Source organism: Bdellovibrio sp. ArHS (assembly GCF_000786105.1).
Classification (GTDB): domain Bacteria; phylum Bdellovibrionota; class Bdellovibrionia; order Bdellovibrionales; family Bdellovibrionaceae; genus Bdellovibrio.
The window spans coordinates 1-115,343 of the sequence record NZ_JTEV01000016.1 but is presented as its reverse complement, the minus strand read 5'-3'; the positions used below and the strand labels follow the sequence as shown (position 1 = coordinate 115,343).

106 protein-coding genes, 1 tRNA gene and 1 pseudogene (1 of these 108 running past the window's edge) are annotated in these 115,343 nt (G+C 47.5%); 51 read left to right on the top strand and 57 right to left on the bottom strand.

Translation table 11 applies throughout. The annotated features are described in order from the left end of the window. Both OM95_RS09385 and OM95_RS09380 read right to left on the bottom strand, forming a co-directional pair. Positions 1-684, bottom strand: partial view of a hypothetical protein gene (locus tag OM95_RS09385; RefSeq protein WP_041872983.1) — the 5' portion only. The gene continues 192 nt to the left of window position 1, outside the view; only the first 684 of its 876 coding nucleotides appear in the window; its start codon is at positions 682-684; the stop codon falls past the left edge of the window. Between the two features lie 158 nt (positions 685-842). Beyond that, positions 843-2,045, bottom strand: coding sequence for a hypothetical protein (locus OM95_RS09380; RefSeq protein ID WP_041872980.1), 1,203 nt, complete (start codon positions 2,043-2,045; stop codon positions 843-845). 391 nt (positions 2,046-2,436) lie between these two features. On the opposite strand from OM95_RS09380, the gene OM95_RS09375 reads away from it, so the two are divergent. The 10 genes from OM95_RS09375 (at position 2,437) to OM95_RS09330 (ending at position 15,591) form a co-directional block, all read left to right on the top strand. Continuing rightward, positions 2,437-5,493 carry a hypothetical protein gene (locus OM95_RS09375; RefSeq protein ID WP_041872978.1) on the top strand — a complete coding sequence of 1,019 codons (3,057 nt, stop codon included), beginning with the start codon at positions 2,437-2,439 and terminating at the stop codon, positions 5,491-5,493. 46 nt (positions 5,494-5,539) lie between these two features. Then, positions 5,540-8,140 carry a hypothetical protein gene (locus tag OM95_RS09370; protein WP_041872975.1) on the top strand — a complete coding sequence of 867 codons (2,601 nt, stop codon included), beginning with the start codon at positions 5,540-5,542 and terminating at the stop codon, positions 8,138-8,140. A 70-nt stretch (positions 8,141-8,210) separates the two neighbouring features. Continuing rightward, on the top strand, positions 8,211-8,996 hold the full coding sequence (locus tag OM95_RS09365) for an N-acetylmuramoyl-L-alanine amidase (RefSeq protein WP_041872973.1): 786 nt from the start codon (positions 8,211-8,213) through the stop codon (positions 8,994-8,996). Positions 8,997-9,021: 25 nt separating this feature from the next. Beyond that, the gene (rph, locus tag OM95_RS09360) at positions 9,022-9,753 is read left to right on the top strand and encodes a ribonuclease PH (protein ID WP_041872971.1); all 732 of its coding nucleotides are present in this window, start codon (positions 9,022-9,024) and stop codon (positions 9,751-9,753) included. 1 nt (position 9,754) lies between these two features. Then, positions 9,755-10,348: an RdgB/HAM1 family non-canonical purine NTP pyrophosphatase gene (gene rdgB, locus OM95_RS09355; protein WP_041872968.1), complete on the top strand. Its 594-nt coding sequence runs from the start codon at positions 9,755-9,757 to the stop codon at positions 10,346-10,348. A gap of 238 nt (positions 10,349-10,586) precedes the next feature. Continuing rightward, positions 10,587-11,534: a ribose-phosphate pyrophosphokinase gene (locus tag OM95_RS09350; RefSeq protein WP_041872965.1), complete on the top strand. Its 948-nt coding sequence runs from the start codon at positions 10,587-10,589 to the stop codon at positions 11,532-11,534. A 123-nt stretch (positions 11,535-11,657) separates the two neighbouring features. After that, entirely contained in the window at positions 11,658-12,305 is a 648-nt protein-coding gene (locus tag OM95_RS09345) for a 50S ribosomal protein L25 (RefSeq protein WP_041872963.1), read from the top strand. A 76-nt stretch (positions 12,306-12,381) separates the two neighbouring features. Continuing rightward, the gene (gene pth, locus OM95_RS09340) at positions 12,382-12,945 is read left to right on the top strand and encodes an aminoacyl-tRNA hydrolase (RefSeq protein ID WP_041872961.1); all 564 of its coding nucleotides are present in this window, start codon (positions 12,382-12,384) and stop codon (positions 12,943-12,945) included. 43 nt (positions 12,946-12,988) lie between these two features. After that, positions 12,989-14,089, top strand: coding sequence for a redox-regulated ATPase YchF (gene ychF / locus OM95_RS09335; RefSeq protein ID WP_041872958.1), 1,101 nt, complete (start codon positions 12,989-12,991; stop codon positions 14,087-14,089). 41 nt (positions 14,090-14,130) lie between these two features. Further along, positions 14,131-15,591, top strand: a complete 1,461-nt coding sequence (locus OM95_RS09330) for an amidase (protein ID WP_041872956.1) — start codon at positions 14,131-14,133, stop codon at positions 15,589-15,591. 10 nt (positions 15,592-15,601) lie between these two features. On the opposite strand, the gene OM95_RS09325 is transcribed toward OM95_RS09330, so the two are convergent. The 3 genes from OM95_RS09325 to OM95_RS09315 form a co-directional block, all read right to left on the bottom strand. After that, positions 15,602-16,426, bottom strand: coding sequence for an ABC transporter permease (locus OM95_RS09325; protein WP_041872953.1), 825 nt, complete (start codon positions 16,424-16,426; stop codon positions 15,602-15,604). After that, complete coding sequence (locus OM95_RS09320) at positions 16,423-17,268, bottom strand: ABC transporter permease (protein WP_291515985.1); 846 nt, start codon at positions 17,266-17,268, stop codon at positions 16,423-16,425. The genes OM95_RS09325 and OM95_RS09320 overlap by 4 nt, the downstream gene beginning before the upstream one ends. Positions 17,269-17,351: 83 nt before the next feature. After that, the gene (locus OM95_RS09315; RefSeq protein WP_041872949.1) at positions 17,352-19,721 is read right to left on the bottom strand and encodes a transglycosylase SLT domain-containing protein; all 2,370 of its coding nucleotides are present in this window, start codon (positions 19,719-19,721) and stop codon (positions 17,352-17,354) included. A gap of 46 nt (positions 19,722-19,767) precedes the next feature. Here OM95_RS09315 and radA point away from each other — a divergent pair, with 46 nt between their 5' ends. The 3 genes from radA (at position 19,768) to OM95_RS09300 (ending at position 22,018) form a co-directional block, all read left to right on the top strand. Continuing rightward, the gene (radA, locus tag OM95_RS09310; protein WP_041872947.1) at positions 19,768-21,159 is read left to right on the top strand and encodes a DNA repair protein RadA; all 1,392 of its coding nucleotides are present in this window, start codon (positions 19,768-19,770) and stop codon (positions 21,157-21,159) included. 13 nt (positions 21,160-21,172) lie between these two features. Beyond that, entirely contained in the window at positions 21,173-21,565 is a 393-nt protein-coding gene (locus tag OM95_RS09305; RefSeq protein WP_041872945.1) for a cyclic nucleotide-binding domain-containing protein, read from the top strand. Between the two features lie 87 nt (positions 21,566-21,652). Then, positions 21,653-22,018: a hypothetical protein gene (locus OM95_RS09300; protein WP_041872942.1), complete on the top strand. Its 366-nt coding sequence runs from the start codon at positions 21,653-21,655 to the stop codon at positions 22,016-22,018. 102 nt (positions 22,019-22,120) lie between these two features. Here the strand turns inward: OM95_RS09300 and OM95_RS09295 are convergent, their stop codons facing one another. The 3 genes from OM95_RS09295 to glpK all read right to left on the bottom strand — a co-directional run bounded on the left by OM95_RS09295 (position 22,121) and on the right by glpK (position 25,143). Then, a complete protein-coding gene (locus tag OM95_RS09295; RefSeq protein ID WP_041872939.1) occupies positions 22,121-22,858 on the bottom strand; it encodes a beta-sandwich domain-containing protein in 738 nt (245 codons plus the stop codon). An 84-nt stretch (positions 22,859-22,942) separates the two neighbouring features. Continuing rightward, positions 22,943-23,659, bottom strand: a complete 717-nt coding sequence (locus OM95_RS09290) for a PilZ domain-containing protein (RefSeq protein ID WP_041872936.1) — start codon at positions 23,657-23,659, stop codon at positions 22,943-22,945. Next, on the bottom strand, positions 23,659-25,143 hold the full coding sequence (glpK, locus tag OM95_RS09285) for a glycerol kinase GlpK (RefSeq protein ID WP_291515982.1): 1,485 nt from the start codon (positions 25,141-25,143) through the stop codon (positions 23,659-23,661). The genes OM95_RS09290 and glpK overlap by 1 nt, the downstream gene beginning before the upstream one ends. A gap of 36 nt (positions 25,144-25,179) precedes the next feature. Here glpK and OM95_RS09280 point away from each other — a divergent pair, with 36 nt between their 5' ends. Further along, the gene (locus OM95_RS09280; protein ID WP_041872934.1) at positions 25,180-25,950 is read left to right on the top strand and encodes a lysophospholipid acyltransferase family protein; all 771 of its coding nucleotides are present in this window, start codon (positions 25,180-25,182) and stop codon (positions 25,948-25,950) included. Positions 25,951-25,955: 5 nt separating this feature from the next. Here OM95_RS09280 and OM95_RS09275 read toward each other — a convergent pair whose 3' ends face one another. The 9 genes from OM95_RS09275 to gpmA all read right to left on the bottom strand — a co-directional run bounded on the left by OM95_RS09275 (position 25,956) and on the right by gpmA (position 34,832). Then, on the bottom strand, positions 25,956-26,138 hold the full coding sequence (locus OM95_RS09275) for a hypothetical protein (RefSeq protein ID WP_041872932.1): 183 nt from the start codon (positions 26,136-26,138) through the stop codon (positions 25,956-25,958). A gap of 13 nt (positions 26,139-26,151) precedes the next feature. After that, on the bottom strand, positions 26,152-26,583 hold the full coding sequence (locus OM95_RS09270) for a hypothetical protein (RefSeq protein ID WP_291515980.1): 432 nt from the start codon (positions 26,581-26,583) through the stop codon (positions 26,152-26,154). Positions 26,584-26,686: 103 nt separating this feature from the next. Then, positions 26,687-27,928 carry an imidazolonepropionase gene (gene hutI / locus OM95_RS09265; RefSeq protein ID WP_041872930.1) on the bottom strand — a complete coding sequence of 414 codons (1,242 nt, stop codon included), beginning with the start codon at positions 27,926-27,928 and terminating at the stop codon, positions 26,687-26,689. A 48-nt stretch (positions 27,929-27,976) separates the two neighbouring features. Continuing rightward, on the bottom strand, positions 27,977-28,399 hold the full coding sequence (locus tag OM95_RS09260) for an Hsp20/alpha crystallin family protein (RefSeq protein ID WP_041873161.1): 423 nt from the start codon (positions 28,397-28,399) through the stop codon (positions 27,977-27,979). A gap of 160 nt (positions 28,400-28,559) precedes the next feature. After that, positions 28,560-29,702 (bottom strand): EF-hand domain-containing protein, encoded by a 1,143-nt coding sequence (locus tag OM95_RS09255; RefSeq protein ID WP_041872927.1) that lies wholly within the window; start codon positions 29,700-29,702, stop codon positions 28,560-28,562. 32 nt (positions 29,703-29,734) lie between these two features. Beyond that, the gene (locus tag OM95_RS09250) at positions 29,735-30,700 is read right to left on the bottom strand and encodes a prepilin-type N-terminal cleavage/methylation domain-containing protein (RefSeq protein WP_291515978.1); all 966 of its coding nucleotides are present in this window, start codon (positions 30,698-30,700) and stop codon (positions 29,735-29,737) included. After that, a complete protein-coding gene (locus OM95_RS09245) occupies positions 30,697-31,191 on the bottom strand; it encodes a hypothetical protein (RefSeq protein ID WP_041872925.1) in 495 nt (164 codons plus the stop codon). Before OM95_RS09245 ends, OM95_RS09250 begins: the two co-directional genes overlap by 4 nt. Continuing rightward, a complete protein-coding gene (locus tag OM95_RS09240; protein ID WP_041872923.1) occupies positions 31,188-33,941 on the bottom strand; it encodes a hypothetical protein in 2,754 nt (917 codons plus the stop codon). The genes OM95_RS09245 and OM95_RS09240 overlap by 4 nt, the downstream gene beginning before the upstream one ends. Positions 33,942-34,085: 144 nt before the next feature. After that, positions 34,086-34,832: a 2,3-diphosphoglycerate-dependent phosphoglycerate mutase gene (gene gpmA, locus OM95_RS09235; RefSeq protein WP_041872921.1), complete on the bottom strand. Its 747-nt coding sequence runs from the start codon at positions 34,830-34,832 to the stop codon at positions 34,086-34,088. A gap of 152 nt (positions 34,833-34,984) precedes the next feature. Between gpmA and OM95_RS09230 the strand changes: the two genes are divergently transcribed. From OM95_RS09230 to lpdA, 3 genes are all read left to right on the top strand, one after another. Continuing rightward, positions 34,985-37,696: a 2-oxoglutarate dehydrogenase E1 component gene (locus tag OM95_RS09230; protein WP_041872918.1), complete on the top strand. Its 2,712-nt coding sequence runs from the start codon at positions 34,985-34,987 to the stop codon at positions 37,694-37,696. Between the two features lie 22 nt (positions 37,697-37,718). Further along, on the top strand, positions 37,719-38,981 hold the full coding sequence (gene odhB, locus OM95_RS09225) for a 2-oxoglutarate dehydrogenase complex dihydrolipoyllysine-residue succinyltransferase (protein ID WP_041872916.1): 1,263 nt from the start codon (positions 37,719-37,721) through the stop codon (positions 38,979-38,981). A 78-nt stretch (positions 38,982-39,059) separates the two neighbouring features. Continuing rightward, on the top strand, positions 39,060-40,469 hold the full coding sequence (gene lpdA / locus OM95_RS09220) for a dihydrolipoyl dehydrogenase (protein WP_041872913.1): 1,410 nt from the start codon (positions 39,060-39,062) through the stop codon (positions 40,467-40,469). Between the two features lie 53 nt (positions 40,470-40,522). Here lpdA and OM95_RS09215 read toward each other — a convergent pair whose 3' ends face one another. After that, entirely contained in the window at positions 40,523-40,954 is a 432-nt protein-coding gene (locus tag OM95_RS09215; RefSeq protein ID WP_291515976.1) for a hypothetical protein, read from the bottom strand. Between the two features lie 109 nt (positions 40,955-41,063). Between OM95_RS09215 and OM95_RS09210 the strand changes: the two genes are divergently transcribed. After that, positions 41,064-41,597 carry a hypothetical protein gene (locus OM95_RS09210; protein WP_041872911.1) on the top strand — a complete coding sequence of 178 codons (534 nt, stop codon included), beginning with the start codon at positions 41,064-41,066 and terminating at the stop codon, positions 41,595-41,597. A 54-nt stretch (positions 41,598-41,651) separates the two neighbouring features. Here OM95_RS09210 and OM95_RS09205 read toward each other — a convergent pair whose 3' ends face one another. Continuing rightward, positions 41,652-42,068 (bottom strand): hypothetical protein, encoded by a 417-nt coding sequence (locus OM95_RS09205; RefSeq protein ID WP_041872909.1) that lies wholly within the window; start codon positions 42,066-42,068, stop codon positions 41,652-41,654. Next, the gene (locus OM95_RS09200; protein WP_291515974.1) at positions 42,038-43,474 is read right to left on the bottom strand and encodes a hypothetical protein; all 1,437 of its coding nucleotides are present in this window, start codon (positions 43,472-43,474) and stop codon (positions 42,038-42,040) included. Before OM95_RS09200 ends, OM95_RS09205 begins: the two co-directional genes overlap by 31 nt. 399 nt (positions 43,475-43,873) lie before the next feature. Here OM95_RS09200 and OM95_RS09195 point away from each other — a divergent pair, with 399 nt between their 5' ends. The 3 genes from OM95_RS09195 to OM95_RS09185 all read left to right on the top strand — a co-directional run bounded on the left by OM95_RS09195 (position 43,874) and on the right by OM95_RS09185 (position 46,426). After that, positions 43,874-45,181 carry a hypothetical protein gene (locus OM95_RS09195; protein ID WP_041872904.1) on the top strand — a complete coding sequence of 436 codons (1,308 nt, stop codon included), beginning with the start codon at positions 43,874-43,876 and terminating at the stop codon, positions 45,179-45,181. Positions 45,182-45,190: 9 nt separating this feature from the next. Beyond that, on the top strand, positions 45,191-45,889 hold the full coding sequence (locus OM95_RS09190) for a hypothetical protein (protein WP_041872902.1): 699 nt from the start codon (positions 45,191-45,193) through the stop codon (positions 45,887-45,889). A 180-nt stretch (positions 45,890-46,069) separates the two neighbouring features. Then, positions 46,070-46,426 (top strand): hypothetical protein, encoded by a 357-nt coding sequence (locus tag OM95_RS09185; RefSeq protein WP_041873157.1) that lies wholly within the window; start codon positions 46,070-46,072, stop codon positions 46,424-46,426. On the opposite strand, the gene OM95_RS09180 is transcribed toward OM95_RS09185, so the two are convergent. From OM95_RS09180 to OM95_RS09170, 3 genes are read right to left on the bottom strand one after another with little or no spacing between them, the layout of a single operon-like run. Further along, entirely contained in the window at positions 46,423-47,223 is an 801-nt protein-coding gene (locus OM95_RS09180) for an ABC transporter ATP-binding protein (protein WP_041872900.1), read from the bottom strand. The genes OM95_RS09185 and OM95_RS09180 overlap by 4 nt on opposite strands. Next, positions 47,220-48,032 (bottom strand): ABC transporter permease, encoded by an 813-nt coding sequence (locus OM95_RS09175; RefSeq protein ID WP_041872898.1) that lies wholly within the window; start codon positions 48,030-48,032, stop codon positions 47,220-47,222. The genes OM95_RS09180 and OM95_RS09175 overlap by 4 nt, the downstream gene beginning before the upstream one ends. Positions 48,033-48,047: 15 nt before the next feature. Then, positions 48,048-49,058 carry an ABC transporter substrate-binding protein gene (locus OM95_RS09170; RefSeq protein WP_041872896.1) on the bottom strand — a complete coding sequence of 337 codons (1,011 nt, stop codon included), beginning with the start codon at positions 49,056-49,058 and terminating at the stop codon, positions 48,048-48,050. 173 nt (positions 49,059-49,231) lie between these two features. Between OM95_RS09170 and OM95_RS09165 the strand changes: the two genes are divergently transcribed. Next, entirely contained in the window at positions 49,232-49,588 is a 357-nt protein-coding gene (locus tag OM95_RS09165; RefSeq protein WP_041872894.1) for a hypothetical protein, read from the top strand. A gap of 152 nt (positions 49,589-49,740) precedes the next feature. Here the strand turns inward: OM95_RS09165 and hutU are convergent, their stop codons facing one another. The 3 genes from hutU to OM95_RS09150 all read right to left on the bottom strand — a co-directional run bounded on the left by hutU (position 49,741) and on the right by OM95_RS09150 (position 53,761). Next, positions 49,741-51,387, bottom strand: coding sequence for a urocanate hydratase (hutU, locus tag OM95_RS09160; RefSeq protein ID WP_041872892.1), 1,647 nt, complete (start codon positions 51,385-51,387; stop codon positions 49,741-49,743). 63 nt (positions 51,388-51,450) lie between these two features. After that, positions 51,451-52,986, bottom strand: a complete 1,536-nt coding sequence (gene hutH / locus OM95_RS09155; RefSeq protein WP_291515972.1) for a histidine ammonia-lyase — start codon at positions 52,984-52,986, stop codon at positions 51,451-51,453. A 247-nt stretch (positions 52,987-53,233) separates the two neighbouring features. Beyond that, a complete protein-coding gene (locus tag OM95_RS09150; protein WP_041872887.1) occupies positions 53,234-53,761 on the bottom strand; it encodes an outer membrane beta-barrel protein in 528 nt (175 codons plus the stop codon). 143 nt (positions 53,762-53,904) lie between these two features. On the opposite strand from OM95_RS09150, the gene OM95_RS09145 reads away from it, so the two are divergent. Further along, entirely contained in the window at positions 53,905-54,441 is a 537-nt protein-coding gene (locus OM95_RS09145) for an NUDIX hydrolase (protein ID WP_291515971.1), read from the top strand. Positions 54,442-54,447: 6 nt separating this feature from the next. Here the strand turns inward: OM95_RS09145 and rpe are convergent, their stop codons facing one another. The 4 genes from rpe to lptG are packed head-to-tail and all read right to left on the bottom strand — an operon-like array spanning position 54,448 to position 57,746. Further along, positions 54,448-55,077 carry a ribulose-phosphate 3-epimerase gene (rpe, locus tag OM95_RS09140; protein WP_041872885.1) on the bottom strand — a complete coding sequence of 210 codons (630 nt, stop codon included), beginning with the start codon at positions 55,075-55,077 and terminating at the stop codon, positions 54,448-54,450. 1 nt (position 55,078) lies between these two features. Further along, positions 55,079-56,026 (bottom strand): methionyl-tRNA formyltransferase, encoded by a 948-nt coding sequence (gene fmt, locus OM95_RS09135; protein ID WP_041872884.1) that lies wholly within the window; start codon positions 56,024-56,026, stop codon positions 55,079-55,081. Next, positions 56,023-56,640: a peptide deformylase gene (gene def / locus OM95_RS09130; RefSeq protein ID WP_041872882.1), complete on the bottom strand. Its 618-nt coding sequence runs from the start codon at positions 56,638-56,640 to the stop codon at positions 56,023-56,025. The genes fmt and def overlap by 4 nt, the downstream gene beginning before the upstream one ends. A gap of 26 nt (positions 56,641-56,666) precedes the next feature. Beyond that, complete coding sequence (gene lptG / locus OM95_RS09125) at positions 56,667-57,746, bottom strand: LPS export ABC transporter permease LptG (RefSeq protein WP_041872880.1); 1,080 nt, start codon at positions 57,744-57,746, stop codon at positions 56,667-56,669. A 35-nt stretch (positions 57,747-57,781) separates the two neighbouring features. On the opposite strand from lptG, the gene OM95_RS09120 reads away from it, so the two are divergent. The 5 genes from OM95_RS09120 to OM95_RS09100 are packed head-to-tail and all read left to right on the top strand — an operon-like array spanning position 57,782 to position 61,605. Further along, positions 57,782-58,885 carry a response regulator gene (locus tag OM95_RS09120; RefSeq protein ID WP_291515970.1) on the top strand — a complete coding sequence of 368 codons (1,104 nt, stop codon included), beginning with the start codon at positions 57,782-57,784 and terminating at the stop codon, positions 58,883-58,885. A 46-nt stretch (positions 58,886-58,931) separates the two neighbouring features. Continuing rightward, complete coding sequence (nadC, locus tag OM95_RS09115; protein WP_041872875.1) at positions 58,932-59,756, top strand: carboxylating nicotinate-nucleotide diphosphorylase; 825 nt, start codon at positions 58,932-58,934, stop codon at positions 59,754-59,756. A gap of 1 nt (position 59,757) precedes the next feature. Beyond that, entirely contained in the window at positions 59,758-60,507 is a 750-nt protein-coding gene (locus OM95_RS09110) for a biotin synthetase (protein ID WP_041872873.1), read from the top strand. Between the two features lie 8 nt (positions 60,508-60,515). After that, positions 60,516-61,064: a thioredoxin family protein gene (locus OM95_RS09105; RefSeq protein WP_041872871.1), complete on the top strand. Its 549-nt coding sequence runs from the start codon at positions 60,516-60,518 to the stop codon at positions 61,062-61,064. Between the two features lie 4 nt (positions 61,065-61,068). Beyond that, entirely contained in the window at positions 61,069-61,605 is a 537-nt protein-coding gene (locus tag OM95_RS09100; RefSeq protein WP_041872868.1) for a GyrI-like domain-containing protein, read from the top strand. Positions 61,606-61,673: 68 nt separating this feature from the next. Here OM95_RS09100 and OM95_RS09095 read toward each other — a convergent pair whose 3' ends face one another. Next, positions 61,674-62,378 carry an SIMPL domain-containing protein gene (locus OM95_RS09095; RefSeq protein WP_291515969.1) on the bottom strand — a complete coding sequence of 235 codons (705 nt, stop codon included), beginning with the start codon at positions 62,376-62,378 and terminating at the stop codon, positions 61,674-61,676. Between the two features lie 164 nt (positions 62,379-62,542). On the opposite strand from OM95_RS09095, the gene OM95_RS09090 reads away from it, so the two are divergent. Continuing rightward, on the top strand, positions 62,543-63,196 hold the full coding sequence (locus tag OM95_RS09090) for an OmpA family protein (protein WP_041872866.1): 654 nt from the start codon (positions 62,543-62,545) through the stop codon (positions 63,194-63,196). Between the two features lie 49 nt (positions 63,197-63,245). On the opposite strand, the gene OM95_RS09085 is transcribed toward OM95_RS09090, so the two are convergent. Continuing rightward, complete coding sequence (locus tag OM95_RS09085; protein ID WP_041872864.1) at positions 63,246-63,821, bottom strand: HD family phosphohydrolase; 576 nt, start codon at positions 63,819-63,821, stop codon at positions 63,246-63,248. Positions 63,822-63,976: 155 nt separating this feature from the next. On the opposite strand from OM95_RS09085, the gene OM95_RS09080 reads away from it, so the two are divergent. The 3 genes from OM95_RS09080 to OM95_RS09070 all read left to right on the top strand — a co-directional run bounded on the left by OM95_RS09080 (position 63,977) and on the right by OM95_RS09070 (position 67,358). Further along, on the top strand, positions 63,977-65,587 hold the full coding sequence (locus OM95_RS09080; RefSeq protein ID WP_041872862.1) for an FAD-dependent oxidoreductase: 1,611 nt from the start codon (positions 63,977-63,979) through the stop codon (positions 65,585-65,587). A gap of 74 nt (positions 65,588-65,661) precedes the next feature. After that, complete coding sequence (locus tag OM95_RS09075) at positions 65,662-66,861, top strand: hypothetical protein (protein ID WP_041872859.1); 1,200 nt, start codon at positions 65,662-65,664, stop codon at positions 66,859-66,861. A gap of 2 nt (positions 66,862-66,863) precedes the next feature. Continuing rightward, complete coding sequence (locus OM95_RS09070) at positions 66,864-67,358, top strand: hypothetical protein (protein ID WP_041872856.1); 495 nt, start codon at positions 66,864-66,866, stop codon at positions 67,356-67,358. Positions 67,359-67,379: 21 nt separating this feature from the next. On the opposite strand, the gene OM95_RS09065 is transcribed toward OM95_RS09070, so the two are convergent. From OM95_RS09065 to OM95_RS09055, 3 genes are all read right to left on the bottom strand, one after another. Further along, complete coding sequence (locus OM95_RS09065) at positions 67,380-67,865, bottom strand: hypothetical protein (RefSeq protein WP_291515967.1); 486 nt, start codon at positions 67,863-67,865, stop codon at positions 67,380-67,382. A gap of 77 nt (positions 67,866-67,942) precedes the next feature. Further along, the gene (locus tag OM95_RS09060) at positions 67,943-69,046 is read right to left on the bottom strand and encodes a hypothetical protein (RefSeq protein ID WP_041872854.1); all 1,104 of its coding nucleotides are present in this window, start codon (positions 69,044-69,046) and stop codon (positions 67,943-67,945) included. Between the two features lie 253 nt (positions 69,047-69,299). After that, entirely contained in the window at positions 69,300-71,561 is a 2,262-nt protein-coding gene (locus OM95_RS09055) for an aconitate hydratase (RefSeq protein ID WP_041872851.1), read from the bottom strand. 153 nt (positions 71,562-71,714) lie between these two features. Here OM95_RS09055 and cobB point away from each other — a divergent pair, with 153 nt between their 5' ends. Continuing rightward, positions 71,715-72,422: a Sir2 family NAD+-dependent deacetylase gene (gene cobB / locus OM95_RS09050; protein ID WP_041872849.1), complete on the top strand. Its 708-nt coding sequence runs from the start codon at positions 71,715-71,717 to the stop codon at positions 72,420-72,422. A gap of 39 nt (positions 72,423-72,461) precedes the next feature. On the opposite strand, the gene OM95_RS09045 is transcribed toward cobB, so the two are convergent. Together OM95_RS09045 and msrB are read right to left on the bottom strand one after the other, a co-directional pair. Continuing rightward, on the bottom strand, positions 72,462-72,791 hold the full coding sequence (locus OM95_RS09045) for a hypothetical protein (protein WP_041872847.1): 330 nt from the start codon (positions 72,789-72,791) through the stop codon (positions 72,462-72,464). A gap of 107 nt (positions 72,792-72,898) precedes the next feature. Then, positions 72,899-73,375: pseudogene (gene msrB, locus OM95_RS09040) on the bottom strand (peptide-methionine (R)-S-oxide reductase MsrB); the annotation flags it as partial. Positions 73,376-73,588: 213 nt separating this feature from the next. Here msrB and OM95_RS09035 point away from each other — a divergent pair. Further along, positions 73,589-76,336, top strand: coding sequence for a tail fiber domain-containing protein (locus tag OM95_RS09035; RefSeq protein WP_041872844.1), 2,748 nt, complete (start codon positions 73,589-73,591; stop codon positions 76,334-76,336). Positions 76,337-76,340: 4 nt separating this feature from the next. Here OM95_RS09035 and OM95_RS09030 read toward each other — a convergent pair whose 3' ends face one another. From OM95_RS09030 to OM95_RS09000, 7 genes are read right to left on the bottom strand one after another with little or no spacing between them, the layout of a single operon-like run. Further along, positions 76,341-78,311 carry a BatD family protein gene (locus OM95_RS09030; protein WP_041872842.1) on the bottom strand — a complete coding sequence of 657 codons (1,971 nt, stop codon included), beginning with the start codon at positions 78,309-78,311 and terminating at the stop codon, positions 76,341-76,343. Next, entirely contained in the window at positions 78,295-79,047 is a 753-nt protein-coding gene (locus OM95_RS09025; RefSeq protein WP_291515963.1) for a tetratricopeptide repeat protein, read from the bottom strand. The genes OM95_RS09030 and OM95_RS09025 overlap by 17 nt, the downstream gene beginning before the upstream one ends. Next, positions 79,044-80,108: a VWA domain-containing protein gene (locus OM95_RS09020; RefSeq protein WP_041872840.1), complete on the bottom strand. Its 1,065-nt coding sequence runs from the start codon at positions 80,106-80,108 to the stop codon at positions 79,044-79,046. Before OM95_RS09020 ends, OM95_RS09025 begins: the two co-directional genes overlap by 4 nt. Next, positions 80,108-81,118, bottom strand: coding sequence for a VWA domain-containing protein (locus OM95_RS09015; protein WP_041872837.1), 1,011 nt, complete (start codon positions 81,116-81,118; stop codon positions 80,108-80,110). Before OM95_RS09015 ends, OM95_RS09020 begins: the two co-directional genes overlap by 1 nt. Then, positions 81,115-82,005 (bottom strand): hypothetical protein, encoded by an 891-nt coding sequence (locus tag OM95_RS09010; RefSeq protein ID WP_041872834.1) that lies wholly within the window; start codon positions 82,003-82,005, stop codon positions 81,115-81,117. The genes OM95_RS09015 and OM95_RS09010 overlap by 4 nt, the downstream gene beginning before the upstream one ends. Next, complete coding sequence (locus tag OM95_RS09005) at positions 82,005-82,874, bottom strand: DUF58 domain-containing protein (RefSeq protein WP_041872832.1); 870 nt, start codon at positions 82,872-82,874, stop codon at positions 82,005-82,007. The genes OM95_RS09010 and OM95_RS09005 overlap by 1 nt, the downstream gene beginning before the upstream one ends. Further along, entirely contained in the window at positions 82,874-83,866 is a 993-nt protein-coding gene (locus tag OM95_RS09000) for a MoxR family ATPase (RefSeq protein WP_291515961.1), read from the bottom strand. The genes OM95_RS09005 and OM95_RS09000 overlap by 1 nt, the downstream gene beginning before the upstream one ends. Positions 83,867-83,992: 126 nt before the next feature. Here OM95_RS09000 and OM95_RS08995 point away from each other — a divergent pair, with 126 nt between their 5' ends. The 7 genes from OM95_RS08995 (at position 83,993) to OM95_RS08965 (ending at position 89,311) form a co-directional block, all read left to right on the top strand. Continuing rightward, on the top strand, positions 83,993-84,805 hold the full coding sequence (locus OM95_RS08995) for a M56 family metallopeptidase (RefSeq protein ID WP_041872829.1): 813 nt from the start codon (positions 83,993-83,995) through the stop codon (positions 84,803-84,805). A gap of 47 nt (positions 84,806-84,852) precedes the next feature. After that, a complete protein-coding gene (locus OM95_RS08990) occupies positions 84,853-85,101 on the top strand; it encodes a DUF1844 domain-containing protein (protein ID WP_041872827.1) in 249 nt (82 codons plus the stop codon). A 13-nt stretch (positions 85,102-85,114) separates the two neighbouring features. After that, positions 85,115-86,548 carry a trypsin-like peptidase domain-containing protein gene (locus tag OM95_RS08985; protein ID WP_041872824.1) on the top strand — a complete coding sequence of 478 codons (1,434 nt, stop codon included), beginning with the start codon at positions 85,115-85,117 and terminating at the stop codon, positions 86,546-86,548. Positions 86,549-86,817: 269 nt separating this feature from the next. Further along, positions 86,818-87,141 (top strand): septation regulator SpoVG, encoded by a 324-nt coding sequence (gene spoVG / locus OM95_RS08980; RefSeq protein WP_041872822.1) that lies wholly within the window; start codon positions 86,818-86,820, stop codon positions 87,139-87,141. Positions 87,142-87,356: 215 nt separating this feature from the next. Beyond that, positions 87,357-87,432: transfer RNA gene (locus OM95_RS08975), tRNA-Gln, on the top strand. 231 nt (positions 87,433-87,663) lie between these two features. Beyond that, positions 87,664-88,176 (top strand): nucleotidyl transferase AbiEii/AbiGii toxin family protein, encoded by a 513-nt coding sequence (locus OM95_RS08970; RefSeq protein ID WP_291515959.1) that lies wholly within the window; start codon positions 87,664-87,666, stop codon positions 88,174-88,176. Positions 88,177-88,279: 103 nt separating this feature from the next. Beyond that, positions 88,280-89,311 carry a S66 peptidase family protein gene (locus tag OM95_RS08965; RefSeq protein ID WP_291515957.1) on the top strand — a complete coding sequence of 344 codons (1,032 nt, stop codon included), beginning with the start codon at positions 88,280-88,282 and terminating at the stop codon, positions 89,309-89,311. A gap of 196 nt (positions 89,312-89,507) precedes the next feature. Here the strand turns inward: OM95_RS08965 and OM95_RS08960 are convergent, their stop codons facing one another. The 3 genes from OM95_RS08960 to OM95_RS17530 form a co-directional block, all read right to left on the bottom strand. Next, a complete protein-coding gene (locus tag OM95_RS08960; RefSeq protein WP_291515955.1) occupies positions 89,508-92,513 on the bottom strand; it encodes an SUMF1/EgtB/PvdO family nonheme iron enzyme in 3,006 nt (1,001 codons plus the stop codon). After that, on the bottom strand, positions 92,506-92,865 hold the full coding sequence (locus OM95_RS08955; protein WP_041872816.1) for a hypothetical protein: 360 nt from the start codon (positions 92,863-92,865) through the stop codon (positions 92,506-92,508). Before OM95_RS08955 ends, OM95_RS08960 begins: the two co-directional genes overlap by 8 nt. A gap of 117 nt (positions 92,866-92,982) precedes the next feature. Continuing rightward, positions 92,983-93,360 (bottom strand): KH domain-containing protein, encoded by a 378-nt coding sequence (locus OM95_RS17530; RefSeq protein WP_363228112.1) that lies wholly within the window; start codon positions 93,358-93,360, stop codon positions 92,983-92,985. Between the two features lie 132 nt (positions 93,361-93,492). Between OM95_RS17530 and OM95_RS08945 the strand changes: the two genes are divergently transcribed. Further along, positions 93,493-93,942: a c-type cytochrome gene (locus OM95_RS08945; RefSeq protein ID WP_291515954.1), complete on the top strand. Its 450-nt coding sequence runs from the start codon at positions 93,493-93,495 to the stop codon at positions 93,940-93,942. A gap of 21 nt (positions 93,943-93,963) precedes the next feature. Here the strand turns inward: OM95_RS08945 and OM95_RS08940 are convergent, their stop codons facing one another. The 3 genes from OM95_RS08940 to OM95_RS08930 form a co-directional block, all read right to left on the bottom strand. Beyond that, positions 93,964-96,969: a Hint domain-containing protein gene (locus OM95_RS08940; RefSeq protein ID WP_291515952.1), complete on the bottom strand. Its 3,006-nt coding sequence runs from the start codon at positions 96,967-96,969 to the stop codon at positions 93,964-93,966. Between the two features lie 323 nt (positions 96,970-97,292). Beyond that, positions 97,293-98,261: a tail fiber domain-containing protein gene (locus OM95_RS08935; RefSeq protein ID WP_291515950.1), complete on the bottom strand. Its 969-nt coding sequence runs from the start codon at positions 98,259-98,261 to the stop codon at positions 97,293-97,295. Positions 98,262-98,266: 5 nt separating this feature from the next. Then, positions 98,267-99,262, bottom strand: a complete 996-nt coding sequence (locus OM95_RS08930; protein ID WP_041872807.1) for a tail fiber domain-containing protein — start codon at positions 99,260-99,262, stop codon at positions 98,267-98,269. 144 nt (positions 99,263-99,406) lie between these two features. Between OM95_RS08930 and OM95_RS08925 the strand changes: the two genes are divergently transcribed. Both OM95_RS08925 and OM95_RS08920 read left to right on the top strand, forming a co-directional pair. Further along, entirely contained in the window at positions 99,407-100,093 is a 687-nt protein-coding gene (locus OM95_RS08925) for a hypothetical protein (RefSeq protein ID WP_041872805.1), read from the top strand. Positions 100,094-100,398: 305 nt separating this feature from the next. Continuing rightward, the gene (locus OM95_RS08920) at positions 100,399-101,094 is read left to right on the top strand and encodes a dienelactone hydrolase family protein (protein ID WP_291515948.1); all 696 of its coding nucleotides are present in this window, start codon (positions 100,399-100,401) and stop codon (positions 101,092-101,094) included. On the opposite strand, the gene prs is transcribed toward OM95_RS08920, so the two are convergent. Beyond that, on the bottom strand, positions 101,070-102,044 hold the full coding sequence (gene prs / locus OM95_RS08915) for a ribose-phosphate diphosphokinase (RefSeq protein WP_291515946.1): 975 nt from the start codon (positions 102,042-102,044) through the stop codon (positions 101,070-101,072). The two genes, OM95_RS08920 and prs, sit on opposite strands and share 25 nt — an antisense overlap. Next, positions 102,004-102,657 carry a phosphoribosyltransferase family protein gene (locus OM95_RS08910; protein ID WP_041872803.1) on the bottom strand — a complete coding sequence of 218 codons (654 nt, stop codon included), beginning with the start codon at positions 102,655-102,657 and terminating at the stop codon, positions 102,004-102,006. Before OM95_RS08910 ends, prs begins: the two co-directional genes overlap by 41 nt. A gap of 199 nt (positions 102,658-102,856) precedes the next feature. On the opposite strand from OM95_RS08910, the gene OM95_RS08905 reads away from it, so the two are divergent. From OM95_RS08905 to OM95_RS08880, 5 genes are all read left to right on the top strand, one after another. Next, complete coding sequence (locus OM95_RS08905) at positions 102,857-104,305, top strand: trypsin-like peptidase domain-containing protein (protein WP_041872801.1); 1,449 nt, start codon at positions 102,857-102,859, stop codon at positions 104,303-104,305. A gap of 276 nt (positions 104,306-104,581) precedes the next feature. Continuing rightward, the gene (locus OM95_RS17225) at positions 104,582-105,502 is read left to right on the top strand and encodes a carboxymuconolactone decarboxylase family protein (protein ID WP_291515944.1); all 921 of its coding nucleotides are present in this window, start codon (positions 104,582-104,584) and stop codon (positions 105,500-105,502) included. A gap of 49 nt (positions 105,503-105,551) precedes the next feature. Beyond that, entirely contained in the window at positions 105,552-106,112 is a 561-nt protein-coding gene (locus OM95_RS08890) for a heme-binding protein (RefSeq protein ID WP_041872798.1), read from the top strand. 144 nt (positions 106,113-106,256) lie between these two features. Next, the gene (locus OM95_RS08885) at positions 106,257-106,793 is read left to right on the top strand and encodes an HTH domain-containing protein (protein WP_041872796.1); all 537 of its coding nucleotides are present in this window, start codon (positions 106,257-106,259) and stop codon (positions 106,791-106,793) included. A gap of 13 nt (positions 106,794-106,806) precedes the next feature. Continuing rightward, entirely contained in the window at positions 106,807-107,754 is a 948-nt protein-coding gene (locus OM95_RS08880) for an FAD-dependent oxidoreductase (RefSeq protein ID WP_041872794.1), read from the top strand. 72 nt (positions 107,755-107,826) lie between these two features. Here the strand turns inward: OM95_RS08880 and OM95_RS08875 are convergent, their stop codons facing one another. Together OM95_RS08875 and OM95_RS17220 are read right to left on the bottom strand one after the other, a co-directional pair. Then, positions 107,827-108,597, bottom strand: a complete 771-nt coding sequence (locus OM95_RS08875) for a 2-oxo acid dehydrogenase subunit E2 (protein ID WP_291515942.1) — start codon at positions 108,595-108,597, stop codon at positions 107,827-107,829. 46 nt (positions 108,598-108,643) lie between these two features. Further along, positions 108,644-109,066 (bottom strand): DUF393 domain-containing protein, encoded by a 423-nt coding sequence (locus OM95_RS17220; RefSeq protein ID WP_291515940.1) that lies wholly within the window; start codon positions 109,064-109,066, stop codon positions 108,644-108,646. Positions 109,067-109,148: 82 nt separating this feature from the next. Here OM95_RS17220 and OM95_RS08865 point away from each other — a divergent pair, with 82 nt between their 5' ends. Together OM95_RS08865 and OM95_RS08860 are read left to right on the top strand one after the other, a co-directional pair. Continuing rightward, on the top strand, positions 109,149-110,441 hold the full coding sequence (locus OM95_RS08865) for an AarF/UbiB family protein (RefSeq protein WP_291515938.1): 1,293 nt from the start codon (positions 109,149-109,151) through the stop codon (positions 110,439-110,441). Positions 110,442-110,521: 80 nt separating this feature from the next. Next, positions 110,522-111,565, top strand: coding sequence for a cytochrome c peroxidase (locus OM95_RS08860; protein ID WP_041872786.1), 1,044 nt, complete (start codon positions 110,522-110,524; stop codon positions 111,563-111,565). Positions 111,566-111,651: 86 nt separating this feature from the next. Here OM95_RS08860 and OM95_RS08855 read toward each other — a convergent pair whose 3' ends face one another. The 3 genes from OM95_RS08855 to OM95_RS08845 form a co-directional block, all read right to left on the bottom strand. Then, the gene (locus OM95_RS08855) at positions 111,652-112,839 is read right to left on the bottom strand and encodes a hypothetical protein (protein ID WP_041872784.1); all 1,188 of its coding nucleotides are present in this window, start codon (positions 112,837-112,839) and stop codon (positions 111,652-111,654) included. Further along, on the bottom strand, positions 112,832-113,527 hold the full coding sequence (locus OM95_RS08850; protein WP_291515934.1) for an outer membrane lipoprotein-sorting protein: 696 nt from the start codon (positions 113,525-113,527) through the stop codon (positions 112,832-112,834). The genes OM95_RS08855 and OM95_RS08850 overlap by 8 nt, the downstream gene beginning before the upstream one ends. A 183-nt stretch (positions 113,528-113,710) precedes the next feature. After that, the gene (locus tag OM95_RS08845) at positions 113,711-115,018 is read right to left on the bottom strand and encodes a J domain-containing protein (protein ID WP_291515932.1); all 1,308 of its coding nucleotides are present in this window, start codon (positions 115,016-115,018) and stop codon (positions 113,711-113,713) included. Between the last annotated feature and the right edge of the window lie 325 nt (positions 115,019-115,343).

Genomic DNA, 115,343 nt, shown 5'->3' with positions numbered 1-115,343 from the left:
GATGTTCCAAAGCTTGTTTCCGGTCGCTTCTTTGATTTGCGCTTTTAAGCGGTCGGTGTCCTGATCAATGACATCCTTCTGACGCTTTTCAAGCTGTGAAGACTGATTCCCGAAGGCCAACGCCATCTTGGCATAACTATCCAGAAAGCTTGCGCATTGTTCGGCCTTTTTCTGAGTTTCTTTTACCCCCCCCGCCTTCGTCGAAATCATGTTGTTTTTATCGGCTTCCTTGAAATAGGAATCCATCAAGCGCTCGCAGGCCCGGCGAGTCGCCGTCACACACTTTAATTCATTCTTCGAGGGATTGGCCCACGACCCGTCCGCGGCATGACCATAACAAATGGTCGAAGCGCGCAGTTTGTCTTTATAAAAACTAGAGGTGCGGGCATAGACCGAAGACTTTCCTTTTTCCTTTCCATTCGTCAGAAGCGTTTCAGAGATCGTCAACACCTCAGAGCCCTCAATGTCTTCAGTGCCCCACTTCATACTGTATTGATTATTGCCTTCTTTACTTTTGACCCATTTTTCCGTGTTGTTGAAATTTGTTCCGGCCGAGTTAGCGCGGATCTTAGAGCCGTCAAAACTAAAATCTCCCCAGTAGTATTTTTTTAACATCGAAGGATTTTCAAAGGCCTGGGCGGCAGAGGATAAACACACGATCGACAGAAGGGTCATTAGTTTCACAAAAGGGCTCCGGTTAAATGTTCAGGATTCTTTTATGTTAGCATCAAAGTATGGATGAGCACTAAGACAGTAAAAAATTGCCGGACTTAGGAAGAGCTGTGCCGGAGCCCTAGACGAAGAAACCGCAGCGGAGAGCTGCGGTTTCTTTTAAGGTTCTTTTATTTCTTTTTCTTTTTCGAAGACAATCCAGATTCAGCGCGGATTTTTGCGGCCTCTAGCTTCATCTTCTCTGCTTCCGCTTCGGCCTTGCCGGTATCCAGTTTAATTTTAGCCTCTTCGGCTTTGTTTTGCGCGACTTCCATTTGTTGCTCAAGTTTTTCTCTTTCTGTTTTAGCTTTTTCAGCTTCATCGCGCAGGCGTTTTAAATCTGCATCCGCCCGCAGGGTTTCCGCTTCGCTTTCAGCAATCACCTTTTTTGCTCGGGCGATTTCCAAACTGGCTGTCGCCTGTTCTTTCTTCAAGTTGTTGCGATTGCCTTCCAGCTCCTGCCGAGCCTTGGCGGCGGCCTGCTTGGCCTTTTCTTCCTGAGCTTTAATCTCGCTCACCTTTTTACGCTCAGAGTCCGCCTGTTGATTGGCTTCTTTAGAAGCTGCTACCGCCGACTTCAATTCACCTTCGACTTTTTCAATCATCGCTTTGGCTTGCTCTTCTTGCACCTTTAGACGCGCGATTTCGGCTTCGGCTTTGGCTTTATCCGCTTCCGCCCTGGCGATTTCCTGTTTCGCCTTAGCTTCACGAGCTTTCGCTTCCGCCACCGCTTTTTGCGTCAACAATTTGGCTTTTGAAAGATTTTGTTCTGCTTTATTAGCGTCCGCTTTTGCGATTTCAGCTTCTTTGCTGGCTTGCTGACCTGCCTCTGTGGCGGCTTGGGCCTGCTTTTCTTGATCCTTCGCCTGATCTCTGAGCTCGTCGGCTCTGGCTTCCGCTTGTTTTCGTTTCGCCACAGCTTCGTCACGAACTTGCGTGGCCTTTTTGGTTTTTTCCTGGGCCGCTTTTATGCGCGCCTCAGCTAAAGCCTGCTCTTTTTCCGCCGTGCTTTTTTGCCGTTCATTGTCTGCCGTTTCAGCTTTGAGTTTTGCGGATTCTCTTTCGGACTCAGCCTGTTCTTTTTTTGATTCGTTTTCTAAAGCACGGGCCTTATTGATTGCGGACTGGGCCTCTGAACGAGCCTTGTCGCGACGGCGACGGTCTTCTTCAGCACGCTTTTTTGCTTCATTCGCTTCGGCTTTAGCGGCTTCGGCGTCGGCGGTCGCTTCTTCAGCTTCGATTTGTGTACTATCAGCTTGTGCGAACGCGTGTTGCGGTAAGCCTTGAGTCATCAACGCTGCCAAAAGAAGTAGACCAAGAGGTTTCAACTGCATGGGAGTCTCCTTACGATGTTTAACAGCAATAAGGATATAGAAATTTTGGGCAAAAAAAAAGCGACCAGGATTGGGGGGGGAGGGTCCTGGCCGCCATGGGGGGTTGACTTGTACTAAAGCAACGGTGGTGCCACGACTAGATCCTGGTCAAAATAAATAAAATGCGCTTTAAGACCGAGGCTGCTGCCTAGTCTTTAGACGATAACTGACAATTGCGGGCGCTTGTTTGCGACTCATTCTTGGCTTTGGCTGAGTAAAAATATTTGCAAAAAAATCAACGAAGTGTCTCGACTTTAGACGGTCGTTTCAGACTGAGATGGATTTTGCGGGGATGTTCAGCTGTTAAAAATCCGTCACTCAGATATTTCTTAAAGCTTCCGATATATTATGTATGGTCACACTTCGGAACGTCTCTTTTATCGTGCTGTCCATATTCGCGGGAATTTTATCCAGCACCGGCCATGCATCGCCGCAAAGTCTGAGCTATCAAGGGCGAATTTTAAAAATCGACGGTTCACCGTTAGAGTATAACAACGTCAGTTTTCTTTTCGAAATCACTTCATCAGATGGAAGCTGCGTTCTTTATCGCGAACAAAAAGATGGCGTGAACATGCAAAACTCCAGTGGCGTTTTCGATGTTCCCATTGGCACCGGCACTCGCCTTTTCCCCACATCTCCCGTTTTCGAACTTTCTGACGTCTTCGTCAACGGCAAATCCCATAGCTGCTATGGCAGTGGCAGTTGGAGTGCCAGCAATTCATCTGAAAGACAATTGAAAGTTCAATTCCACGACGGCAATGGCTGGAAGGTTATTTCACCAGCCAACATGATCCGCTCCGTACCCTTTTCTTACACCTCTTACAGCGCCCAAAAAATTGTCGACAAAACCTTGAATGATCTTTTGCTTAAAGACGCGACCCCGTCTACGGCCTGTCTTTCCGGCGAAGTTCTTAGTTGGACTGGAACTCAGTTCGTATGTGTCACCGATGCTGGGGGCTCCGGCGTTATATCCGATGTCACTGGTGGCGCGGGTATTTCCGTCACCGGCACATCGACAAAAAATATCGCGCTTGGCAATACGACCGTGACGGCCGGAAGCTACGGATCGACAACGCAAGTTCCCGTCTTCACCGTGGACGCTCAGGGCCGTCTGACTGCGGCGAGTGCACAAACCATTTCCGGAGTTTCTCCTGGCGGAGCAGCAGGTGGCGACCTTTCAGGTTCTTACCCTAATCCCTCGGTCGTCAAAATCGCTGGAAAAAATCTGATGATTTCGACGCCAACAAATGGTCACTTCTTAAAGTATGACGGCAGCCAATGGATCAACACGGCTTTGTCATCAGCCGACTTAACGGACGCAGGAGCTCTTTTAAAATCTTCGCAAATGCCAGCGACCTGTGCGGTGAACCAGACTCTGACTTTCGTGTCGCCGAGTGGTTCGTGGACCTGTAGCAATATCGGACTTAATTGGTCGCAGATCACCGCAGGAAAACCCACAACTCTTGGAGGTTACGGAATCACTGACAAACTTATCGGTAATGCCGGTACTGACACAGCTACAGATGTGGTTTCGTTGCAGTCGGGACTGAACTCTTCCAAGCCGGTCGCGGGTTCGGCGGGAAGAATTTATATTTCTACCGACAGTAAAGAAATTTATCGCGACAATGGCAGCACCTGGGTGCGCATCGCCACAGAATCCGGCACCAACGCAGCGACCTTAACCGGAGTGACCGCAAGCACGGGCCTGTCGGGGGGCGGAACCTCTGGTACCGTCAGTCTTGGTCTGACCAACACGGCAGTTACCGCTGGCACCTATGGTTCGGCCACGCAAGTTCCCACCTTCTCTGTCGATGCCCAAGGTCGTTTGACGACGGCAGCGAATGTGACAATCTCTGGTGTCGCTCCAGCGGGAAGCGCCGGTGGCGACCTTTCCGGAAGCTATCCCAATCCCACAGTGGCCAAACTTCAATCCACAAATATTTCAGCAACAGGCCCCTCTTCTGTCGGACAAGCTCTGCGCTATCAAGGTGGTCAATGGACACCCGCCTTTTTGAACATCGGTGATCTGCGGGCTACGATCACACCTTTCGGTGGCGTGTTTGCCAACTCGGCTTGCACCGCAGATCAATCCCTCTACTATGAATCCTCTTCAGATACTTTTAAGTGTCAAAACATCGCGATGGCCGCTTCACAAATTACTAGCGGTCAAATTGCCGCCGCCCGTCTGCCTGCGAGTGCGACTTATTGGCAAGATGGGGGTTCAGGGAAAATCGTCTATAGTAGCGGTGCGGTCTCGGTCGCGGGACAAATCGAATCCACGGTCGGAGGTATCAAATTCCCCGATGGTAGCACTTTGGCTTCCGCGAATGGCATCACGGCGGGTGGCAGTGCCTTCATCGGCTCTGCAAAAACAATTTCCTCCGCAAATTGCACCTGGAGTTTGGATAGCACCACGTTTGCAACTTTGAATACGGCCAACGCAAACTGTAATGCTCCCGTTCTTGACGGCTCGGCCTTGGCCCCCAGTGAAGGAAAAATTCCCGCAGTTCGTTTCGCCAATCTTAAAGCTGGCCGCTATGTGGTTTACGCGTATGGTTCTTTTTATTCAAATACGGGAAGCTGCTTCTTCCGGATTACCGATGGCACCCAAGTCTCCGAAGTCGCTAATACACATTCGCTGACCACAGATCGCACAAGCCAGCTTGTCGGCGAGTTCAATTACACCGTCGACCAATCCGTCATTACTTATAAAATCGAGATTCGCAGATGGACCGGCTCTGGCGCGTGCGCCATCAGCAATGCCGTGGACTACGGGGCGGGACAAACTTTCAAAATAAGTCTTTACCGCATGGAAAAACCTGCAGAGTCCTCTGACAACCTCGGAAATCATGTCGCAACAAGCAACCTAGTTTTGGGCAATCACTTTCTTTCCGGAGATGGCTCAAACACGGGTCTCGGCATTGCGGCATCAGGGAATGTAGGTGTCGGCACCAACACACCTGTCACGACTTTGGATGCTCGCGGTGAGGTGCGTATCGGCAACACCGGTGCCAGCTGTGGCGCCATGATAGAAGGCGCCACCCGCTATAACAGTGCAACTAAAAAATTGGAATTCTGTGACGGCAGCACTTGGCGCCCGGTGAGCTCCACTACACGACGTACTGTTTGCACTTATGATAACGCCTCTTACAGCACGCAAGTGAATGGCCAAAATTTGATTAATTGGAGTGCAGGCCAATGTGACAACGGATACCCCAGTTCGGGATGCATCGGCTATTTGTCAAAAGCCGTAGCCTGCGGTTCCGACAGTGACTGGGCCGCTTTGGGACCGAATGAAACTCCCTACAACGGTGGCGTTGCCGTTGGCGCCAACGGAGGAATCTCTTGGTCGATGGCGACCCCCTGTAATGGAGTGTGGGTTCGCGCTGTTTACGAATGTTCGAATTAAGAAGCTCTGTTTTTTAAAGCCGCTTTTTTAAAAATTGAAGGAATGTATGAAGACCCTTTGGAACGTATTTCATCTTCTGCTGTTCTTGATACTGAGTTTCTCATGCCACGTAGCGATGTCGTCGCCGCAAAGCCTGAGTTATCAGGGGCGCATTTTAAAATCTGACGGAAGTCCTTTGGATTTCAATAATGTCAGTTTTCTATTTGAAATCACCTCTTCCGACGGAACCTGCGTTCTTTATCGCGAGCAAAAAGACGCCGTGAACATGCAAAACTCTAACGGAGTTTTTGATGTATCTATCGGAAATGGCAGTCGCCTGTTTCCTACCGGTCCCGTTTTTTCTTTATCTGATGTCTTTGTCAACGGAGTGTCGCACGCGTGTGCTGGCAGTGGTTCCTGGATGGCCGCAAGTATTGCCGATCGACAACTGAAAGTTCAGTTCCATGACGGCTCTGGCTGGAGAATTATTAGTCCCGCCAACGTCATTCGCTCGGTGCCGTTTTCATACACGGCCTATAGCGCGCAAAAAATCGCGGATAAAACTTTAAACGACCTATTGCTAAAAAATGCCGTCCCTGGCACGGCATGTGCCGCTGGCCAAGTGATCAGCTGGGATGGAAATAGCTTCACCTGCGTGACCGATGCCGGGGGCGCTGGCGTTATCACCGACATTCTTGCCGGCACGGGGATCAGTGCCACGGGCACGGATTCAAAAACGGTATCGTTGACAAACACGACGGTGACTCCGGGGGCTTACGGATCCGCGACACAAGTTCCGGCCATCACTGTCGATGCGCAAGGGCGTTTAACAAATGCTTCTTCGGTGAGTATTTCGGGAGTCACCCCTGGTGGCTTCGCGAGCGGAGATCTCAGCGGCAGCTATCCTGCGCCCACAGTTCAGAAAATTCAGGGCACCTCGGTGTCATCCACTACCCCGAGCGCGGTGGGACAAGTGCTGCGCTATCAAACATCGCAATGGACACCAGCATTTTTAGGATTAGCCGACATCAAATCGATCGTTTCCCCTTTTGGTGGCGCGTTTGCCAGCGCGACATGTTCCGCTGCAGAGTCTCTTTACTATCAGTCTGCGACCGACACCTTTAAATGTCAGAGCCTCAGTATCGATGCCAGCCAGATCACTGCGGGAGTCATTGACAGTGCTAGGCTCCCCGCTAGCGCGATGTTGTGGCAAGATGCCGGAACGGGAAGAATTCACTATGACGCGGGCAATGTAGGTATCGGCACAGCCTCGCCAAGTTACAAGCTCGATGTCAGTGGAGAGGCAAATGCACAAAAAATTTGTATCGCGGGAGATTGCCGATCTTCCTGGCCCGCCGCGGGAAGCGCATCGACCACTCCTTTGGTCAGTCGTCTTGAAGCCAGCGACATTTCAACGGGCGCCTACCCCGCGACAACTGAGTTTTCACCTGATCTAAATATCGCGACCTTGAACACGTTGGGCGGCGCCAACCTGGCGGCAGATCGAGTCGACATTCCCTCAGATGGAGTTTACCTGCTGGAAGCACAAGCCACCTTCTGCCCGCAGACAACGCATTATTCTGTCGTAAAAATCAACGTCAATGGAGCCTTCGCGCAAAGCTCCACTATGCCCATCGCGCAAGGATGCCAAACCACAACGACGTCAATCACAAAAAGTCTCACCGTCGGGGACAAAGTGACGATGACACTTTATGACTCCCAGAACGGTCCAACGGGCGGACTTCATCGAATTGCTCTGACAGTGATCAAACTCAACTCTGCAGGCACCACAGTCTTAGGGGACGCCGACGGAAATACCAAGATAGAGGTGGAGCGTTCTACAAATGATGACACCCTTCGTTTGGTTACGGCAGGCACTGACCGAATGACCGTACTCAGCAACGGCAAGGTGGGAATTGGCACTGCCACGCCAGCCGCTGCCTTGGATGTGAATGGAGCTGTTAAACTAGGTACTGCCATTTCGTGTGATGCGACCGCGGAAGGCAGTATGCGCTATAACTCGACAAGAAAGCTGATGGAATTTTGTAACGGCTCAGAATGGGCTTTACTAAATCCTCCTCAGCCTACCGTTTTCCATCGCCTGATGAATGCGAAGTGGATCTGTGATAATGGCGTGCATAGCCTAACACCGACCTATACCGCCGATCGCTGCGACTACACTGTCATCAGCACCGGCCAAAAACTGACGCAGATTCCACTCACAACAGCAGGTCAGCTTTCTGCTACGGGAACCTATCACTTAAAAATTCGCTATCATCAAGGTATTCTGACTGCGGACAATGACATCGCCATAGGAATTTCTGATGGCACCACCGTGGTGGTTTTTCAACGCTATGACTCCGCCAACAACATGCTGGGCTTATGGAATACAACGACAGAAACCGCCACCTACGGCTTTCCGGCAACGGGGCACAGTAACAATCCCACCACATCCTCGAACTGGGAAACACTGCATATGGATCTGATTCTTAAAAACGGCAACATCTGGGCCAGCACTAAAGTCGAGGGCAACGTAACACCGGCCCGCGGATTTATGCCGACGGCTCTTAATCTTAACAATGCCTTAAAACTTATATTTTGGGGCAATGACATCAATGAGTCTTATGGCATTTACTCAATCGAAGTTTCCATCGTCCGCGATGAATAATGCGGAATAATTCCCGTCTTAGGTCAGGCACGGACTCGACAGGATTCAGACGCTTTTCTATTCTAAAAAAATGAATCTATGCAAAACCAGAAAGCTCGTTGCTTTGGCGCTTATCGCTTGGGGCCTGCCGGCGTCAGCTCTGCACATCATGATTGATCCCGGCCATGGCGGCGTCGACACCGGCGCAGTTCATGGTCCGGCCAAAGAAGCTGATTTGGTCTTGAAGGTTGCGCAAAGACTTAAAAGCCATCTTGAAAAAAACACCGCTTTCAAAGTCAGCATCACTCGCAATAACGATCGTAACTTAAGCTTACCGTCGCGAGTTAAAATGGCGGAAGACGCCAAGGCTGATCTATTCGTCAGCCTGCACGCGAACGCGGCCTCTGATCAACGCGCCAAAGGCGTTGAATTCTTTTTCCAAAACAATCTTCCTCCGGATGAAGAAAGTCTTTTCCTGGCAAGTCAGGAAAATCAGATGGTTCTGAACAGCAAAGAACTGCACAGTATTTCCGGCGGAGACGAACTTTCCAAAAAAGGCGACGTCGCCGCCATCGTCGAGGACTTGCAACGTCAGAACCGCATGGAAAGCAGTCTGCATTTAACGAAAACTCTGACGCAAGTGTGGAACTCCGACAGCAGCGCTACACACGCGACCATCAAGCAGGCCCCCTTCTATGTCATTTCAAAAACATCGATGCCTTCCGTTTTGATTGAGATCGGATTTTTGACGAATCCTCGTGAAGCAAAAAGGCTTTTGACCTCGGAATATCAGAGCGATCTTGCGCAAAAAATCTACAGCGCCCTGCTCTCTTACAAAGAAAAGATGGACAATCGCACAGCGAAGACATTAGATTAGCCCCATTCCCACCTGGAGGTTATTCATGCGCGCCGACGGCCGTCTTTTTGATCAATTAAGACAAGTTAAAATCACTCCTCATGTCTCTGAATATGCCGAAGGCTCTTGCATTGTCGAGTTTGGAAAAACCAAAGTTCTTTGCACCGCCACTTACGAATCCAAAGCTCCGCAATGGCTGATGGGAACCGGCGCTGGCTGGGTGACCGCAGAATATGGAATGTTGCCCCGCTCGACCCACACGCGCATCAAGCGTGAAAAATCCATGACGGGCGGACGCACACAAGAAATCTCTCGTCTGATCGGCCGTTCTTTGCGCGCGGCTGTAGATTTAAAACTTCTGGGTGAAAAACAGATCATCGTCGACTGTGACGTTTTAAATGCTGACGGCGGAACACGCACAGCTTCTGTCACCGGCGGCTTTGTCGCGCTGGCTTTGGCTTGTAAAAAGCTAGTGGACGTCAGCGAGATTAAAACTTTTCCTTTGATCAATTATGTCTCGGCGATCAGTGTGGGACTTCATAACAACAATGTTTTTCTGGATCTGAATTACGATGAAGATTCGGCCATTGGCACGGACATGAACTTCGTGATGACTGACAAAGGTCACTTCGTCGAAGTTCAGGGCACCGCCGAACACACACCCTTTTCGCGCGAGCAACTTTTTACAATGATGGATGTGGCGGAAAAAGGCTGTCGTGAACTTTTCATTCACCAAGCTTCTGTCGTAAATGAAATCTACCGCTTGGCAGGACGATAAAATGGAACTGTGGATTGCGACTGGCAATAAGGGAAAATTGGCCGAATACAAACAGCTTCTGCGCGAAATCGCGGAACTAAAGATTTTTTCACAGGGTGATATCCCCTCTTTCACTCCCCGTCCTGAAGACGGAAAAACTTTTGAGGACAATGCACGCATCAAAGCCAAAACTTTGCGCGCGGTGAAAAACAATGTGTGGGTGCTTGGGGAAGACGCGGGCCTTGTGGTTGAGGGCTTGAACGGACTTCCGGGAATTCACTCGGCACGATACGCGGGCCCCAAAGCTTCGGACAGCGAAAATGTGGCAAAGCTTTTAAAAATGATCACTTTAAAGCCCATGCCTAATAAAAATGCCAAATTCGTATGTACAACGGTCGTTTATACACCGACAGGCGAAGAATGGATTTTCACAGGCGAAATGAAGGGCACCATCGCAGCAAAACCTGCGGGACTGCATGGCTTTGGCTATGACCCCGTTTTTATTCCCGAAGGCCAGACGCAGACTTTGGCGGAACTGGGCGCGGGGTTTAAAGCGCAGCACTCGCACCGGGCTCAGGCGACAAAAGCTTTCTTAGAGCGCCTACAAAAGATGTAACCTTTCCGACTAGTCGGTGAAGGTTGCCGCCCTCGCGAAAGCCCCCTTCACCCTGGCTTGCGCCTTCGAACTCCGTAATTTTTTCCATCTCATCCCTCTGACGCTTCGATGCCGATTTTATCAGCATAATTAAATGCGCTTTCAGAGGGAAAATCCTTTTGCCTTCTGCGAAAAAGTGGACAACCCCCCGGGCCTTTGCTACCGTTCTGAAAACCATTTAACACTCAGGAGACTACGAGTGATGAAGGGCCTAAAAATCTTTACCGCCAATGCCAATCCGACCCTGGCAAAAAAGGTGGCCGAAGCTGCTGGAGTAGAGCTCGGTTACTGTGAAGTCAGCACCTTTGCCGATGGGGAAATCCAAGTCGAAATTCACGAAAGCGTACGGGGACAACATGTATTCGTTGTCCAAAGTACCTGCCCACCCGTGAATCAGAACTACATGGAGCTGTTCGTGATGCTCGATGCTTTACGCCGAGCCTCTGCCGCCTCCATCACCGCCGTCATCCCGTATTATGGGTATGCCCGCCAGGACCGCAAGGTCGCCCCGCGCGCTCCCATTTCGGCGAAACTGATGGCTGATCTGATTACCACCGCCGGCGCGGACCGGGTTGTTTCCGTCGACTTGCATGCGGCCCAGATTCAGGGCTTCTTTAACGTTCCTGTGGACCACTTGTTCGCCATTCCGACTTTGGCTCGCGCCTGGAGAGACGCCTACGGCCAAGGGACCGAGTTTGTCGCAGTGAGTCCAGATGCCGGCGGGGTCGAAAGAACCCGCGCCTTCGCAAAACGCATCGAATCCTCGATGGCGATCATTGATAAACGCCGTTCCGGCCCTAATGAGGCCAAAGCCCTGCATCTTATCGGGGACGTCACTGGCAAAACGGCCGTTATCGTGGACGATATGATTGATACGGCTGGAACTCTTACACAAGCAGTTGACAGCCTTCTGAAAAATGGGGCAAAACGTGTGTTCGCCGTTGCTACACACCCCGTTTTATCGGGTCCCGCGATCAATCGTTTGAAAGAAAGCCCTATTGAAAAAGTATGGGTTACTGACACGATCCCGCTGTCTGAAGCGGCGAAAAACTGTGGAAAAATTGAAGTGGTCTCAGTTGCACCGGTTTTAGCGGAAGCAATTAAGAGAATTCACGGCAACGACTCCGTCAGTTCTTTGTTTGATTAGGCCGAAAGGCCACGGTGCCGAAGCGCTGCACAGCGCGTAGGCTGAAATAGATTTTAAAACTTACTCCGGGTTAACCGGAGTAAAATTAACAACAATCCTCTATTGGACTAGAAGGAAGACAAAATGAAAAACAGAATTGAACTTGCTGTTGGAACTCGTGAGACTGGTAAACACAACAGCCGCGCACTTCGCAACTCTCGCAACGTACCTGCAGTTATCTACGGAGCTGTAGAACCTATCAACGTATCAGTTGGTGAAAAAGAAATCGTGAAATACAACACTCGTGCTTACGAGAATGCTCTTTTCACTTTGAAATCTGAAGACAAAAAAGCCAACGGTATCGTTGTTCTTGTTAAATCAGTAGACGTACACCCACTTTCTCGCCGCCCTCAACACGTTGACTTCTTCGCGTTGGATCTTAAGAAAGCTGTTCGCGTTAACGTTGAAGTTCGTCTTGAAGGTAAACCAATCGGTCTATCTGAAGGCGGTTTGTTGAACGTTGTTCTTCGTTCTGTTGAGGTTGAAGTATTGCCTACAGATATCCCAGAGTTCATCACTGCTGATATCTCTAACTTGGGCGTAGGTGACGCTCTTCACGTTTCTGACTTGCAAGTTTCTGGCTCTGTGAAAATTATCACTGGCGCAGAACAAACTATCGTAGTTGTAAACGCTCAAGAAGAAGAAGTTGCTGCTACTCCAGCTGCGGCTCCGGCTGCTGCTCCAGCTGCTGCGACACCTGCTGCTGCAAAAGCTCCTGCTGCGAAAAAATAATTCGCTTCAGCGTTTTAGTAAAACACCACAAAGGCAGCTCACCCGAGCTGCCTTTTGTTTTTGAGGAATCTTGTCTATGTGGTTGATTGTTGGTTTAGGAAATCCCGGCGGCGAATACAAACTCACTCGTCATAACATCGGCTTTATGGCCGTTGATTACTTTCTGCAAGGCGTGGGAAATCCCCCTATCAAAAATCAATTTAAAGCCGAAGTTGCCCAGGTGAAATGGAAAGACCATCAGCTTCTTTTCTGCAAGCCTCAGACTTATATGAATCTTTCCGGGGAATCAGTTCAACCCTTGATGGGGTTCTATAAAATCCCACTGGATCACCTGATCGTCATTCACGATGAAATCGATATTCCTTTCAATGCCATCCGCATTCACAAAAATCGTGGGCACGGCGGCCACAACGGTATCAAGAGCGTCTCTGGACTGTTGGGATCGGCTGACTACGTACGTCTGAAAATGGGCGTGGGACGCCCTGAAAACCCCCACATCCCCGTCCCTGACCATGTCCTAGGGAAATTCACAAAAGAGGAGTTCGACAAACTCCCCGACTTTCTGAATCGCGGGCTGGATGCGATCGAAAGCATTATCCTTGATGGAGTTCAAAAAGCTTCGACAAAATTCAACGGTTAAGCTAGAGTCAGTTGATTTTTGACTCTCGAAAAATGAGGTTTTCATGGCTTTACAGGTTGGTATCGTTGGTCTGCCCAACGTGGGTAAAAGTACGCTTTTCAATGCGTTAACTTCAGCAAAAGCGGAAGCGGCGAACTACCCTTTCTGTACAATTGATCCAAACGTGGGTGTGGTCACAGTTCCAGATCCTCGTATGGATAAAATCACAACATTCATTAAACCTCAGAAAGTGATTCCAACGACCATGGAGTTCGTGGATATCGCAGGTATCGTTAAGGGCGCCTCGCAAGGTGAAGGTTTGGGAAATCAATTTCTTTCCCACATCCGTCAAACTGATGCGATCGTTCACGTGGTTCGTTGTTTTGACGATCCAAACATTGTTCACGTGGCAGGATCGGTCGATCCACTTCGTGACATTGAAATTATCAATACGGAACTTTTGCTTGCGGATTTAGACTCTGTTGAAAAACGTCTTCAACGTATTGAAAAACAAGCAAAGAACTCGACCGATAAAAAATTGAAAATGGAAGTCGAAGTTGCGAAACGTGTGCAAGAGGCCTTGGGCAAAGGTCTTCCCGCGCGTTCGGTGACTGTCGATGATCTTGAAGCGCCGATCTTGCGTGAAATGCACTTATTGACGGCTAAACCGGTTCTTTACGCAATGAACGTGTCAGACACAGATTTTGCGGCTGGCGGAAATGACTGGACAAAATCCGTCGAAAAACGTGCGGCGGAAGAAAACAATAAAACCATCTTGATCTGTTCGGCGATGGAAGCCGAAATCGCTCTTCTGCCACCAGAAGAACGTAAAGACTTCCTTGAAGCGATGAATGCCGAAGAGCCCGGCTTGAACCGTTTGATCCGTGAAGCTTACTCTTTATTGGGACTACAAACTTACTTCACGGCCGGAGAAAAAGAAGTTCGTGCATGGACAATCCGTGCCGGCACTAAGGCGCCGCAAGCGGCGGGTGTCATTCACACGGACTTTGAAAAAGGTTTCATCCGTGCCGAGACTTATCACTGTGAAGATCTGTTCAACTACAAGTCCGAACAAGCCGTTAAAGAAGCCGGCAAATATCGCCTGGAAGGAAAAGAGTACGTCGTGAAAGACGGCGACATCTTATTCTTCCGCTTCAACGTTTAACATCTTTTAGGAGAGGGGCCCGCAAGGCCCCTTTTTAGTTTATGAATGAATTGCTGAAACTTTCTGCTTTGGAAATCGCCGCGAAAGTGGCTCGTCGTGAAGTCAAACCCTCTGAAGTTTTAGAAGCACATATTGCGCGCATCGAAGCGGTGAACCCAGCTTTAAATGCGATGGTAGAAAAAGATTACGAACGCGCTCGCAAACTCGCGCAAGAACAAGATGAACGGGTGGCTCAGGACAACACCAACCTTCCCGTCTTCTTTGGAGTTCCTTTTACCGTGAAAGAAATGTTTGCCTATAAGGGCATGCGACGCACGGGCGGCAGTATTCATAAGCGCGACCTGGTTTTAGATTGGGATGCAACCGTTGTTGCGCGGATGAAAGATGCCGGCGCTATTCCCGTAGGTACAACCAATGTGCCCGAACTGGGATTTTGGTTTGAGACCTTCAATCCTGTCTATGGCCGTACCAACAACCCCTACGATGTGACTCGCACTTGCGGCGGCAGTAGTGGTGGCGAAGGGGCTCTGTTAGGTGCCGGCGCCACCCCCATGGGTCTTGGCAGCGATATTGGTGGCAGCATTCGTATGCCTGCCTTCTTCTGCGGAGTTTCAGGCCACAAGCCTTCTCGTAAAATGGTGCCGCTCACCGGGCACTTTCCTTTTGAGAGGGAAGAGCTTTTAGGACTGAGCGAAGAGAAATATCCTTACACCTCAATGGGACCCATGAGTCGTAAAGCCAGCGATCTTTACCCGATGCTCCAAGTGATGATGGGCGCTGACGGACTCGATCCTCACACCATGGAAAAACCGGTTTTGCAGGAACGCACCCAAGAGTGGGCGGGAAGAAAAATATTAATTTGCCCTGAGCCGATATTTCACCGCGCCCGTTCGACAGACTACGAGCTGGCACAAGTGGTCCGAAATTGTGGCAAGTTATTTTCCGAATTGGGTGCAGATGTTCAAGAACTTGACCCTCGCTTTTTCGTGCACGCCACCAACCTTTGGTTCTCGGCCTTGAAGAGTTCCAAGAACAGACATCTTTATGAAACCTTGATGGGACCGCAAAAAGAGCTTTCCATCGGAAAAGAGCTGCTTAAAGTCGCTTTGGGACGCGGAGATTACACTTTCCCCAACCTTCTTGTCTCTTTGGGGGAAAAGCTAAATATCGGCGGCCAAGACTTTGCCGATGATATGAAGGCCTTGGCGCAAATGAAAGAGGACCTTGATGAGTTGCTCGGTGAAGAAGGGATTTTGTTATTGCCACCCCATCCGCGCGTGGCGCCCAAACATCGTGCTCCGCTGTGGTCCCCTTTTGATTTCATCTATACCGCGATCTTTGTAACGACCGGACATCCGGCGACGTGCACGCCGACAGGACTGAATGATGAAGGTCTTCCTTTGGGCATCCAAATCGTCGCCCGCCACATGCAAGATCATCTGACTTTATCTTGTGCTGAGTTCATTGAAAGCACCTTCGGTGGCTGGCAACCGCCAAGATAAAGCCGAAGTCTTAAAGACGGAATTTGGTTTTTAGCGCATCGAGGATGATGTGAAAGCTCCAGACTGTTAAAAACAGAATCAGCGAAGGATACAGAATGAGGTGTGGAAAACTTGAAAGAGTTTTCCAGCCTTCACGCACCAGAATCCCCCAGCTTGTGTAAGGGGGATGAATGCCTAAGCCGATGAAGCTCATGAAACTTTCGTACAGAATATTTGTGGGAATCTGAAGGGCCATTAAAATGAGCAACGTGCCCAGCATATTAGGCAGAAGATGGCGCAAAAGAATGTGGGTCCTGGTGCCGCCCAAAGCTACGGCCGCTTCAACGAAGGGCTTTCGTTTAATTTCCAAAACCATGCCGCGCGTGACTCGGGCTAAGCTCATCCAGTGGGTTGCAGAAATCCCCAGACACAAAGAAAACAGTGCCTTGATAAAGATGTCCTCAAAAGGCAAGGCCACTTGCAGACTCATGCACAAAATAGAAACCAGAATGAAACTGGGAATCGCCATCAGAATATCCAAGAAACGCATCAACACACGATCTGTGATTCCTTCAAACCATCCGGCAACGGCCCCATAAGTAAAACCAAAAAGAAAGGACAGCACCGAACAGGCCAGCCCCACCAGAAGTGAAATTCTGCCCCCAAGAAGAACCCGGGAAAGAAGCTCGCGGCCCAAGGTGTCTGTTCCGAAAAGATGGTCTTTGCTGGCGGGAAGCAGGATGTTTTCGACATTTTGTTCTAACCCCGTTCCCAACCCCAGCCAGGGGTAACACACTGTCAGGAACATCAAAACCAGAAGAAAACTGATCGCGAAAATCAGAAGAAGCTTCTTCATGCCTCCTCCCTTAAGCGCGGATCGGCAATTTTAATTAAGACATCAATCAGCGAGTTCACTAAAACCAGCAGCGTGCCATAAAACAACGTCAGGCCGACAATCAAAGTGTAGTCGCGGTCATTCAAGGCCGAGATAAATTCGGTTCCTAATCCCGGCACAGCAAAAAGGACTTCCACCAGAAAGGAACCTGAAAGCAAAGACACGATCAACGGGCCGACGTAACTTAAAAAAGGAATCAAAGAGTTTTTAAGAACATGGTGAAAAAGGATGTTCCAAACTTTCACGCCCTTAGCGCGCGCCGTGCGCACGTAATCTTGTTGCAGATTTTCGTTGAGCGAATTTTTCAACAGACGAATCAAAACCGCCAAGGGACGCAGGCACAACGTCAAAAGTGGTAACACATAGTGCGACGGGCCTGTCAAAAATGCCACGGGGAACACATTCCAATAGAAGCCGAAAAAATAAATTAATAGTGGCCCCCAGAAAAGGCTGGGTAAAGATAGAAATGCGATCACAGACTGGTCAATCAGGTGCTCAACCCACGTGTCTTTGCATCGAACGGCCACTAAAGAAATGGCGAAGGCCCCCGTCAAAATAAAAACCAGAGCCAAGGCATTCAACGTCAAAGTATTGGCCACGCCTTGGGAAATAATCTCCGTCACCGTGCGTTCGGGACGAGTCATTGAAACACCCAAGTCCCCTTGCGCCACTGAAGAAATATAGGAGGTGGCCTGCCCCACCCATGACTGATCGACCTTCCAATGTTCTTGCAGTTTTTCTTTGACGACAGGATTCAAGGCCGTTTCTTCGTCGAAAGGTCCGCCGGGCAAGGCTTTTAGCAAAAAAAACGTTAGCGCCGCTAGGACCACTAGCGACGCTATAATTTCAAATATTTTTTTAAAAACGTACTGAAAAACGTAAGCCGTCAAATGTCATCCCAATTTTCTTTTCCTGCAAGATCGGCCATGTGTTTCGCTGGCACAGATCCCGCCATGTAAGGGAAAAGATCTTTTTTGTTGCCGTACAAGTTAGAATAAATATAAGCGTTGGAAACCACGCGCTTCACGTAGTTGCGTGTTTCTAAAAACGGAATGTGTTCGATGAATTCGTCAGTTTCCAAATTGCCAAAACTAGCCAACCAGTTTTTAACCCGATGAGGTCCGGCATTGTAACCTGCCGCGACCAAAGGAATCGCATTTTCGAAACGATCCATCAAACGTTTTAGATACCGAGAGCCCACTTTAACAGAGGTTTCAGGTTGCAATAACAAAGGCGCTTTGAACTCTTTTTCGCCCAAAAGAACCGCGACTTTGTGGCCGGTGAAAGGCATGACCTGCATCAAGCCCAAAGCTCCTACCGGGGAAATCGCATCGCGGCGGTAGTTGGTCTCTGCCCGCATGATTCCCCAAACCAGTTCTTCTGGTACTGAGAACTTCTTGGTGTATCTTTCGACAAATTCACTGTAGGCGCGTGGATAAGCGAACTCCCAAAGATAACGAATGCCGTCCATGCCGTGTGCCGCTCTTTGACCGCCAAAGTTGATCTGCGCGATATAAGAGGAACGGTTGAAGTGTCCGGCCGTATTGTATTCACTCATCAGAGTTCGCAAGTATTCGCGGTTGGACGTCTTTCTTTCGATGTCATACAAGTCCCAGCGAGCCCACTCGTACTCACCCAAGATCATCATATCGCGAGCACGCTCAAAACGTTTCATCAAAGCGGGATTTGAGAAGGTCGTAACTTTTTCGCCGCTGACATCCGGAAGGGCCTCATCCGTGACAACCTCCACAGATTTCAAATCCGGGTTGTCAACCGCATCGGCTTCTTCGTCTTCACTCTTTTCGTCATCAGCGGAATATTGAGTCAGAACCAGATTTTCTTCCGACTCGCTTTCATCCCCGCGATAGTCTTCAGCGTTTGTCGGCATGAGGAATTCACTGGCTGAAAAACGAGAAATCACCCGCGGCTGCGTGGGTAAGGGGGATACCGCCAACTTCGGAGTTTTGATCTCGGACATCTTCTTTAAACGGGCTTGAGCTGCGATAGAGTAATAACCCATTAAAGGATCATTCGACAACTCCTCCATGATTTCCTTGGCCTGATCCACTTTCCCTTGGCGGAAAAGACTCATTGCCATCCAGTAGTCCAAACGGTCTTGCGGGAAAGCCTTCCAAGCTCTTCTATTTTTACTTTTCAAAGTATTCAATTTCGAAAAGGCTTTGTAAGAGCCTTGGTAGTCACCCTTAAGGTATTGCAGCCAAGCCAGATGCCATTGTGCATCTCTGTTCAAACCTGATTTCGGATACACTTTCATGAACTCTTGAAAACGGCGCGCGGCGCCGTCATAGTCCTGAAACTGATAGCTTAAGAAGGCGGACTGATAAAGCGCCTGACGACCTGTTTTCGAACGAGGACTGAGTTTATAGGCCGAGTAATAAGATCCCACAGCCAATTGCACTTCTCCGGCCCGCGCTGACGCCGAGGCGAAAAGAATCAAGTAGTCGAAGTTTCTTTTATTCGCTTCGTAGTAAGGCTTTAAAATATCAACGGCTTTGTTCACTTCCCCTTCTTGCAGGAAGAACTGCGCTTGCAGTTTGTCAGCCAGATATTTATCTGTCTTGGCCAACTTTTCTTTCATGATATTGATTTCGCCTTGGGCTTTTTGATCCAGTCCCGACCACAAAAGATAGCGAACGCGTGTCCGGAAGTCTTCCGTCGTCACGTTACAGTCCGTGGGTTTGCCTTCAAATTCATTTTTGGAAAGATCGACACTCCAATCCTGAACTTTGGAATATGCGGGATAACGCTCGTATAATTTCACCAACCATTTACACATCTGACCGTGACGAGTCAGACCTTTTTCAGCCACTGCCAAATTGTAAATCACATCCGGATAGTCTTCCGTGTTGCGCGTTCTTTTTTCGAGTTTGACGAAATAGTTGCTGGCTAACTTGAAATTCTTTTTTTCCAAAGCCACTTGGCCCAAAAGATTCGACGCCTCAATGGACATCTTTACATTCGGCGAGAGTTCCAGGATTTTTTTAAGCTCCCCTTCGGCTTGATCCAACTTGTTAGATTTCATGAACGACTGCGCTAAATAAAAACGCGCGTATTCTTCCAACGTGGTCTTTTCTTTTAAAATACCTTCGAAACCAGAGATGGCTTCTTCGTATTTCGAGGAACGGAACTGTTCCAACGCCTTTTTAAAAGATTCTAAATCGGATTTGGGTGTTTGCGCTCCGGCCATGGAGCCCACGAACAAAGAAACAGCTAAGCACGTATGTGCAATCTTCATATGTACAGTCCTTGTATCTCTCATCCAATAATGATACCGAATATCTATGGCAAAATCGAAGGCGAAAAGTATCTATACCTGTCAAAATTGTGGGGCCCAACGACCAAGGTGGGAAGGGAAATGCTCTGACTGCGGCGCGTGGAACTCCTATGTCGAAGAATTGCAGCTTCCCGAGGTTAAAACTCGCGGTTGGTCTACAGGAACATCTGAAAAAGGCTCCGCTTCGACGAAGCCAGTCTCCCTAGACCAAAGTCTTGAGGAAATCAAATTGGATCGTTTTGATACGGGCTATGAAGAGCTGAACCGCGTTTTAGGCGGCGGCTTAGCCCGTGGCAGCTTCGTCCTTTTGGGCGGCTCGCCGGGGATTGGAAAATCCACTTTGCTGCTGCAAATGGCCGGCGGCCTTGCCAAAAACAAGAACAAGATTCTTTACATCTCGGGCGAAGAAAGCGTTTCGCAAACCGGATCGCGTGCTCATCGCTTGGGCATTCGCTCCCCGCTCATTGAGATCGGTTGCGAAAGCAATCTTCATAGCATCATGGAACTCGCTCGTCATAAAAAACCGGATGTTCTAGTCGTAGACTCGATTCAGACGATGTATCTTCCGGATTTGCAGGCCGCTCCCGGCTCCGTTTCGCAAGTGCGAGAGTGTGCAGGTCATTTGATGGGATTAGCGAAGCAAGATGGCATCACCGTGATCCTGATTGGTCACGTGACGAAAGATGGCAATATCGCCGGTCCCAAAGTGCTAGAGCACATGGTGGACTGCGTGCTTTCTTTTGATGGTGATGCTTCCTACAACTTCCGCCTGTTGCGCGCCCTGAAGAATCGCTTCGGCGCCGCTCAGGAATTGGGTGTCTTTCAAATGAATCAAAAAGGTTTGGAAGAAGTCTCCAATCCTTCAGAACTTTTTCTGGAGGAACGAGGCAACCAATTGATCGGTTCGGCAGTCTTTGCCTCGATGGAAGGAACCCGCCCTTTGCTGTGCGAAGTGCAAGCGCTGACTCTTTCCAGTCCCATGGCGATGCCACGTCGCACGGCTTTGGGTATTGATGTGAACCGTCTACATCTTTTAACGGCGGTTTTAGATCGCCATCTGGATATTCGCTTAGGTCACAACGACATTTTTATCAATGTTGTGGGTGGTTTGAAACTTGTGGAGCCGGCGGCAGACTTGGCCGTGGCAGCCGCGATTCTTTCCACCGAAGGCCGTCGTGATCTAGATGCGAAGACTTGCTTCTTTGGCGAGATCGGTTTAACCGGCGAAGTGCGTGGCGTATCTTTCGTTGAAAATCGCATTAAAGAGGGCGACAAATTAGGTTTCCAACATTTTGTTATCCCTTATTCGAACAAACGCCATCTTGCGGATCTAAAACTTTCTAAAGATAAGAAAATTTCTTTTATACGAAATGTTCAAGATTTGAGTAAACTCATCTAAAGAGGTTGCCACAATGACAGACGCCATGAGTGCCATTCAGAAAGAAAGCTACAAGCCTGGAGATTATATTTTCTTCGAAGGCGACATCGAAAATCATTTTTACATCGTCGAAACTGGCGTCGTCAGTATTTTCACTAAAGATCAGATGGGAACACGCATTCCCATCGCGGATATTGTCGACGGAGAGTCTTTTGGCGAGTTTGCTTTGATTTCTAAAATGCCGCGAAGTGCGTCGGCTCAAGCGGTCACGGACGTCGTCTTGGTCAAAGTTTCCGAAGAGGGCTTTCAACAGCTTTTGGAAGAGCTTCCCACTTGGGCCGAGTGCATGTTGAAGTCCTTTGTGGACCGCCTGCAGAATATGACCGAAAAAATGCGGGAGCTGGAACAGTTTAAAAAACGGGAGTAACCGTTACCGCCTTTTAACAAAGGTCAGCGTGGGCTTTTTGGCTTGGAACTTGAAGTGTGACTATCATCTCAAATCAAAGGAGTTCTTATGCGCACTCTAGCCGTTTTTGTGACTATTTTGAGCCTTTTCAGCTCCCTTCCTGGGCACTCTGCGGAACGCTCATTCCGTGTCGCTCAATCTAAACGCATTACGACCCTAGTAGACCGGCTTTATGCGAAAGATGGGAACGCTTTTGGAACGGTCTTTTGCCACGCCGAGGCCCCGCAGGTCCTCTTCGTCGATAGCCGCTATCAGGATCTGGATGGAAAAACTTTTTTCTTCAAATCCTTGGAAGCTTGCGATCAAGGACGGATCAATGCTCGTGAGCTTTCTCAGAAGTGTGCCGTTGAACTTATTCTTGATGAAGGTACGCAAGCCGCAGAAGTGCGGGTCCGTCAATGCTCTGGAAATTAACGGGCCTTCGTAAATAAGAACTCTGCAACAGATAGACTTTGAACAAAAAAAAGCCCCAAGAAAACTTGGGGCTTTTTTTATTTTTAATCAATCCAGAGTGGCCTAGGGAAAGCGCTCCGCACGGATTTGCGGTGTTCCGCTTCCAGAGGTCACCGTCAAACGAATATCACCATAATTACCGTATGATTCTAAACGAAGATCGATAGCTACGATGCGCTCACCGGCCGTGATGTATTCAGATGTGTATGAGTTTCCGGGATACAACATCTGAGAAGCCAAATTACGAAGAACCAATTGGCGACCACTTTCTGTATGCAAAACAGCCTCGTGAACCAGGATGGACGCGTTCGAAACACTCGCACGAACATAGTCGACATACGCAGGATAGCTGAAGCTGACGCGCACCCATTCACCACCACTGCGACGAGTGATATCAGAGAAATAAACACTGTTGTCATAAGATGACGGCGGTGTTGGGTAAGAAGGATAGTTCGGGTACGTCGGATAGTTTGGATAAGTTGGATTGCGCGGGTAATCCGGGTATCTTGGCGGAGGGTTGTGCCCATGGCGCGGTGGCGGATTGTAGCGACCACGGCCACGTTCTTCTCTTTCACGACGATCACGCTCTTCACGCTCACGGCGATCACGTTCTTCACGATCGCGACGATCTCTTTCGACGCGGTCGTTATCGCGATCATTTCGATCACCGCGGTCACCAGGACGACTGTCACCAGGGCGTACGGGGCCATGATTGTCGCGGCCGCCGCGATCTTGAGAGAATGCCACCGGAGCCTGGAAAAGAACTGCGGAGACTAAAAGACTTGTTAAAAGTGGTTTCATAAAAACTCCTTGTTGAAACAGACAAGGAGGCCTTATTCCAAGATTCGTGCCGGACAAGATGACACCAACCCAAGTCGTCGGCGCCTACTTTTTAGGGTATTTCAGGAAAATTTCGCGTTGCAAATCCATCACTAAACTTAAAAGACGCCCTTCTAGAAGAGTGTCGACGTGAAGAAATTGCACTCCGGCGATTTGCGTGGTCAATCCGCCACCATGTTCCTTCTTCTGGACAAAACGCACTTCCACTTCGAACTCGATCGCACGGCGAGCGCCCAATCTTAAATTTCCTTTTAAGATGTCCCCGATTTTTACTTCCGGGGCCGTCTGGGGAAGCTCAATCTTAATGCCACCAGCGCTGATGTCTTTGACTCGGCAATCTAAAAATAAAGACTTACCGACGGCTTTAGTCAGGATAAAAAGAGCATCGTACTTTTCTGGTAAATCAAGGCGTGCATTGGCCCGTCTTTGCAGCTGAAACAAGTCACCATCAATTTTTAATACGGCCCAACCCGCTTCAAAATATAGTTCCGTTTGAATGAAATAGCGTTCGTTATTAAAGGCGAAGTTCACCACACACTTTTGCGCCGTCGTAATACTTTTCGAGTCCGCAGTATGATGACACAACAAGGCCTCGTCTTTTTCCGTCTGCACGGCGATTAAATGAAAAAGTTCTTCCTGCGAAGATCCTTTCACCGCCACCTGCAACTTATCGTGAGCCACTTCGCGAAAAAGCATTTTCTTTTCCGAAAGCGCTACCTTTTTAAAGATCATCTGCGGAGCATTTGGATTCGACGAGTTCATTAAACTTTCTCCAAAGCCTTTGCCCAACGGTGCAGACGCGCTTTGCGCGCCCCCGCCGTCATCTTCACTTTGAATTCCTTGTTAGTCTTCCAGACCCGACGAATCTCTTTTAAATCTTTCCATATTCCCGCCCCCAGCCCGGCAATGAAAGCCGCTCCTAAAGCGGTTGTTTCCAGGTTTTGTGGACGAACCACATTCACGCCGCAATAGTCCGCTTGTATTTGCATCAGCAGATCGTTGGCCGCGGCTCCGCCATCAACGCGCACACTGCGAATTTTTTTGCCCAGGTCTTTTTGCATCGTCACCAGAATATCGACATTCTGCAAAGCCATCGCTTCTAACGTCGCCCGGGCAACGTGGGCTTTGGTCGTTCCACGCGTCAGGCCACTGATCACACCACGGGCTTCAGGACGCCAGTGAGGCGCGCCTAACCCCGTCAAAGCGGGAACAAACTCCACGCCCTGGGTGTCCTCGACGGTTTTTGCCAAAGCTTCGATATCGGATGAGTGTTGAAACAATCCGAGTCCGTCGCGCAGCCACTGAACGGCGGCTCCGCATACGAAGGCTCCGCCTTCAAGAGCATAGACCAGGTCTCCGTTTTTCAGTTTCCAGGCGATGGTCGTTAAAAGTTTGTTCTTCGACTTCACGGCCTTCGTTCCCGTATTAAGCAAAAGGAAGCTGCCTGTTCCAAATGTGCACTTCGAATCGCCCACATCAAAACAAGTCTGACCGAAAAGGGCCGCCTGCTGATCGCCAAGAATTCCTGTTATAGGAATTCCGTCGGGCAGAAAACCCAAGCCTTGCGTACGCCCAAAATCAGCATTCGAAGGACAGATCTCGGGAAGAATTCCCGGTGGCACACCAAAAAGCTTTAGCAAGTCATCATCCCACCAGCCCATGTGAATATTCATCAACATCGTGCGAGAGGCGTTGCTGACATCCGTTTTGTGAGATTGACCATTGGTCAGCTTCCACAAAAGAAACGTATCCACAGTGCCCGCTAAAACGTGGCCTTCACGCGCCTTCTTTTTGGCGTTAGGGACGTTCTTCAAAAGCCATTGAATCTTGGTGGCAGAAAAATAAGGGTCTAAAACCAATCCCGTTTTTGCGGTGATCATTTTTTCTTTTTTAGCCTTCTTTAGGCGTTCGCAGATTTCCTGCGTGCGACGGCACTGCCAAACAATCGCATTATGCAGAGCTTTTTTGGTTTTAGCATCCCACAGCATGACGGTTTCACGTTGGTTGGTAATGCCGATCGCCTGAATTTGCGATCCTTTGATCCCGGCCTTCTCTAAAGCCATTCGCATGGATCTTTGCGTAGAGTACCAAATGTCCTCAGGGTCGTGTTCCACCCACCCCGGCTTAGGAAAAATCTGCTTGAATGTTTCACGGGCCTCTGCGACAAGACCTCCGGCTTGATTGATTATACAAGTCCGAGAGCTGGTTGTACCTTGGTCGATCGCCATGATAAAAGAAGAAGACATATACACCCCAAAAGTTCAGATGGACGTTACTACATCATGAAGAATTTCTTGCAGAAACCCAACGAAAAAATTTTTGGTCTTCGGAACCTTGACCGGGACACTTTGATTTTTCGTGTGCTGCCCAGATTCCTTCTGGAAATTCTGCGTAAATACTTTCGCTTAGAAATCACCGGTGCGGAAAATATTCCTCGCCGCGGACCCGTCATAATCGCACCGAACCATTCCGGCTACACCGGCTTTGATGCCTTTCTTTTGGGCCATATCGTGCAACAAGAAGCTCGCCGGGTCCCTCGCGTCCTCACCCATCACTTTTGGTTTTTAACGGAAACAACTGCGATTCCCGCTCAGAAAATGGGCTTTACCGAAGCGACTTTTGAAAATGGCCTTAATGCTCTAAAAAAAGGAAATGCCATCGTGCTTTTTCCTGAGGGTGAACAAGGAAACTTCAAACCCACCACCGAGCGCTATCAGCTTCAAGAGTTTAAGCGCGGATTTGTCCGCATGGCTTTGGAAAGTCAGTGCCCGATCGTTCCTGCGATCATTTTGGGAGCGGAAGAAACACATATTAATTTAAAGAAATTGAAGTTCACCAAATTCTTAAAAGGCAGTGTCATTCCGCTGCCATTGAATATTGTTCCTTTGCCTGCGAAATGGCGCATTCATTTTTTGGAGCCGATTTATCTGCCTTACAAGCCCAACGCAGTGGATGACACAGAACTGGTGCATGAAATCGCCCAGGACATTCAGGAAAAAATGCAGGAAGCCATTCAGCAAGAGCTTTCCAAACGTGGAAATCCCTTTCTTTAGTTTTTTTATTTACGCTTATCGGGCACGTCTTCAGCGACCACCCTTAGAATATTGTGCCACTTTGAGACAAGGATGCCGGGTTCGTCAGCGTTACGGCTGGCCAGTTGCTTAATCAGCAAGGCAGAGAGTCCGACGGCGATGGTGAGGAGGAGCACGTACTCCACCACGATTTGACCACGTTTATTCATGTCTTAAATAGTATCACACTTCCGCAAGACCTAAAGCAGGGGCTGGCATAGCTGGACGCCAGTTTTCCATTGTGAGACGAAGAGTTTCTACCAAAAGATCCAGGTTTTCGTCCTCGATAGGACCGCGCAGTCCTATAACGACGTCATCGTGCCACTTTTCCACTTCCAAAGGGCCTGGTTTTGCGCCGGCATTTTCAAAAGAAAGAAGGAAGCTGTCCACCGTGGGATAAACCATCAGAAGAATATTTGCGCCAGAAGCTTTGGAAATTTCCTTGGCTTTGGTCATTTCCGCGCTCAACTTTTGCTGGATTAAGAAATAAATCTTCAAAGCCAGAGCTTCGTGAAACTGCGCAAAGTAAATGCGAACGGGACCATCAAAGATGGCACTGTTAAACGCAGGATTAAAATACTTCGACTGCATTAAAGTGGTATATGACGATCTCATGTTGTAGTTCCCCTCCCACGACACAGCTCAAGACTAGGAAGAAATACCATGTTTATTCAAAGGAAATTTTAAGAATCTTAAATTTTCTGACGCAGCAGATTAATTAAAGACTATTAAAAACCCTCTTTCCTCTCGAAAAAACCGCCTTCTTAGAGGCCTCCCCTATACTGTAGAAAAGGGTTTGCCAGTCTCTTTCAGTGCATAAAATATCAGCAGACTTACCCACTTCAATTGAGCCCACCTCTTGTTGCAGGTTCAACGCATGGGCCGCCCCCACGGTGTAAGCTCCGAGGACCTCGGGCAGGGTCATCTTCATTTCCAAGCGCGCTAACAGTCCTACCAAGTTCAAATCCTGCGTGGGCGAGGTTCCGGGATTAAAATCCGTCGCCAGTGCCACCCGCGCCCCCGCGGCAATCATCTCGCGCGCCCGAGGATAATTTGTTTTTGTATAAAGATCTGCCGCCGGTAACAGAACACAAGTCACTTCCGACTTCGCCAAAGATTGAATTTCTTTTTCCGTGACTTGCAAAAGGTGGTCTCCGGATAAAGCCCCCAAACGCACGGCGACGTCGCTGCCGCCACTGAGAGACATTTGATCCGCGTGAATCAGAATTTCAAATCCCATCTCTTGCGCTTTCCGCAAATACACTTCAGATTCGGCCTTTGGAAAAAAACCTTTTTCAATAAAGACATCCACCCGGCGCGCCAGCTTTCTTTTTTTTACGACCGGCAATACTTTTTCACCCAGGAAGCTCAGATACTCTTCATAGGTTTTGAATTCCGGCGGCAACGCGTGAGCCCCCAAAAAGGTACAAACTGTGCGCAAATTTTTAATACTTTGTGCGGCTTCAAGCATCTTCAGTTCATCTTTAAGATTCAATGCATAACCGGACTTGATCTCGACAGTGGTTACACCCTGAGAAATAAAATGATTTGCCCGTGCCTGCCCTTGCTTCGCAAGCTCGATGAGTTTCGCCGAACGCGTTTTCTTCATGGTGGAAAGAATCCCGCCCCCGCGAGCGGCGATTTCCTGATAACTGACGCCCTGATTGCGCATTTCAAATTCTGCGGCCCGATCCCCGGCGAAAATCAAATGAGTGTGGCATTCAACAAATCCGGGAAGAACAGTCAACCCCTTCATGTCGAATTCTTTTATGTTTTTCTTTTGCGCCCACTGCTTCGGCAGTTTTTTATGAGGACCGACCCAGGCAATGCGATCTTTTTCCATAAGCACAGACGCATTGGACAGAATACTAAGATCTTCTTCCTGCACGTGACGCCCGCCTTTCATGGCGGCGCCCTGCAAGGTCAGAAGTGTGGAAATATTTTTTAAAAGAATGCCCATGATTCATTCAAACACATGGGCATCAAGGATCAAGTAAAAACAATCGGACTACATAATCTTGATACTGCGGCCTTTTGAGCTTTCCGCTTTGGGAAGATTAATGTGCAAAACACCGTCTTCAAAACGAGCTTCAATCTTTTCCGCACTCACCATCGAGGGCAAAGTAAAACTGCGCATAAAACGGCCATAAGATCTTTCCGTGTATTTGCCCTCTTCTTTAGTTTCGCGTTTGCGCTCTCCAGAAATTGTCAGGATATTGTCATTTAAATCGATTTTGATCTGATCTTTCTTCATTCCCGGCAAATCCACGGTCACAAGATACATGTCATTCTTATCTTCCATGTCGACAGCTGGCGAAAAATCCGCCATCCCCCGAGTTGCGGGAAAACGATCAAACTCGTTCATGAATTCTTCCAGTTGACTGACCAAATCTCTTTGCGAACGCTGACTCCAAGGTGAGAGTGAACGCATCGGCATAAGTCCTCCTTTGATATTGGACTCTGATTATCGAACGCTCATCAAAGGCGTCAACAGAACGCCGACGTTTCTGTTAAAAGTTAAAGACTGATGAGGGACAAATAGAAACGGCGCTTTCTAAGCGCCGTTTTAATTGGGAATTTGCGATCAGAATTTATTCTGGCGAGAACCACACATCGACAATAGATCCCTGCTTCTCTTTTCCTTTTTCAATAAAGACAAAAGTACTTCTTTCCCGAGCTTCAGCTCGCGCACCGAACGGCGTTTTTGCACTTTCATCGTATTGCAAAGAAATGGATTTAATACGGGATTTTAACGGCACCAGCTCTGATGCCTGTGACTTGCCATCTCCGTTTTTATCGAACCACAAAAGAAGCTTGGCGAAGTCTTTGTCGTTTTTATCAATCACGCCGTCGCCGTTGGAATCGAGCTCTTTCAGAGCTTCAAAACCATTCTTGAATTTTTCACCTTCATTACCGAACAACTCGTCCGCTTTGGTGATTTTTTTATCGCCATCACGATCCAAAGCCACGAAGGCTCCGGGAGCTTTGGCTTCTGGCCAAGACGTTTTGCCCGAAGGATTCAATGGGAATTGAGACTTCCCTTCAAAGCGTGGGCGCTGATCATCAAAGAACACCATCAGTGGCGAATAATAGCCGCCACAGTAGCCGTTTTCCCCAGGAAAGAACGCGGACACATTGTACTGACGTCCGTCTTTGGAAGCACTGGTATAGACACTGGCTGACAGAGGACCGTTAGTTCCCATGTACTGCTGGCCTGCATGCGGCGCAAATTTTTGCGTGAACGAGGTTCCGTGCAACTTCACATCGAAGTCCTCACTGATATTTCCCTCTTCATCGACCATGCTTGTCACTGTCACCGGGATCACCATGCGCACGCTGTTTCCCGCATAAGAGGCGACAACCCCCGAGGTTACATTTTCCCCGGTCAGAGCCACAACCGTGTCATTCCCCGCTTTGGAAACCACGTCCGATGGATATCTAACAAAGTACTGTTTCACCGTCCCTTTGTCATTAATTGCCAGATTCAATTCGACGGTCGCGTTTCTGGCGATCGGATTGGACACCGAACGCAGGTTCGTCCCGAAACACGTATTCGTAATATTCACTGTGATTGAGTTTTGTGCTGCCCGGGTTACTTGCCCCGAAAGCACGACACCTTGAAATCCCGCTGTACCACCGACGCCGGAATTCACGGCTGCGGGTTGTTGTTCCGCCTGTGCGTAAACCCCGATGCCGAACAAAAGTGGCAGCGATAGCCATCTTCTAAGAAACATACAAGCCCCCTTGTTTTCCCCTTAAACGAACCTTATTTGCCCACATCTTGTGGACGAATAATTTGATAATAAATCAAAGAATCTCGTGCGTTATTTCTAGAGAAGACAACTCTAGACACGCCAGCTGCAAATAGTTGACCCTGCGAAAACGTATTGTTCTTATAAACAGAACGCAAAAGATTGACTGTCTTCGTTTGCGGGTCCTTGTCTAAATAATACTTGATAATATTCACGGCTTTCAAGCGCACAAGAGGAGCCGCGCCCCCCATCGGCGGTATATCCCTTAAGAACTTATCTTCGTCTTGAATTGTCTCGTTTGGATACAGTGGATGAGTCCGATTCAGAAAGCCGGGAAGATTCAAAGGGCTTAATCGAGATTCCCCTGGAGCAATCACGGACCCCACGAAAATCGGTGAACGCGCAGGAACTTTGTAATTCGGACCCGTCGCCGTCATTTCACGAACAGCTGCGGGAGAATCCAACATCAGAAGATTTCCCACCTGCCAAATGGCCGGACTGGATTTGGAAACTTCATTGCCTTTATTCAAAGATTTGAAAGTCAAAGACGCTTCTTCCATGGCACTCGCAGGCAAAGCCCCAAGCTCATAAGCCACCGCCGGCGTGTACATCATCGTGCCCAACTTATCGTTGGTGGTAATAAAGACGAACTCGTTACGACGCCCGAACTCTAAAGTCAGCTTGCGTGGAGATTCATACTCGGGGTCTCCGCTGACATCAGAAACGTAGTCGAAAAATCGAAACCCTGTGTCGTCGGTAATCAGCACGTTATTAAACGAAGGCTCGGAAAATTTCAGATCCTTCAAAATCATTCGCTCGGCGATAATGTTATCAACTTTGTCTTCGATCTCGTTCGTGATTTCTTCTTTGGTTTTTGCCGTGAAGACGAAGAACGAAGCCGCAACCATGCCCATGATACCCAGAAGGGCAACACCGACTACCATCTCTGCTAAAGAAAAACCTTTTTGATTTAAACTCATTGTGAATTCACCACAAATTGATAGTCCACGAAACCATAGTTCCCCGCCTGAATAGCATTCATATCGCCTCCGGACTGAGCCTGCGCCCAATCCTTGTGGCTCAGGCGCACAGTCACAATGTACAAGCCTTTAAAGTCCGGTGAGGCTTGCACCACAAAGCCATAACGGCCTGGACACTCTGTGCAGTCTTTCGCTGGTAAAATCTTTCCATTTCCCCAAGCCATTGGCAGTTTTTCCAAGGCCAAAGCTTCACTGCGAGATTTGTCAGAAGTAAAATAATTGATCTGATACATGCGCACGTTGGGACGGATATTTTCAATGACGTCATTGATTTGTTTGTACAACGAATTTTTCGTTCCGCTTTCCTTCGCCACTTTACGCATATTGATGGTGCCGGAAATAAAGAAAGACCCCACCAGCGTGATCATCGCCATTCCCAACAGCGACTCTAAGATAGATAGACCTTTTTGGTTTTTGATCTGCGCCATCATATGCCGGACTCCCGTGAGATTTCCAAGACGTAAAAATGCACCAGACGGTTCTTACAAGTAGTCGCGGTACCCGTTGATGACGAAAGGCCGCAGTCCGGGTCCACCGAAGTCCAACGGAAAGGATCGGCCTTTGAACGAAGCACGATGGAATTACAGCGATAAAGATTCGCGACATTTAACATCGAAGGATACGGATGCCATACGGGATAGCGGGCGATCGTCGAACAATCCTGCCCGTTCACACCCTTTAAGACGTGGGCCTGGCGCAGCTCGTAAGTTGCCATGGGGTGATAGATCGTACTCCAGCGAATACCTGCATCGTAGGCCGTGTCGTCAATTTCTATTCCATTAGTCACGATGAAGCTTCCGATGATTCTTAACTCGGAAGAGCGCGGTTCAATCACCAGTTTTTCACAAGTGAAAAATCCCGTGACAAAGTTGGCCGTGCTTTTAATGATGCATCGGCGCGCCACGGACTTTACGATGAAATCGACTTTCGAATAGCCGCTCGATCTATAAGAGTTATTGCCATCCAAGATGATATCCGTGCGATCTTCATACTTATCCGTAAACGCCCACGAGAAACGCGAATTTGGCGCAAACGACAGTCCCCAATCGCTCAGGCCGAAGGCAGAGTTTTCTGGCGTCTTACAAATCAAATCGTAGTTTTTATAGGCGTTTTCAGTCGGCAGATCACCACGGTACCGTCCATCTTTGTCGGTCAGATACTGAGACCCCTTGATGGCGCCGCCTTCACGGTTGAACTGCAAAGTGCCCACGTTGTTTGAAGACCAGGGACGTAACGAATACTTTTTGAAATACGAGACGTCATACGCTTCCAAACGCATATTTAGTGATAAAGGATTGCCGTTGCTATCGACCAGCATCTCTTCATTTTCAAAAGTCACTTCTAAATCACGGAAAGAGGCATTCCCAACAGCATCGGTGTTGGGATTATTGGGATCTTTGGGGTATTTCACCGCGATACGAACTTTCGGCTGAATCCCCTGCTTGGATTCAACGGCCGCCAATTGTCTTTCATACATTGTCACTTGCTCTTCCGCGCGAGCAATGTCGTTCTTTTTGTTTTCTTTGGCTCTTTCGATTTCGCGGATCTGTCTTTCGATATCGTTAATTCGGTCTTCCAAACGCGCAATACGATCGCGGTCTTTTTTGTCGCGAGCCTCGCGCAATTGATCTTCCGCCTGATCCAGGTCTTGTTTGGCACGCGCCAAGGCATTTTCAATTTCTCGGAGGTCCTGCTCGTATCGGTCTTTAGCCAATTGGGCGTCTGCCAAATTTCGCTTGATTGTGTTTTTTAGTCCCGAAAGGTCGATTTTGGGCTCTAACGTCACGGTGCCATTATCTGGGATCTCACCCGTGACGATCACAGAGTCTCCGAAATTCATCCGGAATTTCGCCACCGCCGATTCCTTCTTATCCAAATTCCACGCGTTCAAAAAGCCCTTGATCACACTCGGCGAATCCACTTCGCCCGTCTGCGGATTGAAACGATTTTTATCCGTCAATCCCAGACGGTACTGATGCTTGCTACCTGTATTTTGCAAAATCTGCCCGCGCAACTCACTATTCAAGGTGCTTTTCAGATCATATTTTGAAAGGTTGTACTCAACGCATTTTTTAAGATCCGAAGGGTCCACCGTTTGGCCGCTAGTCTGGGCTCCGGAAAGAAAATCCAGACCCAAATCTCGCGTTCCATCCAGCTCGACACCTTTTTGAAAGCCGCCGAACTGACGAATATTCGCCCAAAACTGGTCCGTCGAAGAACCCGCGGTGCGCGGTTGAAATTCAACATTCTGACGAAGGATCGGACCTTCTCCCAGGACAAGCTTATCTTTGAAGGTCACCGGAGTATAAATAGTATCAAGACCTTTTTCATCAGTTTCCACATCGGGAGCTTCGGGCAAACGAACCGCTCCGTTCACAAAGACCGGACTTTCAAAAATCAGTCCGGGATACTTCACGCGGTCATTCCGCGAAGGAAATTGTTTTAAAGCCGCATCCCCTTTTGCTTCGGGAACGCCACTGCGATTTTCTTTATCCAGATGCAGATCACCAGCGACTAACAAAGCAAAACTGCCGACTTCGCGTGGATACACACCCACTTTCGACGTCGTAGTGAGCTCGCTGCCTCCGACTTGCAGGGGCTTGCCGACACCATCCAGAAGACTGATCTTGACGATTAAATAAAGTTCTCGCCCATACTCAGGAATAATACCGCGGCTATCGCGAGTGATTTCAATCCGCACGGCCTCTGTCTTATAGCCCTTTAACTCAGACACGATTTTGTAAACTGGATGAAGAGCACTGAAAGATTTCAATGAAATGGTTTCGCCAAAACTATAAAGCGGCGCCTTATCCGGATTCGCGACGCCAGCCAGTCTTAGGAAATTCACCGTTTCGGCCTTCATCAACATCCGCTCAATAGAGCGAGGATGCGCCAAGACCGCCGTCATCGAGTCACCGCATTTTTCCGGCATCCAGTCTTTGGAAAAACACCAGCGTTGTTTGATACCAAATAAGGTAAAATCCATCATTGAGTGCAAAGCCAGACGGGCCGTGATGATTGACGCTGTTTTGGTCACCTGTTGACGATGTTTAATGACTTGCGGAGATAGAAAATAAAGCATGACGCCGACAATACCGACGGCGAGAAGGGCCTGAACAAAAGCGCTTCCTTTATTATTTTGCTTCAAGATAGAACGTTCTAGCCAGAAGAGTGGTTTCATGGCGAATCTCCTATCTGCCCCTATCGACACACAGGATATCAAACTTAAGATACGAAAGTCCGGTACACCCCCTGTTTTACCGGACTTTCACTCTTATCGCTTCACTCTGAGACACTCTTCGTTTCGAATAGAGAAAGAAGGCCTTTACTTGGCTTTACCCTGATTGGCGACGGCCGCGATGGCGGCGTTCACTTCCTCGGGATCACCGATAAATTCTTTTTTCAGGACCTTAAAGTTTGCGTCCAACTCATACATCATCGGAATACCCGTCGGCATGTTGACGCCCATGATTTCTTCAGGAGTCATCCCTTCCAGGTGCTGCATCAAAGCCCGCAGACTGTTTCCGTGCGCCACGATCAAAACGTTCTTCCCAGACTTGATTGTTGGTGCAATCGTGTTGTTCCACAAAGGCAGAAAGCGTGCGACTGTGTCTTTCAATGACTCTTGGCTAGGCAAAATTTTGGGGTCGACGTCTTTGTAACGCGGATCGTGAGAAGGATGGCGAGGATCGTTCACATCCATTGCGGGAGGCGGAACATCATAACTTCGTCGCCAAATCTGCACTTGATCTTCGCCATGACGAGCCGCAGTTTCGGCCTTGTTCAGACCTTGCAGAGCTCCATAATGCCGCTCGTTCAAGCGCCAGTCTTTGTGGACTGGAAGCCACACTTGGTCTACTTCATCCAAAACGAAGTTCAAAGTTTTGATCGCTCTTTTCAACATGCTGGTATAGGCGACATCAAAGCTAAAGCCCTTATCTTTGAGAGCTTTCCCGCCTTTTAGAGCTTCGGCTCGACCTTTTTCTGAAAGATCAACGTCTTGCCATCCGGTAAATCGGTTTTCCTGGTTCCACACACTCTCACCGTGCCGAATTAGAACTAACTTATACACAGTTTAAACTCCTTCAATTTACATAGAAAAAGAGCTATCATGGCAAGGCCTTCTTTTACATCAAAAGCTTGCGATATTGCCGCGCATTAAGGCGTGTCAAACTCCCGACTTTTTGAAAAATTAGCAGGCGTCTAAAACGTGGAGAAAACACCGTGAACAATAACAGTGGCATCAATCGCGCCAACCTTGAATACATTGAACAGCTTTATGCAGATTTCAAATCCAATCCGGATTCGCTTGCCGTTGAATGGAGAAGTTTCTTTGAGGGAGTCGAGTTTGCTCAAGAAGGCAAATTCGGAATGTCAGACAAAGAGCTCGCGGTTTACCAACTGATTCAAGCTTATCGCGCTGACGGCCACACGGAAGCGAACTTGAATCCTCTTTACGCTCCGAAAGACAGCGAGCTGCTGTCTTTAAAGCGTTTCGGTTTGAGCGAAAAAGATTTATCGGCCAAATTCCAGGTAGGCTCCTTGATCGGCAAACAAGGCGCGACTCTTTCAGACATCATTGCCCAACTTAAAAAAATCTATTGTGGCACTTTGGCTTTGCAGGCTTCCGATGCTTCTCCAAAAGAAGTGCAATGGTTGCAGACAGAGTTTGAAACAGCCAGCGCGGGCAAACTTTCTTTGGATGACAAAAAAAACGCGCTGTCGTCTTTGACGAAAGCAGAGACTTTAGAAAAATTCGTCCACACTCGTTACGTGGGTAAAAAACGTTTCTCTGTCGAGGGCGCTGACTCCATTCTGCCGATGATGGACACGTTGGTGAACAAAGGCACGGGCCTGCAAGTTCAGGAAGTTTTCGTCGGCATGGCACACCGGGGACGCGTGAATATTCTGGTGAACTTCTTCGGTAAAGGTGAAGAGTACGTCTTCGGAGATTTCAACGGTCCGCTGGAATTGGCCGAGCCGGTTGAAGGCTTCGATGGCGACGTCAAATATCATTTGGGTTATGTCTCTGAAAAGAAAACCGCGAATGGCACTTGCAAAGTGACGATGGCTTACAACCCTTCTCACTTAGAAACTGTGAATGCGGTGGCTGTCGGTATGGCGCGCGCAGCACAGGACACTTTGGGTGACAGCACTCGTAAGAAAGTGGTTCCTGTTCTTATCCACGGTGACGCGGCCTTTGCCGGTCAAGGCATCGTGCAGGAAGTTTTGCAAATGGCCGGAGTCAAATCCCACACCGTCGGCGGAACTATTCATGTGATCCTGGACAACCAAGTGGGTTTCACCACCAATGGTTTTGACACCCGCTCCACTCGTTATTCTTCTGACGCTGCAAAAATGACATTCACGCCTGTTCTACACGTAAATGGTGACGATGTCGAAAGCGCCGTGCGCGCGATGGACATCGCTCTTCGTTACCGTCAAGAGTTCGGTAAAGACGTCGTAATCAACTTGATCTGTTACCGTAAGTACGGCCACAACGAAGGTGACGAGCCAGCATTCACCCAACCGCAAATGTACGAGATTATTAAAACTCACCCGACCGTGCGTGAGATCTACGGCAAAAAACTGGTTGCTGAAGGCAGCCTGGATCAGAAGTCCGTCGATGATCTTTACCAAAAAGCGATGGATCGTTTGCAAACCATCTTTGAAGAAACAAAGAAAACGCCGCCGAAACTTAAGAACTTCAAGTTCGAAGGTCCTTGGCAGGGTCTTCGTCGCGCGACAGATGCCGACTTTGAAAAACCGGCAAACACAAAATTTGACATCAACACTCTGAAAAAGATCGGTGAAAAGATCGGCTCTTTCCCCGAGGGCTTCACTCCTCATCCAAAATTGATCAAACTTTTGGAAACCCGTAAAAACATGGGTGCCGGTAAAGATCCTATCGATTGGGGAATGGGCGAGCTTCTGGCTTACGGAACCCTTCTGCATGAGGGCTCCAGTGTTCGTCTGACTGGCGAAGACTGCGTGCGCGGCACCTTCACTCATCGTCATGCGGGTATGTACGATTTCAAAACGGGCAAGGCTTACTTCCCTCTGGCCGATCTGAATCCAAAAGCAAACTTGCTGGTCGCTGAAAGTATTCTTTCTGAATACGGCGTACTGGGTTTTGAATATGGTTACTCGAATCAAGATCCTCGTTCACTGGTGATGTGGGAAGCCCAATTCGGTGACTTCGTTAACGGAGCCCAAATCGTCATTGACCAGTACATCGCGGCCGCCGAATCCAAATGGCAGCAGATGAGTGGTCTTGTGATGCTTCTGCCTCACGGCTACGAAGGGCAAGGTCCAGAGCACTCTTCCGCTCGTCTTGAGCGCTTTTTGCAATTGGCCGCGCAGAACAACATGCAAGTGTGCAACTTAACGACTCCGGCGCAGATTTATCATGCTCTTCGTCGCCAAATGCACCGCGATTTCCGCAAACCTCTCGTCGTGATGTCTCCGAAGTCTTTACTTCGCCATCCGCGTGCGGTTTCAACTTTGGAAGAATTGGCTAACGGCCAATTCCAAGAAGTGATTGCAGACACTGTTGATAAATCCAAAGTGGATACAGTGGTGTTTGTTTCCGGCAAACTTTACTACGAGTTGTTGGAAGAAAGAGAAAAAACGAAAAAGGATAACATCGCTTTGGTTCGTCTCGAGCAGATCTATCCTTTCCCGGCAAAACAAGTCACCGAAGTTTTGAAGTCTTATCCGAAGGCAAAAACTTTGATCTGGGCTCAAGAAGAACCTAAGAACATGGGCGCTTTCCAGAATGTGTACTTCAAGTTTGTCGATGTGGTTGGAAAAGCCGGCATGAAGCTGGGTTTTGAATACGCGGGTCGTCCAGAGAGATCTTCTCCAGCAACAGGCTCTACGTACCGTCACGCGATCGAACAGGCTGAGATCATTAAATCTATTTTTGGCGCTTAAGGCGCAGTTTAGGACTTTGTAAATGAAACAAGAGATTAAAGTTCCTACGGTTGGGGAATCCATCACAGAAGCAACCATCGGTAGCTGGACCAAAAAATCCGGCGACTTTGTAAAGCGCAACGAAGTTTTAATGCTGCTTGAAACAGACAAAGCCAGCGTTGAAGTTGTCGCAGAAAATGACGGTGTCTTGACTATTCTTCCCGGCAGTGAAGCTGGCGCCGTGGTGAAAATCGGGGCGACAGTCGCCACTTTGGATACAGACGCGAAACCTGCGGCCGGAGCCGCTGCAGAACCTGCAAAAGCAGAGACGGCTCCATCCCCAGCACCCGCAGCGCCTCAACAAGCCGCTGCGACTGGTAAAGATGCCTCTGCGCACCTGTCCCCTGCTGTGCAAAGAATTGTGACTGAGAAAAACCTCGATCCTTCGGCTATCCAAGGCACTGGCAAAGACGGTCGCTTGACGAAGGGTGATGTTCTTGAGGCGCAACCTCAAGCGAAGGCGGCTCCAGCAGCCGCTCCGGCTAAATCGGCAGCTCCGCAGGTATCTGCGGCTGACGTTATGACGGCTCGTGGTCCTTCCAAACAAGGTGATAAAAAACTTGTGGCGATGACGACCATTCGCAAACGTATCGCGGAAAAACTAAAAGAAGCACAAAACACCGCAGCTCTTTTAACGACTTTCAACGAAATCGACATGACGAAAGTGATGGAGCTTCGTGCGAAATACAAAGACAAATTCAAGGAAAAATACGGCTTGAATTTGGGCTTCAACGGTTTCTTTGTAAAAGCAGCGGTCGAGGCTTTGAAAGCTTACCCGGCGGTCAATGCCTGGATCACAGGAACAGACATCGAATACCACAACTACTACAACATCGGCATTGCCGTATCGACCGAGAAAGGTCTGATGGTTCCCAACGTGAAAGACGCTGACACTCTTTCATTGGCGGGAATTGAAATGGCGATCCGCGATTTGGCGACGAAAGGTCGTGACGGCAAGATCACTCCGAATGATTTGGGTGGCGGCACCTTCTCCATCACAAATGGGGGTGTATTCGGATCTCTTCTTTCAACACCGATCCTGAATTATCCTCAATCCGCAATCTTGGGCCTTCACAAAATCCAGGACCGCCCGATGGCGATCGATGGCAAAGTGGAAATTCGTCCGATGATGTATGTGGCATTGACGTACGACCATCGCATCATCGACGGCAAAGAGGCCGTCAGCTTCCTGGTGAAAATCAAGGAGCTTGTGGAAGATCCAGAACGTTTGCTTCTGGAAGTCTAAATTTAAGTTATAAGGCCCGCCTCAAAACGGGCCTTCATTTATTGAACGCCCGTTTTTTTTCATTATAAGGATGCTTCTATGAGCGAGACACAATTTGATCTGATCGTTATTGGTTCCGGACCCGGTGGTTACGTGGGCGCGATTCGTGCGGCGCAATTGGGACTTAAAACTGCAATTATCGAAAAGGATAAAACTTACGGCGGAACCTGCCTGAACGTCGGCTGTATTCCTTCCAAAGCTCTGCTTGAAAGTTCTGAACACTTCGTTGCGGCTCAACACGACTTCGCTGCGCACGGAATTAAAGTTTCCAAAGTGGACTTGGACCTACCAACAATGATGGCGCGCAAAGATAAAGTCGTTAAACAGAATACCGAAGGTATTGCTTTTCTTTTCAAGAAAAACAAAATCACGCCTTTTACCGGCTTCGGTAAAATTATCGCTCCGGGAAAAGTCGAAGTGAAGGGCGCTGATGGCAACACACAGGTTCTGACCGGAAAGAACATCATGATTGCGACGGGCTCTGCCCCCGTCGAACTTCCCTTCCTGAAATTTGATGAAAAACGTATTGTCTCTAACACCGGCGCCTTGGCACTGACTCAAGTACCAAAAACAATGATCGTCGTTGGCGGCGGTGTGATCGGCCTTGAATTGGGTTCTGTATGGCAACGCCTGGGTGCCAAAGTGACCGTGATCGAGTACGCCAATCGCCTGGGCGGCACGATGGATCAGGAATGCATGACCGTTTTAAAACGCGGTCTGGAAAAAGAAGGCATGAGCTTCCTGCTATCCACCAAAGTCACCGCCTCCAAAACTTTAAATGATGGCGTTGAAGTGACTTACGAGTCTTTGACCGACGGCAAAACAGCGTCCATGAAAGCAGATGTCGTGTTAGTCGCCACGGGCCGTAAGCCTTTCACAACCGGCGTCGGCTGCGAGGAGATGGGCATTCAAAAAGATCCTCAAGGACGTATCGTCGTTGATAAACACTTCCAAACGAACATCCCCGGCATCTTCGCTATTGGTGATGTGATCACAGGCCCTATGCTAGCGCATAAAGCCGAAGAGGAAGGCGTGGCCCTTGCGGAAATCCTGGCTGGTCATGCCGGCCATGTGAACTACAACACCGTTCCTGGCATCATTTACACTCATCCCGAAATCGCAGCCGTCGGTCTGACCGAAGAGCAATTGAAGGAAAAAGGCATCGAGTTCAATGTCGGAAAGTTTCCTTTTATGGCGAATGGCCGTGCTCGTGCGAAGGGCTTCACCGACGGCTTTGTTAAAATCATCGCTGACAAGAAAACAGACCGCATCCTGGGCGCCCACATGGTCGGCCCCAGCGTTTCCGAGCTGATTCATGAAGTGGTTGTCTGCATGGAGTTCGGTGGCAGCAGTGAAGACCTGGCACGTTCTTTCCACGCACATCCGACTTTAAGCGAAGCCGTTCGCGAAGCCGCGTTGGGTGTGGAAAAACGCGTAAGACAGATGTAATTTTAAAGACTTTAAAATTGAAAAAGCCTTCAGGAATCCTGAAGGCTTTTTTTTTATTGGCACAAAGACTGAAGAACATTCCACCCCGGCTGCACTGCGGGCTCCATCGGTGTTTCTTCCGCCGTGGGTTCAAACTGACTGACCAGATCATTTTCATATTTATAACAGTCCCGGCGCTTGAAATTTTTCTGCTGCGGAAGGCTTTCCAGAACCGAAACCATCAGATCCATATGCGCCTCATCCAGGGCCCCTTGAGGAGCACTATTGTCCCGAAGAGTTTTAATTTGTCCTAAGACCCGATGCACTGATCCGAAGCGTTCTTGATTGTTTTTGGCCTTCACCACCTCTTTTTGCAGAAGTTCAGCATAACTATCCACTTGTTGACGAAGACTGCGCTGACTTTGAATGGGCACTTCCTGCCGAATCGCTGCGGAAGCCTCCCCGACCAAGAGCCATGCAACTGCCGTTAATAAGATACTTTTCATGCTCGCCTCCAGCATTTTTATCTTATGACTTCCCTTTTTTAGCAATCTCGACTGTAGCAAAAAACCAAATACTGATACTTTTTTAATTAAGAACGTTTGAGGAACCACAATGAAATGTCTATTTACTATCAGTATTATTCTTTTTTCACTTGCATCAGCCGCCGCGAACAAAATGGATATGGCTTGCGTTACAGAGTACCCATCGACAAGCTTTGTGGTACGTGAGTCGGGCAACTCTGTGATTGTTGAGATTTTCAATCATAATGGCCCCCAATATCGTCCCGTGTTTGAGGGACTGGTCACTCCTCATGATGTGAGCATCATCGCCCAGCGCGCAAGCGTCGTTGGCAAACTACCAACGATTTTACGTTTTGAATGGCCCCGTGAAAAGTGTGAGTACGTGGGACCTTTGGTCAAATCTTGTATGGGAATTACAGACGGACAGGATATCAACGGCGCGAAAGTCAGCGGTTGGGCCTTCAGCTCGGCAGAAATCCGAGAGAAAAATTTTGCCGGTGATTTTATGTATCACAAGGTTGCGGTGCAATTCGACGTGGATAAAGTCAGCTATTCCATTCCCATGACCTATCATGGTGAAGACTGTCAACCGGATCGCTTTTTTCGCAAGCATCTTCTGAAATAGGCTTTTCCAAATAAAAAAGCACGGGGCTTCCGCGCTTTTTATTTTTCTGAGCGCTTATTTACAAATTAGATCCACGACATTCAGAGCCTTATCGACATAGGGCTCTTTTTGGCTTTTGTCGTAAGACTTCATCATGGAATTCACTTCTTTTTTGTACTCAGGACATTTCTTCGCCTGAAATTCCTTTTTATCCGGCAGATAAGACAAAGACTCCATGAATAAACTCATGTTGAGCTCTTTTTCTTCAGCCTGACGGGGATTTTTGGCGCGCAGGTCGCTTAAATCCTTGTAGCTTTTTAAAAAGGCAGCAAACCGTTTGTTCACGTCCTTTTCTTTTTTCAACTCTGTTTCCAAAGTGGCTACTTTCTTATTGAACTCCGAAAACACATCCACTTTCGCAGCTGCGACCGGATTTCCCGCTGTTAATAAAGCAACAGAAATTATAGCTCTAAGAAGTTTTGCTCTGTGCATGTTCCTGCTCCTAAACCTTTATCCAACAACCGTGCTTGGGCTTTTACTGCCGGGATGTAAATTGAGTCTTTATAGGCGAACAAGTATTGCGCCAACGTCAGTGGTTTACCACCTTTGGAAATCGCCTTCGCGCGAGCTTCACCGGCTTTCAACTTATTCTGTCCAGACTCAAACCAATAATTCATGTCAAAATCCGCTTTGGTGATCGGATATTTTTTGATCGTTGTCAGACGATATTTCAACCATTCACGGAAGAACATCGGCGGACGCCCAGGGCCCGAGTTGTAAGCCATCACGAAGAGCATCTCTTTAATAGTCTCTTTATCGAAGTGATCAATACCGGCCTCTTTCATCAGAGCTTCCGCCCCTTTGAAGTTGGGATCTTTGGAATCTGTTGAACGAGCAAAGGCATTATTCGAATTGCGCTTCGTCGCGTGATAGAAGATGCCATAGTACACCAAGCTGCGAAGTGGATTCGGCGGTGTTGAGATCGCATGACAGCGGTGGGCGTCCGCAGATTTAATATCTGCCGCCGTTTTGGGAACCGCACCAGGAATCTTCATCAGCCGCTTACAGGATTCCTTTTCACTGTTGGTGATGCGACCCTTAAAGCTTGGATAGTTTTGCGCTACATCGACCAAAGCTTGATCGGTAAACTGACCAATGCCCCCGTCATTCACAAGACCGAATGCATTGACATGCAGACCACTTTCATTGGAAAGTTTCGGCGCAATAAACTTAGCCGGAACATCCAGACAGTCCGCCACATCAATCAAAGAGTTATAAACTAGGTTGACGTAATCTTCCGTCACACAGGCTTTATGGCCATAACGTGTGGGAGTGCCTTCAGCATCTTTATCACACTTTGAAAACAACTGTGGATCTGGGCGGTAGTCTTTCACGTCCTTCACTTCACGTTGCTCAGTGGGGCCCTTGGTCCGATTGTACGCGATATCGGCTTCCCTTTTTTCTTCCGGTGTCAGCGCACGATCTTTCCAGAAACGTCTCATAATATAAAGCGCACATTTACGCGGAAGAATATCCGCGGTTTTGGAATAATCACGAGGAGCCGCAAAAAGACCTTGCGTGTCCGCTTTTTTAAAGGATTCAAATTTCTCTTGCAGATAATTTCGATCCTTGCCGCAATCTTCAGGCTTTTCAAAGCTCAAGATATTGGGCGTGGAACCAAATTGACAATTACATGTCATATCGTCTTTTTGCTGTGCCGTCGTCATGGTCGAAACTGATTGATTCGCCAAATTGATTTTTTGAATGACGGTTTCTTCCGTAGAAGATGCGAAGTCACTGCTATCGGGGCGATAATACAAACCGTACCAGCCGAAAACAGCGAAGCAAGTAAAACAACAAAATGTGTAAAGCCAGAACGATGTCCTCGATTGCTTCACTCTACTCTCCTTTTGATAGTGCATCAGCTTCTTATCTGTTTATTCAAAGCAAAACTAAAGGCCCGAAGGTCCAGTTACTTCTTTTATTTAGTGAACTTTTTTTCGGGTTTTCAGAAAGCACGGATCGTTTTGAGACGGAAAACTTCCGCGTCCGTCATCCCACATAAGAAAGCACTAAAAAGTGCATTTTCCCGGTGTCATGGTTCTTCTTTTGACTGGTCCAGCGAATATCCGAAGATAAATCCGGCTTTGCTTCGGAATCTCGAAGAGCAATGCAATAGACAACGCTGCGCATTGGAAAATTCCACAGGGTGCGCGATGCAGTAAAAAAGTATTCATTGATCCTTGCCTGCTCGCAATATACCCCTGCTTTTTTGTAACACTCGTAAGGACGGTATCATGTTTCGCTTACTTATATTGACGGTTTCATTCCTTTCCAGTTTGTCCGCGTCTGCGGCAGTTTGGCCGACAATGAATGAATGGTCGCCTGCCTATGAAGATCGCTACGCCGAATGGGTTCGCACTGAATGGCGCACGGACTTTTTTGCGCGTCGAACTTTGCCCAATGGGCAAAGCAACCCCTACTACGGTTTAAAGGTGGATTGTGCGGATACGGTCTATTCTATGCGCATTATTTTTGCCTATGAAAACCGCCTTCCTTTCGTCGCTCAAGATCCCACCGCGGCAGGAAAAACAATTTCCAACAAGATGAGTCGTTGGGACTCGCAAAGTGAGATCAACCGCGTTCGCAACTTCCTGTGGTACATCTATGAAACCATGAGCACTCGTTCTTTACCGAACGATACTTATCCCGTTGCGATCAATCGCAATGTGATTCGCTCTGGAGCCTTGATCTTAACCACGAAAAAGAATCACCACTCATGGACCGTCAAAGAAATCCTGCCCATCGGTGTTCCCCATTTGGTTTACAACTCTGTCGTGGGTGCAACCACCGGCCTGACTCTGCAAGAACGTCAGTCTTGGCCAAATCCTGAGTGGGTTTTCGAAGGTGAATATGCCGCTTCTGGACACGCCGGTTTCCGGGCCTGGAGACCCGCTTCTGCATTGAATATTCCCGTATGGCAAGTGCCCGGCTACAGCGAGGAACAATATCGCCTGCCTTTGAATAAATGGGTGCGATACGTGCAGAACCGCCTGGCTCTGCGCCAGGAAACGGACGACCAAATGGTGGCTCGTATGTTGAAAACAATTTGCGTTGGGTTTGCAGACCGCGTGAACTATGCGCGCGAAGGCATCGACTATATTAATAAAAATCCTCGTTGCATGAATTACGCAACTTATGACAACTACTCCACGCCAAACCGCGACCAACGGATCTTTGACGATATGATGTCGCTTCGTCGCGCTTATCGCGAGATTCTGCAAATCAACGGCGGAAATCAATTGAGTGCTTCTTCCACGCAACAGTTAAACAAAATTTTTCCGTACATTCAGCAATCGGCGGCCTACGAGGCATCTTACATGCCCGCCCAGGGAATCACCGGGTCTTCTGTTTGCGTCACTGAATACTACCCAGGTCGCAAAATGGATGTGGCCGAGTTCAAACGTCGCATGTTCGCGGGTCTGATCTCAAACAACCCTCATGACGACATGGAATATCGCTGGGGCGAAGCCCGTGGACCTTCGCAGCGTGCAAGATCATGTCAATCGTGGGATTCTTGGAGTCCGGATCTTTCAAACAACTAGATAGGACTTATGAAACCGATCACTCTTAAAGTTTGGATTATTTGGGCGCTGGTGCTTTTCGCACTCGGCGTCCTGGCTGATTTTTATTTTCTGCATATTCTTTTTCATGAAAAACAGAACGGCAACGAACCTGCGGTGGAAGCGGTGTTGCCACCTACTTCCGAAGTGTCAGCGGCCAAATCCGGCGTGGACTCTTCCTTTCTGGATCGCGACGCCGATGAACGCACTTCTCAAGAGCCAGCCCCGCGAAACAATTTTTTGGCGGCATTAAAATCCTGCGCTCCTGAAGTGGCGGCGCAAGCGATTGCGACACCGGAAGCCTTAATGGAATACCTGCAAAAAAGTGTGGGTGTAGCGCACGAAGACATCTCGGTAGAGAACTATCACCTGACGTTAAAGGACGGCACTCTTCGCCGCATCCATGTGATTGCGTCGGACAACACGAACTCGCCTGAAAAAAAAGAGATTCGCTATTTTAAACTGGATGCTGAGGGCTACCCCGAACGCCTTCCGTTAAAGGGTGATGAAACCGTCGAGTCTTTGCTTGCCCAAGGCACAGTCACTAAGCACGAGGTCAAATCAAAGCTTGAACTGAAGGATGGCTCCACCGTGAATTTAGAGATGCACGACCAACGTGCCTATGAGTTTCAGTATAACAATCATGGCAAAGTTCTTTCCTGCCGCTTCAGCACCTGTCAGTGCCCCTAGTTCTTTAGTCCAGGTCCGCATTAACTTCCTGTCACTTTATTTCAAATCGCAGTTCCTCTGATACAGTGGAAGTCAGAGGGACTTTGTTTTATGCCAGGCGAACACTCTTCCAATGAGCATTCATTTTTACATTCCCGCGGCTTGTGGGCCTATTACCTGCTTTTCTTTTCAGGGTCCCTCGTGCTTCTATATCAGGCATTGGGATGGTCCGTTCTTGGCGATTCTGTGAACTTCCTTTGTCTGTTGTTCGTAATCCATGGTTTTGCCGCGAAAAAATTTCTGCACATTTTGGAAAATGCCGTTCTGGTGACGTTGGGTTATATTCTGCCCCTGTTGATTCGCAATTCTTTAAAGCTGTCGTATTCAGAGGCGCCTTCAATGAAAGATTTTTTGCATTTGGGTTTGGTTTCCACCGGCACGACGCTGGCTTTTGGCGTGGTGTTTTCATCTTTAGGTTATGCCTTGCGCTGGGCTCGTCACAAAATTCTGCGTGCATCCCGCGGCAAAATCACAACGCGCGCTTTACAGGACGACTAATCCCCTGTTGTCGATTTTAGCTGCGCCTCTTCAAATCTATTTTGTTCGGCCATGACCAATTCAGAAAGTTCTTTTTTCAACGCATTAAATTCGGGCGAGGCGGGATTGCGTGGCCGCGTAATTGCAACCTGGATATCCCGCTTCACTGTTCCCGGGCGATAACTCATCACAATAATTCGATCAGCAAGATAGATGGACTCTTCAATCGAGTGCGTGACAAAGACAATCGTCTTTTTAAACTCGCTCCAGATTTTAAGAAGCTCATCCTGCAAACTTCGCCGAGTCAGGGCGTCCAAAGCCCCGAAAGGTTCGTCCATAAGCATGATCGGTGAATCCAACGCGAGCACGCGTGCAATCGCCACCCGTTGCCTCATCCCGCCGGAAAGGTCTTTAGGAAAGCGGTTTTGAAAATCTGTTAACTTCAGAATCGAGAGCAGTTCCTCCAACTTCCGGGACATTTTTTCGGGACTTTCTTTGCGAATTTTCAGACCGAAAACGATATTTTCCGCAACCGTCATCCAGGGAAACAAAGCATATTCCTGGAAGACCATACCGCGATCAGGTCCGGGAAGGGATACGATTTTTTGCTCTACCTTGATGTTCCCTTCGCTGGGAAGAGAAAAGCCCGCGATCGCATTTAAAAGTGTGCTCTTACCACAGCCAGACGGTCCCAACAGACAGACAAATTCACCCGGTTGAATATTGAAGGTGATATCTTTTAAGGCGACAACATCACCGCCCTCACCTTTAAAAACTTTATGCACGTGCTCGATTTCAATATGGGGCAAAGAACTCATTCCAGCCCCCGATGCCATCGCAACAAATAATTGTTCAATCGGCTGACGCCTGAATCGATGGCCAGGCCCAAAAGTCCGATGGAAAACATCCCCGCAATAATTTTATCGGACCAAAAGAATTCGCGCGCTTCTAGAATGCGATAGCCAAGGCCGTTATTCACGGCAATCATCTCGGCCACGATCATACATATAAATCCTGTGCCGATGCCAATGCGAACGCCGCTTAAGATGTAAGGCATTGCCGCCGGAAGAATGACCTTCATAAACATCACTCCAGGTGTCGCACCCAGATTTTTTGCCGCGCGAATATAAATGCTGTCTACGGCGCGCACGCCAACAATCGTATTCATTAGCACGGGAAAGAAGGCGCCCAAGGCAATTAGAAAAACGGCGGGTGGATCGCCCAGACCAAACCACAGAATAGCCAGTGGAATATATGCAATCGGCGGGATAGGTCTTAATACCTGGATCAAGGGATTCAGATAGTCGTACACGTGCGTGCTGGCTCCCATGATGAGACCTAACGGCAACGCCAGGCCGGCGCCGATCAAAAAGCCCACGGCCACGCGATAGGTACTGGAAATTAAATCACGAATGAGTTCGCCGGAAAAAACCCACGCGAGATAGGATTCTTTGGCGGGATCGTACTGCTCAAAGGGCAAAAGATACTCATACCATTTGCTGAGAACAGCCGAAGGGGCCGGCAAGACCTGAGGATTCACCCAGCCTGCGCGCACCACCGACTCCCAAAGGGCGACGACCAGAAAAGGAACCCAAACTCCCTTGATTGAGGATGACCAGTGCTTCAACGTGAACTCCTCGTCTTACGGAACTCCCACCGCTTTTTTTGCCTCGGCTAATAGATCCAGCTTCACCCAATCAGCCGCTTTGGGTGGTTTTTTCATACGCCCTACGCCATACTTGGCCATCAAGTCCGTGGTGATCTGCATGTGCTCTACGGTCAGATCGTAAGTGTACTGAGCATTGTCCATGGCATCCTTGAAGTCCTGAGGGGTGATCTGGCCCTTGAACATTTTCTGAATCACGAATTTTTCCGCGATCTCGGGTTTTTCTATGAAGAGCTTAGTGGCTTCCACAAAACATTTCATAAAACGTTCCGCGACGGGACGACGCTCTTTATACATTTTCTCGGTCATGACCATGGTTCGAATCGGTTCGCCCATCGGCGTGTCGTAGGGCTTTAAAAGTTCAACACCAAAACCTTTATTAATCGCCTGTGACGACTGAGGCTCACTTTGTGACATGGCCATGATGTTTTTAGATTGTAGCGCCTGATTGAGATCGGCAAAAGCCATGAAGACAATCTGCACATCTTTTCCGGGTTGGTCCGACCAGGTTAGGTTGTGCTTCGCCAGTTCCGCATATAAAAGAAGTTCCTGCGCGCCCCCGCGGGCCACGCCGACTTTTTTTCCTTTCAGATCTTTGACGGACTTGATACCTGAATCCTTGGCGACGACGATGCGGGCTCCGCCTTTAGAAAATCCCGCGACGGCATAGACCGGGGCTCCGCCAGCCCGTCCTGCGATCGCCGCATCAGCGGCGCTGGCAGCGACATCAATTTCGCCAGCGATGATGGCTGGCACAATATCCAAGCCTTTGGCAAAGACACGTTCCTGGACATTGAGATTGTATTTGCCACAATGTTCGGAAAGATAACTGATGGCTCCGTAGTGGGCAAACTTCAGGTTCCCCACTCTAACCAGATCCGGCGCCGCTTTGGCATCCAGGTTGAAAATACTCAGCAGTAAGAGGAAGAAGAAACTGACAATCAACTTTGAGTTCTTGCTATTCTTCTTGATTCCAAGGTGTTGCATAAACGAGCCTCCCTTAAAGTACCGCAGCTACGGCCATTTCAGTTAACGCCTCGATGACCCGACTCGCAATAAGTCTTATGACAGCGCTTTTTACTGTCGCTTTACAAATGTCATTTCTGAAACTTTGTTAAACGCATGTCTTCCGCGATACTGTAATTAACTAAGGAGAAGCCATGGCCAAAAAAACTCGCTCTGCGACGACGTCGGCGAAAAAGAAAACAACTTCTAGAAAGAACGCCAAATCGGCATCAGCAAAAACAAAAAAGACTTCGCAGCTTGCACCGGCAAAAATGGCAATGAAGAAGAATCGTTCGACGCAAAAAGCGGCCCCTGCATCACCTAAAAAATCGCGGGCCAAGGCGGGTGTTGAAACCACCATGGATTCTCCGCGTGAACCGGCCCGCGAACTTGAAGAGGGCCTGACCGCGCAACCTAAGATGAAGCTTTCCCGAAAAGGATCTCGTGACTTTCGTGAAAGACAAAGATCAACGTCACAACCGAATGCCGTCAATCCCGCGGGAAGACGATAGCAACGATCGCCGTCGAAAGACCGGGAACTGCGACGAAAAGATTTCGCAGGAAATACGTTCCTGGACGATAATTCACTGCCACCGTGGCAGTGAATTTGTACGCACAGTCCCCACAGAGAAAATTTCTGTGGGGGTGGATCGGGACTTAACTCTTACAACCAAAGGCTTTTTACGCCACGCTCTTGCGCGACTTCTTTGGCAAGCTCGTAACCTGCATCCAGATGTCTAAAGACACCCATCGCTGGATCGGCCGTTAAAACACGCTCTAAACGACGAGCGGCTTTTTCGGTTCCGTCGGCAACAATGACTTGCCCTGCATGCTGACTGTAGCCCATGCCTACGCCACCGCCATGATGCAAGCTCACCCAAGTCGCTCCGCAAGCAGTATTTACGAGGGCGTTTAACAAAGCCCAATCACTGACGGCATCAGAACCATCCTTCATCGCCTCCGTTTCACGATTTGGACTTGCCACAGAACCGCAATCCAAATGATCGCGACCAATCACGATCGGCGCTTTCACTTTGCCCTCAGCAACAAGTTGATTGAACATCAAGCCCGCCTTGGCGCGCTCACCATATTCAAGCCAGCAGATACGCGCAGGAAGACCTTGGAAGGCGATACGTTCTTCCGCCATATCCAACCAGCGAAGAAGATCTTTTTTGTGAGGGAAAAGTTTTCTCATCGCATCGTCGGTCACTTTGATATCATTCGGATCGCCTGACAAGGCCACCCAGCGGAAGGGACCACTGCCTTTACAGAAAAGCGGACGAATGAAGGCCGGCACAAATCCTGGATAGTCAAAAGCATTGGTCACACCCGCCTCATAAGCGCGCGCACGAAGGTTGTTACCATAGTCAAAGGTCACAGCCCCTTTATCTTTCATCGCCAACATGCCGCGCACATGTTTGGCCATGGATGCGTAAGCCGCGTCCAAGTAGGCTTTTTGATCGCGCTCACGGAATTCCTTCGCTGTCTCGACCGTGTAACCTTCAGGAATATAACCCACCAATGGATCATGCGCTGAAGTTTGGTCTGTCAAAAGATCCGGAGTGAATCCTTTTTCAATCATTTGATGAATGACTGTCGCCATATTTCCAAGAAGAGCGATAGACTTCGCTTCACCCGCGGCCGTGTATTTTTTCACGCGCGCCAAAGCATCATCAAGATCTGTCGCCACTTCGTCGACGTACTTTGTTTCAAGACGTTTTTGAATGCGCGTCGGATCGATTTCCACCGCCAAAACAGTGGCACCGGCAAACACACCAGCCAAAGGCTGTGCTCCACCCATTCCGCCCAAGCCCGCAGTCAAAATCACGCGGCCTTTAAGATTTCCGCCAAAATGTTGGCGACCGGCTTCAACGAAAGACTCATAAGTTCCTTGGATGATACCTTGAGTGCCAATGTAGATCCAAGAGCCCGCCGTCATCTGACCGTACATCATCAAACCTTTTTTATCGAGCTCATTGAAGTGTTCCCAGGTCGCCCACTTAGGCACCAGGTTTGAGTTTGCCAAAAGAACCCGAGGCGCATCCTCGTGCGTTTTCAAAATTCCAATCGGCTTCCCGGATTGAACCAACAAGGTTTCGTCGTTTTCAAGATTTTTCAAAGCTTCTAGAATCTTATCGAAGCTTTCCCAGTTGCGCGCCGCTTTACCAATACCACCATAAACAACCAAGTCCTCTGGACGCTCCGCCACCATCGGGTCCAAGTTGTTTTGAATCATTCTGTAAGCCGCTTCCTGCAACCAGCCCTTACAAACCATCTTATTCCCCGTAGGAGCCCTAACAACACGAGACATTTTCCCTCCAAAAGGTGCCAGGGGACTTTTTCCAACCCACCAGCGTCAAAATAAAAAATTAAATTACCACTCCATCGGACCGATAGCTTTTTCAGCCACAGTCACAAGCTCGTTTCCAAGCATCATCGCTTTAATAGCTTCAATGTCCTTGTAGAAGATACGATCTTCTTTAGCGTAAGGAACTGTTTTACGAATATGCTCAAACACCGCTTTCACTCCGGCGTTTGGTTGAAGAGGTGCCAACATGTCAATCGCCTGACATGCGGATAGCAACTCCATCGCCACAACGTGTTCCGCGTTTCTAAGAATTTGCGCAAACTTTCTGGCGGCGATCGTTCCCATGGAAACATGATCCTCTTTTTCTGCCGATGTCGGAATAGAGTCCACCGAAGCAGGATGCGCCAAAACTTTGTTCTCGCTCACTAAAGAAGCCGCCGCCACTTGCACAATCATGTGACCTGAATTCAAACCACCGTTCGGTGTTAAGAACGCAGGAAGCTCACTCATCTGGGTCGAGATCATCTTTGAAATACGGCATTCACTGATGCTTGCTTGTGATGACAGCGCGATCCCCGCAAAGTCCATGGCGTGCGCCACCGGCATGCCGTGGAAGTTACCACATGAAAGAACCTTGTTTTCGTCGGCGAATACCAATGGATTGTCTGTCGAAGAATTGGCTTCTGTTTCCAAAACTTTGACGACGTAGCGAAGCGCATCCTTTGCCGCACCATGAACGGCGGGCATGCAGCGAAGTGAATACGCATCCTGCACACGATGGTCGTTGATAGAATGGCTTTCGGAAATTTGGCTGGTCTCGCCTAAAAGCTTCATCAAGTTGCGCGCGGTTTTCGCCTCACCGGGATGAGGACGAGTTGCTGAAATCAAAGGATCAAAAGCTTTTCGCGTCCCGCGCAAACCCTCTAAAGACATCGCTCCCGCAATATCAGCAAGCCACAACAAGCGACGAGCTTCCCACAAAGACAGCAGACCGACGGACGTCATCACCTGACAACCGTTGATCATGGAAAGACCTTCTTTGGCTTTCAACTCTAAAGGTTCGATGTTTTTTTCTTTGAGTAGCTCGCGCACGTCAACGGGGTGACCGTCTTTTCCCCACGCCAAGCCTTCGCCAATGATCGTCAGTGCTAAATGAGAAAGCGGAGCCAAGTCGCCACTCGCCCCAACCGAACCTTGCGATGGCACTACGGGAATGATGTCGTTGTTTAAGAACTCAAGAATTTTTTCGACAACGACCGGACGGATCCCGCTGTGACCTTTGGCCAAAGCGTTGGCGCGAAGAACCATCATGGCGCGAGTTTCTTTTTTCGTGAAAGGAGTGCCAACCCCCACCGAGTGCGAACGAATCAGATTTCTTTGCAGCTGTTCAATTTCAGCGTCAGAGATACGAACGGAAGAAAAGGCACCAAAACCTGTGTTGACTCCATACATCACTTCGCCACTGGAAATACGGCCTTCAATGTACGAACGAGATTTTTGCATCGCCGCTTTACCACTGGCTGACAACTCAACCTTCATGCTAGGTGTGGTGGCGATTTGATAAAGGTTTTCCAAAGTGATGTTTTCACCGTTAATTTGCATAGAACTGACTCCCTTAAAAACGACCCGCATCCTAGCGCAAGGACTCTAGTTTAGGTACTTTCTGTGCTGTTTGCGCCTTGCGTAAATCTGCAATTCCGGGCGCTGTCGCGGCGTTCAGAGGGGGATGCCTGTTTGAGGGGGATTCTGAGCAAGGACAAGTCGGATCAGGGACTGTCGCAGACCGTATCTTGAAATAAAAAAGGAGTTGGAAAACCAACTCCTTTTTTCGTTTGGGCGCTTGCGGCTTTTAGAATTCTAGTGGCAAAGATACAGAAAGAACGTAAGAGTCATTCTTGCCATCGGTGCCTAGGTCATTGCCATCAAGTTCTGTGAAAGTTTCATTAAGGTACTCAAGATTCAAAGAAATAAAAGGCAATCCTGTGAACGCCACGCCCATTTTGTAGCTGGAGCCTTTTAGTTTACCAGAATTTTCAAGTTTGATTTCATTCAGGAAACCGTAACCGACCCAAGCTCTAAGCAGAATCGGAAAGTCGATGCCTAAAACACCATAGGCCGTGCTGCGTTTAGCATCTTCATTTGCACCGACATCCGGTTTAGATTCAGCACTCACTCCCATTGTGTAATCAAGTCCGGCCCAGAACATGATTGGCGTTTTATAAGCCAAACGAAGTCCCAATTGCGTTCCGTCAATTTTACCATCTGGATCCTTTGATTTTCCCATCTCATAGCCCAGATAAGGCTCCACTAAAAGATCCGCGTGCGACACGCTTGTAAAGCCTAATACCAAAGCAAATACCGCCATGAGCTTTTTCATAAATTCTCCTTTTGTAATCCAAAACACTTAGGATTCGTCTAAAATTTTGAAAGGACTTGGTGACGAGGTCAATGACACAACCATTGCGTCCACGACCTTGTAAGAGTTCTTCTGGCTCAACAACCAGTCCAGGGAGAACCCTTATGTTACGAACCTTTAAAGACGACAAAGAGTTCTACGCTTCTCTTCCTAAAAAACGCATTGGTGCGGGGGTTTTGCTTTTCTATAAACAGGATCTGCTGATCGTGCAGCCCACTTACAATCCCGGCTGGATTTTACCCGGCGGCACGGTGCAAGGTGAAGAGTCTCCGCTGGAAGGCCTGCACCGTGAAGTTCGTGAAGAATTGTCCATCCCGATTGAGCCGCGCGACCTGATCTCGGTCGATTATATCTCTAACAAAGATATCAAAGGCGAATACATACAGTTTCTTTTTACAGCCGAAGAACTGAGCGAAGTGCAAGCGCAAAGAATCCGCTTGGACCCCTACGAACTGCGCGATTTTAAATTTGTCGATATTGATAAGGCACTCACTCTGCTTATTCCCTCGGTGGCAAAACGTGTGGGTCACAGCTTAATTGCCTTAGAAGAGAAAAAAGGCGCCATTTACCTCGAGAACGGTTCGCCCCTGACCCCGACTGCTTACAGAGATCAAACGGACTGCGACGAAGAGGCCAAGTAAATGCTTCTAGTTTTTTAAAGACGAAATAGCGGACTTATAATCTTTGCTAAACACAAAGCTTCCGGCGACAAAAACATCGGCCTCGTGGCACAGCTTGGCTGTTTCCGCATTGATGCCCCCGTCGACTTCGATCAGACAGGATAAATTCTTGGTTTGGATTTCGTGACGAAGTTTAGAAATTTTTTCGATCTGATCGTGCATGAAGGATTGCCCACCAAATCCGGGCTCTACTGTCATCACCAGCACCAGATCACACAGTGGCAGCAAAGGCAGAACGGAATCCAGTGAGGTGCGCGGTCTTAGAGTGATGCCGGCTTTGGCTCCCAATTCGCGAATACGCCGAAGAACCTGTGCAGGGTTTTGTGTCGCTTCGATGTGAATGGTCAGATAGTCACTGCCCGCCTTGATGAACTCTTCAACATAGCGTTCAGGCTCTTCGATCATCAGATGCACATCTAAGGGGAGCGGCGACACATTTTTTAACGACTTCACGACGGGAATGCCAATCGTAATGTTCGGTACAAAACGTCCATCCATGACATCTACGTGAATCCAGTCCGCCCCCGCTTCGGCAACGGCCTTGATTTCTTTTTCAAGATTTGCAAAATCCGCTGACAAAATAGAGGGCGCGACCATCTTAGACACCAAGTTTGTCTCCTACTTTGAGATCATGACCTTTTAAAAAATCCGCGACCTTCATGCGATTGCGGGATTCGGGCTGAACTTCATAGAGTTTCAGAATGCCATCCCCCGTCGCCACAGATAAATGATCTGCATGGATGGCCGTGATACTGCCTGGTTCGGCAGTGACAGCACCGCTCACCGGAGTGGCCTTATGTAATTTCAGTTTTTTACCTTGCAGCAAAGTGAAGACGCCGGGACCGTAAACGAAGCCACGGATTTTTCCGTCGATGGCCTTCGCCGAAAGATTCCAGTCCACTTGGGATTCTTGCTTTTCAATTTTTTTGGCAATCGTTACTTGCGATTCATCTTGCGGAGTCGGCGCAAGATTGCCACGCACATAATCCATCAACTCCACACGCAAAAGATCAGCGCCCAATTCCGCCAGCTTGTCGTGAAGTTCCAGTGCATTCAATTCAGGAGTTAGCTTCACACGGCGAATACCAATGATGTCGCCCGCATCCAGCTTTTTGACCATCTTTTGCAAAGTCACTCCGCTTTCCACGTCACCCGCTTCAATCGCTCTCTGAATAGGAGCTGCTCCTCGCCAGCGCGGAAGAATCGAACCATGAACATTCACACAGCCGAAACGAAACGAGTCCAAAAAACTCTGAGTTAAAATTTGACCGAAGGCAACCACCACCCCGACTTCAGCTCCCCAACTAGCGATTTCCGCCACGGCAGCCGTGTCCGCTTTCAGGGACTCTGGCGTCAGAACTTTTAAACCGTGGGCTTGGGCCAATACTTTGACCGGGCTGGGTGTCAGTTGCAACTTACGTCCCGCAGGACGATCCGGTTGCGTGACAACTCCGACGACCTCAAAGTGCTCATCCTTCAGAAGAGCTTGCAGCGAGGTCACAGCAAATTCGGGGGTTCCAAGGAAACAGACGCGGACCTTACTCACACTTCCAACTTTTCTTTGTCTGGTCCGGCTCCAGCTTTCGCACTGTCGGCGTCAGCTTTGTCTTTCACCGGGTAGCCGTATTTTTTGATTTGGTTTTTGATTTTATTGCCTTTGACGAAGCTCAAATGATCGACAAAAAGAGTACCCTCTAAGTGATCCAGTTCGTGTTGCATGCAAATCGCCAGAAGACCGTCCGTCTTCACGATAAATTCTTTACCATTCAGGTCGTAGGCTTTCATCTCGATGTAGTTGAAGCGTTCGACAGTTTCGTAATAGCCGGGAATAGACAGACAACCTTCGTCGAAAGTGGTTTTGCCTTCACCTTTAACGATCTCAGGATTGATCAAAATCAATGGCTGCGGAACGGCTTGTTCAAGTTCGCTCATTTCTTCGTACTTGTAGCGACGGCCTTTTTCATCTTTAGGGCGTGTGTCGATGACGACCATGCGGACGAGTTCTCCTACTTGTGGAGCGGCCAAACCAATACCATTGGCGTCATACATTGTTTCGATCATATCCTCAGAAAGCTTCTTAAGCTCTGGGCCAAAATCCGTGACAGGTTTAGAAACTTCACGCAATTTCGGATCTGGGAATGTGAGGATTTTCATGATCATAGGAACCTCCGAGAGGCCCCATTATATCAGCGTTTCAACCTTTTGAGAAGGACCAAGGCCAACGACGCCATAACAATGTTCGGCATCCAAGATGCCACATACGGCGGCAAAGTCCCATGTTGCCCTAAAGTGATTCCCGAAGAATAGAATACGTAATAGGCGAAAACCAAGCCCAGACAGATCCCGACATTCAGCATAGTCCCCCCGGATCGCGCCCGGCCCACGCTAAAAGGGATACCCAAAAGGCACATAACAAGGCCCGCGAAGGCAAAACTGACCTTGGCGTGATAGTCGACCTCATAGGCCACCGTATCTAAGCCGGCGTCTTTATTTTTTTCAATGAAGTGTTTCAGCTCGGCCTGCGACATCATATCGGCCGTCTGCCCGGCACTTTGCAAGTCTTTAGAGTCTTCGGCCATCACAATGTTTTTCTTCTTAAACTGAGTCGTCAAAGGGAAGCTCGAATTCTTCGTGAACACCGTCACCGCCCCATTTTCCAGCGACCACTGCGACCCTTGAATGACCACGTCGCGAGCCGTGATCATTTGCACCAAATCCCAACCCTCACTGAAGAAGTACATCGTCAGTCCTTGCGCGCGGTCGCCTTTGGCATTCAAGGTTTGGATGTTGAAAATCGAGTTCTTCGAGCGATACCAGATCTTGTCAGTTTTAATCGTGGAAAAGCGATGCGGCTCTTTTTTAAGATCATAATAAAAAATGTAGTTCTTTTCCTTGGTCGCCTTTGGAATCAGCCGATCCGAGGCATAGTAGCCCACCAGCGAAACCAAAGCGACACAGGCTAAGATCGGCGCAGAGATGCGCAGAAGACTCATTCCACTAGCAAATAACGCAACGAGTTCATTCGCCTTATTCAGACTGGAAAGAGTCAAAATTGTGCCCAACAAACAGGCAACTGGAAGAAGTTTAGAAATGATTTCAGGGAAAGAATAGAGATAGTAATTGAGCAGCGCTGAGGGGGCTACATTCTTATAGTTCACCATCGTAGACATGGCGTCGACAGCGGTGAAGATCGTCAAAAACACCAAAAGACCACCCAGGAAATATCCCCAAAACAGCCATGTTGTGTATCTGTCGATTCTGTTCACTTGACTACTCCCCGTTTTCCTATTCTACTTTCCATATGGCTTTACGCGTCTTGCTTGCAGATGAGAGTTCCACAATCAAAAAAGTAATGCAACTGGCATTGTCTGACTTCGGTGTTGAAGTGAAGGCCGTTCCTGTGGGACTTGACGTCTTGGCCGTCACCAAAAGCTTCAAACCTGACATTGTCTTTGCTGACGTTCTGTTGACAAAGCGCTCTGGTTACGAAGTTTGTTCTGATCTAAAAGGCGACACTGAAACCGCGCACATCCCCGTCGTTCTGATGTGGAGTGGCTTCATGGAAATCGACGAAACCAAAGCCGCCCAAAGCCAGGCCGACCGCCGTTTGGAAAAGCCCTTCGACGCGGATATTTTGCGCTCGATCGTGTCCGATTTAGTGCAGAAAACAAAATCCAATCCCGTCAGCAGCTTTCTTTCCTTCCCCGACATGCCCGAGTTTGAGGAAACTCCCTCAACTTCTTCGGAACAACCCCGCGGTGAGGATCTGGTTGCTGCTAAAGACGGCAACATTTACGCCATTCCAGAAGCCGGCGAAAATGAGTTCGATCACATTCCTGAAGTGGAAAATCCTGACGTCAATCCTCTGGAAATGAACGACGAAGAGTTTTCTTCAGTGCCTTTGACGACGCCGAAAATGGCTGACGAACACGATGAAGGCGGCTGGGCTCATCAAGACTTAACGAAATTTAAAATCAATTTGCCGGAAACTGAAAACAACGATTTTGCGTCGAAATTTGTCATCCCGCAGGATGATGAATTGTCGCAAGCGCATATCGAAGTTGCCGGTGATTTTGAAGAAATCAGCTTTGAGAAGCCAGAAGCGGCAACAAAGACGAAGATTCCTTTAGAGTCCGACTCTTTCATCAACAAAGTTGAAAAATCCGTGAAAGAGCAGATGATGGAGACGCTTTCGAAAGGGCCGCAAAAAGCCGCTCCTTCTAATGCTCAGCCCAATACTCAATCCAAAGTAGACTTAAACAGCAATATGATGGAAAAGGTTATTCGTGAGGAAGCTCGCGAAGTGATTGAATCCATTTGCTGGAAAGTTCTTCCGGAAATCGCGGAAAGAGTCATCCGCGAAGAAATCAATAAAATCCTTCGCGAAACAGAGAAATCTATTTAAGCATCGGTCTTTCGAAGCCCGGTGCTTTTGAAAGAGGTCGATTGCCATGACATTGTTGGAGCTCATCCGTGCTGCCATCAAAGAAGACATGCCTCAAGGCGATGTCACTACTGAATCTTTAGCCCTGAAACCTCGTATGGGTCGCGCCCGTCTGAAGGCCAAGGAGGACATCGTGCTTTCTGGCGCCATGGCGTTTGAACAGTCCATGCAAGCCCTAGAGCCCAATGCCCGCGTCAAGTGGCACTTCGAAGAAGGCGATGAGATTCTCAAAAATCAAATCATCTGCACGATCGAAGGGGATCTGGTGCAAATTCTGAAAGCCGAACGCGTGGCTTTAAATTTTCTGGGGCACCTGTCGGGTATTGCCACTCACACTCGCCGTTTCGTGAAACAGATCGCCGGAACTCAGACCAAGATTCTGGATACCCGTAAAACAACTCCGGCGTTTCGCGATTTGGAAAAACGCGCAGTGGTTCATGGTGGTGGTGTAAATCATCGTATGAATCTCAGCACCGCGATTCTGATTAAAGACAATCATATTTCAGTCATGGGCGGCATCACCGCTGCCGTTCAGCGTGTGCGTGAGTATTCGACTTTGCCGATCGAAGTTGAAGCGCGCACCCTGGAAGAGGTGCAAGAAGCCGTGGGTTTGAATGTCCAACGGATTCTTCTGGACAACATGAACAACGAGACTTTACAGGCGGCTTTGAAAATCATTCCGGCAGAGGTTGAAACCGAAGCCAGTGGCAACATGAATTTAGAACGAGTTCGTTCCGTTGCTGAAATCGGCGTGAATTATATTTCTGTCGGAGCTTTGACCCACTCTGCGCCTTGTGCGGACGTCAGTCTTGTCTTCCAGTGGGAGGACTAAAGTGGACACTCCTTTGGCGGATATTCGAATTGGCAGCGTGACGTCGCAATGGGCGGAAAACAATCACTTGTACGTGTCTTACAAATCTCAACAGGACAGTACGAACAATCTGGCTAAGGAAGAGGCTTTTGCCGAAAATCTCTTGGAAGAATCTCTGTGCCTTTATGTGACGGACCATCAGACTGCAGGCCGTGGTCGCGGTAAAAATTCGTGGTTGGACGCCCATCCCGGAAGTGCTCTTTTAAGCTCCTGGTCTTTTCTTTTGGGTATCAAACCGCAACCGACAACTTCTTGCCTGGTGGGACTTGCGGTTTACCGTGCCTGTTCGACCACGTGGCCGTTTCTGCCTTGGAATTTAAAAGCGCCGAATGATGTTTACATCGGCGATAAAAAGGTGGCCGGCATTCTTTTGGAAAGTCTGGTTCAGGGTTCAGAAGTGCGTTTGATTGTGGGCTTGGGCTTTAATGTGACGGCGTCTCCGGAAGGCGTTGCTACGGCCACCAGTCTGATTGAATCTTTGCCCGCGGGCGCTCCCCTTCTGGGGCAAGACTATATGGGATTCTTGGACCGTTTGTTATTTGAACTGACAGATGCCGTTTCCCACTGCGACGAGGCTTTAAGCTCGACCGATCAGTTGTCCCTGCTCACGGCTTTAAATATGCACCCCTTGTTGAAAGAAAAATACACGGGTGTGGAAGCCGATGGCAGTCTTCTTATTAACGACCAAAAGATCAGTTGGATGAATCTTTAGGAGGACCTATGGCTTTGACCTTCACTCCGTTTCCCGATTTAGGCAATCCGTGTCCCGAGTTCAAATTACCGGCGACCGATGGTCAAACTTACTCTTTGCAGAACTTCCCCGAAGGCAGCCCTTTGGTGATCATGTTTATCTGCAATCACTGCCCATATGTTCAGGCTATTGAAGATCGCCTGATTCAACTGGGACAGGACTTAAAAAAACAAAACGTACCGGTCGTGGCCATCTGCTCTAACGATGCCAAAAGCCATCCTGAGGATTCATTCGAGAATCTTAAAAAGCGCGCGGAGGCCAAAGGTTATCCCTTCGTTTATCTTTACGATGAAACTCAGGAAATCGCCCATAAGTTTGGGGCCGTTTGCACACCTGACTTCTTTGTCTATGACAAAGCCCACAAGCTGGCTTACCGCGGTCGTCTGGATGATTCCTGGAAAGACGCCAACAAAGTCACCAAGCGTGAACTTTACGAAGCCGTGCAAACACTTTTAAAAGATCAAAAAGTTTCTGAAGAACAAACAGCCTCTATGGGCTGCTCAATCAAATGGATATAACAGCATGAAGTATATTTTATTTTTTATTCTGGTAGCGATGGTGTCTTTCGGCCTCTTCCTTTCAAACTATTTGGGAGCGTGGAAAGGTGTCGACATTTCTGAATCAGCGCAAGGCCCTTTTAAAACCGTGTATTTGGAGCACGTGGGCCCCTATCACAAAGTGAATAAGATCATCGAGAAAGTTGAAAAGTACATGGCTTCTCAGGGCGCACCTTGTGGCCGTACTTTCGGTGAATACATGGACGATCCGCAAACAACTGAAGAGGCTCGCTTGCGCTCAAAAGTGGGTTGCATCGTCGCTGAAGTTCCAGCCAATCTGCCTGAAGATTTTAAGTCCGGCGAAATTCCCGCCCGCAAATACGTCGTCGCGGTTTTCACAGGCTCGCCTGGAATCGGTCCTTTGAAGGTTTATCCTCGAGTGAACGACTTCATGCTAAAACAGAAACTTAAGCAGACCGATGCCGTGATCGAAATCTATGAAATTCATTCGATCACCGAAAAAAATGCGATGACGACCACCTACCTATTTCCAGTTCAATAGGTACCCGCTTCCCTTTGTTCTGAAAAGGAACCAGGTACCTAGGCCAGCCGATAGGAAGCAGGTACCTTTTAGTTGATTTCGTATTCGGCGGTGACTTCGACTCGCACCTTTACTTGGCCGGCGGCAACGTCGGTCGATGCCGATTCAGCAGCCATTTTATTGAAGGTTGCATAGAAAGGCTGCGGTGGGGATTGATTTTGAGAGCTCGAGATTTTACCCACTCCTTTGATTTTGACTCCGGCAGCTTTGGCGATTTCTTCGGCCTTCACTTTCGCCGCGCGTACAGCATCCCCCAGAGCGGCCGTTTCGACTTGCATTCTTTTGTCTGAATCCCATGTCAGCGAGGACACATTCACTCCCGCCGTTGTGGTCTTTTTATCAGACACAATCGCATCTAAGAAGTTGCCGGCTTCATCGATCTTACGCAAAGTTACTTGCAGACTTTGCGTTACGCGAAATCCTGTCATTCTATTTTGCTGCGTTTTTTGATCGTATTCGTACTCAGGAGTCAAACTGTAATTGTCGGTTTGCACATCCTCTTTTTTGATTTTGAAATCTTCAAAAACTTTCTTCACAAGCTTAAACTGGCTGGCAGCCATCTGCTGCGCTTGTTTTGCCGCCGGGGCTTTGGCCCATACACTGATAGAAATATTCACAAGATTGGGATCCAATCCGCGTTCCGCAACTCCATTGACCACAATTAAATTGTCTGCGTTGGCAACCGAGACTCCTAAAGTCAGCACCAATAGCGCACAGCTCAAAATCTTATTCATAAATCTCCCTTTCCTCTAGACTACCAAAAATTCTAGTCCAGCCCACCCAAAGGTGCCAGCGAAAAGGTGCCAGGGAAATTTTGGTCTCAACGCGGACCAGTTAGGAAAAGTCCCCTGGCACCTTTTGGTTTGTTTTGATAATAGATTTCTAGAGGAGTTCATTGATGAAAAAGTTAGTTTTAATTGGAACGGCTGTGGCGATGATCGCGACAGGTTGTGCAACTGCGAACGAAAACCCTAACACGGCAAAAGGAGCTGGCATTGGTGCGGGCGTAGGTGCTGTGGTTGGTGCTGTTATTGGCCATCAAACAGGCCGTCGCAATGAGGGTGCCTTGATTGGTGCTGCTTTGGGTGCGGGTCTTGGTGGAGCCGTCGGTCACCGTTTGGATAAGCAACAAAAAGAATTGGCTAAAATTGCTGAGACCAAAAGAACAGAGCAAGGTCTGATTACAAAACTTAAGAGTGATATCTTGTTCGATACCGGTAAAGCGGATCTAAAACCTCAAGCCAAAGAAAACATAAACCAATTGGCGGCGATCATGAAGAAGTATCCAGAGAACGTATTGACGATTCGTGGATACACTGACGATACCGGCAGCCAAATGGTCAACAACCCTTTGTCACAACAACGTGCCGAAGCGGTTCGTAATCAGCTTGTCGCAGCAGGAGTTCCCGCAAATACGGCAACTGCAGTTGGAATGGGCGCAGCAAATCCGGTAGACCCTGCGAAAACAAAAGAAGCTCGTGCAAAAAATCGTCGTGTTGAAATTGAAATCACGGTGGACGAGTCCAAAGTTCCTAAGAACGCACAAAAGTAATTTCGTTCTTAATGATAAAATGAAAAAGGCATCCAATGGATGCCTTTTTTTATTTCATAAGATTGCGGGCCATTTCAAGGAAGCGAGCCTCTGTCACTTCGGGCGGCCACGGAATGATCGGAAACTCGAACGGTTCGTCTTCCGAGATATTCCAAGAGGATAGATCCTTCGTAATCAGGTCGCGAACCTCTGTCGCCAAGAGACGACGATCAATCTGTTTCACAACTTTGGGAAGTGGGAACTCCAAATTAAATTTTTGCGAGATCGCCCAATGAATGCGTGATTCAATAATCTCAAAATCCGGCAAAAGCGCTTTCACTGGCGACACCAAGTCCCCGACATAGGCCTCGGTCGCATCATGAAAAAGCATGTGCAAGGCAATCTCTTTTGTCGGCGACACTTCCGCGCCCAAGCACGAGTGCTGACCGACGCTATAAAAGAATCGAGTGTGACCGTTGAATCGCGCCTGACGAGCCAAGGCGCAGGCTATGTCCTCCATGCGCACCGCACTTGGATCCGGATCTAAGATGTTAAAGCGGGTTCCAGAAAGAGTGATCACCCAGGATTTTTTGATGATTTCAGGCTTATTGAGCTTTTCAGTCAGTTCAGGCATCGGAATGTTCATGAACGAAGTCCATACCCGAAAGGGGCCCCCGTTGCATGAGTTTTCTTATTGATTCAAAGCATCATTTACCCTCGAAGGTTTCATTTGCTTCTCAACTAGCAACGCTTCCCTTTCTGTAGTTGTGATTTCCAGCCTATAAATCTATTCAAGGCGGCATGCAAAGACGTGATTTTTTAAAAACCTCAGCGACGTTCGCGGCCCTTTCCTCTATCCCCACGAAGACTCTGGCTTCGGGCTCTTCCTGGATTGCAAAAAATCTAACCGACGACTGGCCGATAGCACGTCTTGCAGATAACGAAGCCAACAGCATCGACTTCAACGGCGACAATATCGATCGACCGCATGACATTCTTTGGAATATTGACGGTTACATTGAAAAACAAGGTGGCGAGCCAAAGGCGTCTGAAGAGTTGGATGTGGTCATCGTCGGCGGCGGCATCGGAGGTTTGAGCACCGCCTACTATCTACGTGAGAAAAAAATAGCTCTCTTAGAACAAGACACGCGTTTAGGTGGAAACACCAAGGGCGAGATGTACAAGGATGCGATTTACAGTATCGGAGCGGCTTATCTTTGTGAACCCGCCAAGGACACTCCGTTAGCGGTCCTTCTGGAAGATCTTGATATTCACGATAAAGCCCGTCGCGAAACCGGTGATGACACAACGGTGTTTTACAATAAAAAATTCGCCCGCCCCTTTTGGGAAGGAGCCAGTGCCGATGCCCACGCGGACTTTAAAAAGTTTCATGCCCGTTTAAAAGAGATCTTCAACGAAGCCGACTTTAGCTTCGAAGGTGCTTTCGCAAAAGAGTACGATCAGATGACTGCGGAACAATGGGTCGACAAAGAGTTCGGACATATTCACCCACATATCAAAGAATACATGCAGCTTTATGGCTGGAGTTCTTTCTGCGCTTCGATCGACGAACTTTCCGCGTTTCAATATCTGGGTTTCCTAAGTGCCGAAACGGGTTCTCTTCTGGCATATCCTGGCGGGAACTCTTATGTTGCGCAAAAAATGGCGATACAGATTCGCCAAGATGCCGGAAAAAATTCATTGCGCTCGGGCTGCATGGTTTTACGCGTAAAAGCCGAACACGGTGGTGCCACCGTTCTTTATGTTGATGAGATGGGCGTTCTAAAAAAAATCCAAGCACAGCATGTTGTGATGGCCTGCCCAAAATTTGTCGCTCGCCGCCTGTTGCCGCAAATGCCGAAGCAGCAAGACACGACGATTGATCTTCTGCCTTACCGCGCTTACTTGGTTGGAAATATCCTGACAAAAAAACCACTTCAGAGTCCGAGTTATGAACTCTATTGTCTGACCGGTCAGATGCCGCCTTCGCCGACCGCCATGAAACGGGGCGATCGCAGCTTTACAGATATCTGTTTCGGCAGTTGGGCTCAGCAGGATAAGACACAACACGGAGTTCTCACGTTGTACCAAGGAATTGCCTACGATGGCGCCCGCCAGTTTTTGTTCAATCCCGCCTCGCATGATAAATACAAAACGAAATATTTGAATGACATTGAGCCCGTGCTCAGCGCCTTGGGACTTTCACCCAGCGACATTCACGGCGTGCGTATGACTCGCTGGGGACACGCCTTGCCGGTTGCCGCGAAAGGTCTGCTGGCAGCAAGAACACCGCAAATCGCTTCGGCCTCCATCCAGGGGGTGATTCACTTCGCCAACCAGGACAATTGGATGACTCCGTGCTTTGAAGCCGCTCATCAGGCCGCGCTTGAAGTTTCCTCACTTATTAAGTGAAAAACGCCCGTCTTATTTTGAGAATAACGGCAAAAAATCCTTAAGCTTCAAGGCAATAAATCGATAAAGAACTTATGCGGTTTATTGCCTTATTGTTATTATTCATCAGTGCGGTTGAAGTCACCTGGGCAAATGGGAAGGCATATCTGGATCTGGAAGATGGCCAGATTGTCTCGGTCTTTAATCAACCCGGTATGAACTGGAAAAACTGTTCCGGCGATCCGAAATGTAAGTCCATAGCCTGGCCCGACAGCTCTGCCCAAATCGAAGTTGTTTCGCCGACCAAAGCCATGAGGGTCGAAGATCCTTATACCGGCAAAATGCAAATGGAAGAATATGTTCAGGTGAAATACCGCTACCAGCGCACGGTCAATGGCAAGGTTTATACGCAAGAGGGACAAGGCTGGATTGATGCCGCGTATGTGACAAACGCGAAGAAGAGTTCCTTTTTCGGAAGTGCAACGTCAGAAAAAGAACAATGCCCGCCTGGCAGCAAAACCGGCCCAAAAGAGATTCAAAAAAGTCTTGAGCCCTTGCAAAAGTCCATCGCCAATCACTCGGTCACAGACACGGCGAAGGCTTTGACTCCTTACGTGGGGGCTTGTGTGATCAATCCGAAAAATCCGCCGTCCCCTTATGCGGAAGGCAACCCCTACGACGCCTACGTTCTTCCGCACTTAAAAAAACAAGGTGTACCGAAAATTAAAAAAGAAGACGGCACCTTGATGACGGAAAAAGATTTAATTGATGTGGATGCCTTGGCGCGTACGCTTTACGCAGAGATGGCCCGCTGTTACAAACATGGCCTTCACTATCCTATGACGGTGGCGAAAATTTCTCTTAACCGAGCCGAAGCCACGGGCCGACAAGCCGAGTTTATTAAGGGGCCCCATGCCACCAGCAAAAGTCCTTTAGCCAAAGTGGTGACCTCCCCGTCCCAGTTTTCTCTGTGGCTTAAAAAAATCGATGGCAAAGATAACGCAAGCCTTCGCCATGGTTTGTGTCCTCCAGCGAATAAAGAAAAACCTTTTTGGACGGGCAATAAACCACCGCCTTTTGAACAGGACATTTGGGAAAACACCATGAGAATTGCGACAGAAGCCGTTCTTTTCCCGAAAAAATTCAATGCCCGCACCAAACAGATCAAACAGTTTCATTACACGTCGGGTATGGATGCGTTCTACGGCATGAAACAGGTCTTCCCGTGGATCGAGGAACGCAAAGTTTCGAAAAATGCTTGTGTACAGGTCTGGGATGACAAAGTAAAATCCTGATCATGACCAAGACAAACTCCGGATTCGTATTCCTGATGGACTGCGCGGATTTTTCCGAAGCGCAAGTAGTGAAATCTTTTTTGGAATCACAAGGATTTCATCCGCGAGTTCGCGATGAACAGACGCGCTCTGTGGCGCCTCATCTTGGGCAACTGCTAGGTAAACTGACTTTAGAAATTCCTGAGCATGAATACATCGAGGCCTCGCTGACTCTGGAAAAAAAAGAGCAACCGCGCATTCAACTTGTTCATGAAAATAATCTTGAAGAAACGCAAGCCATAGCTAAGAAAGCTTTGTGGAATGCCATTCTGGGTTGCATCTTCATTCCTTTGATTTGCAACTTCTATTCGATGATTTTAGGCTATCGTGTGCTACGTCGCGAAGTTCCTTTGACGAAGACCAGCCGAAATCGCCTGATGTGGGCCATCGTCTTTAATTCGTTCGCCTTTTATGTGTGGCTGACAATTGGTCCGAAATTCTTTTTCAAGAACTATTAGTAGGAACGCGCCTGATTTCTTTTAGAAGTATTTATCCAGAAAACGGAAATACTGATCTTTAAAAACGTCTAGCTCCATGCGATTTCCCTGAGAATCCTGAACTTGTGGGATGCTTAAAACCACTTTGTCGTTCACTTTTTTATATTCTAAGAATTTAGTGAACAGCACTTGCGCGTCTTCACCACTTTGCTCGGAAAAATAGGGAACAAAAAAACTTTCGATCTCGGCTTTATCGGGAAGAAAACCTTCCACTAAATTCAACTGATTGACAAACACTCGCGGACAATAAAAAAAGCGCAGGCGCTGGCAACGCAAGCGTCGGATGAAGTTATGAAAATTGCGGATTCCCAAAGAATTGATGGCTTGCAAATCCTTCAGGTCGACATTCAAATCGAAATTAGGATTGACCTCAACTCCGTCCAAAGCAGAGGAATATTCATTCAGACTGCCTTTAAGCAGAATCGTCGTGCATTTATCCTGAACGCTGAATGAAAGTTGCAGAGCCATAGGTTCCCTTTTGAGTTACCCATTATGCTCTGAACTTTTTAAAAATCAAAGTCCAGGTCAACTTCTTCGATGTTTTTTTAGCAACGTGGCCCTTCGCCGCAGGACAACACTTCGGCCTCTTTGATTTTAAGAAGATTTTGTATCCGCTCTTCATTTGAAAAATGTGTTTTTGAATCCACCGGGTCCGTAGCAGGAAGATGGCAAAGCCAATTCATTGCCAAGGAAACACTATTCTGTTTTGCGGTCACATCGGTGACCTCTTTCAGATGAGCGAAAAGCAAGCGTCCCGCCATTAGGTCCGCCATCGCTTCCATTTCACGACTTTCGAAAAAGCTATCGTCTTTACCCGGAATTGTTGCCCGCAGGCAGGAAAATGCTTGCGCATCTGCCGCACCGGCTTGGATCTGAAGCTGATGATACATCTCGCGGGCCAACAACATCACCAGTGATGTGATTCGATCGGCCTTTTCTTTGCCAGCCAGCTTCACCAGTTGTCCAGGGCAAAGAAGAATCGCGCCAGCGCTGGCTCCAGGAAGAAGAGAAGAATGCGCCTGCATTCCCAGGCCGTCCCCTTGACAGTTGCTGGTAGCAAGAATAGTCATCGCATCTTTGCCGGGGTATGTAGATTCAATAATTTTAGAAATCGAAAGAACCTCGGTAGAGTTGACAATGTTTATTTGTCGCTTCTTTTCTTCCTCGGACAAAGTGCTGCCTTGAATGTATTCAGCATAAAGCTTTTTGACGACGGAAAGTGTTTCCAGCACATCTTTGTCGTAGTCGTAGATCAAGCGATAGGCCGCATCCGACAAGTGCAGGAAGCGAAGCTGTTCCTTATACAAATGACCCGCCTTAAACTCGGCCTCGGTGCCCTGGAAGTTTTCTGGTAACTGCGAAAACTCTTTTTTTAATTGCGCCAAGGCTTTCTCGCGTCCTTCTTGACGCAAAGTCTGAGCGATCGGAGCCTCTTGAATCGCGCACACTGTCTGTTGGGGCTTTTCACAAAGATTCGTCGCTATTTTTTTTTCATTCTGAGGAACACCGTCTTTATGATTCGTGGCAGTTTCGCCAACCTGGGCGCCTTTCTGACGCATTTTCGCGGCGTACTCTGAATCTTTCTTCGCACAAGCGGCGACGGAAAGAATTGCGGAAAGAACGGTCACTGTCAGCAAGGTTTTTTTCATAAAGATGCTCCTAAGTTCGACAGCTGCATGCCCAAAAAAGGCTCGCTCGGCACGAGTTGCCTCTATAGTGGCGTTAAGCTGTCGTAGTTACTTAAAAGCAATTTAAAGACCAAACGAGCGTCTCAAACCGAGACGGCGCCTTATATCACCCCCAGCAACAGGAGGTCTCAGCGTAAAGGCTCAGGCTTTTTGAAAATAAAAAAAGCCCTCGTTAATAACGAGGGCTTTTCCAAGCAAAGCTTGATGAATTTAATTAAAGTCCGCGGATCAAGTTCAATGCACTTCCCGCACGGAACCATTTCAATTGTTCCGCATTGTAAGTGTGCTTCAACTCGATAGCTTCAGAAGAGCCATCTTTGTGCTTGATGATCATCTTCACGTTTTTGCCAGGAGCCAGGTCCTTAAGATCCACTAGGCTGACAAGGTCTTCTTCTTGAATCTTGTCGTAATCTTTTGGATTTACGAAAGTCAAAGCCAACACACCTTGTTTTTTCAAATTCGTTTCGTGGATACGCGCGAAAGACTTGGTCACAACCGCTGTCGCACCCAAGAATCTTGGCGACATCGCCGCGTGCTCACGCGAAGAACCTTCACCGTAGTTTTCATCACCGATGATCACCCAGCCTTTACCAGCTTTTTGGTAAGAACGAGCGATTTGCGCAAACTCGACACCAGTTTGACCTGTCATCAAGTTGCGACCTTTACCGATCTCTCCGGTGAAAGCGTTATCCGCACCCAACAACATATTGTTAGAGATGTTGTCCAAGTGACCACGATAGTTCAACCATTTACCGCCTGGAGAGATATGATCCGTTGTACACTTTCCTTTGGCCTTCGCCAAAACGTAGTTATCAACGAAATCTTTGCCATCCCATTTTGTAAATGGCGAAAGAAGCTGCAAACGCTCGGACGTCGGGCTGACAGCCACTTGCGCCTGAGCACCCGCTGGTTTTTGGTAACCTTCGGTATCAGGGATGAAACCCTGAGCCGGAAGTTCCGGAGCCACAGGAGCTTGCAACTTGATTTTACCTTTTGGTCCTTCAAGTTCATCTGTCGCCGGGTTGAAATCCAAACGACCCGCAAGACCCAATGCCATCACGATTTCCGGAGAAGCGATGAAGGCCAAAGTCTCTGGGTTGGCGTCGTTACGTGCACGGAAGTTACGGTTGAAAGAAGTCACGATCGTGTTCTTCTCACCCGTTTTCACGTCGTCACGTTTCCATTGACCAATACAAGGACCGCAAGCATTTGCAAGAACTGTCGCACCCACTTCATTGAACGTCGCCATTTGGCCGTCGCGCTCAATTGTTTTTTGGATCTGCGTTGAGCCTGGAGAAACCAGGAACGGCTGATTCATTTTTACACCGATATCCATCGCCTGTTTTGCGACAAAAGCCGCACGACCGATATCTTCGTAAGAAGAGTTCGTGCAAGAACCGATCAAGGCTGAAGAAATCTTCGCTGTGTAACCTTTTTCTGCCACTTCTTTTTTAAGAGCAGAAATCGGACGAGCCAAGTCTGGAGTGTGCGGACCCACAAGGTGTGGTTCCAAAGCTGACAAATCGATTTCGTAAACTTCGTCGAAGTATTTACCAGGATTTGCAACAACATCCGCATCCGCAGACAAAATGTCTTTGTGCGCATCAGCGATAGACGCCAATTGATCACGGCCTGTGGATTTCAAGTAAGCGCCCATGCGCTCGTCATACGGAAACACCGAACAAGTCGCACCCAATTCGGCACCCATGTTTGTGATTGTCGCTTTACCCGTGCAAGAGATCGAAGATGTTCCTTCACCGAAGTACTCGACGATTTTATCTGTTCCACCTTTTACAGTCAGCATTCCGCAAAGTTTCAAGATCACATCTTTCGCCGAAGCCCAACCGCCCAGTTTACCTTTCAAGTGAACACCAATCAGTTTTGGATTTTTCACTTCCCAAGGAAGACCGACCATCACGTCAGAAGCATCAGAACCACCGACGCCGACCGCACACATACCCAAACCACCCGCATTCGGAGTGTGAGAGTCCGTACCGATCATCAAACCGCCTGGGAACGCGTAGTTTTCAAGAATAACTTGGTGAATGATCCCAGCGCCAGGTCTCCAGAAACCGATGTTGTAACGAGAAGATGTTGTCGCCAAGAATTCAAAAACTTCTTTGTTCGACATATTGGAAGCCGCCATGTCAGCGTCTTTCCCTTTGTAAGCTTGAATCAAGTGATCGCAGTGAACTGTGGAAGGAACTGCCGCCTCATCTTTACCTGCTAGCATGAACTGCAACAAAGCCATTTGCGCTGTCGCATCCTGCATCGCCACGCGGTCGGGTCTGAGAAGAAGAAAACTTTCTCCACGAACCAACTCTTGATTTTGGGGATCGTCCAAGTGACCAAACAAGATTTTCTCCGCCAAGGTTAAAGGGCGGTTCAAACGATTGCGAACTACAGCCAATCTTTCAGCTGTCTTTTTGTAAACGTTCTGCACCATCTCTGGTGTCGTTTCGATTTTCGAAGCCATTGTTATTGCCTTTCTTTGAAGAACGCCTGATCATAATGAAAATCAGTTGAAAGCTCAATAAAAATGCCATGATGGCGTTTTTATCGCGCAGCCCCCGAAGGGGATCAAAGGCTGGAGTCCCACTCAACAATCGCGACGTTGCGCGAGGCACAAATGGACTTAAGACTATTTAAGAACATCGTCATCTTAACCGGCGCTGGAATCTCGGCAGAAAGTGGGATTCGCACGTTTCGTGATCAGGATGGCCTTTGGGAAGAGCACCGCATTGAAGACGTCGCCACACCTGAAGCTTTTGCTCGAGATCCCCAGTTGGTTCAACGCTTCTACAACATGAGAAGGGCTCAACTGAAAGATCCCCAGATTCAGCCGAATCCGGCTCATCTCGCATTAGCTGAATTAGAGCGCCAGTGGGAGGGTGATTTTCTGCTGGTCACACAAAACGTCGACAACCTCCACCGCCGGGCGGGCTCAACACGCCTTTTGCACATGCATGGTCGGCTGGATCAAGTTTTTTGCATTTATTGCGACGAGCACTATGAGTGGTCAGAAGATGTGGTGCTGGACCAAAGCTGCGAAGCTTGTGGCAGAAAAGGTGGCGTTCGTCCCGACATTGTGTGGTTTGGCGAGATGCCTCATCACATGGATGAAATCTACGCCGCACTTGAAAAAGCCGATTATTTTATTGCGATCGGCACCAGCGGCAACGTCTATCCCGCAGCCGGCTTTGTGAGACTGGCCTGGAAGGCCAAAAAAATCGAAATCAATCTGAAAGACACTGAAATTTCAAACGCCTTTGAAACCCATTTTATCGGACCCGCCTCTAGCGAAGTGCCTCGCTTTATCAAAGAACTGCTGGAATAAAAAAGGAGTCTTTCGACTCCTCGATGAGTGCTGCAACAATTAGAAACCGGAATAACAACGCGCCGTCGTGATTGTCTGAGTCGCATCGCGAACCATATACAAACAGCTGTCTTCGGATCGGTGTAATTGAACTTGCGTGTGCGGAATTTTTTCGTACTGCCCGTTCACCAATTCAATCGTGTGTGTGGGCTGCGCTTCCACATCCAGAATCATCGGATGATTGCACATTCCTTCATAACCATATTGAGTGTACTTCGCGACCGTTTTGATCGCCGCCATCATACGTTCGTTGCGAATATATTTATCGCAACCTGCGGCTAAACCGGAAGAGGCCGACAAGACTGTGATAAGGGCAAGTAAGATACGCATAAAAACCTCCGTTGAATATTTTAAGCGAAGGCAGATTTAGGTTGTTTCAACGGAATTGCCAACGACAAAGAAAACTTGCGAAGAAAACGAAAGCGCATTGAGAATGATTAATAACCGGGCGCACCGGCTTCGGTCTCGCGGTCTTTGCGTTTGTTAAACAGGGACACATAGTCTTCGTAACCTTCCTTGACCAGGTCCCGCAAAGGGATGAACTTCAACGCTGCGGAGTTAACGCAGTAACGCTTGCCCGTCGGCGCCGGTCCATCATTAAAGACATGTCCTAAATGACAGTCGGCAATTTTACTGCGAACCTCTATACGAGGCACAGAAAGGCTTCGATCCACCTTAGTCGTGATATAGGCTTGATCCAGAGGTTGCGTGAAACTCGGCCACCCTGTCGACGAATCAAATTTATCTAGCGAACTGAAAAGAGGCTCCCCAGAAACAACATCCACATAAATTCCTTCCTCATGGTTGTCCCAGTATTTATTCGCAAAGGGGCGCTCTGTTCCATCCAACTGAGTCACTTCATACTGAAGCGGATTGAGCCTGTGTTTAAGGTCTGAAGATGACGGTTTATTGAAGTGAGAGAAATCTTTCATAATTCCTCCTCATGCACACAAATGTATTTTACACCTGTGTCTTTCATTGGAACACAGCTTGCCATTTAGCATTGGCGGAACGTCTCGATTTAGTGCTTAAGAACCTCTGCTCAAAGTAGCTGCCAAGAGGTTCAGAATTCTGTTTTAGAGTTGAAATCATCTATGAGCCCATATCTAAAGACATATTCATGAAACATGGGTAATCTACTGAAAGTCTTAAAGAATAATCGTGAATACTCCGAACGGTATATCATGAGTCTTCTGAACGTTTTATTTTACCTCATGGTATCGGCTCTACCATTGATTGTGGAAGCCGCGCCCAGGTCATTGAACTATCAGGGTCGGATTATAAAAACCGATGGAACTCCTCTTCTACACAATAGCGTCAGCTTCAGTTTTGAAATCACCAACGCGGCGGAAACCTGTGTCATGTATCGCGAACAGGTGAATGGCGTTGATTTATCATCCACTCGTGGCGTTTTCGATATTACTATAGGAACGGGAACGAAACTTTTTCCACTGACAGCATTTCAACTTACCGACGCATTTTCGGGTGGCAGCAATGTAAGTTGTGATGGAGCGGGCCCCGTCACCCCCTCCCTTTGGGAAAACAGAAAACTAAGAGTGCAGTTTTACGATGGCAACATGTGGAAGTCGATCACACCCGCTTTAGAAATACACTCGGTCCCATTCGCTCTTTCATCCGCCACACTGGATGGAAAACCTGCGAGTGACTTCGTCATCAAAACGGGACTGCCGATTTGTGCGGCGGGCACCTTTCTATCGTGGTCAGGATCTGCTCTGACTTGTGAAGCTGTATCGGGTTCCAATGGTGGCACTGTCACCAATGTCACTTCGACCAACTCGTACCTTGCCGTGGTCAACGGAACATCGACGCCTGCCCTCACTGTTAACGTAGGAAACACAGCGGGTACTTTGGCACAAGGGGATGATCCGCGTTTTACCGACTCACGAATCCCGAAGGGTCCTGCTAGCGGAGATCTTAGTGGCAATTATCCAAACCCCAGCGTTGCTAAGTTGCAGGGCATCTCGGTTCTTGCAACGGCGCCGACTGCGACCAAAAACCTTCTTCGCTATAACGGTTCGGTGTGGGAGCCCGGATTCATCTCGATCGACGACATTCGCTCGACGGCGGCGGGCAATGGCAACTTTTTCCCTACGACTTGCACGACGGCGCAAACCTTAAATTGGGAATCGGCCACAGACAGATATCTCTGCGTGGATATTGCCCTGTCAGACTCAGCAATTACTTATGCTTCACAAACCGCAAGAACTTTTTTTGCCGCTCCGTCAGTGAGCAACGGACCTCCGACTTTTCGTTCGATCGCCTCGACCGATCTTCCTATCACCGGCTCGGACGGCGTCTATCTCAACGGAGGAAACACGTTCGGAACTTCTTCATCATTAGGAACGAAAGACAGTTTCAATTTAAGTCTTCTAACTGACAACACAGCTCGCATCCATATCACTGGGACTGGACAGGTGGGATTGCACACCACAAATCCCGTGGCTCCCGTGACAATACAAAATTCTTTAGTTTCGACAGCTTCAACGGGAGCCGCCGCGACGACTCCATCACAGGTCCTCGTCAATGACTCTCCCAATATTATAGCGGGAAGACAGGCCACCTTGATGGTGCTAGACCAGCCTACACCGACCGCTAATAGTACCGCCCAATACTCTGCGGGTTTGTTTGATTTAATGACGAACGCGGGAGCTTTTAATTTGGCGACAACGCGAGGTTTGCAAGCCATCAATACAAAAAATGGAACGGGTCTATTAACCAACCAAATCGGTTTGCAGGCCGTATCGTCACTGACTCAAGGAGCTGCAACCTACCAATATGGAATAAGCACAAGCGCCGCTGCCGCAACCGGGACAAACTTGGATCAGCAATATGGTGTCTATGCTTCCGCCAACAACAATTCGGGCAATACGATTCAGTTCCAAGCAGCTCTTCAAGGAACAGCTTATAATGGCAGCACGTCCACCGTCACGAATCTGCATGGTTTGTCAGCCAACTCCAACAACGCAGGAAGTGTGACAAATTTATACGGAATTGTCTCGAAGGCCAATCATAGTGGTTCAACGACAGTGCCGTCACAGTACGGAACTTACACTGTGAGCTCCAACGCCTCCACGGGGCAAATCAACTTCGGTTACGGAAATTTTAATCAGGTGTTCAACGAAACCAGTGGAACAATTTCAAACGCCTACGGGACATTCAGCCAAATATGGAATTACGGTGTGACCGGTACCATCGACAAAGCCTACGGCTACTACACTGATATCTACAACTCCGGCGGCGGAACCGTCAATACCGGCTACGGACTCTATATCGGCTCTGTCTCGGCAAACGCGAAATGGTCATTGTGGGCCAACGACCATACAGCCCCTTCCTATTTCGCTGGCAGCGTGGGCATCGGCACGACCACGCCGACTCACACCCTTCAGGTAGAAGGCACCGCCGGACTGAGTACTGGAACTGCGTGGACGAACACTTCGGATCTTCGCCTTAAAGACATTCATGGAGATTACGAATACGGACTCAAGGAAATCCTGAAGCTTCACACGGTGCGATTCTCTTATAAAAAAGACAATCCGTTAAACCTGTCATCACAGCAAAAGATGACAGGCTTTATTGCTCAGGAAGTACAACAGGTCATTCCCGATGCGGTGAAGGTACGCGCAGATGGGTACTTAGAATTGAATGTCGATCCCATTCACTGGGCCACGGTGAATGCTGTGCAAGAACTTAACGGAAAATGTGAAATGTCGCAAAATCAGCTAGAGAATTTACAGCACGAACTGACTTCTTTGCGAAAAGAAAATACTCGTCTGAAAAGCCAGCTTGAAAAGCAAACCCAGGACCTGGAACTGATCAAAACAAAACTAGGACTCTCGGCGCAGGAAGGCCCTTAACATCCTACTTCGCCTCGACCGCCGCGATCACTGACGAAATAATTTTTTTAGCCTTTTCAACATTGACTTTCATGCTTGAAGAATCCTTCAATGCTCCCAACATTTCTTCCGGCGCAAAACTCATCGTCTGAAATATTTCAAAATTTTTCGCGATTTCATCCCCATGATCGCGACGCAAACTTGGCGGCATTAATGCCAACAGTCTTTCTATTTCTTGCGAGGCGCCGCCTTCTCCGGCGACTTCACCCAAAACCAGATAGAAGATGTTTGTCATCTCCACACCCACTTTACGGTAGTCATTTTTGCTAAGCGCGCCATCCACCTGTTTGTAGCGTTTATTGACAAGCTCTTTCAGCGTGCGACGACGGCGTCCCCAGCCAAATTCTTTCTGAGCTTTTACAAGTAAGCCTAAAGCCATCGCACCGTAAACCACCATCCACAACCACGGACGATAAAGAACATGGGCCTCTGTCGCAGGCGCCCAGCTCATCACTGGATTTGGCAGTTTATTTTCCATGATGGTCGATTTTGCAGAAGTTTTCCCGTCAGCCAAACGCGATGAAGACCCTACCGGCGCGTTCGGATTGTTCACGACCTTCAAGGTGATGGGCTGTGTTGTTCGCGTATAGTATTTATTCGCCTGCGGATCAAACATGGATACGCTCAAGGCCGGGATCACCATGTCGCCTTCTTGACGGGGAATGACCAACACTTCAAATTCTTTATAACTTCGTCCGTTTTTAAAGAACTTGGATTCTGACTTGGTATCATACTGTTCAAGCCCGGTTGGCCACGCAATGGCCGGAAGATCAATCACTTTGGCATTGCCTGCGCCCTCAAAGCGCACTTTCAAACTGACCGGTTGATTCACGGGCGTCGTTTGATTTTCGACGCTCGCATGCACTTCAAATTGGCCCACCGCCCCCGTGAAGTCAGAAGGCCGTCCTTCTGTCGGAAGTGGTTTTACTTTGATATCCACGCGTGCGGAACTTTTCGTGTATTCGTAAGGACGGCCATAAAAACCACCTAGTCCCTGTGACAAAGTTCTGACGCGAGATTTGATTTTATATTCATCAATGACCGCGCGCCCTGGTTTAATCGGGAACAGCGCATGCGATGCCAACAAAGCCTTCTTCCATGGCACCCCGTTCACTACTTCTTCAGTGAACTGAATTGACGGGACCTCCTCGATAATTTCCTTCCAGAAGCCTTTCAGACTTGGAAACTTCAAACGATCCAAAGTTTCCATTTGTCCCCGCGTATAGATATACCAGTTCACTGTAACCTGTTCGCCCTCATAAACTTCGGTCTTATCAACTTCCACCGATATGAAAAAGGCTTCATTCGGATTGGTCGGCAGGCTGCGGAAGGCCGCTTCCGGCAATCCGGTCGCCCGAGGCGGCCAATTGGTGTCGTCAGGAAATTGCCCCATCTGTTGCTGCAACAATCTTTGACGTTGTTTGAGAAGTTGATTGAAGATTTCTTCATCCGCTTGATCCATGGCTTCGAAAGGGTCTTCAAAAGCGGGATTCTGCGACGGGCGCTTGGGGCGATTTTGTCCTGAGCCTTGTTCACTCACTTTAACCAGGATCGGCTTGGTACGATAGACCTTCCCATCCACGATCACTTCAAAGGAATCCACGCTGAGGGTACCAGTTCGTTTCGGCCCCATGATGTAGTGAAACTCTTTTCTTCTTTGCGTTTCAAACTGCATCCCCTGAGGAGTATTGACCAGCTTCTGTGCCACGGCTGTGGACTGCGAGTTATTCAAAAGTTCAAAGCCATCCAGATCCGGAATACGCGGCTCTGCAATAGTGTGATCGTCGGTCGAAACGATCGAAACCGTCACCGTGAAAGTGTCCGTCAGTCCCACCTCGTTGCGATCGACCGTGGCCTGCACCGTCGGTGTCGCTTGAGCAAAAAATCCAAAAATAAGGAAAATAAGAAAGAACAGGAAATTACCAGTCTTTGTCACGAGGCTGCTCCTTGACTTCTTTGCGATTGTATTCAGCGCGGATTTTTTCTTCCTGCTGTTTCAATTCGCCCAGAATCTTTTTTACATCAGCTTCTGAAAGCTCTTTGCCCTGGAAGGGACGCGGCTTGTATTTCGGCGACTGCTGCACTTGTTTTTTATCATCCTGAGGCTCTTGATCTTTCTGATCTTTATCCTTTTGATCTTTGCCGTCCTGATTTTTCTGCTGCTGTTGATTTTGGTCGCCCTGCTGATTTTGTTGGTCTTGTTTGTTATCTCCACTCTGTCCCTGTTGCGACTGAGTCAGAAGTTCAATATTTGTTTTTACTTCGTTCGACGAGGGAATAACTTCCAAAGCTTTTTGATAAACCGCCAAGGCCTCGTCGACTCGTTTGGCCTTGCCTAAAAGCTGCGCCCGATTAAAGCGCGACATAAAAATAAGCTCCGGACGGTTTTCCAGGACGGCCAGGTTTTCCGCCTCTTGATAAGACTGCAAAGCCTTTTCCGCCTGTTGCAAGCCCTCAAAGCTCAGTCCTAGATTCAAATGCAACTGCCCCACGAAGGGATCAAATCGCAAAGCTTCAAGATATTTATCCATCGCGGGTCCGTACGCCTGCGCCTGAATCTGCTTATTTCCTTCGCGATTAAGCTGCAAAGTTTGTAAATGCGGCCGCCCCGGTCCACATCCCGAAGCTGCAATCAACACAAGCACAATTGTAAAACGATGAATCTGGATCATTGTGGGGGCACCTCATAACGTCCTTTCCAGAAGCGGAAAGAGTTTCTGCGTTCCCCCAGAAAGATTTCAAAAAGAGCCAGTAAAATGCCCATAAACAAGATCAATTGAAAGCGCTCTTCATACTGAACCGCCATCGTCGAATCAAATTGCGTTCTTTCTAATTTGCCGATGTCTTCAACTAAGAGTTTTGTTTGGTCGCCACCGAATGTCGCAAAGTAAAAACTTCCTTTACCCGCTTCGGCTAAGGCTCTGAGTGCCTCTCCCTTTACCGTGGTGATCACTGTTTGGCCCTCGCGGTCCTTTTTATAGCCTTTCAAAAATCCCATGCCATCGCGAACCGGAATGGCGCCACCTTTTTCAGTTCCATAGGCCAAAGAAAAGATGCGAATCCCTTCGTCAGCCATTTTTTTGGCTTCGTCCAAAGCACCTTGTTCATGGTCTTCGCCATCCGAAGCAATTAACACGACCCGCGTGACTTTCACGATGTTGTCCGTGGAAACGCCCCCTCGTTCAAAGGCTTCTTTCGAAATTTTTAAAGCTTCCGTAAAATTGGTTCCCTGGGAAGAAACTGAAGACGGTTCTAAAGATTCTAAATACATTTTAATCGCGCCAGGATCATTCGTTAGTGGCGAAAGCAACGCCGCCGATCCTGCAAAAGCCACCACACCCACTTTATTGCCGGGCATCAGATCGATCAGACGGCTGAGTTCCGCCTTGGCTTGGGCCAATCGCGAGGGCTTCACATCCTCGGCCGTCATACTTTCTGAGACGTCCACGGCGAAGATGATCTCGACACCTTCACTTTTAACCTCTTGCTGGCTTTCACCCATTTGGGGACGCGCCAGAGCCAAGACAAAAAAGAAAACAACGGCCAGTTGCAGAATATTTTTAATGGTTCTTTTCTTGTTGGAAACCGAGCTAGAAAGAAAAGGATATAGTCTTTTTCCGATCGCGTTTTGCACGATCTGCCGTGAGCGACGATCAAAAAAGAATCCGATAACGACGATCACGGGAATCAGCCACAGATAGTTGAAAGCAGCCATATTTTCAAAACGAAACATTATGGCACCCTCCTTAACCAGGATCTTCCCAATATAATGGCGAGAAGATAGATGATCAATGCCGTGACCAGATACGGCGGGAATTCTTCGGTGTAGCTGGTAAACTTGTTCACATCAATTTTGGTCTTTTCCAAACTATCAATATCGCTGAAGACCTTCTGCAATGATCCTTCGGTCGTGGCTCGATAGTACTTACCACCCGTTTCAGAGGCCATACGACTTAAAAGATCGTCGTTTACGGCACTTTCAAATGGCTGATATGTCTTGATCTTCTGACCGAAAATATCCCGAGTATAAACGGGAATCCGGGTCGGGCCATCTTTGCCAATACCAATGGAATAAACCTTGATGCCATAACCTTTAGCAATTTCAAGCCCCGTTTCAGGATCGATGGTACCCGAGTTGTTCTCGCCGTCGGTCATGAAAATCATCACCCGGCTTTTTGCTTGGGAATCTTTCAAGCGCCCCGCCGCATTCGCCATCGAGACGCCCAATGCCGTTCCATCTTTGATCTTCGCACTCGATGCACTGGTGATTTCACCGACACGTTGAAGAATTAACTGATAATCCAACGTGGGAGGAACCAACGTGAAGGATTCTCCGGCAAAAACCACGAGACCAATACGATCTGAGCTGCGGGCTTCGATGAACTTTTTAATCGTATCCTTTGCCGCTTCCAGACGATTTAACGGTTTCATGTCTTCGATCAACATACTGTCTGAAACATCCAGACAGATGACAATATCAATACCCTCCACATTTTTGCGAATTTTGGTATTCGCCGTCTGTGGCCGTGCCAGCGCCACAATCGCAAAGATTAAGGCCAGTGCTTTTAACAAGATCGGCAAATTCATGAGGCGCGAACGAAGGCTCGGGGCCACGGACTTCAACAGCTCGACGGAGCCAAACTGCAACGTCGGCGTCTTGGCTCTTTTTTTCCACAAAACCCAGAACAAAATGAAAACCAAAGGAAGGATCAGCCAGAATGCGGCGCTTGAATGAAAAGTCATGGCTGCCGCTCCATTTTCTCGACCAATAAACGGCAGTGGGTCGTGATGTTTAAGGCATCCTGCTCTTTGAGCTGCTCTTGATCCTGAATTGCGCGGCTGTATTCTTTCAACAGGTTCTTCAGATCACTGCCATATTCGTTATAAACACTGCGATGATATTTCTTCAGATCTTTGAGGATCAAACGATCACTCCACTCCATCGCCGGCATCTGGTAGCGACGAGTCAGGAAGAGCTTTAACATCTCGTAGGTCGCAACAATGGCTTCGGGAATATGATTGGGGTCGGCCTTCCCACCAAAGAAGACCGTGTTCATTCTTTGCAGACGACGAAGATTTTGGTGAAATTGACCTAAAGGCGACATCGCCGAATCATGCTCTTTAAGTTTTTCAAGCATATTGCGACGCTGAATCACTCGATATAATTTTCCGACGATCATTAAAAACAAAAGCCCTAGGATAGACGCTAACAGCGCCCAATAAAGCGTCGGCACTGACAAAACTGCGGGTCCGATGGGACCAAAAGGTTCTTGTTTCACTGGCGGCTGCCCGGGGACTTGCTTTTCCAGAACCGATTCGACCTGATATTGAACCGGCCCCAGGCTGAGCGTCACCGTCCCATCGGTCAGTTGCAAATCCTGATATTGAAAATTTCCGGCTTTGTAAGCGGTCACTTTCACATCGGCTTGAGTCGGATTTCTGAATTCAAAACCCAGAAGATGAATCTGATACTTTTCCGTCGGCTTCAGATTGAATTGCAACTTATCCTGAGCAAGGTCTTTAGGAAAATCGCCGTCACAGACTAAAATAAACTCACGACCCACCGTCAGTTGGTTGTCGTTAAGTCCTTCAACGGAAGGTATTTCTGTCTTGCACTGAATAGCCGCCATTATTTTCTCTTCTTAAAAAACGCCACCAACGGATTGACGTAGTCTTCGCTGGATCTGACATCGACACGTTCAACCTGTGATAGACGCAGCAGACGATCCCGTTGTTCTTTATTTTTTTGGACCGCGTCTTCGTACTGCGCACGGAACGTCGAAGAGGACGTATCCACGGTGATAACCTCGCCCGTTTCTGCATCCTGAACTTCGATAACCCCCATTTGCGGTAACGAATACTCAGCCGCATCGTTCACCACACAGGCTACGACATCGTGCTTGCGCCCCAACAGTCGCAAACTTTGATCAAATCCTTGATCCATAAAATCGCTAAACACAAAAATCGTCGCCCGCTTTTTCAAAACCCCTTGCAAATAGCTGAAGCCTTGGGAAAGTTTCGTGCGATGACTTTTCGGCTGATAATAAAATAAATCGCGCAGTAAGCGATGCACATGACCGCGCCCTTTTTTCGGCGGAACGAAGTGTTCCACTTGATCGCTGAACAATAACAAACCGATCTGGTCGTTATTTTTCACCGCCGAAAAAGCCAAAAGTGCTGCCATGTGAGTCATCACTTCACCTTTGAAATAAGGCCCGGTGCCGAAATCACTCGAACCACTGACATCAACCGCCAGGATCAACGTCAATTCCCGCTCTTCTTCGAAAGTTTTGATATAGGGTTTTCCGGTCCGAGCTGTGAGAGGCCATGAGATACTGCGCACGTCATCGCCGGGCACATACTCCCGGAAGTCCGCAAAGGTCATCCCTTGGCCCTTAAAAGCCGTGTGATATTCGCCCGCAAAAAGATTGTTCACAAGTTTTCTTGTGTTGATCTCTAAGAGCTTAACCTTTTTTAAGACCTCTGGAGGTAAACTCACTAGGGAACCTCAACCTGACTTAAGATTTCTTTGATAATGTCATCAGATTTGATGTTTTCCGCTTCCGCTTCGTACGTCAGAATCAAACGATGTCTCATCACGTGATAGGCAATGGCTTTGACATCTTCCGCCGTTACGTAACCGCGACCGCGAATAAAGGCATGAGCTTTAGCGGCACGATATAAACTGATCGTCGCCCGTGGCGAGCCCCCCACATTGATGAGATTGGCGATACGGCTAAGACCATATTCACCGGGCTTACGCGAAGCCATAATAATTTCCACGATGTAGTTTTTAATTTTTGCATCAACGTAAATCTGATCAGCGCGCGCGGAGGCTCTTAAAAGATCTTCTTTGGAGATCACCGGATTCACGACCGGCTTTTCGTTCGAGCCCATGCGATTTAAGATCTCAAGCTCTTCCCCCTTGGCCGGATAAACCACGTTGATCTTGAACATAAAACGGTCCATCTGCGCTTCCGGAAGAGGATAAGTTCCCTCTTGCTCCAAGGGATTCTGTGTCGCCAAAACCAGGAAGGGATTTGCAAGCTTGTAAGACTCTTCACCGATAGTCACTTGCTTTTCGGCCATCGCTTCCAACAACGCGGATTGAACTTTCGCTGGCGCACGATTGATCTCGTCGGCCAGAACGATGTTAGTAAAGATCGGACCTTTACGCGGAGCAAACTCCCCTGACTTCGGATTGAAAATCATCGTTCCGATCAAATCTGTCGGCAGAAGATCCGGAGTGAACTGAATTCTTTGGAAGTCCAAGGAGATCGACTGCGACACCGTCGCAATGGTCAGCGTTTTGGCCAAGCCAGGGACACCTTCCAGCAGAATGTGTCCGCCCGTTAAGAGCCCCATCATAATGCCTTCTACCATTTCCTTTTGACCGACAACGACCTTGTTAATTTCGGCCATCATTTTCTCAATAAACTGGCTTTCTTGTTTGATGGCAGCATTCAGAGCCATGATGTCAACTTCGCTCACCTATTCCTCCTCAGAAGATAACCTCTCTATTTCACAATTTTCCCATTAAGTTCGCAAGCTTGGACTTTCTAGGACAGTGCTTCCTCTACCCTTGCCAAGGACAGCAGAAAGTGGGACAAAATTATTATGATTAACAACAATACAAAAGTCTGGATCTTCATTCTTACGAGCAGCTTGGCTCTTCTTGTGGCAGGTTACCAATTGGGCGAACGCCTAGGACTGCTGATCGGATTTTTGCTCGCACTGCTTTTGAACTTCTTCGTTTTCTTTTATGGCGAAAGTCGCGTGCTGGCCAAGCTCAATGCCAAACGCCTGAAGGGTCAGGATGCCTGGGGCTTACTTACGAAGGTGGAAAACATCTCGAAGGAACTGGGGATGCCGACGCCTTCGATTTACGTCACGCCTCACTCTTCCGCCAACGCCTTTTGTGTCGGTCACTCTTGGAAGCGCGGTTCTTTGGGATTCACCGCAGGCCTTTTAGAAAAATTAAGCGACGAAGAGCTTGAGGCCGTTGTCGCACATCAGATTTGCCACATCCGTCGCCTGGATACCTTTGCTTTTGGTGTCAGCAGCACTCTCGCCAATTCAGTGGTCGGCTTAGGGCAATTCCTGGATAATCTTCTGCCCTACAATTTACAATTCTTCATGCCCATGCTTTCGCCATTGGGTTGGCTGATCATCAAATTCGTCGTCGGCGAAAAATCTTTTTTTGAGAATGATTTGATGGCCTCAGAACTTCTGGAAAGCCGCGGAAGACTGGGTGAAGTTTTATGGCGCATGGAAGGTTTGGCGCAGACCAATCCTTTGGAAATTCCGCCATGCACCAGCCATTTGTTCATGGTGAATCCGGAAGGTTTCAAACAGAAAAATTTATTTTTAAAATCCCACCCTGCCATTGAAGTGCGTTTGCAAAAACTGATGGGCTACTATCCCATCTAACTTGACAGCGGGATTTCACAACTCACGTTTTATAAGGTGGTTTTTTTATGGGTGAAAAATTAGAAGCCTCTTTTTCAGTTCTGATCATGTCGATTGCGTCTTCTGCGGTCATGGCCATGGGTCTAGCGCCAAATCCGCAAACAGGAGAAACTCACAAAGATAAGAATATGGCTCGCTTTAATATCGACCTTCTTCTGGTGCTGCAAGAAAAGACCAAAGGAAATCTGACTGGCGATGAAACCAAATTTTTGGAAAACTTAATTAGTGATTTGCAAATGAAGTATGTGTCCATCTAAAGGAGACTTTGTTATGAAGAAGTTCTTGATTCTGCTTCTTGCGGTGTCCCTGACTACACCGGTGACGGAAGCGCAAACTGTTTTGCCAAAAGATGCCCCCAAATTAAAACTCAGCGATCCGTTGCCAGGAAATTTATTTGTCGAGCTTGCCAAGGCCGTCAACCCCGCCGTCGTCAACATCTCGACGACAGCTCTTCCAAAGAACATGCCCGGGCGCCGTGACCCGATGTTGGATATGCTTGAACAGCTTTATGGCTTTCGCATGCAACAACCTCAGCAGCAACAGCGCCCCCAACAAATGGGCTTGGGCACCGGCTTTATCATTCGTGAGGACGGTCTGATCATCACCAACAACCACGTGATTGCTGGTGCGGATGTGATCAATGTGCAACTGAATGAAAAATCTAAAGACGTCTATGAAGCGACCCTGATCGGCAGTGACGAAAGAACGGACATTGCTTTAATCAAAATCACTCCCAAAGCGGGGGAAAAACTTCCTTATGCGGTTCTGGGTTCTTCGAAAGATCTTGAGGTCGGTGAATGGGTCGCAGCCTTCGGGAATCCCTTTGGCCACGGCCACTCGATGACAAAAGGGATTGTCTCGTCCAAAGGACGTGACATCACTGAGATCAATAAAATTCCTTTAATTCAAACTGACGCCAGCATCAATCCCGGAAACTCCGGTGGCCCCTTGGTAAACACCAAAGGCCAAGTGATCGGTGTTAACTCAGCCATCGATGCGCGAGCACAAGGCATCGGCTTCGCGATTCCTATTGACGAGGTCAAAGCAATTTTGCCAATTCTTGAATCCAAAGGGAGGATTGCCCGAGGTTACATCGGAGCGGCTTTGGGCGACCTGGATCCCGATGCTGCTGAGTACCTGGGTCTTGGCGATGTTCGTGGTGCCGTCATCACGAACATGGACCCGAAAGGACCTGCTTTCAAATCGGGAATGAAAACTTACGATATCGTGACCGAGTTTAATGGAAAAACCATCCGCAACTCTTTGGATTTGATGGATGCCGTGGCGGACTCGCCGATTGGAAAACCTGCGAAAGCCAAAGTGATTCGTAATAACAAAGAGGTTTCTTTGAGCGTGAGTGTCGCGGAACGAACCGAAGACAAACGCATCGTGAAAGCTCAGGCGAAAAGCTATGTGGGTCAAAAAGCGCCTTTCAATCTGGGTTTCTCGGTCATGGACCCGACGCCGGAGCTCAGAACCGAATGGGGGCTTCCTTCAGATATGAAGCAGCCAGTGATCATTGAAACTGAACGCTCAAGCGCTGCTTCCCGCGGAGGCCTGCGGGTTGGGGATGTCGTTCTTGATGTGAACAAAAAGCCCGTCGACAACTCAAAGGACGTGCTTAAGCATCTTAAAAAAGGCGAAAATACCTTAAGAATCGCCCGCAACACCCGCATTCAAATCATCAACATCACCGCCAACTAAAAGGCACCTGCTTAAAAGGCCCACTTTCACGGTGGGCTTTTTATTTTCCATGCGTCAATACACATACGTAATATGGGATTTCCTTGGTTACATGCTATACAAATGGGCACTTTGTCTCAGATCAAGACAAAGAGGTCCGGGGATGTAGAAAACCTGTAAAATTCCTCGACCTAGGTCTTTAGTTTTTTTCGCACCTACCGAGAAGAATAACGGACCATAGTATGGCTCCAAAGTTTGCAACGAGAACGACACCACGAAAGGGACACGGCATGAAAGTCACCGAGGTCAAAGTATTTCCAGTCAATGAGGACCGCCTAAAGGCTTATGTGTCCATCACGCTCGACAATTGTTTCGTTGTTCGCGACCTGAAAGTCATTCAGGGCACGAGCGGGCTGTTTGTAGCTATGCCCAGTAAGAAACGCAAAGACGGTCAGTTCCGTGATATCGCGCATCCCTTAAATCAAGAGACACGCACGATGATCGAAGACCTGATCTTCGAAGCTTATGAAAAAGAATTAAAATCCATGGGAGAAACCCTGGTAAATCTAAAACGCCAAAAGGCGCCTAACAGCGACTACGGCGACGATTACTAAGGATCGAAGTTCCCTGCTCACTCGCCGACTTGCCTTCAAATGTGGAGAAGACAAGGGAGGCGGCTTCAGAAAAACCCATGGAACCTTTAAAGCCCGTCGATCCCGACGGGCTTTTTTTTAAAAAGGTGCCAGGGGACTTTTGGTTGACGCATTGAATCTTTTCTTGCTTTTGAGCCCCAAAATCCGTAATTTAGCGTTTCTATAAGACTTCTTGCTGGGGTATCGACAAGTTGGTAAGTCAACAGATTTTGATTCTGTCATTCGCAGGTTCGAGTCCTGCTACCCCATCCAAATAAAACAACCGCCCTTCTGGCGGTTTTTTTATTTGTGCTGTCTGCACTCCGACTGCGTCGGAGTAGGTTCTGAAGTTTCCCGTCTTCGATCTCTGTTTTGGGTTTTGTCGTTTTCTGCCGCCGGCAGAAAACTCCGACTCTGCGGTTCTACGACTCTAGAGCTCCACTTACCCATTTTAAAGATGAGGGTCTTGTGCGAATCCTTGGCCTATGTCATCCTGGATCGACTATGTCACTGATACAAGGAATAACAGAGTTCACGAACGAACTACAAAAAAGACATATCCAGTTTGGCATTATCGGTGGGATGGCGGTGTTTGCCTATGGTGGCGAAAGAACCACCTTCGACATTGATTTTTTAATTCATGGCCAGCATAAAAACGCACTCAAAGAAATTGCTCATGATCTAAGTTTGAAAGTAGTCAACGAAAACGCGGAGGTTCTGCAGCTTTCGGGACACGCACAAATTGATATTATTTTCGCGAACCGCCCAAAGTCCCAAGAAATGCTAGAGCATCTTAGAACTATTGATGGATTCCCTTATCAGGTTGTCAGTCCTGAAGATTTAATCGGATTAAAAATCCAAGCTTTTGCTGGAGATCGGTCAAGAGAGTTCACAGACAAGGGAGATATTCTAACAATTCTAAGAAATGTCCCCGATGTTAACTTTAGTAAAATTAAAGAATATGCGGATATATTTAATGTATGGAACGAAATACTGGACATAAAAAACAGACTTTAACATTTGCTGCTTATTGCGGGCTTATTGAGGAGCTTCTTCGACTAACCCAGCGTCGTATTCCTCCCCGCAAACCCATTTCTCCAAAAAGTTTCAAACTCTAATCGTGGCAAAACCAATCCGCGCACCAAAGCCCTTAAAAGTCGGCGACACCATCGGAGTATTCACCCCCTCCAGTCCGGGCTACTCTTGGAATGAAGGACTCTTTGTTAACGGCATAAAAAATCTTGAGCGCGTTGGTTTTAAAGTCAAACTGGGCTCCCTCACGCATGCTCGCAAGTCTCAAGGTTATCGCTCTGGTACGCCCGAAGAGCGAGCACAAGAGTTTATGTCCTTAATCGAGGATCCTGAGGTTCAAGGGCTCGTATCAACTATTGGCGGAAACAACTCTTCCAGTTTGATTCCCTTTTTGGATTTCGAAAAAATACGTGAACACCGCAAAGTCATTTGTGGTTTTAGCGATGTCACCTCTTTGCATCTAGCCATCATGAAGTTCTCTGGGCTGCGAACAGTCTACGGCCCCAGCGTTATGTGCTGGTTTGGAGAGTGGCCCGACGGAGTTCCGGAAAGCACACAGTGGTTTCTGGATGCAGTCACTCTGCCAAACAAAGGATTTCGCAAAATCAATCCTCCACAGAGATGGAGTAATCACAAAAGGGATTGGTCTAATGGCGATTGGAAAAATCTGCCCCGCCATTGGCAGAACAATGAGGGCTGGAAAGTGCTTCATCCTGGCGTTGCTAGCGGAGAAATCTTAGCCTTGAACCTGAACACCCTTATGTCTGCTGCGGGAACACCTTACTGGCCTGACTTCCAAGATAAAATCTTACTTATCGAAGACATGGACGCCCCTTTAAGTCGTACCGAGCGTCACCTTCAGCAGCTAAAGTTCATCGGTGTATTTGAGAAAATAAAAGGTCTGATTATTGGAAAACCAGAGTTTTATAATCAAGAAGGCGCTTCGTTTACCTATGAAGATTTGTTTAAAGAGATTCTTGGACCTCGACCTTATCCCGTCATTTCCAATTTTGACTGCAGCCATACGGTTCCAATGATCTCCATTACGCAGTTATCGCCAGTTGAAATATCCGCTTTTGATATAACTGAAGTCGAATTCTCAATTTGTAGTGATTTGTAGTTTAGGCGGCAGCTACCAAAGCATAGTCATATCTTTTCACAAATGAACGAAACTTGCATAATCAATAAACCGGCCCCCCACTTTCAGATCTTCAAGACGCTTCATTTAATAAAGTTAATACTTGCTCGCTCCGTACAGTTGATTTGCCTTGCTGGTCGCCAGGCTCAGATCCACTGCAGGGCTTCGCCCCGCAGAATTACGGGACGAACACGCACCGAAACCCGATGTCCGTGTTCGGGATCGACGGCGCAAAGAACAGATTGACTGCAAATACGCCCACGTACGCGCCGTTGCTCCAGTTACCACCACGAAGGACGGCCCCGTTGGACGTACCATAGGCTTGTCCAATACCCTGATTAGACTTCAAGTTTCCATCTGCCGGACCAAATAGGCCTTTATTCGTTACTGACAATCCGAAGATCTCCTGCCAAGCTGCGCTGATTGCCGGATTCACACCGAGGTCCGCGTAATTGTCGCGAGTCCACTCCCAGACATTTCCTGAGAAATCCCAGATCTCTTTTCCATTTGTAAGGGTGTGAGTTCTTCGATAAAGATGCGTTCCCGTTGAACTACAAGCATTCGCACCCGTGTTGTAAAGACATGCAGGACCCGTGCTTGAAGCTACGGCACTATTTGTCCAGCCATCGTAGGCACCAGCACTGTCAGGATAAGCTCCACTGTTAGCTGCCCAGCCTCTAGCAAGCTTTCCGTTTCCGACGGCACCACCTGACCAATTGGACGGAACTTGCTCGATGTTTCTGGCGATCGTTTGCCATTGGTTATTTGAAATCAAATCGTACTTACCACCTAAATTGGTACATTGTGTTCTTGAGTCATCCCTATTGATGCTGACCCAAGGATTTCCTGCAGGTTCTGATTTGGCACCAGAATTACTTTTCATTTCATACTGAGCCACGCAGAAGTCTTGCGTCGTGTATCCCGCTAAAGCTGGAACTAAAATATAGTTCGTTGGACATGGATCATCAATCGTTGTCCAAGCGGCTGAGGCAATGTCACCGATATTGCCAAGGGCGTCCTCGGCACGAACTTCCACTGTGTAGTTCGTATTAAATGTCAAACTGAGTCCACTGATATCTGCCCCGCTGACATGATCAGCCCAAGCCTTGACGATGCTGCTATCTGAAGTTTTCTTGATTTGCACTTGGTGTTTAGCGATAGCACTTCCACCCACATCTGTCGCTGCGGTGTAAGTGATCGTTGGAGAGTTTGTGAAATTATTCGGTACAGAACCGAGTACCAACGATGTTGGCGCATTGGGACCTGTGTTATCAACCAAGTAACTTGCAGATGGGCCTGCTGCGGGTGCAGCATCCCCGGTTGTAGAGTTCGCAGTTCCTGGTGCAATCGTGATATAAACAGAACCTGTTCCCGTACAACCATTCACCGTCACTGTGCGGGTTGTTCCGCCACCAGCAACTCCCGTCACCGAGCATCCTGCGGTGGCTGTTCCGGCAATGGTCACATGGGCGGGAGTTAAGTTAATTGTGCCGGTATCCACCCCTGAACCGTAAGTCACATCAAAAGTGACAGGGCCGGATTTAACAATGGCACTGCTCGGCGCACCAAGAATCAAAGAAGCTATCACACCTTGAGATATTTGAGTCCAGTCCGTGCCGTTACAATATTCCATTTTCTTTTTGGTAGAGTTGTAGCGCAACGACCCTTCCGTTGTTCCGTTACAAGCGGCGCTGGAGTTTGCTACTTTGATTCGGTCGGCACTAACCACACCTGAAGCAGTCATATTTGTTGAGGCTAAATCCGCGCTGGTCGTGATATTTCCTGATGCCGTGATTGTATTGAAAATGGCATTATCAATAAAGGTCTTCACGCCTTTTATTGACTGCGCAACTTGATTAATAATTCCATCCGTCGTGCCACTTGCCACCGGTAACTTGCCGCTGCTGATCGTTCCTGAGATCTTTGCGTCTGTCACCGCGCCATTTTCAATATGACCTGTTTTAATAATATCCGTCGCTAAATCCGTTGAGGCAAGTGGTGCGCAGGAATACGTCGCAAGGGTTGATTTCACCACACCCACACAAGGAGAAAGCACCAAGGGTTCTGCAACACCGGTCGCACCTGTCATCACTAAACCGTTCGCAATAAAGCTCGGTGTGTGACTGGCGATTTGTTCACTGGAAAGGACCCCGGTCATTTGATTCCAACCCAAGCTAGGAATATCGCTTGCGGTTAAAGCCCTAAAACCCGGCACAGCAGCTCCACCACTGGATGGCCCTGCAAAGACGACGTTCGCATTTTGATTGGTAAAAGTTGCACTGACTTTACCGTTGGCCGTGATGTCAGCACCATTTGTAAATACACTTGCAGGCAAATTGATTCCTACTTGAGTCAGTCCACCACCGCCAGCTGCTGTTTCCCAACTGACATTCGTGCCATCAGTTTTCAGATATTTCCCACCATTTCCAGTTTGAGTCGGCAATAAAGAATTCACGCCACCAGCAATACTGTTGGCTGTGGTCGCTGTGGCGGCGTTCCCGGTGATGTTGACACCCAGGTTATTCCCCGCACCATTGGTATTTCCCAACAACGAATTCAGTTTGGTGTAGTTGTTCAATATCGCATCTAAGTTCGTATATCTTTCAAAGATACTTTCGACATTATCTTGAGTTACACCTTTGGCATTGTTGACATTCACAAAGTCCGTATCGGTCTTACTGTTCAACATTTCAGAATTCACGGCAAAGGCCACCGCACGCATATTGAAATCCGCGACAACATCATCACCTTGAATATTCAAACGAACCCGTAATACCCGGCGATCGACGTTGGAAGGAATATATGTCTGGTTACTAGCGACGACATTATTATGAATATCAACGCATTTGAGCCCTGTTCTTTGTTTCCTATTATCCATCACTTCAGGAATCGACAAAACCGGTGAGGGATTTTTCCCCAAGGGAGTGGTGGCACTCGCGTCCCCGATGACCAAATTCAAATATCCGTTAGAGACATTTTTGCTGGAATGCTCTTCTTCCCTGAGAACACATTTCGTCACAGGGTCTAAAATCTGCAAAGTCACCGTCAAACCGATGGCGCTGGGGTAAGTCCCATCAGGCTTTTTAATCACCGCCTGAAAGTTAATACCTTTATGTTGAGCCCTTACAAAGCCCGGCAATGAAAACATGAGTAACGCAAGTATGCACATGAATGCCTTACTCATAAAAGACTCCTTCAAGCTGCCATTGATTGCCATTTAAACTTTTTGTTTTTTCTGAGATTTCGCCGAAGACGGCTTTGACTTCATAGCCGGGCTTGCCACCATAGGTGGTTACGACCTCACCGTAAATGAAATCAGGCTCTTTGCGTTCTTGAATTTCAAATTCTGGATTGAGCAAACGCACATTGGTAATTTGCGCCTCCAGAGAACACGCAGAAAGACCCAAGGTAACCAAGATATAAAGAAAAAAAATTTGTTTTTTATTATTTAAAGCGAAGCTATGGCTTGAGTTGATGATCCGCTGACTATAGGTTACTAAACAACTCAGCGTTGTCAGCAAGTTTGCTTCGCTCATTTAATTCACTCCAACTTTTTCTTTCTGTCAAACTCTTCGGCGATTTAAGTAAACAACTTTAAAACTACACATAAGATCTCGCATTTCTCAATTTGGCTGACTCAGACTGAGACTCATTCATTGGGAAAATAGGGTACCTCGACGATGACCCCTAAATCCATATCGTCCTGTTACAGACACAACCAAAGTTCGGATAGCATCAATTGTCTTTCCCTTTCGGCCCAATACTTTTGCAATGTTGTGTCTTCCACAAGATATCGAGAATATCGTGGTTCGCTCACCGTGAATCACTGAAATTTTAATATCCTTAGAGTCTTCGACCATCATCTTTAAAAAGTCCTCGATCCTTTGCTTCAGATCTTCACTTACTTGCTCTTTACTTGAAACATCGGAAATGCGCGAAGTGGGATTCGCACCAAGCCTTGTTCTTCTGATGACATTCCTTACTGGCTGTGCAGGAACCCAGTTTTTCTTGCGACAACTTGAATCAACCAAAGGACTTCGTCGAGGAAATGCAGCTCAAATCGAAGATGCTTCATCTCAGCTGCGCACGGACTCTATATTACAAGATGGACATAGCGGCAGATATGATATTAACTTAAATTATAACACACCTCATGAGGACAAATGAAAAAGGCGCAGCTTGGTATTTTCCTTTTTATATTGGCTCTTGGAGCAATCATCTTACAGGAAAGATCTTGGCAACAAACTCTCGAGCCACTTTCCACCGACATCAAACCTATTGAACGAAATGACATGTTAGACGCCGCCGATATTCAAGTGGGCCGGGAAATCTCGCACAACTGCACCGCTTGTCACAGCTTCAGCAAAGACGGTCCGAATAAAACAGGCCCCAACCTGTTTGGTATTGTCGGAGCCAAAATCGCTAGAAGAAAAGATTTTGAATATTCCGATGCGCTCATGGCTTTAAGAGGAAAAACTTGGAGCATCGCTGAACTTGATCATTGGCTTAAAGAACCTGATATTTACGTCCCAGGCACTAAGATGAGTTCCGGGGGTATCGCGGACCCTCAAGACCGTATGGACCTTATCGCCTATCTTATGACTCTTAAATAAGATCCATGTCCTTTAAGAAAACTAATTTTCCATGCCTTTCAATTTTGGATATGAAAGCACACGTACATTATTTGCTATGTAGCCATCCGAGCTACTATCCAAAACCAGATTGTACACTGTGATAGGAGCTTGGTGACTATCGATTTTTTCAACAGTCATAAAGAGACCGTCAGCACCCATGATTTTATCCCCAATACGGATATCACTCGCCATCACCGCACGACCACTCGCCAAGACTATTTTGTGCTTCGGAGTGATGCGAAGATCATTGATTTTAATGATCTCCTGTTTTTTCGTCACGGCCGTGGCTATCACTTTAGCCTTTTTCAAGATGCTATTACGGGTGTTTTTACCGTCGAAGGCCATGACCATTTCTCCGGCTTTGATTTTGGCAATCGCTTTTTGTGTTCCGTCCGCCATGGTAATTTTCGTGTCAGCGGACAAGCAGAAGACGTGACCACCCGAGGAGTTTTCCGATGGGCACTCAGCCGCTTTTTTATTAAAGCAGGCCGCAGAGAAATAACATTTTGAAGCGGCAAATCTCGGATTTACTAAAACCTCGCCGTCAACGGCCTCATTGGTAAAGTTCACTCTTTTATCATCAGGATCTGTCGCACCCGAGCAAGAGCCGCACGAGTTAAGTGTGCCATTTTCAAGTTGGCAATAGCGCATGGCTGTAATCATTTTAGTCTGATTACAGGCTGGTCTTTTCGTAAGGTCACCGCAGCTTAACATCCCCGTCCATGTTTCAGTGCCCTGAACAGCATTACCCGCAGCGGCCACCTCTCCGCTTTTTGCAGCCAAGGCGTTTTTCTGATAAGAGGCACTACATCTTCTGATTTTCACTCCACCGGTTTTTCCATCGGCAGCGGCCGCGACAAATGACTGAAACTCGGCCTCGGTGTTCGTTGGAATAAAGACCTTTTGTTCATCCGTCACCGGATAAGATATCACCGCGCAAGGAGCCGAGTCGCCACTAATAATAAGATCGTATGGCATCTTCACAAAAGACATGGTTCCGGGCTCCATCAAAATTCCCGTTCCTTTTGAGGTGTCCACATTTCCCGTGGCTGCATCGATACCTAAATACTCACCTGCGGTGGGCGCATTTTCAGTACTCAATACCGGTCCGGAGACACGTTTCCCTTTTGCATCAAACACCGGCTTTTTAGACCCGTCATAGTTGGCTTTTATGATCGCAGGAAGTCCAACCAAACTTTTTGAGCGGTCATTATAAATAGCAATGGGATTGCGGGAATCTTTGAAAGAAAGAAACCCGTTACGAGACCCATCTCCACCGATATCAACATCGCTGCCGGTTCCAGGAACGGGCTTCGACTTATCCGGTTTTCCATTCTCTCCAATGTCGTACAATCGAGCCGTATCAAACTCGATATGATTTTCGTCATGAGGATCTTCATCAGGACTATACAAATTCACAAAAGTATAAACTTTTCCCGCAGGATCATTTGCCTGGTATTGAAGATATTGGATGCATGGCATGTCCGGTTTGCTACCAGTACCGGACTGTGTTACGGGAACGGATGTTCTTTCTTGAATATCACAGTAGTCGTCCGCCCGCTGAATCATTAAAACCGGGTTTTCGTTGATGTATTTTCCTTTTAGGTAAAGGCTTGCTCCGCCTGCTGTTCTTCTGTCTTTGATATTTTCCAGATATTGATCGGCAGTCAGAACCGCCCAACTTTTTACGTAGCCTGACCACTTAATAGGATAATCGTTGTAGTTAAAAGAATTCCCCTTCGCATCTGAGAAGGCCGTCTGCGGTCCCACCCAGTAAACCGGCAAATTACAACCTGCATTTCCGGTAGGATCGCAAATACCACCATATCCTCCTGTTAAGCCCATAACAGGACACGTATCAAAAGTTTCAACGAGACCGCCCGCTGATACTTTGTTGTAACCGGAATCATAAGGAGCCCCAGGGCGATACAAACTCAAATCAAAGAAATTAGAGGGATCAATAATAATGAAGTTTGATAAATCGGCTTTGGGATCTGTGTTGGTGAAAATATAACTTTTAATCCTTGCAAGATTTGGATCCGGAGCCGCGTGTACGGTGACCACAGGATATCCTGGGACCGCGTCATCAAGAGAGGTCGCAAGCCCAGGCCGATGAGACGTGATGGGAGTATAGTTATAAGTCTTGCAGGATTCCGTGATAAGAGCTTTAACACTGCACTCACATTTGGAAACCGGCGTAACCGCTCTGGCAGTACAACTTTCTTCAGTTGTTGGACTGTTCACGCAGGATGATTTGTCTTTGACAGTTAAAATAGGATTCGCCCAACGAGTACATTCCGACTGTTGCGTACCTTGATCAATGTAATCACCGGAAGGCGGAGTTGGTGAGTTTTTTACCGGCTCACCTTTTCCGGTAATTCTCTGAACGCGATAATAGGTCGAGGGAATCTGCGCCCCTTTTCCACCAAGGTCATTCACTTCCTCAGTCGAATATACATGTGTGACCGGATACATATAGCCAGGGTTTTCCCCGGGTACCATCGATGCACCTGTTGAGTCGTCAATGCAACCATGCATATCGCGGATATTATTACAGCCATTGGTGACTTGCTGCTGACATCCATGAGGTTGGCCATTGTCTGAAGAGCGTTCATCGTTGGCTCTTCTGTCCCATAGAGGAAGATGAATCATCGTTCTTAAACTGGGATTCGCATAAGCGTCTTCATCCGGCATTTTATTCAGTTTTCCGATACAGACATTCGTACGTGTATAATCCGAGTTGTTCCTATAGGACCAATTCGGAACTTTTTTAGACATACAGTTCAAAACGGAATTCTTAATATCAAATTTAATACCATTAGCTACGAGCCTCACGCCGGCGGGGCTCAAAACACTATTGATGACATCTCTAAATGGGACGCGTCCCGTTTGATCCAAGCTTGTATTAATTCGCGACGTACAAAACTCTCCCTGAGGGCAATCCACAAATCCCCTAATAGATGTTGGAGCCCCGGGATCAACCAGACCATCGGCAAATGAGTTCATATGAAGAGTACCCCAAGAATCCTGCCAATCAAAATTGGTGGCTCCAGCACCTCTGCTTGGATAATTTCGCGGAGTCGCCGACTGTTGCGCGCTAACGCTATTGGGTATGAGAGAAAGGGTTGCAGCTACCATTAGAAATAAAATATGGCTCGTCATCTTAATTCCCCCATAACGCACTTAGGATCTAAAGAACTTAATCCACTTAACTTCATGGAACTATAATATCGAAGCTAAAGATCCCTCTTCCTTATTATAATCAAACTCACATACGAACTAAACAGTATTTACGGATTGTATATATCTAAGACAGTTTGATTTAAAAGCTATTCAACAAGCTGTCTCTTAATTTCTTCAATTTCATCCTGTTGCCTCTGAATAATCTTTTGTCGCTCTTTAATGGCTTCAACCATGGGAGCCAACAGGTTCTCGTAGGCCACAGTCTTCGTTCCCGTCACAGGGTCGGTTCTCACAGCTTCAGGAAATACTTTTTCGACTTCCTGAGCAAGCAAACCCAGTTGATCCGCATCTCTATTGTAAAAATCTTTTTTCCAGTTATACCGAACTCCGTGAAGCTTCAAAACTCTTTCAAGAGGACTGGCAATCTCTCGTACATTTTGCTTAAGTCTTGCATCTGATCTCTCTCTAAATAAATTACTCTTAAACTCACCCTTTACATCCAAAGATGCTGTGACGTTTTCCGAGGTCTTCAAACCAATGCCCACACTTCCGGCCAAGTAAGCCACATTTGAAATAACATCCGTCGTCACCCAGAAGTTTATATTTTGTGAGGCACAACCGATGATCTTATTAGATTCATCCACAGTTATTAAAACATCAAAGACTTTGGATAACTCAGCTCCGCCAACCGCCATGCCTGCATTGTTGCCGCGATTGACTGTCAGATTCATGCGGGCCAGCCACTGTCTTGTTCCTTCTCCCGGCAAAGCCCCTGTTAGCTCAAGCTTTGAGATGCTCAAAGCATTTCCATATTTACCGGGTTCGATTTTTTTCCCGCCGATATCCAACGAAAGAGGCAGGGGATAAGCTCCTAATTGAACGGCACCGGCCCCCCCGAAAGCTTTCAAACAGTTGCTAGTATTATTCAACGTCGCTTGTATTGTATTGACCAAAGAGTTGAAGTCGCTCTTGGCCGCGACACTTCGCGACTCTTTGACCGTGTTTACGATCATAGTGCCAAGGCTCGCGCCGACGATAGCCACTACTCCTGTAACAATGAGGACTTGTATAAGAGAAGATCCCCGCTGATTGTGAGTTCCAAATATTTTTTTCATAAAAATCAGCGTCTCTGAGATTGTTTACTCTTAAGTACGTTTTTGATCTCAGCAATTTCTCGTTGCTGTTGATCGATAATTTTCTGCTGATCCTTCATCGCCTCTATCAAAGGCGCGATCAAATTGCCGTAAGCCACAGATTTTATATCCGTGGCCGGATGAGTGGAAACCGCTTCCGGAAATACGCGCTCCACTTCCTGAGCAATAAATCCAAGTTGGTCAGTTCCCTTATCCATGTGGTCCTGATTTTTCCAATCAAATACGACGCCACGAAGTTTTAAAGTACGTTCCAAAGGGTCCGGAATTTCACGAATGTTCTCTTTAAGTCGCAAATCTGATCTATACATATAAGACGTGGCCACCACAATCCCATTCACATCAAGAAGTGAGGTTGGAGTGTCTGTACCAATACCTACATTTCCGCCTGGATAAGTGATGTTGTTTCTATTTGCAGTTGTGGGAACCCAATAATCACTGTACTGACCAGCGCACGCGACGACTTTGTTTGTCGCATCGACCGTCATAATAAGATTAAAGGTATGAGCCAATGTATTCCCACCTACCGCTGTCGTATTTCCCGTCCCTCGATCAATCACCAGACTTAGAGGTACGACCCATTGATTAAGTCCGCCCGCTGGAGTTTTTCCCGTTAATTCAAAATGCGTGATATTAAATAGGTTTCCATACTTCCCAACCTGAACCTTGGCCCCACCGATATCCACCGAAATAGCTTGTGGAAGAGTTGTGAGATCAAGACTGGCCTTTCCTCCAAAAGCCGCAAGACAGCTACTAGAGTTATTTAATACACCCTGCAAAGTCGTTACTAATGAATTGAAATCACTCTTCGCCGAAACACTTTTAGTTTCGCGGCTTAAATTCAACATCATAGTGGCCACACCGACGCTGACCAGAACTAAGATTCCCACTGTCACAAGGACTTCAACAAGAGAAAAGCCCGACTGCCGCTTGCGATCCACTTGGTTAAAACGTCCCATATTCATAGATGATTCTCCCTAGCTATAGGCATAAGGTATCGTCTCATCGCAATAACCGTCAATATCTCGCATTTTTACTAGCTCTTCATATTGATTGCTAATGCCTGGTGGGTTTACATTTGAATCTCAAACCAAGTAAGGGAGTTCAATGTGAAGGCTTTTTTTCTAATGACCATTTTGTTTACGACATTTAATACGTTCGCGGCCACTCTTGAATTCACGGACTTGAGCCTCTCACAAGGATTTGAATTTAATGAATCAGGACGAGAGAATTTTGGACATTTAACGAGCCTGCAAGTCGACTCCATCACATTCCCGGCAGACCTCACAGGCGTCAACCCGCTTTCAAAAAAAAGATCCAGCATCGTAGGCGCTATTTCCAGCTATAGCTGGACTACAGGTCTGAAAGCCCCCATGAATTTATCTTTTAATCTTTCCGCTGCAAATGTCAGCCTTTTAAGAAGTACTTTGAAGCGCGGTTCCGTCCACCCCAAGGTCGTACTTAATTTTCAGATATATGCGTACAACGAGACTACGAAATCTTATTATATGAAATTTAAAACCTTTACCTTCACCCAAGGGGGCATCTTAAATAAAATTGGTAAGGATATGCCCTCCATGAAAGCCGTCAGCCTGCCGATCGAAGGCTCACTCAAAAAACTTGATGGCAACTCCCCATTAAAAATCGCCGACAATCCAAGTTCAGCAGTCACTCGCTTTAAGAACTATACAGTTCAAATAGAGCTTTCACCCATCGGCACTGAAGAACAAAACCTTATTCTTGCGGAAAATCCCGATATAAATAAAAAGTTGTCTTGGGGAGTTCGGGAGAATTGAAAATCAATCTCCTTACCCAAACTGGATGTGACATTTGGTAGACCTAGCGCTCAGCTGCTTCTTCGCCTTTTAAACCTTTGGATTGTTCTATTTCATCTTACAGTATTAAGACCTCGTTATCGTGGAGATCCTGCGTCTACCATGGATCGACTATGTCACTGACACAGCGAACAACAAAGTTTACAAATGAACTACAAAAAAGACTAGCACTTTCGGTTACCGCACAAAAACAAGGTGAGCACTTCTGAATCCTTCATTAGGATAAAACCTTCTTGATTGACCAACAGCTTACCAAGGATGGCACGATGAAAACAGGACCAGGATCGTTAAACAAAGACGAACAGGAAGTGGTGATTAGCTATGAAGGCCTTCGTCTGAATGGCATTCTGTCAATTCCCAAAAATGCCAAGGGCCTTGTCATCTTCGCACATGGCAGCGGCAGCAGCCGTTGGAGCTCCAGAAATAATTTTGTCGCTCGCGAGTTGCGCAAAGCAGGCCTGGCAACCTTGCTCATGGATCTACTCACACCCGATGAAGAAAATGATCGAGCGGAAGTCTTTAATATTGAATCTTTGGCACAACGTTTGATCGTTGCTAAAAACTGGCTCCAGACGCAAAAAGCCACACGCTCGCTGCTAGTAGGATATTTTGGCGCAAGCACGGGGGCCGGAGCCGCTTTGGTTGCGGCAGCTCGAGAACCCAAAAATATTTTTGCCGTCGTTTCTCGCGGAGGACGTCCTGACTTGGCAGATCGGGAACTTAGAAATGTCAAAGCACCCACCCTTTTAATTGTGGGTGGTGATGACGATGTGGTGATTGACCTAAACCGCCAAGCATATTCTGAATTGCCCAGCCAAAAGAAAATTGAAATTATTCCCGGAGCCACACATTTGTTTGAAGAACCCGGCACACTGGAACAAGTCGCGGCGCTGGCCACGCGCTGGTTTAACAACTATCTGATAAGTTCTGCGACCACTCAAGATTTCAGACCAAGCCCTTGAGCAAGCAGTGGCGCACAGGAAATAACTTTTAATTTGGGGAATTCTTTAAATAAGGGCCGACGCAACGTGGGATTGGAATCTGTGACCCACAGCTCATTGATCAGGGAGGAATTTAACAATGCCTCCCTGTTTTCCGAAAACAAACCATGAGTCGCAATGACTGTCACCGTGCGCGCGCCCTTCTTACGAACCGCTTCCACCGCCCGCAAAACTGTTTTGCCTGTGCTAATCATATCATCATAAATAATAATATCAGCCTCATGAACATTTCCCACCAAGGCCTGTCCTTGCAAACCCTCTTTTTCTCGATATTTTTCAACAAATGCCATGGCGACAGGTTTTGCTAAAGCCCCTTGCAAAAGATGACGGAATTTTTCGGCCCGCTTGATTCCACCAATATCTGGCGACAGGACCACTAGTGAACCCGTCGCACCTTTTGATTTTATGACGTCACAAAATAAGGGGGCCGCTTCAAGATTTACGCTGGAGCAGCGAAAGGCATTTTGATAGGCCGCCAAGTTGTGAACATCCAAGGTGATTATTTTTTCAATTCCGGCCGCTTCATAAAGAATTGCGAGATGTTTTAAAGTCAGCGGATCTTGAAAGTCCTTTTTTTGATCTGATCGCGAATAAGACAAATAAGGCAGGATGGCGGTGATCGAACCCGCGCCCTCATCCTTAAGTTGACTGATAAACAACAGCAGCTCGCAGATTTTATCATTGGGAGTTTGCTCGGGCTCAAAAGCCATGGAATGCAGTATCACGACGTCTTGTGAAGAAACCGCTTCCATCGGCTTAATTTTTATCTCCCCATCGGGAAATCTTTCCTCTTTGATCTTTTCAAGCTCCAAGCCCAGATATTTACAAAGCTCCAGAGCCAAGATCTGGCCGCTGCCAAAGCTGTAAATCCTAGGGATGGGCTTCTTGAGAACGCCTTGATTGTTTGACATTTTTTAGGATCTCCATCACATCATCATCAGTGACCTCTTTGAATTCCTCGAAAAACTGGCTGACGGCATAGAAGTACTCAGGCTCTTCCAGGACGATGAACTCATCCACCAAGCTGCGCATCTTGGCCGAAGTCGACTCAGGTACAACCCCTGCCGCAAGGACTATTTTCTTCGGATGCTGCGAACGAATCTCATTGATCGCTCCAAGGGCCGTGGCCCCGGTGGCGATGCCGTCATCCACAACGATGACGATCCGATCTTTACAGTTCAGCTCCGGCAACTGAAATTGTGCTTTTCGTCTTTTCAAAACTTCCAGTTGCTTTTTGGCGGCAGCTTGAACATAGGAATCTGGAATGCTGTATTCCTTAATCAAAGACAGGGGATAGATTTTTCCTGACAAACCCACAGACCCAATCGCCAATTCCGGCTGATTGGGTGCGGGAATTTTATGAATCAAAATAGCATTCAATTCGCCATTGAGCTCCTCGGCAATGATTCGGGCCATAGGCATCGCCCCCCGGGGAATCCCTAAAATCAAAGGGTTCTGATTTTTATATTTCATTAACTTTTTAAGAAGCAGGACCGCGACTTCTTCTCGATTCTTGAAAGCCATACAACCTCACAAACTTTCTTAAAAGCTTCACTGGCAAATTTGCGAAGCACGCCTCAACTGAATTCTAAAGACGAGTTTGTACTGGAGAAAGGACAGAATGAAATCTATTGCTTCTCAACAAGCATCTTTTTGACTGTTTAGCGGCAAATGCATCAACGGTAACTCAACAGTATTTTTGCTGGATCTAGTATTTCCAAGAATGATCCAGCCCAAAAAAAAGACTTTTGCAGAACAAGCCCGGGAAGCAACGAAGGCCGTTGTGAGAATTCATGTTCAGGGCTTTAGTGAGACTGATCCACGGGCTATTCTGGATCCGCGGTTTGTGGTTCCGGAAGAGTGGAGTGGTTCGGGCTTTTTTATCAATCTAAATGGTGAAGATGGCTATCTTTTAACCAACAGCCATGTAGCGCGGAATTCAGTGCGTCTGCAAATTCGCTCGATACTGACCAGTGATGAGCTTTTCAATGTTGAAGTGCTTGGGATCGTAGAAGACCTAGAGCCCGATGTAGCCCTGCTACGTTTAACGAATTCTGCGAAAAAAAGATTTCTGAAATATGCCGGTATTAAAAAAGTACCTGCTCTTAAATTAGGGTTCGCGGTGGAAGTTCGCAGAGGCGATGAAGTAAAAACCATTGGCTATCCATTGGGCGTCGACGAACCCCATTTTGCGGGTGGGGAAATTTCAAATTTTATCGCTGGGAGTGGCGACACCACCGAGCGCATGGTGACGGATGCGGCGATCAATCTTGGAAATAGTGGCGGGCCGGCATTAGGACGCGGAGGCTGGGTTATCGGAATCAACACGGCCATCATTGAAGGCGCTGAAAACTTCGGCTTTATCACCCCGATTCATTTGGCGAAGAATGTTCTCGATGTCTTTTCACGAAAAAGGAAAGCGGGACTGCCCCGGTTGGGCGTGCTGATTCAAAAGAACTCGGTTGCGAATGCTGCTATTCTGGGCACCACTAAGGAAGAAGGTGTCATTGTTCGCAAGGTTCTATCAGGCAGTCCTGCCGAAGCAATGGGTTTAAAGGCTCGTGATTTACTTCTGGCCATCAATAATCAAAGTCTTGATCGTCACGGCAATATTGTCGAAGAAAGTAAATCCCGTAAAAGAAATATCTATGATATTTTGCATGGAATTGCAGAAGGAAATCCGGTCACAGTCAAAGTGGTGCGAGCCGGGAAGATTCTGAAGTTCAAAAAGGAATTGTTCTGTTGGAATCCAGATGAAATTTCTCAGAAGCCGGTTTTGGTTGATCGAGAATTCATGTCCTTTGGAGGATTGATTTTGCAAGAGGTCTGTACCGACATTGTCTCGGCGTTAATTGCCTATGGGTACAATCGAGATGTCATCTTAAAAGACTTCTATATGGGGAACTCGAAGCTAGTAGTGACTCACCTATGTTCTGGAAGCCTGGCTGAGGAAATGGGCCTGTATGCTTCTGACTTCGTGGTTGCGGCTCAGGGGGAAAGAGCGCGTGATCTAAAGTCACTTTCTCTTGTTTTGCATGATGCAAAGAAAAACAGAGCGCAGCATATTTTGTTAGAATTTTCCTCGGGGTCCATCGGCAACTTCGAAATGAAACATCTAGCCCCCGGTGAATTGTTCATTCAAAGAATACAACCCACCCAACTTCAGATTTAACTAAAAAGACACTCTCCCCTGATGGGCCGAACCCGAGTCAGTGCTTCAAATCAATGAAGCTATGTCGTGGTGTCTTCAGGAAACTTTCTTGCGGAGGGTGTTCTGTTGACGTCCGTAAGAAGGATATGCCAAGGAACATCTCATTTCACAAAGGTGTTAACCGTCTTTTGCGAATATAACTTTCTACATAAGACACATTCTTTGATTGATGCTCATTCTTTTAGGGCTACCCTGCGGGTAGCTGAAAAAAGCTAACATCAAATAAAGGAGTTCACTGTGGCAACAGACAGACAACCAGATAAGCAATCAGTCAATAAAGAGGTGAAGCCCTTAAGTCCCTCCAGTCAGCGCCCGCCATCAAAATGGAAGGCCGTTGATGAAGCCTTTGCAGAAATGCGCCAAACCTTTGGCGCGATCCCTGAATTCGCCAAATACATGACGGAGGAGAGCATTCCCGGTATTTGGGCGGAAGTAAAGAATCTGTCTTTCAGTTCTAACACCGCTTTGGAGTCAAAACTTAAAAATCTTATTGGTATTAGTGTGGCCGCGCAGATTCCTTGCGAAATGTTGGGGTATTTTGAATATACGAGGAGCGTGAATAATGGGGCAACACCCCAGGAACAAGCTGAGGCCTGCGCCATGGCGGCCATAACCCGCCACTGGAGTACCGTCTTAAATGGCTCGCAAATGGAAAAAGACGCTTTCAAAAAAGAAGCTGAACAAATCATGTCCTATGTAAAACAAATGATGGATAAATCCGGAGGAAAGCCGCCTGCTGCCGAAGCATTTATGGTGAAGTTTTCCAACGCCGCAGAGACTTACAAAGACATTGAGAAGACCCTGGGGCTCATACCAAAATTTTTCCTGCTCTTTCCAGAAGAGGGAATTGCGGGCGCGTGGAGTGAGTTTAAAGCCGTGCAACTGAATCCGCACACTTCATTGGCGGCGAAGCAAAAGGAATTGATTGGAATCGCGGTGGCAGCTCAAATACCTTGCGACTACTGCATCACCTTTCACCGTCTTGCCGCCAAATTAAATGGCGCCACAGATCGTGAGATTCAAGAGGCCATCGCGATCGCGGCCTTGAGCCGACACTGGAGTGCTTTATTCCATGGCATGCAGTTGGATCTTGCAACCTTTAAGAAGGATGCAGATTTGATGTTAAACAAATCAGGTGAAAAACGTCTGACATCTTAAGAGGGGCGTCCGTCTGACTATCCTTATCTTTTTATTTCTAGGGGTTGCCATGGCGATCGAAGAACCAGAATACAAAGTCGAATCCATCGGTGCTCATTATGAAGTGCGGCAATACAAACCGCTGGTGGTTGCCGAAACGACAATCGAATCTGACTTCGAAAGCGCTGGCAACCAGGCATTTCGCATTCTGGCCGCCTACATTTTTGGCGCCAATAAGTCCAAAACAAAAATCGCAATGACAGCGCCCGTGAATCAACAGGCTGTTTCGGAAAAGATTGAAATGACAGCACCAGTGACTCAGACCAGAAATGCCACTGGTTTTCTAGTGCAGTTTACGATGCCCAAGAAGTACTCTCTGGCAACTTTGCCTGAGCCCGATGATTCGAGGGTTCATTTACGGCAATTACCGGCGCGCAAAGTGGCGGTGTATACCTACTCCGGATCGTGGTCAGAATCGCGCTATCAAGAGAAGCTCAAGATCCTGCAAGAGTCGTTAAAAAAAGCGGGCCTAGAGACCGCTGGCGAGCCTGTCCTTGCCCGGTATAACTCTCCGTTTCAGCTGTGGTTTTTACGCCGAAATGAGATTTGGATAGAAATTAAGTCCAAGTAAAGATCGATTTCCCACCGAACGAGATTTTTCCTATCCCAAAGGCATTTGTCATAAGTTCAAAAGGATATTTCTAATTGATTTTTGGCATTTGTTCATGGCAATATGAACTAAATAAAAAACCAAATTCTTAAAAGAAGATAAAGAATGAGCGTTCCAACTTCGCACACAGAGATCAATAAGCTACGGGACCTGTCAGAGTCGATCGGCGACTTTATCCGTTACTGGGGCTTCCGCAGAATTCATGGGCAAATCTGGACGCAAGTATTTCTATCGAAATCCAGTCTTAGCGGTGCTGAACTGACCCAAAGACTGGGAGTTTCTAAAGCTCTTATTAGCCCAGCTCTTTCCGAATTAGAATCCTATGGGCTTATTCTAATGCATGAAGATGGCAGAAAAACAAAACGCTACTCAGCTGCTCCGAATGTCATTCAAGTGATTAAAGATATACTTAAAGAGCGCGAAGCAAAAATCATTGCCAATACAAAAGACCAATTCGAGGAACTCGCCAAAGTCTCGCAAAAAAGAGGCGATCAAGTCTCGCTAGTCGAAACAGAAAAACTCAAAGAGTTAGGCGATATGATCACTCTGGCGCAATTTGCTCTTAACTTCATATTAAGCCAAAGCGATGAGGATTCTCTGGCCTGCTGGACTGAGGAAGCCCTAAAAAATCTAAGTGAATAGCAAGAAGTGCAGCATGTCGCCTTTTTATGACTCTATTATAATTGGAGCGGGCATATCAGGCCTGACTCTTGCCTCCAGAATAAGAAGCCAAAACAAAAGCTTTCTTATCTTGGAGAAATCTGCGGGTGTAGGCGGAAGAATGGCCACACGCCGAGGTGCACATTGCACCTATGATCACGGCGCCCAGTTTATCGACCTAAAAAAAGATGAAGACAATCCATGGAAAGAAACTTTAAAAATCGAGGAGCAAGGAAAACTGTGGTTTTCTTCGTCCCAAAGTGATTATATCGTTTTTCCGAAAGGCATGACGCAATTTCCAAAATCGTTGGCAAGCACTATGAATGTGAAACTCAACGAAAAAGTCATACGCATCGATATGCATGATAGCTTCTATGTTCTGACAACCGAACAGGGAGCAACCTACCATACCAAAGAGCTTTTTATAACCTGTCCCCTACCGCAATCACTATCGCTTCTAAAAGATTCTCAAATCCCCTACCCAATAGAACTTGATGAGATTCGTTATGCATCGGCACTCGTGGGACTTTTGGAAATCCAGACGAATGACAAAAGATTGTACAGCATCAATCACCTGCAGAATGTTTCTGATGAAATCCACGCCATCAGCAACCAGTGGTCAAAAGGAGTCAGTCAAAATCTTGCCTTTACGGTCACTATGCAACCGGCCTGGAGTGAAAAGTATTTTGCGCAAGAAGAATCCGAAACACAATTGAAGATTTTGACCGCCTTTCAAAATGCGCTGACCCCTATCAGCTCGCGCGATTCGTATATCATTTCCTGTTCGCAGCTTAAAAAATGGAGATATAGCCAGCCTCTACAGACACATAGTTCGGCCTTTGTAGCTGTGACAGAAAATATCTATCTCTTAGGCGATGCTTTTGGATATGGCGGCATAAAAGGAGCTATTCATTCAGCCTACTCGGTCCCTCTTTACGAATAGGCTTAGCACGCCAGCGCCCTCATCACCGAAACTTTAGTTTTGCTTGCTACTTCTTAGAATGAAAACATCGATCTATTTTTCAATCGACTTAAAAAACGCTGCAAAATCGTTAATCATTTTTGCCGCTTGGGCCCCATCAAAGAAGCGGTGATCGAAGGTAACACCAAGATGCATAATCTCACGGATCTCGATCTTCCCTTCCACCACGACGGGCTCTTGGGAAATTTGGCCAATTGAAATTAAAAGACCGGCCCGAGTCAAAGGTACCAACGGAACCAAAGCCTTTTTAATTCCCAAGGAACCCACATTCGTCACAATGACGGATCCAAAAGGATCCTGGGGCAAACGAGCAAAAGACAAGTTCAAGTTAAGATCGTGAGTTAAGAAGTCAAAAACTCTTAAAAACATTTTCGTTAAAAAATGCGGCAACTTATAGAGCAACCGCAAAGCAAAACCCAAATGAGGATCTTCCTTGCGTCGAACTAGCCCCACATTCTGTGTGAGTTGTCTTTCGATATCCACGATACTCATTCGATCGACATCGCGAAGAGTTGTGAATGACAGATCATCCCCGCCCTCTTGGGGGATGTTCACCATGACCGAAATACTGACACTCTTACGAAGATAAAGCCGTCCGAATCGCATCATGAAATTAAGCTCTTTGTGCTTTTTCATAACTTCACTTAAGCCCTTGATAACCAAAGAGGTCGGCGAAGACGAAAACTTCAGGCGCGTCACATCGAGTTCGAGAAATCCATAAACAGACGGATCCCCACCTCCGCCCCAAAGCGATAGAGCTACTTTTCTAAAAATTGAGATCTTGTCGATCTTTGTGAACATCATAAATTCTTCCTACAAAACCGTCTTGATCAGCTGATATCGCCATGCCTTACTTCTTCTGATCAAACAACACTTCACAATAGGGGCTGTCGGAACAGTTTTTTCGCGGCAGCAACGGGCGAATTTTTGCGAACAAGAAGTATCCCGTTTGGAGAAGCCTCTTTACGGGCTTAAAGGAAGCCACGGAAGCAACCTTTTTTAAACTATTCAGTTGAGTCCAAATCATGATAAATGCGTCGACGCCCAGATAAACTTGGCCATCTTTATCTTTAACATGAAGACTCTGATGAATCTTATGAGGATCTAAACCTTCCGTCGCAGCGTTGAAGTCGGAAGAGGTGATGTCGACAAACCATATATTGTTAGCGCCCTTCATCTTTTTATAGTGCTCGATCTCTCGCGAACAGAGATGACAGAGACCATCGTAATAGACCGCAATTTCATATTGAGACATATCTCTTGCCTTTTGCATCTTGACCTCCGCATTAGTTCATAGTAGTATGAACTAATGCGGAGGTCAACTTATACTCGCCTCTCGTACATCGGAGATGACAATGGGATCTGTTCTTAGCAATCGTTTTAAACGAACGCTTGAGCTTACCAAAATGGCGACGAAAATCGGGTTCCAGGAACTCACATCCGGGGATCTTCAATCCAGAATAGAACAGGCTAAGATTCTTACTGAAAGCCTCGGGCATTTACGAGGGGCCGCGATGAAAGCGGGCCAACTGCTAAGCCTCGACTTACATGACTATTTTCCGCCGGAAGCGATACAAATCCTATCGGAACTGCAAAATCAGGTTCGGGAAAATCCAGAGCTCGATTTGATACAAACACTTAAAAAAGAGCTGAGTAAAGACCAACTTTCAGAACTGAGTGAAATCCAGTACCGACCGTTCGCAGCCGCCAGCATGGGACAAGTTCATAAGGCCAGAGCGGCCGACAAGCCGATTGTTATCAAGGCTCAATATCCTCATTTGGAACAATCCATTGAAAATGATCTTGCTACTTTAAAGAAAATCATCTCTGCCTTCTGCTTTTTGACGGGCAGAAATATGAATCTCGATTACTTGTTTACGGAAATTGAAGAAACCCTTCTTCTCGAAACAGACTACCTCAAGGAAGCCGAAGCGCTCTCGAGCTTTCGTAAATTGTTTGACTCACATACGTGGAGACATGCCAAAATTAGCACCCCCGCTCCCCTGCCCCATCTTAGTACCAGAAAAGTTCTTTGCCTGACTTACGAACCGGGACTCACGTTCAAAGAATGGATTGATACACGTCCTAACAAGCAAAAACGTGAACTCATCGCAAAGTCGCTGTTGGATCTATATGTCATGGAGTTTTTTGAATGGGGCTTCGTCCAAACCGATCCTAATCCGGGAAACTTTTTAATCCGCGAGAGTCCTGACCTTGAGATTATTGCCCTCGATTTTGGCGCTTCGAAAGCGTATCCAGCCGATTTTAGAAGAAAGTATATAGAACTTCTCAAAGCGATTCAAAACTCAAAAAACGAAGACATCGTGCAAAGAGCTGTTGATTTTGAACTTTTAGATCCAAGAGAGACATCGCAGGCAAAGGCCATTTTTGTTGAACTCATGATGTTGGGAATGAGTCCGTTCTTTCACGAACAAGGCGCTAAATTCAATTTTAAAGACGATGAGTTTTTAAAACGAAATTCTCAGCTTTCAAGGCAACTTATACAGAACCTCAAATTTTCCCCTCCACCTCATAAACTGATTTTTCTTCATAGAAAATTAGGCGGTATATTTGCTGCGCTTAGAAAACTTGAGGTCGAATTGGATTTGCATGAATACTGGGAGCAAATCGTGAGGGTGCGCGCGTGATATGTTCGGGATACACTTTACCAAGAATGCCCTACTTTAAATCTGCCTGTTGAAAACATTGAAAAACTGAAAGGTTATAAATGAAATCATCCTTAGTCATTTTTGCGACTGTTTTTATTTTTAGCTTAAATGCAATCCCGTCTTCCTTAGATAAAGAGCTGGCGAAAACCGCAAAGGCTTTATTTGGGATTATTCCGGCCAAAACGGCAACGCCAGATAAAATATCCAGTGAGCAAATTGAACTCGGAAGAAAAATCTTTTTCGACTATCGCCTTTCTAAAGACGGCAGCACCGCTTGTGTGCGCTGTCATCAGCCGCAATATTACAGCACCGATCGCCTCGCCCAATCGGCTGGATTCAATAATAATAAAGGTGCACGCAATGCTCAGTCCATCTTGAATCTCCAGTTTCAAGAAGTCGTGCATTGGCGCAATGATCGAGCCAGTCTGGAAGATCAAGCTCTGCGCTCGTTCACAACTCCACTCAGTTTTGGAAACTCTTCACCTGCTGAAGCAATAAAAAGATTTGAACTTGCTGGATACCTGCCTTTGTTTAAAAAAGCGTTTCCTAAAGCGGATAAACCTCTGACGCTCGAGAATGCGGCTGCGGCTTTGGGACTCTATCAAAGATCCCTGACAACCAGAGCTCCATTCGATCAATTTTTAGAGGGTGATATTGATGCTATCTCGAACGAAGCTCGTAAGGGTCTCAAGGAATTCATGACGGTCGGCTGCGCGACTTGCCACAACGGCCCGGCGGTTGGCGGTCGAAGCATGCAAAAGTTCGGCATCTATCAAAACTATTGGACACTGACAAAATCGCAAAATCCCGACAAAGGGCGCCAAGAGATTAGCAAGAAAGACGAAGATCTTTATGTTTTCAAAGTGCCTTCTCTGCGCAACGTAACTGAAACAGCTCCGTACTTCCATGATGCTTCGGCAAAAGATATAGAGACCGCGATCCGTTGGATGGGAAAACTTCAGCTCAACAAAGATCTTACGGATGATCAGGTAAGGTCGATCAAGGCGTTCTTGGAAAGTCTTAAGGGACCACTGCCGAAAAATTTCCGTGAAGCCCCCACTTTGCCTTCAGAGCCCTACGCAGGCCCTGAGCTCTTACAATAACATTTATTTCTCTCGCTAGAAGCCGTTTCGTATTTCTTTATAAAACACGTTTCCTCTTTAAAGAGATACGAAACTCATGGCTGTAATCAGTTTAAAAACTTCAGAGTTAACTGAATCTGGTCTTCTCCCTCCAGAAGCTGGAAGAAACCGCCTGAGCGGGAATGAAACTGCATAAACCCAACACCAAGGCTCCATTGTTCACCAACATCATAATTAAGATTTGTCACTAGATGACTGTCACCATTGCCCAGGCCAGAGTAATAGCCCAAACTCACGTCGAACTTATCACGCCAAAAGGATTCTTTTAACCAGATAGATCCATAGTATAAGGGCGACTCAGGTTCATTGTTATTCACATAATGTAGCTGTGTTATTAAGGATCTTTTTTCTCCATAACTATACTCAAGCCCCGCAGCTCCGTCATACAGATCCTTGATAATATAATCCGAACTACTGAACCTCATGAAGGGCATGTCTTTATGGTAAGTCACATCCGCTCTTAAAACCCACTGTTCCCAGGCTTTATTAATACTTATACTTGCACTTTCCATTTTCTTTGAAAAAACTTTATAAACATCTTTTCCTTCGGGATTACTCTGTAGTGTGTACACAGGCACCCTACTAAAATGCTGAGAGTACAAGAACGTCGATTCAAGACCGATCTCACTGAAGTAAGTACGCAACCGAACCGATTGTTCTGTATCCCGAAAGGCCACTCGGTCGGGTTCCCCATCGGCAACTGTCCCGTTGGCTATAAATAGCGGCAAAGGTATTTTTTCATTTTTTATGACATAAAAGTACTCGACGGCCGAATCATTAAATATATATTTTATATGTGCGGCAGGTTGCGCGACCTCGCGAATCTTCTCGGCATCAAAAGCATAATTTTCAAAACTCACCGGATTTAAATAGTTGGGACGATGAGCGCCCATCGTCTCACCGTTTTCCAGAACCTCCCAACCAAGTCGAAATACCCAATTGTTTAAATACTTGGAAACATAAAGACTATGGATGCGAAGCACGTTCGTCGGGATAACTTCATACTGACGTCCATCCGACTCTGTAAAATTATGCCAATATAAGAAGGAGCCTTTGAAGTCATAACTTTGACTTTCATTTTCTATTTTTACTTCTGGCATTAATACAATTCTTTTTCCCAGAGAGTCCCTTTCGCTCACCTTATACGAGTCAATGAAAGAGACTTCTGAATTGAACTCAATGTTGTTAGCCCAAGAAAAAGCTGAACACACAAAAAGAAACAGAATACTAATCATTCAATCTCTCTTTACTAAATACCGAGTCATCCACTTTTTTTACCTCTATCGAGCTAATCTCTATATTAGATATCTTTGTTTCGTTGGTTAGGTCTTGGATCGTAATTTTAGAGGGGCGCAATTTTCCAGCCAGCATTTTGTAATCCGAGAAAGTGGCTCTTTTTAACTTGCGGCCCGAGATACCCATGTAATCTGCGAAGAGAGGTCGATAGGTCTTCTTTTCTATTTTGACTTCTAGCCGTGGATAGGTGAGGCCCTTTTTGTTTTCCTCTAGCAGAATTGTCCAGGCTTCTGGGCTTTCTGACAACAGACTCGGCTTATAGTCTTGATGCCATCGCAATCGACTGATGTCGCCATTTGCAACTTCCCCATTTAATTTCTGATTTAAAGCGATGCGCACGGACCGATTAAGATTAGGAATAAACAGCCACATATCGGTTCCCAACATAAGCATATTTCGTCCTTTGTCTTTTATCGGGAATTTAGTTTTTATAAGTGTTTTCTCATTACCTGAAGTAACCACCAAAAAACCATATTCTTGATCTTGAGTCTTAACCTTGATGTTCATCTCAAAAGATTCTGGTGGATTTCGAATTTCATCAGCTTTAAGAATCACTTGATCTAAATCTGCGGCTTGAACGGATACGGAAAAAAAGCATCCAAGTATCCCAAAAAAATATCTATTCATGACCTACGCCTTTCGGAGACAAAGATTCTATTAAAAACGGCATCCCCACAGAGGTCAATCGTTGAGCAAAAGACATATCGAGTCCACTCGCTGACGGAATCTCTTTGAGAAAGCCCCGGCACGAATCTATCAGTATATCTCAAACCTTCAATTGTTTTCAAATCTGCAAATTCTTAAGATCTCTTATTGCCAGCATGCCGGCGAAATTCTTTCGGAAAAATCCTGTGAAACTTCAGACAGCATGCTGCTTTTGGCAGCCTGATCGTACAAATTTTCAAAGGACAGGATTTGTGTCTGTAAAGTAGCAAATCGAACTCCCAATTCTTTACGAATCCTGACTTTAAGAACTTCGTACTTACGACGGGTAGAAAACTTCCATGCCGGATGACGGCGATATATCTTAAGACTTTTACGTAACGCCTGGTATTCATCATTCAAGGCTAATGAACTTTCATAAATTTCTTCCAAAGTCATTCGGCCAAGATCTCCCATTTCGGCAAGACAGATGATTTCGAGGCGCTTGAGGCTAACGTGATCTTGGGCGCCATAGGCCACTTGAGCCTTCTCCCAACGCTTCGCTGCCCACTCTTTTTGTTTCGGTGACATATCGACACTCTGTGTATCGGGATGAAGAAGTCTGGCTATTTTCCGATAAGCTGAACGCAAGGCAACCTGAGTATCCAGACTTCGCGGAAGCTCTTCAGCGGCTTGTTCTGCGAAGGTTTTTGTCAGAAATTCCTTCAAATGGGACGGCATCGGTTTTAGAAGTTTATGCTGATACCCAATCCCCCCTACTCGCCAGATGCGAAACAAGAGAGCCCAATCACCGCATCTCATCGCAATCTGAAAGGATTCTTTGAATAACTGATACCCTGCAGAAACATCTGATAAATGACGAGCCATCACAACGTCATCAATCTCTTTAAGATAGTGATACACCGAACGCGAATAACGACTAAATCCGCTCAAAGCGGAATCATCCTCACACAGGACATCTCCCAAATTCAAATTCACTTCTTCGCTATAATGAGCTTGATTCTTCATCGCTCGCTCAGAGGATGACGGCGTGTTCTGTGTTTTCGTCGCATTGGTAAAGCGCTCTGAACGAAGCTTATCTATTACAAAACGCCAGCTTTCGTCCCCGGACTCATATTGAACTTCCTCATTTTTAAGCAAAAGATAGGCTTCTTCAAGAGACACCTTCATCGTTTGCGCTACGTACTGCAAGTGCACATGAAAATGCGCCAAACTTCGACAACGCTTCTCCATGGCATCGAGGCTCTGCAGTTCCTCTTTGAAGGTGACTTTATACCAATCCTGATACAACACTTGATCGTGGTTAACAAAGTCAGCATATTCCTTTTCTAGGCGCTGTATTTTCTTCAAGAGATTTCTTGAGGCCGAAAAGAAGTCTTGGCGTAATTTAGCATCATCAACGACAGAAAGATCCCGTCGTGGTGAAATATCAAAGCTGCGATCACTCAGTTGCATAAGATCGCATTGAATATCACAGCCTCAAGACCGATCGCTATCGATTTTATCCATTTGCTGAATGAATAAGCGCGTTCCGCTAAATATTAGCGCAGCGTGCTGCCGACGAACATCCCCCAGTGGGTCCCCTACAGAGGGGACCTGAGAAATTAAAACTAGTTTCCGCCGCCATCGCCTCCTCCTCCGCCGCCGCCAATAAATGTATCGCAGGGATACATAGTCCAAGGCAACCTGAAATTGCCGCACATCTCTTGCGGTGGAGGTGGCTGAGGAGGCGGAGGTGGTGGTGGCGGTGGTGGTGGCGGTGGCGGTGGTGGCGGCGGAG

Bases quoted from the DNA above. Each gene is read 5' to 3' on its own strand.
- OM95_RS09380 (WP_041872980.1), bottom strand. From the start codon at position 2,045: ATGCAGTTGAAACCTCTTGGTCTACTTCTTTTGGCAGCGTTGATGACT.
- OM95_RS09375 (WP_041872978.1), top strand. From the start codon at position 2,437: ATGGTCACACTTCGGAACGTCTCTTTTATCGTGCTGTCCATATTCGCG.
- OM95_RS09370 (WP_041872975.1), top strand. From the start codon at position 5,540: ATGAAGACCCTTTGGAACGTATTTCATCTTCTGCTGTTCTTGATACTG.
- OM95_RS09365 (WP_041872973.1), top strand. From the start codon at position 8,211: ATGAATCTATGCAAAACCAGAAAGCTCGTTGCTTTGGCGCTTATCGCT.
- rph (WP_041872971.1), top strand. From the start codon at position 9,022: ATGCGCGCCGACGGCCGTCTTTTTGATCAATTAAGACAAGTTAAAATC.
- rdgB (WP_041872968.1), top strand. From the start codon at position 9,755: ATGGAACTGTGGATTGCGACTGGCAATAAGGGAAAATTGGCCGAATAC.
- OM95_RS09345 (WP_041872963.1), top strand. From the start codon at position 11,658: ATGAAAAACAGAATTGAACTTGCTGTTGGAACTCGTGAGACTGGTAAA.
- pth (WP_041872961.1), top strand. From the start codon at position 12,382: ATGTGGTTGATTGTTGGTTTAGGAAATCCCGGCGGCGAATACAAACTC.
- ychF (WP_041872958.1), top strand. From the start codon at position 12,989: ATGGCTTTACAGGTTGGTATCGTTGGTCTGCCCAACGTGGGTAAAAGT.
- OM95_RS09330 (WP_041872956.1), top strand. From the start codon at position 14,131: ATGAATGAATTGCTGAAACTTTCTGCTTTGGAAATCGCCGCGAAAGTG.
- OM95_RS09325 (WP_041872953.1), bottom strand. From the start codon at position 16,426: ATGAAGAAGCTTCTTCTGATTTTCGCGATCAGTTTTCTTCTGGTTTTG.
- OM95_RS09315 (WP_041872949.1), bottom strand. From the start codon at position 19,721: ATGAAGATTGCACATACGTGCTTAGCTGTTTCTTTGTTCGTGGGCTCC.
- radA (WP_041872947.1), top strand. From the start codon at position 19,768: ATGGCAAAATCGAAGGCGAAAAGTATCTATACCTGTCAAAATTGTGGG.
- OM95_RS09305 (WP_041872945.1), top strand. From the start codon at position 21,173: ATGACAGACGCCATGAGTGCCATTCAGAAAGAAAGCTACAAGCCTGGA.
- OM95_RS09300 (WP_041872942.1), top strand. From the start codon at position 21,653: ATGCGCACTCTAGCCGTTTTTGTGACTATTTTGAGCCTTTTCAGCTCC.
- OM95_RS09295 (WP_041872939.1), bottom strand. From the start codon at position 22,858: ATGAAACCACTTTTAACAAGTCTTTTAGTCTCCGCAGTTCTTTTCCAG.
- OM95_RS09290 (WP_041872936.1), bottom strand. From the start codon at position 23,659: ATGAACTCGTCGAATCCAAATGCTCCGCAGATGATCTTTAAAAAGGTA.
- glpK (WP_291515982.1), bottom strand. From the start codon at position 25,143: ATGTCTTCTTCTTTTATCATGGCGATCGACCAAGGTACAACCAGCTCT.
- OM95_RS09280 (WP_041872934.1), top strand. From the start codon at position 25,180: ATGAAGAATTTCTTGCAGAAACCCAACGAAAAAATTTTTGGTCTTCGG.
- OM95_RS09275 (WP_041872932.1), bottom strand. From the start codon at position 26,138: ATGAATAAACGTGGTCAAATCGTGGTGGAGTACGTGCTCCTCCTCACC.
- OM95_RS09270 (WP_291515980.1), bottom strand. From the start codon at position 26,583: ATGAGATCGTCATATACCACTTTAATGCAGTCGAAGTATTTTAATCCT.
- hutI (WP_041872930.1), bottom strand. From the start codon at position 27,928: ATGGGCATTCTTTTAAAAAATATTTCCACACTTCTGACCTTGCAGGGC.
- OM95_RS09260 (WP_041873161.1), bottom strand. From the start codon at position 28,399: ATGCGTTCACTCTCACCTTGGAGTCAGCGTTCGCAAAGAGATTTGGTC.
- OM95_RS09255 (WP_041872927.1), bottom strand. From the start codon at position 29,702: ATGTTTCTTAGAAGATGGCTATCGCTGCCACTTTTGTTCGGCATCGGG.
- OM95_RS09250 (WP_291515978.1), bottom strand. From the start codon at position 30,700: ATGAGTTTAAATCAAAAAGGTTTTTCTTTAGCAGAGATGGTAGTCGGT.
- OM95_RS09245 (WP_041872925.1), bottom strand. From the start codon at position 31,191: ATGATGGCGCAGATCAAAAACCAAAAAGGTCTATCTATCTTAGAGTCG.
- OM95_RS09240 (WP_041872923.1), bottom strand. From the start codon at position 33,941: ATGAAACCACTCTTCTGGCTAGAACGTTCTATCTTGAAGCAAAATAAT.
- odhB (WP_041872916.1), top strand. From the start codon at position 37,719: ATGAAACAAGAGATTAAAGTTCCTACGGTTGGGGAATCCATCACAGAA.
- lpdA (WP_041872913.1), top strand. From the start codon at position 39,060: ATGAGCGAGACACAATTTGATCTGATCGTTATTGGTTCCGGACCCGGT.
- OM95_RS09215 (WP_291515976.1), bottom strand. From the start codon at position 40,954: ATGAAAAGTATCTTATTAACGGCAGTTGCATGGCTCTTGGTCGGGGAG.
- OM95_RS09210 (WP_041872911.1), top strand. From the start codon at position 41,064: ATGAAATGTCTATTTACTATCAGTATTATTCTTTTTTCACTTGCATCA.
- OM95_RS09205 (WP_041872909.1), bottom strand. From the start codon at position 42,068: ATGCACAGAGCAAAACTTCTTAGAGCTATAATTTCTGTTGCTTTATTA.
- OM95_RS09195 (WP_041872904.1), top strand. From the start codon at position 43,874: ATGTTTCGCTTACTTATATTGACGGTTTCATTCCTTTCCAGTTTGTCC.
- OM95_RS09190 (WP_041872902.1), top strand. From the start codon at position 45,191: ATGAAACCGATCACTCTTAAAGTTTGGATTATTTGGGCGCTGGTGCTT.
- OM95_RS09180 (WP_041872900.1), bottom strand. From the start codon at position 47,223: ATGAGTTCTTTGCCCCATATTGAAATCGAGCACGTGCATAAAGTTTTT.
- OM95_RS09170 (WP_041872896.1), bottom strand. From the start codon at position 49,058: ATGCAACACCTTGGAATCAAGAAGAATAGCAAGAACTCAAAGTTGATT.
- OM95_RS09165 (WP_041872894.1), top strand. From the start codon at position 49,232: ATGGCCAAAAAAACTCGCTCTGCGACGACGTCGGCGAAAAAGAAAACA.
- hutU (WP_041872892.1), bottom strand. From the start codon at position 51,387: ATGTCTCGTGTTGTTAGGGCTCCTACGGGGAATAAGATGGTTTGTAAG.
- hutH (WP_291515972.1), bottom strand. From the start codon at position 52,986: ATGCAAATTAACGGTGAAAACATCACTTTGGAAAACCTTTATCAAATC.
- OM95_RS09150 (WP_041872887.1), bottom strand. From the start codon at position 53,761: ATGAAAAAGCTCATGGCGGTATTTGCTTTGGTATTAGGCTTTACAAGC.
- OM95_RS09145 (WP_291515971.1), top strand. From the start codon at position 53,905: ATGTTACGAACCTTTAAAGACGACAAAGAGTTCTACGCTTCTCTTCCT.
- rpe (WP_041872885.1), bottom strand. From the start codon at position 55,077: ATGGTCGCGCCCTCTATTTTGTCAGCGGATTTTGCAAATCTTGAAAAA.
- def (WP_041872882.1), bottom strand. From the start codon at position 56,640: ATGATCATGAAAATCCTCACATTCCCAGATCCGAAATTGCGTGAAGTT.
- OM95_RS09120 (WP_291515970.1), top strand. From the start codon at position 57,782: ATGGCTTTACGCGTCTTGCTTGCAGATGAGAGTTCCACAATCAAAAAA.
- nadC (WP_041872875.1), top strand. From the start codon at position 58,932: ATGACATTGTTGGAGCTCATCCGTGCTGCCATCAAAGAAGACATGCCT.
- OM95_RS09105 (WP_041872871.1), top strand. From the start codon at position 60,516: ATGGCTTTGACCTTCACTCCGTTTCCCGATTTAGGCAATCCGTGTCCC.
- OM95_RS09100 (WP_041872868.1), top strand. From the start codon at position 61,069: ATGAAGTATATTTTATTTTTTATTCTGGTAGCGATGGTGTCTTTCGGC.
- OM95_RS09095 (WP_291515969.1), bottom strand. From the start codon at position 62,378: ATGAATAAGATTTTGAGCTGTGCGCTATTGGTGCTGACTTTAGGAGTC.
- OM95_RS09090 (WP_041872866.1), top strand. From the start codon at position 62,543: ATGAAAAAGTTAGTTTTAATTGGAACGGCTGTGGCGATGATCGCGACA.
- OM95_RS09085 (WP_041872864.1), bottom strand. From the start codon at position 63,821: ATGAACATTCCGATGCCTGAACTGACTGAAAAGCTCAATAAGCCTGAA.
- OM95_RS09080 (WP_041872862.1), top strand. From the start codon at position 63,977: ATGCAAAGACGTGATTTTTTAAAAACCTCAGCGACGTTCGCGGCCCTT.
- OM95_RS09075 (WP_041872859.1), top strand. From the start codon at position 65,662: ATGCGGTTTATTGCCTTATTGTTATTATTCATCAGTGCGGTTGAAGTC.
- OM95_RS09070 (WP_041872856.1), top strand. From the start codon at position 66,864: ATGACCAAGACAAACTCCGGATTCGTATTCCTGATGGACTGCGCGGAT.
- OM95_RS09065 (WP_291515967.1), bottom strand. From the start codon at position 67,865: ATGGCTCTGCAACTTTCATTCAGCGTTCAGGATAAATGCACGACGATT.
- OM95_RS09060 (WP_041872854.1), bottom strand. From the start codon at position 69,046: ATGAAAAAAACCTTGCTGACAGTGACCGTTCTTTCCGCAATTCTTTCC.
- OM95_RS09055 (WP_041872851.1), bottom strand. From the start codon at position 71,561: ATGGCTTCGAAAATCGAAACGACACCAGAGATGGTGCAGAACGTTTAC.
- cobB (WP_041872849.1), top strand. From the start codon at position 71,715: ATGGACTTAAGACTATTTAAGAACATCGTCATCTTAACCGGCGCTGGA.
- OM95_RS09045 (WP_041872847.1), bottom strand. From the start codon at position 72,791: ATGCGTATCTTACTTGCCCTTATCACAGTCTTGTCGGCCTCTTCCGGT.
- OM95_RS09035 (WP_041872844.1), top strand. From the start codon at position 73,589: ATGGGTAATCTACTGAAAGTCTTAAAGAATAATCGTGAATACTCCGAA.
- OM95_RS09025 (WP_291515963.1), bottom strand. From the start codon at position 79,047: ATGATCCAGATTCATCGTTTTACAATTGTGCTTGTGTTGATTGCAGCT.
- OM95_RS09020 (WP_041872840.1), bottom strand. From the start codon at position 80,108: ATGTTTCGTTTTGAAAATATGGCTGCTTTCAACTATCTGTGGCTGATT.
- OM95_RS09015 (WP_041872837.1), bottom strand. From the start codon at position 81,118: ATGACTTTTCATTCAAGCGCCGCATTCTGGCTGATCCTTCCTTTGGTT.
- OM95_RS09010 (WP_041872834.1), bottom strand. From the start codon at position 82,005: ATGGCGGCTATTCAGTGCAAGACAGAAATACCTTCCGTTGAAGGACTT.
- OM95_RS08995 (WP_041872829.1), top strand. From the start codon at position 83,993: ATGATTAACAACAATACAAAAGTCTGGATCTTCATTCTTACGAGCAGC.
- OM95_RS08990 (WP_041872827.1), top strand. From the start codon at position 84,853: ATGGGTGAAAAATTAGAAGCCTCTTTTTCAGTTCTGATCATGTCGATT.
- OM95_RS08985 (WP_041872824.1), top strand. From the start codon at position 85,115: ATGAAGAAGTTCTTGATTCTGCTTCTTGCGGTGTCCCTGACTACACCG.
- spoVG (WP_041872822.1), top strand. From the start codon at position 86,818: ATGAAAGTCACCGAGGTCAAAGTATTTCCAGTCAATGAGGACCGCCTA.
- OM95_RS08970 (WP_291515959.1), top strand. From the start codon at position 87,664: ATGTCACTGATACAAGGAATAACAGAGTTCACGAACGAACTACAAAAA.
- OM95_RS08960 (WP_291515955.1), bottom strand. From the start codon at position 92,513: ATGAGTAAGGCATTCATGTGCATACTTGCGTTACTCATGTTTTCATTG.
- OM95_RS08955 (WP_041872816.1), bottom strand. From the start codon at position 92,865: ATGAGCGAAGCAAACTTGCTGACAACGCTGAGTTGTTTAGTAACCTAT.
- OM95_RS08945 (WP_291515954.1), top strand. From the start codon at position 93,493: ATGAAAAAGGCGCAGCTTGGTATTTTCCTTTTTATATTGGCTCTTGGA.
- OM95_RS08940 (WP_291515952.1), bottom strand. From the start codon at position 96,969: ATGAACTCATTTGCCGATGGTCTGGTTGATCCCGGGGCTCCAACATCT.
- OM95_RS08935 (WP_291515950.1), bottom strand. From the start codon at position 98,261: ATGAAAAAAATATTTGGAACTCACAATCAGCGGGGATCTTCTCTTATA.
- OM95_RS08930 (WP_041872807.1), bottom strand. From the start codon at position 99,262: ATGAATATGGGACGTTTTAACCAAGTGGATCGCAAGCGGCAGTCGGGC.
- OM95_RS08920 (WP_291515948.1), top strand. From the start codon at position 100,399: ATGAAAACAGGACCAGGATCGTTAAACAAAGACGAACAGGAAGTGGTG.
- prs (WP_291515946.1), bottom strand. From the start codon at position 102,044: ATGTCAAACAATCAAGGCGTTCTCAAGAAGCCCATCCCTAGGATTTAC.
- OM95_RS08910 (WP_041872803.1), bottom strand. From the start codon at position 102,657: ATGGCTTTCAAGAATCGAGAAGAAGTCGCGGTCCTGCTTCTTAAAAAG.
- OM95_RS08905 (WP_041872801.1), top strand. From the start codon at position 102,857: ATGATCCAGCCCAAAAAAAAGACTTTTGCAGAACAAGCCCGGGAAGCA.
- OM95_RS08890 (WP_041872798.1), top strand. From the start codon at position 105,552: ATGGCGATCGAAGAACCAGAATACAAAGTCGAATCCATCGGTGCTCAT.
- OM95_RS08885 (WP_041872796.1), top strand. From the start codon at position 106,257: ATGAGCGTTCCAACTTCGCACACAGAGATCAATAAGCTACGGGACCTG.
- OM95_RS08880 (WP_041872794.1), top strand. From the start codon at position 106,807: ATGTCGCCTTTTTATGACTCTATTATAATTGGAGCGGGCATATCAGGC.
- OM95_RS08875 (WP_291515942.1), bottom strand. From the start codon at position 108,597: ATGATGTTCACAAAGATCGACAAGATCTCAATTTTTAGAAAAGTAGCT.
- OM95_RS17220 (WP_291515940.1), bottom strand. From the start codon at position 109,066: ATGCAAAAGGCAAGAGATATGTCTCAATATGAAATTGCGGTCTATTAC.
- OM95_RS08865 (WP_291515938.1), top strand. From the start codon at position 109,149: ATGGGATCTGTTCTTAGCAATCGTTTTAAACGAACGCTTGAGCTTACC.
- OM95_RS08860 (WP_041872786.1), top strand. From the start codon at position 110,522: ATGAAATCATCCTTAGTCATTTTTGCGACTGTTTTTATTTTTAGCTTA.
- OM95_RS08855 (WP_041872784.1), bottom strand. From the start codon at position 112,839: ATGATTAGTATTCTGTTTCTTTTTGTGTGTTCAGCTTTTTCTTGGGCT.
- OM95_RS08850 (WP_291515934.1), bottom strand. From the start codon at position 113,527: ATGAATAGATATTTTTTTGGGATACTTGGATGCTTTTTTTCCGTATCC.
- OM95_RS08845 (WP_291515932.1), bottom strand. From the start codon at position 115,018: ATGCAACTGAGTGATCGCAGCTTTGATATTTCACCACGACGGGATCTT.